A 111,155-nucleotide genomic window follows, 5' to 3' on the forward strand; every position below is an offset into this window, starting at 1 on the left:
CGCCGGTGCACAGGATCTGGCGGGGCAGATCCACCGGCGGGCGCACATGCAGCGTGTCAAGCGCCAGCCGGGGCACGGCGCGTCCGGCGTCCGTGTCCAGCAGAGAGCGCGCCTGCACCAGCAGGGGAAGCGCGGCATCCCACGCCTCAAGCAGCGCGAGGACCGAGGGGAAGGCGGCGATCCGCGCACCTGCTTCGCCCAGACTGTCCAGCGCTGACAGCGGGACGATGCGGGATCGGGCGTCCTCTTGCAGCACCAGCGCTGGAAAGGCTTTCCCATCCAGCCGGTCGAATGTGCCGATCGCGAAATGGCGCGGGTTGCCGGTCATTGTCAGCCCCTATCTAGTATCTAGCGAGTGAACTCGATGCTTTCTCATTGGCGGCGTCCTGGTGGGCCTTGTCCTGTTCTTCGGCGGCTTCCTTCAACTGGGCGCCCAGACCAGGGCCGCTGCTGTCGCGTTGCACGTTGTAGGGGCGGGGTTCGATCTCTCCGCGGTTCTCGACGAAGCCTTCGGCGAAGCCGACGCTCCAGTCGTGACCGGCCATCCAGAATTCCGGGATGTCGTGCATCCAGTGGGCAAAGCCGAACATCGCATCGAAATCGCGCGGGATCCAGTTGTCATCCAGCGCATCGCTGTCCGCGCCATATTCGGCCTCGCCACCGGCGGGGCAGGGAATGTAGTGGAACAGGGCAGAACTGATCCGGTGGCGGCCGAGGCCCCAATGCGACTTTGCCCAGCCCCGCCGCGTCATATAATTGCGCCCCGTCATGATCTCATCAAGGTCGGTGACCTGATAATTGACATGGCTGAAGGCGGTCTGACCTTTGGCGGGCGCGAAGGGCGTGTGCGAATTGTAGAAGAAGATATTGTGATGATCCATCGTTCCATCGGCGCGCAGATAGACGCCGAAGCCCCGCTGCGTATCGCTGACCCGGAAGTCGAGACGTTCCCGCACGAAGCGGGCGCAGGCGCCGGGATCGGCGACGAAGAAGACGACATGCATCATGCGCTTGGGAATGCAGCGGTTGATCCATTTGCGATGGACGTTCAGCCGGTTGACGTTGCCGGGCGAGTTGACCGGATCGACGGATGTCTGCGGCATGCGGAACCTGGGCCAGAGGCGCAGCGCCATCGGCACCCCGCCATCGGCGACGAAATGCGCGGTGCCGTCTTCGTCGCGGCGAACTTCGCGGTCCGTCCCGATGCGGCGAACCATATCTTCCAGATGCTCCTCGCAATCGACGCCCCAGACGGTTTCGTGAACCCCCAGGCCCACGATCTGCGAGCCGGGAATGGGATGGGTGGCCCGCAGTTGCAGAATTACGTTCGAATTGTCCGGCAGCGTGAAATGCGCGCGACCGGCGGTGCGTGATTTCAGGGTGAGGCCATAGTCTTCGAAAAAGTCAGCCGACTTTTCCATGTCGTCGACACAATAGATGACGGTTTCAATGCCCAGGATCGCCATGACGGCTCCTTTCGAAATGTTGATGGGCTGATGACTAAACCTCAACTGTAACGCCCAGAAATCGCATGCGATTATCGAAGGTATAAAAGCGGGTGATGCCAGACCGAATCTTATGGCAACCCGCCCGCATCCTTCTATTCTCACGATAATCAGGGACCGGCACCTGCCGCGGAAGCGCGCTTGACGCATGAGTGGAACGTTCGTATCACTTTGGGCGCACAAGCTTCCGGTCAGAGAGTCGCGCGCCATCGGCCCGTTGGGGAGGAATATGTTCGAGCCTTTTCCCGGTAATTATGTCTGGAACCTGTCGGTCAATCTGGCGCTCTCCATGGGCGCGCAGATCGGCGAGATCGACATCGCCAACGATCTGGTTCGCGAGGCCGCACGGGACGGCGCAGACGCGGGAACGCTGGAATTCCTGCGCGCCTGGGGGGGGCTGGCCGACCGGCTGGTCGAGCAGGCCAGGGAGGATGTCCGCCTGGGGCGGAGGTTCAGCGCCAGCGACAAATATAAGCGGGCCTGCCTCTATTACATGACGGCCGAGCGCATGCAGCGGCACGGGCAGGAGGGCCGCGAGGAAGCCTATGCCAAGATGCTCGACGCGATGGAGCAGTCGATCAGGCTGGGCGAACGCGCGGTCGAGCGCGTCGAAATTCCGTTCGAGGGCACATCCTATCCCGGCCTGTTCGTGGCGGCGGAGAAGGCCGCCGGGCCAGCACCCTGCATGATCCACACCAATGGCCTGGATAGCATCAAGGAGATGCTGTACTGGACCGGCATCGCCCAGCAATTCGCGCGGCGCGGCATTTCCACCCTGATGATCGACCATCCCGGCGTCGGTGAAGCGCTGCGCCTGCGCGGCCTTGCGGGCATGTATGACAGCGAGCGCTGGGCGAGCGCGGCGGTCGATTATCTGGAGACGCGGGCCGATGTCGACGCCGATGCGATCGGCATCATCGGCTGGTCGCTGGGCGGCTATTATGCGCCGCGCGCGGCCGCCTTCGAAGACCGGCTGAAGCTGTGCGCGTCATGGGGCGCCAACCATTATTGGGGCAAGCTTCAGGAAGCGCGGCTGCGCAACGAGGGCGAGAACCCGGTCCCGCATTATTGGGGGCATGTCATGTGGGTGTTCGGCCAGCCGGACATGGACAGCTTCATGGCCTTCGCGCCCAAGATGGACCTGGACGGCGTGGTGGAGAAGATCCGCGTCCCCTATCTCATCACCCACGGCGAAAATGACCGGCAGATACCGATCGACGCCGCCTATCGCAGCTATGAGCAGGCGACCGCCAGCCCCAAGCGCGAATTGAAGATCTTCACCCGCGAAACCGGCGGGATCGAGCATGTCAGCGCGGACAATCAGGCACCCGCGCAGGAATTCATCACCGACTGGGTGGCAGAGACATTTGCCGAGATGCGGCAGGCAGGCGGGCGGGCGGGCTGAACGCGGCACGCGCCGGATACAAGAACGAGAATATGGGGAGAGGGCGATGACGGGCAAGCAGGACCCGGTGTTGATCGTCGGCGGAGGAATTGCGGGCATGGCTTGTGCGATTTCCGCAGCGCGCAACGGCGTGGACGTGGAAGTGATCGACAAATATGGCCCGATGGCGACGGTCGGGATCGGCATCACCCATGCCGCCAACGTGCTGCGCGTGCTGCGCGACCTGGATGTGCTTGACGAATGCATCGCCACGGGCGGGCCGTTCGATGGATGGGTGTTCACCGACGCCAACGGGGAAAATCGCCGCCGTGTCGACATGCCGCGGCTGGCGGGGGACGACAAGCCAGCGATGATGGGCATGACGCGCCCGGACTTCGCCCGCGTGCTGACGTCCGGCGCGCGTCGGGAAGGCGCCCGCACGCGCTTCGAAATCACGGTTCAGAGCTTCGAGCAGGATGAAAGCGGGGTGGACGTGACCTTTTCCGACGGGTCGCGGCAGCGTTATCGAGCGATCGTCGGGGCTGACGGCGTCCATTCGCAGATCCGCCCCATGCTGTTCGGCGATCTGGGCGCGCCCCGTCATATCGGGCAGGCGGCATGGCGGGTGTTCATGCCGCGCCTGCCGGAGATCAACGACCTGTGGCTGTGCGACAGCGGCCAGGGCGGCAAGGCCGGGTTCGTGCCCCTGCGATCCGACCTCATGTATCTGTACCTGACCGATACCTATTCGGAACCCAGGCCGCCCGAAGGCGACTTCGCGGAGATATTGTTCGAAAGGCTCAAGGTCTTCGGCGGCCCGGTCGGCGAATGCCGCGACCGCTATGTCCGTGACGGACGCGAGATATTGTGGCGCATGTTCGAATTCGTCGACCTGCCGCCGCCCTGGCACAGGGGGCGCGCGATCATCATCGGCGACGCCGCCCATGCCGCCAGCGCCCATCTGGGCCAGGGCGGGGCGATGGCGATCGAGGACGGCTATGTGCTGGGCGAGGAGCTGGGGCGCCATGACAGCGTCGAGCAGGCTTTCGCCGCCTTCATGGAGCGCCGTTTCGAGCGCGCCAGCAGCATCCAGCGATGGTCGCAGCAAATCTGCGAGTGGGAGCGGGACAAGTCGCCTGACGCGGACGCGCCGGGCCTTACCGCAAAGGCATTTCAGTTGGTCCAACAGCCGATCTGAGCGCATCGGCCGGGAGAAGGCGCATGAACCTGAGCGGACTTGATCTCAACCTGCTGGTGGCGCTCGACGCGCTGCTTGCCGAACAGAATGTCACGCGCGCGGCGGAGCAGCTGAACGTCACCCAGCCCGCCATGAGTTCGGCGCTCCAGAAGCTGCGCCACCAGATGGGCGATCCGCTGCTGGAGCGGGTGGGACGGCAATTCGTGCTGAGCCCGCGCGCGCAGGCGATCCGCCAGCCGGTCAAGGACCTGCTCAGAAGCGCCCGCTATGTCATGAATACGGAGGCGTCGTTCGCCCCGGACATTTCCGAGCGGCAGTTCGTCATCGCCATGTCGGACTATTGCGTGGAAATCCTGGGCGTGGCGCTGCTGGAGCAGGTGGCGCAGGCGGCCCCCGCCGTCTCCATCCGGTTCGAGGCGATCAGCGAACGCGCGATCGACTGGCTACGCGAAGGACGCATCGACATCTTCATCACCGCGCAGCACAGCCAGTTGCTGCTGTCCTCCGAAAGCTATGAATTTGCGGAGGAATGCCTGTTTTCCGACGAGTTCGTCCTTGTCGCCGGGAAGGCGGCCGGCAGGATCGATCCTGCGGGCATGAGCTACCGTGAATTCTGCAAGTTCCGATATATCGATGTCCATTTCGGCCAGATCAGGAGCAATACGACCCGATTGCTCGACAAGAAGGATGTCCGGCCCCGGACGATGGCCACCGCGCCGTCCTTCCTCCACGCGATGCAGATGGTCGCGGTCACCGATTATGTGACGCTCGCCCCGCTGCGAAGCGCCCAGCGCCATGCCGCCAGGCTGGGCCTGCGGATATTGCCCGCGCCGTTCAAGCTGCCCGCGCTGGACGAAATCTGCCTTTATAATGCACGTTCGCAGTGCGACCCCGGTCATGCCTGGATGATGGAAAGGCTGCGCGCGGCTGCGCAGAGCCTGGGCAGCGGCGATCGCAGCCGCTTCGACCCTGATCCCGCTGCCGCAGCGTCCCCCGGACGCGCGCCCGCACGGCTCAAGGTCGTGCCGTGACCCCATCGATCATCTGAAAAAGGCGGCATCATGCAGGACAAGGCGGCAAACAGGAGCGCGTTCATCACCGGCGCGGGCGGCGGCATCGGCCGCGCGATCGCGCTCGCCCTTGGCGGCAGGGGCTATGCGCTGGCGCTGAACGATGTCGATGAGGGGCGGCTTGGCGCCAGCGCGTATGCGGCGCGGCAGGCGGGCGCGGCGCGCGTGGAGACCTATTGCGCCGACATTTCCGACAGCAAGGCCGTTCGCGATGCGGTGGAGGACTTTACCTCGCGCGCGGGGGCATTGGGCAAGGTTTTCGCCAATGCGGGCATCGGCTTTGCGGGCGTTCCGTTCGGCCGGATGACGCCCGCCGACTGGTCATGGCTGCTCGCCGTCAATGTGCAGGGCGCGGCGCATCTCATTTCCGCCGCGCTGCCTGACATGCTGGCGGCGGGCAGGCCCGCGCAGATCGAGATCACCTCTTCGCTGGCGGGCCTTCACGCGATGCCCGGCTGGCACGTTGCGGCCTATGCCGCCAGCAAGTCCGCCGTGTCGATGATGGCGCAGGGCGTGCGGGACGAGATTGGCGGCGCGCCGGTCAGCGTGTCGGTCGTCTATCCGGGCCTGATCGCGACCGATATCGGCGCGAACTTCAAGCGGCTGCGGGAACAGCGATCCGGCGCGGACGATGTGGCGACGCCCGAAGGGCTGGATGTGTCGGCAGGCATGCCGCCCGCCGAGGCGGCGCGGATCATCCTCGACGGCATGGATCAGGGGATCGAGCATATCTTCACCCATCCCGATCATGCGCTGGGCCTGCTCGACGCGCGCTATCAGGCGATGGCCGCGGGGATCGAGGCGTCGTGGCGGCTGACCGCCGCTGCTTCGACGGTTGCCACTCCGGCCGCCGCGTCATGAGCAGGGCCATGCCTTCCCGCGCCATCGCGCGCCGCCGCCGGTCCATGATTCAAGGAAGATAGCGAATGGAAATGCGACATCTGAAGCCCGCCCCCACGCCGGAGGACGCGACCGGACTGCGCGTGCCCATGCGCGACGGGGTGGAACTGGCCGCCGACCTCTACCGGCCAGCGCACGGGCGGCCCGCGCCCACGATCCTGATCCGCACGCCCTATAACAAGGCGATGGGCGCGCCCTTGTGGGACCTGCCCGCGATCGCGCGCATCTTCGTGTCGCACGGTTACGCGGTCGTGGCGCAGGACGTGCGCGGCAAGTTCCTGTCGGGCGGGGCGACCGAACCCTATAAGAACGAGATCGACGATGGCTATGACACGATCGACTGGATCGTGCAGCAGCCCTGGTGCGACGGCAATATCGGGATGTGGGGCACATCCTATTTCGGCTTCACCCAGCTTGCGGCCGTCGCTTCGGGCCATCCTGCGCTCAAATGCATCGTGCCGCGCATGACCGGCACCGAACTGGGCTTTCCGATGGAAAATCCCGATGGCGCGCGCGATGTCGAACATGCCGTGTTCCGCTGGTATTTCGGCCAGGTCTATGTCGTCAGGGATATGTATATGTTCCCGCTCGACTGGTCGAAGCGGCCGCTGACGTCGATCTTCGAACCTTTCTACGAGCATCTGGGGCAGCGTTCGACCCAGATGGACGCGTCGTTCGAACCCGAATTCTTCGACCGGGTGATCCCGCGCGAGCGGCTGCTCGCCAATCCCACGCCGACGCTTTTCACGGTGGGCATCTATGACATGGCGGCGGTGTGGTCGTGGCGGGACATCGACGCGATCCAGGCGCATCCGGCGTGGAACGGCCTGCTGCACCTGCGGATCGAGGCGATCGACCATGAAGGCTATTCGCTCGCGCTCGCGCCGATGGACGACACGAAGGACCATCGGCTGAACCCCGCGGCGCGGGAGAAGCTGGAGCGGGAGATCGTCGATCCGACCATCCCCTTCTTCAACAAATATCTGCGCGGGATCGGCGAGGGCGTTCCCAAGGTGGTCTATCATTTCGGGGCGGACGAATGGCGCACGTCCGAAACCTGGCCGCCGCTGCCGTCGCAGACGTTGCGGCTGCATCTGGACGGGGACGGCCCCGCCGCCGCGGGCACGCTGTCGCTCGAACCGGTCAAGCGGAGGGTCGCGCGCTGGCGTCATGACCCGGCCGATCCGGTCCGGTCGATCGCGGTCACCGAAATGGCGCCGTGCGGACCGGGCGTGCGGTCGATCTTCCAGGAATGGGCCGACCTGGCCCCGGTGGGCGAGCGCGACGATGTGCTGGCCTTCGCCAGCGCGCCGCTGGAGGGCGATCTGGAGCTGGCGGGGCCGGTCAGCCTGACCTGCATGCTGTCGTCCACCTTGCGCAGCGCGGACCTGTTCGCGCGCCTGCTCGACCTGGCGCCGGACGGCACGGCGGGGCTGATCTGCCGCGGCCATGTGCGCGTGCCGCTGGAGCCGGTGGCGGAGGATGCCTCAGACGGCGGCCTGCTGGCGCGCGGGCGGGCGGTGACGGTGCCGCTGATCCACGCCTCCTCAAGGGTGCGTGCCGGGCACCGGCTGCTGCTCCACATCTTCGGTTCGGACTTCCCCGAATATCTGTTCAACCCAGGAGACGGCAGCGAGACGTGGCTGGCCGAACATGCGCTGGCGGGCACCCATGGCATCGAGATTGGCGGGCTGCGCGGCGCGGCGCTGACCATCACCGCCGGGGGCACCCCCGCCGCGATCCGCGACGCCTTCGCCGTGAAAGGGCCAGCGGCATGAGCGGCGCACAGGAGGGCGGCTGCGCCTTCATCACCGGCGCGGGCAGCGGCATCGGCCGGGCGCTCGCAATCCGGCTGGCCGAGCGGAACCATCCGCTGGCGCTGGTCGATCTGTCCCACGAGACGATCGAGGAGACGCGGCGGCTGGCGCTGGCGGCGGGCGCTGCGGCGGTGTCCTGCCATGGCGGGTGCGACGTGAGCGACGCGGCGCTGGTCGATGCGGCGGCGCAGGCGGCGCTGGCCGAGCATGGATCGGTGCGCTACGTCGTCCCCAATGCCGGGGTCGGCTTCGCGGTGCCCCTGTCCCAAGCCAGCCTGGACGATGTGCGTTGGGTGTTCGGGGTCAATTATTTTGGCGCCTATCATGTCATCCGCGCGCTGCTGCCGGAACTGCACCGGCGCACCGGCGAAACCAATGTCCTGTTCGTTTCGTCCATGGCCGGTATCCTGACCCCGCCGGGCTGGCATCTGGGCATCTATTCGGGCGCGAAGTTCGCCATCCATGCGCTGGCGCAAGGGTTGCGCGACGATCTGGGCGAGGGGCCGGTGTGGGTGTCGGTCGTCTATCCCGGCATGGTGCAGACCAATGTGACCGCCAATTCCAAGGCGCTGCGCCCCGGAACCGGCCATGCCGAGACAGACATCCCCGACGAGTTCAAGAAAGAGGGGATGGACCCGATGGAGGCCGCGCGGCGCATCCTGGCGGGCGCCGATCGTGGACAGATGGATATCTTCACCCATCCCGGCGAGATTTACATGCTGCGCGCCTATGTCGAACGGGTCGAAAAGGGCTTCGCCCAGTCGGCGCAGCTCGTTTCCAGACTTCAGGAAGGCGGCGGGCAATGACCATGATGCAGGCGATCCAGATCGACCGCACGGGCGGGCCGGAGGTGCTGCGGCAGGTGACGATCGAACGGCCTGTGCCGGGCCCCGGCGAGCTGCTGGTCAAGGTCGAGGCGTGCGGGATCAACTATGCCGATGTCGTTCGCCGCGCGGGCAAACCCTACCCCACGCCCACGCCGCTGCCCTTCGTCCCCGGCGCGGAGATTGCGGGCACAGTGGTGGAGGCCGGTGAGGGTGTCGAAGGATGGAAGGCCGGAGACCGGCTGATCGGCCTGATGGATCATGGCGGCTATGCCGAATATGCGCTGGCCAGCGCGGCCGCCGCCATCCCCATTCCCGCCGGCCTGCCCGCCGAACTGGCGGCCGCGATCTTCATCCAGGGCATGACGGCGCTCGTCGCGCTGGACGACATCGCGCAGCTTGCGCCGGGGGAGAGCGTCTTCATCGAAGGGGCGGCTGGCGGCCTTGGCGGGCTGGCGGTGCAGATTGCGGGCCTGCTAGGCGCGCGGCGGATCGTCGGCGGGGTCGGCAGCCAAGCCAAGTTCGCGGCGGTCGAGGCGCTGGGGGGAAGCCCGGTCATCTATGAAGGCGATGGCTGGCCGCAGCGCACGAAGCAGGCGGGCGCGGGCGGCGGCTTCGACGTGGCGCTGCACATGCGCGGCGGTGGTTACTTCGTCGAGGCGCTGGAGACGCTGGCCGACCATGGACGGCTGATCCTCTATGGCAACGCCACGGGCAAGCCGCTCGACTTTGACGCGCAGCGGATGATCGGCAACGATCCCGCCATTCGCCCAAATGTGCAGGTGCGCGGCTGCTATCTGCCCGGTTTCTTCAACCGGCCCGACGTGATGGAGCGCCAGTTCCGCCGCCTGATGCAATGGATCAGCGAGGGCAGCCTGAAGGTGCAGATCGGCGGCGTCTATCCGCTGGCCGAAGCGGCGGCCGCGCATGCGGCGATGGAGTCGCGGGCGACCACCGGCAAGCTGCTGCTCAAGCCATGAAGACAGGAACGATGAAGGCATGACGGATCGCAGGACTTTCCTCAAAGCCGCAGGCGCGGGGCTTGCGGCGATCGCGGCCAGCCCGGCGCTGACCGCCGCCCGCGCCCCGTTCCGCTACCATCGCGTCGCCGTCGATGCGCGCTTCACTGAGAGCCTGGCGTTCGGCCGCGCCGCCGCGCTGGCCGGACAGGCGGTGACGGCGGTGGAACGCGGGGACGTGACCGGGTTCTGGTATGACGAACTGCACCGTCAATGGCGGATCGCGCCCCAGGCGATCGCCGGGATGACCGGGCGAGAGCCTTTCTTCTGCCTCGACCTTCTCGCCCGCGATCAGGCGCTGCGGACGGTGATGACGGTCGAGCATAGGATCGAGGCGGATCATGCCGTCCATCATGCCAGCGCGCCCGCATCGATGATGGCCGGGATCGAGGCGGCCATCCGCCGCGACGATTGGGCAGCGGGCATGGCGGAGGCCGCGCTGCGGCCGGGCGCGCCGCACGAACCGCGCATCCAGAGGATGTGGAGGACGCCAGCCGCTGCGCCCGCCTCGCCGCAAACACTGATTTCCTGGATCATCGCGCCCATCCGCGCCTGACCGCCGGACAGCCAAAGAAAGACGCTCAAGACATGGCAATTCCACTTCCGCCCGGCATGAGTTCCGAAACATTCGGTCAGGCGATGCAGAAGATCGCCGCCGCCATTGGCGCGCAATGGGTCTATACCAAGGAGGAGGACGTCCTTCTCTATCGCGATTCCTACTCTCCGGCCTTTGACGACGCGGAGGAGATATTGCCTTCCGCCGCAGTCGCGCCGGGATCGACCGAAGATGTGCAAAAGGTGGTGCGGATCGCCGGAGAATATGGCCTGCCGCTATTCCCCATCTCCACCGGCAAGAATCTGGGCTATGGCGGCTGCGCGCCGAACATGAGCGGGACGGTGGTCGTCGATCTCAAGCGGATGAACCGCATCATCGAGGTGGACGACAAGCGGCATTTCGCGATCGTGGAGCCGGGCGTCTCCTATTTCGACCTGTATCGCTATATTCGCGAGCGCAAGTTGCGGCTGATGATCGATTGCCCCGATCCGGGCTGGGGCAGCGTGCTGGGCAATGCGATGGATCGCGGCATCGGCTATACGCTTGGCGCCTATCGCGACCATTGGGGCGCGCATAGCGGGCTGGAAGTGGTCCTGCCCAATGGCGAGATCATGCGCACCGGCATGGGCGCGATGCCAAACGCGAAGACCTCCGCCGAATATCGATATGGCTTCGGACCCGATGTGGACGGCCTGTTCGCGCAGGGCAATTTCGGCATCGTCACCCGCATGGGGCTGCACCTAATGCCGGAGCCCGAACGGTTCATCAACGGCACCATCATGGTCCCGCGCCGCAGGGACATCATTCCGCTGACCGAACTCGTCAACCAGCTTGAGAACAGCTACCAGATCGGTTCGCCCTTCTTCGGCAGTCCCCTGTTCGCCATGGCGTTCCAGGATGAAAATCTGAGAAAGCTGGGCCTTGACCTGACGCAGCCCGATGCCGTGTTCGACGAAGCGGCGCGCAGTTGCAACGTACCCTTCTGGCGCGCCGACCTGCCCTTCTTCGGACCCGCGCCAGTCGTGGAGGCGGCGTGGAACCATGTGCAGGAACAGGCCAGGAAGCTGATCCCCGGCGCCATCGTGCAGACCACCGAAGACCTTCGCTTTCCGCTGACCGATGCGCAGGCGCGCGCGGTGCCGCACAAGGTGCAGGTCGGCATCCCCAATCTGGAAATCTTCGCGGTGGGCGCGCGGGCGGAATATAATCCCCATCCCACCGATGGGCATATGTGGTTCGCTTCGGTCCTGCCGCGATCGGGCGAGGCGTTTCTGGAGGCGCAGCAGGTGTTCGCCAGGGCGTCGGCCAAGCTGGGTGTTCCGCCGGTATTTTCGGCCTTCCATCCACCGACAGGCTTCCTGTCCCGCGCCTTTCTCTACATCAATTTCCTGCCTGTTTCCCGTACCGACCCGGAAGCGAACAAGCGCGCGCGGGAGACTTTCCGCTATTATGTGCAGGCGGCGGCCGAGGCGGGCTATGGCGAATATCGCGGGCCGCCGATGTTCCAGAAGATGATCTCCGACACCTATTCCTTCAACGATAATGCCCTGCGCCGATTCGTGGAGACGCTGAAGGAAGCGGCGGACCCCAAGGGGATAATGGCGCCCGGCCGGGGCGGCATCTGGCCCAGCCGGTACAAGGAGAAAAGCGCGTGAGACTCCTTTCGACAGCTTCGCTGCTGGCCGCCGCCGCGCTGACGCTCTGCGCCTCCATGATCCATGCGACGAACGCCGCGCCCGCCGCGCAAACGGAGGCGCCAGCGGCGCATCCGGGCAAGATGGTCTATGACCGCTGGTGCGCCGCCTGCCACGGTCCCGGCGACGGCGGGGAGGATTATTTCACCAAGCAGATCGTTCCCCGCTTGCCGGGCACGAACGCGCTGCGCGTCAAATATCAGGGGGAACTGCCCGAACTGCTGGAGGAGCGGAAGGACCTGACGCCCGAGACGGTCGCCTATTTCGTGCGCCACGGCGTCTCCATCATGCCGTCCTTCCGCAAGACCGAGATCAGCGACAGGGAGCTTGCCGAACTGGGCGCCTATCTTTCCCGCAACACGCCCAGGGAATGAGGGGCTGACCATGGAGGAGCCGACCGATACCGGCGAGCCGGTGCCGTCCGGTCATCATGACTGGCTGCATGGGTGCGAGGCGCGCTATCGTCCGCGCACGGGTCCGGCCGCTCCCCGCGGGACGCGGCCGTTCACGGTGGATGTCCATTGCCATGTCATCTCTCCGCTGGTCGAGGAAATCGCCGCCGCCTTGGCCCCCTGTTCGCGCGCAAGGGGTGGAGCGTGGAGGAACGGCTGAGCGACATGGACGCGATGGGCGTCGACATGCAATTGCTGAGCCCTTCGCCCGTCCAATATCATTATTGGGCCGATGCGGACACGGCCGAAGCGATCGTCGCCTGCCATAATGAGCGGATCGCGCGCATCGTCGCAGACCATCCTGACCGCTTCGCCGGGATCGGCACGCTCGCCATGCAGCATCCGGGGCTGGCGCTGGAGCAACTCGATCATGCCGTGCGCAAGCTGGGCCTGCGGGGGGTGCAACTGTCTTCGCTGGTCGAGGGCGTGGACATCGCCGATCCGCGCTTCGACACATTCTGGGCGAGGGCGGAGGAACTGGGGGCGCTGGTCTATCTCCATCCCATGGGCACCAGCCTGGGCCCGCGCCTCGCCGATGCCTATCTGTCGAACATTGTGGGCCAGCCGGTGGAAACGGCGATCGCGCTGTCAAAGCTGATCTTGGCGGGGCTGTTCGACCGGCACGAGCGGTTGAAGCTGTGCGCGGCGCATGGCGGCGGCTATCTGACCCTGTATAGCGGCCGGATGGACCATGGCTGGGCCGTACGCCCGGAAAGCTGCGGCTGCCGTCATCGCCCGTCAACCTATCTGAAGCGCATATGGTACGATACGCTCGTCCATGATCCGGCGCAGCTTAGCCATCTGATCGACACCGTGGGGCATGACCGGCTGGTCATCGGCAGCGACTATCCCTACGACATGGGCCATTATGATCCGCATGGCCTGACCCGCGCGATCGAGGGCCTGAGCCCGCGCGAGCGCGAGCGCATCCTGGGAAGCAATGCGCTGGCAATGCTGGGGATGGAGGAGGACCGGGGCGGGGACGGGACGGGGCCGCGATGACGCGCGGATTGGCCACCGCCAAATGCTCACTGCCAATCGTGTAGCTTCGATGTCTTGCCCAATCCGGGATTGAAGCGGTTGTGGGGATCAAGCTGGCGATAGAAATCCGCCAGGCCCGGTTCTGCCCGATAGAGATGCCCGACATTATGTTCGGCCGGATATTTGGCGCCGCGCAGATCCATGATGCGCAGGATTTCGGCCTTGAAGCTGTCGCAATCAGCGCCCGCTTTCAGGACATAATCCTGATGGAGGACGTGGCAGAAGAAATGCCCATAATAGATCTTCCTCTCGACCTGCTCCGCCAGATGGGGCGGCAACTGCTCGAACCAGTCAGCGTCGTTTCGCCGAAGGGCGACATCGAGGGCCACGATCTGCGAGACTTCATTCCGGTGGATTTCGTGAAAGCGGATCGCCGCGCCCGCCACGGCGAAGCGATGGAGCGCGGCCTTGCCGGCTTCCACCGGACTGCATTCGAAATAGCCACCGCCGTCAGGATTGAACTGCCTTTCAAGATAATCCCGTATCTCTCCGGCTCCCGAAGAATCGATCGACAGGATCAGATGATGCTCGAAAGCGTCCCGGAAATGGCGGATTCTGGGCGGGAGATGTTCGGGAAATAGCTGGCCGATGCGCTGGAGCAGGCGATCGCTGAGCTTGCCGGATGGCCTGCCGAAGCGGGCCGCCACCCGGTCGATCATCGCCTTGAGGCCAAAGAGCATCTGTAGCCGGGCGGTTCCGAGCAGGCGAATGGCGAGGAACGTGTCCTTGCCATATTGGTGAGCGAGATCGAACGCCTCGCGATGAATATATTCTCCGCTGATCGGAAGCGTGCTGCATTTGCCAAGCACATATCGCCTCAACTCTTCCAACTGCCGGGGCGAGTTGCTTCCGATATAGAATGTGGTGACTGCACCGGCGCGCGGAAATGTGTCGAGCCGCACTGCGAAGACCGCCACTTTTCCAGCGCTTCCCGATGCGCCGCACAGCATCTTCGGGTCGGCATTGTAGCGGGCGGGCGAGGAGGCATCGACATCGCGGACGATCTCTTCATAACCGCTTGCCGATGCTTTCCGGCCGGAATCATCCATCAGGATGCCGGGACATTCCCCCCGGTCGAGCATGGAGAGGATCGTTTCCGGGCCGCCGCCACAGGCGATCCGCAATTCGTTGACAAGTTCCAGGCGGCCGCCGGTCATTCGCGCGTAGAGGGAAAGCTGCGTATAGGCAGGTCCCCGCTGGACGAGCGCTCCGCCCGAATTGTTGCAGACGCCGCCGATCACGGAAGCGCCGATGCAGGACGACCCAATCACCGAATGCGGCTCGCGGCCGAGGGGCGACAGCCGTGTTTCCAGCTCATGCAGCGTGCTGCCCGGCAGGCAAATGACCTGCCGGGCATCCCGGATCGGGATGATGCCCTTGATCCGGCCGGTCTGAATGATCAGCACGGGGCGGCCATAGTCATCGCCAAAGGGCGTAGAGCCACCGGTCAGGCCGGTATTGGCGGCCTGCATGATGATGGCCACATCCGTCTGCGTCGCGGCGGCAAGCACGCGCCACAGTTGCACGAGCGAAGCGGGACGCACGACCGCGAGGCACGGTCCGCCGCCCCAGCGCATGCCGGAGCAATAGCGCAGGGTATCGCGAGGCCGGGTAAGGACATGGCGGCGCCCGCAAATCGCACGGAACGTATCGATCAGATTCTGACGGTCCGCAGCAGGAGCGGCGCTATGCAAGGGGAGGGAAGCCATTCATTTACCTGACCCCGCCCTTGTGGCTCGCCTGCGGTCAGAATTCAACTCTGGCCCGCACGCCGTAGGTCCTGGGCGGCCGCAAGGTAGCCGTAACCAGGTTGAACAACGGATAGGCCGGATGCACGAAGATGTTCCCAACCACATCGTCATTTTCGATATTGTTGATATAGGCGGTAACGCTCCATCCGCCTCTGGCCGGGCGGTAGGTGAGATTGGCGTCGGTGCGCGTGTTCGAGCCGATCAAGGTCTGCGGCAGCAGAGTGTCCGACGCATAGCGCTCATCCTCGAAGCGCGAACTCACCTCGGCGGTGATTTCGGCACCGTTGGCAAGCTGGAATGTCTGGCGCACGCTGCCGGAAATGGTCCATTCGGGAACTTGGAGAAGCGCAAAGCCGCTGCAATCAATGGTATACAATCCGTTGGACAGGGTGGAGGGGCATCCCGTCGTCGGTGGGATCGATCCCGGCGGCAGATGGGCAAGCGCCGAAATATCGGGTGTCGTGAATCGGAAATCCTTGTAGCGCGCATGGGTATATTGCGCCTGAAGGCTGAACAATGTGTTGGGCGTGGGCTGATATTTTCCTTCGATTTCCGCACCGTAAATTTCGGACCGGCCGACATTCTCGGTCGGGAATCCCAGTACCGGGTTGCCGGTGCTGCCCACCACATAGTTCAGGTGCGCGAGCTGCTGGTCTTTATATTTGGTCAGATAGGCTTCGAAATTGAGCTGAAGCCTGTTGCCAGCAAAACGGTTCTTCGTACCGGCAACGAAGGACGTGACCTTTTCAGGTGCGTAACTGTTGTTTCGAGAGCTGAAGAAGAAACCGCCAGCCTTGAAACCCGTTCCGACATTCGCATAGACGAGCGACTGTGGTCCGGCGTCCCATTCCACCCCAGCCTTCCACGTAATGTCGTCAAAGCTGTTTCGGCCGTTGGTGATGATGTCGGGGGTGGGGGGATAGGCCAGGATGATGGGATTGAGATTGGGACCGCTGGTCAGCACCGCTGGCAAGGTGTTGGAAAAGGTTCCATCCATCCCCTTCTCCTCCCAGGTGTAGCGAGCGCCGCCCGTCAGGCGGAGGGTATCGGTGATAGAATAGCCGAGCTGCCCGAAAGCGGCCGCCGACTTGGTGCTCAGGCGGCCTATCTGGACGGGAACGCCAAGGAACTGATTATCCGGCCTCAAGTCGAAGCTGGAATTTTCCTTGAAATAATAACCACCTAAAAGATAGGTGAACCGCGACCCGGGGTTGGAAGCCAGCCGCAATTCATAGGATTGTTGTTCCTGTTTGATCCGGTCTATCCACCAGAACCCGGACGATATATTGAAGTTGTCGGCCTTGGTCGATCGCCATGCGGGCAGGAAGGTGATCGTGCCGACGCCGGTGTTCCAGTTGAATTCCGCGAGCACGCCGCCCGTTTTGGTATCAAGCTTCGCCTGATCGATCGGCAAGGGCGTCACCGCGCCGGGGAAGACGGTGGTGTTCGGCAGCGCGGTCTGGAACAGGCGGGTCACGGCCGGATCGCCCAAACCGCCCCTGACCGGCGTCGTGCCGAGCGGCAGGACAGCGCCGCCGCCGCCCTTGCCGCCAAGCTTCGAATAGTCCCCCACGATCTTCACTGACAGGTCCGGCGTCAGATTGGCCCGCAATGTTGCCCTGAACGCCCGGGTTTTTGCATCGTCCGTCCCGTCGCGATAATAACCGTCATGATCCTCGGTCTGGAACGCCAGGCGCAGCGCCCCATCATTCCCCATTGGCACGTTGAGCGCGCCTTCGAACAGCAATTCGTCGAAATTGCCATATTGGGCGGAAAGATATCCGTTGAACTCCCCTGGATCGGCAGACCGGGTTATGAGGTTGATCGCGCCGCCCGTTGCGTTCCGGCCATAGAGCGTGCCCTGCGGACCCTTGAGGACCTCCACGCGCTCCACATCGAAAAATTGTCCGTTCACGGCGTTGGGCCGCGTGATGTAAACGCCGTTGAGGTTGAACGCGACCGCAGGTTCGGCATAGGCGTTAACCGCCGAACTGCCGATGCCGCGGATGAAGAATACAGTATAACCGCCCTGGTTGGACGCCTGAAGGGCAGGCACGGCGACTGTCAGATTTGCAGCGGTGGTGACGCCTGCATTCGACAACGCCTCAGGATTGACAGCAGAGACGGACAGTGCCGTTCGTTGCAAGCTTTCGGAGCGGCGCTGTGCCGTGACAACTATTTCGTCCAGCCCGGCTGGAGGCGCCGTCGCTTCAGAGTTTCCCGCTTCCTGAGCCCATCCAGGAGCCGCCAGGCAGCAGCAGGAGATTCCCAGCAGAAGACCAGCGGCGAAATCGCCTTTCGATTTGGACATTGTCCCCTCCCATGCAATTTCTAAATCAATAGCATATGATGATGAATGCTATGATCTTATCTCATTATACTTATCATATTCGATGTTGATGCGATCAGATGCTTGCGTTGACTTCTTCCATACCTTCGACAGTAAGAATGACGGGGTCTGCGCCCGGAGTTCCCGGCGCTTGCTCCCGCCTAGAAATCTGGATGCCATTTTCGACGATCTTGCGGCACCGCGCTGAGCGCCGATGGGTGAAGGCGGCCATCGCCTGGCCGAGGCCTTCCGCTCTGGCGATTTCCTCGCCCAGCAAGATGCCGTCTTCCATGGCCAGACCAGCGCCGAACGCCAGATGCGGGGTCGTCGCATGCACCGCATCGCCGATCAACAGCACACGCCCCTTGTGCCAGGGCGGAGGAACGAACAGAGGTGACAGCGGCGTGTAATGAACCTTGTCAGGATCGACGATATATTTGATCAGGCGCGGCACTTCGCCGCCGAAGCCGGTCAATTTCGAACGCAGGATGGCGGGCCGGTCCTCCCGTTTGAGATAGGTAAAATCCGGCACGGGTTCGAGATGGACGAGATAGGCCTCTTCGCCGCTGACGGCGATGATGCCGACCTTACTAGTCTCTCCATGGTAGAACTCGAAGTCATAGGGATTGAGCCTCGGCACCGCCGCTCGCCAGCATGCCTGCCCGACATATTGCGGCATGGGGGCATCAGGAAAGATCAGGCGGCGAACCGCTGAATTCACCCCGTCCGCGCCGATGACGAAATCATAATCGCGCACGTCGCCATTGCCCAGCCGCACCCTTACCGGCGCATCGGCACCGTCCTGATCGATGGCTTCGACTTCAGTTTCATAGCGGACGGAGCAGCCGGCGGCGATCGCACCGGCATGAAGCACGCGGTGCAGCGCGGGGCGCGTGATTCCGACATTGGTCGGCAGGCCGGGCCGCGTCACCTTGCCTTCCTGCGACTTTTGGACGAGCAGATTCCCCGCCTTGTCCAGATAGCGCATGACATTGACCGGCGCTCCGACCTCGACACAGCGCTCGGCCAGCCCGACTGTATCAAGCGCGCGCAGGGCCGCACTTTGCAGCATCAGTTCGGAACCCAGAACCGAATCATCTGAACTGCGCTCCACAATTTCGACGCTGCCCGCCACGCCTGCCCTCATCAGAGAAAGCCCTGCCGAAAGACCGGCCGGTCCCGCACAGGCGATCAGCACCTTGTCGAAAAGCCGCTTTGGGGTTTGCTCACTCACCTGATCTCTCCAAAGACTGTGCGCTGGTCTTTCCGCCGCGCATCATTCGGGTTTCAGCAGTTTCAATCGTCCAGCGCCGCTACCGCCAGGTCGGACAGCCGTTCCAGGCGCTGGAAATGGCCAAGTCCTTCCATCAGGCCGGCGGTCAGGATCACGAAGGTCAATCCTCGCGACGGATCGACCATGAACATCGTCGATCCGCTGCCCACCGCGCCGAAACTGTCCGGGGAAGCGAAGTTGCCGAGCGGCGACATATGATGTCCTTCGCCACGGACATAGCCGCCCATCAGGCAGAAGTTGGCGGGGAATTCCGCGACGTCGCGGTCCTCCTTGCTGAAATCCCAGAACACATTCGGTTTGCCGCCGGTGTGGTTCTTCAATGCATAGCTGGTAGCGGCGGCCGAAAGAACGCGCGTCTTGCCATCGGTGCCGCCGAGGCGCAGCATCTCTGCAAAGCGGAAGACGTCGGCGGCAGTGGAGAATATCCCGCCGCCGGGGATTTCGGCCTGTTCGTCGACATCATCGAAGGAGTGCATGACTTCGGTGGACGCCGCGCCGGGGTTGAGGTCGGCCAGCCGTACCGGCACGCGGTCGGGATGACCGACCGCCAGCCCGCAGGTCATCGTGTTAAGGCCCAGCGGTTCGAACACCTCCTGCCTCAGCACCTCGCGGAACGGTCGCCCTTCGACCCGGCGAAGCACTTCGCCCAGTATCGCGAAGTCGGCGAAGGGATTGTAGACGACCAGATCGCCCGGACGCGAGGCGAGCTGCTGCGCAGCGATGGCGTTGGCCATCTTCTGGAGGTCGAATACGTCCCGGCCCCAGCTCAACGGCGGCGGCGGCAGGAAATGCGGCCAGGTCCCGGCCGTGTGGGTGAGCAGATGATAGATGGTCACGCGTTTCTTGCCGCGAATGCCGAATTCAGGAAAGACATCCGCCACCTTGGTATCCAGCGTCAGCAGCCCCTTGTCGATCGCCTTCATAATGGCAAAGGCGGTGATCGCCTTGCTGGTCGACGCCAGCCAGTAGCGGTCGGACGTGCGGCTCGGCCGCCTGGTATCGCGATCGGCCACGCCCAGCGCCTCGTGCAGCACCACTTTGCCGTGGCGGGCCAGCACGATCGTTGCCCCATGGTGGAGGCCGTTCGCCATGTCCCGCAGGATCGCATCCCGGAAGCGGGCCAGAGCATCCTCGCGAAAACCGGCCGCCGCAGCGGTTTCGATCTGAATATCGCCACTCATCGGTCATGTCCCCCAGTCACGTTCAGTCTTGATTGGGCGGAGCGCCGCTCCGCCAGATTTCGCGGGGCGGGAGTCATTTCGCGCCGCCCGTCATCAGACGCGTGCCGCGTTCGAGCGCGCGCCGGAAATTCTCCGCCATGTCGCCGCCGGTGCTCAGGCGGACATCGACGGTCATCCGTTCGATCTTCCACTCGCCGCCGATGCGCCGCAGCGCGACATCGTAGAAGCCCCAGGTGCAGAAAGTGTCCTCCGCCGTCGGTCCCAGCGAATGAGGGGCGGCCTGATAGGATTCATATCTGGCGCAATCGCCGTCGATCGACACGACCGGGTTCGGGTGCATGTGGATCGTCTGGTGAAAGCCGCCGTTGCGCGCTTCCACCCCCGCCATCAGATCGGCCCGTGCCACGGGCGCGCCCGACACTGCCGGATCATCGAGATTTCCGCCCGGAACGCCGAAGGATATGGGGTCGGTCAGACAGGATGCCGCTTCGTCCCACGATTTGCGGTCGAGCGAGAAAAAGAATCTGCTGACCACGTCCGTGATCATGGCGCGCTGATAAAGATAGTCGACCTTGTCCTCGATCGTTGGGTGTAGTTCGGCCATCATCCTCTCCACTGATGCTTCGTTGCGTCAGTCTTTCTAGCCGGTAGTACGCCGTGCGGCACCTGCCGCTGAACGGCTTTCGAGTCCTGACGCTGGACGTTCAGGCCGGCATCGGGTCGCGAGGCGTCGGAAAATCTCCTTCGATCAGTTCGACCTTCATCCCATTCGGGTCCGCCGTAAACGCCACGCGCAGATCGTTGCCGGTGACGGGGTGGAAGGGCTCGACCGTTACGGGGATGCCCTGTTCCCGCAACCGGCCCACGGCGGCATCGAGGTCGCCCACGGCCAGGGCGATATGACCGGCACCGGGGGAGCGATCATATCCTTCGGGCGGATTTTCCTGCACCGTGAGTTCGATGGTGACATCGTCGTTGCCCGGGGCGGACAGATAGATCAGATAATAGCCTTCGCTGATCTGGAGGCATCCGGTGCATGAGAGCCCCAACGCCGCCCAGAAGGCAAGCGTCGGCTCCACGTCCCGTATCCGGTAGTTGGCGTGGGCGATACGGACCATGTTCAATCCTCGCTTGCCCGCTTCAGATTTTCCATGTCATAGCTCTTGTCGTCGGCCAGGGGCCAATAGTCGTGCGTGGCCCAGCATTCCTGCGCCATTCCGAAGGGCAGTTCGCGGATAAGCAATTCCCGCCAGGGTTGAACCAGCAAGGCACGGGTCATGACGCGATGCGAGCGGGCGCGCGGCAGGAATACGGTGCGCGCGATTTCCCACGCGCGATCGAGCAGCTTGTCGTCCGGCAGGATTTCGCCCACCAGCCCAAGGTCTAGCATTTCCTGCGCACTCATGACCTGACCGGTGAGCAGGAAATATTTGGCGCGGTTTATGCCCATCAGTTCGCGGAAGATGGTCTGCACGCCGTCGCCGGGGACGATGCCCATCCCGGTATAATGCCCGTCAGCCATCGTCGTGCTTTCGGAACAGATCACGATGTCGTTCAGCAGCGCAAGTTCCTGGTGGATGAAGAACGGCCCGTTGATCGCCGCGATCACCGGAATCTCCAGGTTCAGCAGCGCAAAAGGTTCGTGGACCTGATCCTTGTACCAGAAATCATAGCCCTTGTTGAAGTCATATGGCTTGTCGAAACCATTGCGGCTCCATCCCACCGGGTCCATCGACGCGAGGAAAGAGTCTCCGGTTCCGGTGAAGATCACGACCTCATTTTCCGGATCATGACCGATGTCGGCGAAGGCCGGGATGAAGGCGCGGTGGATTTCCAGCCCCCATTTGGCCGGGCCGCCTTGGGTGTGCATCTTCACTTCCAGAATGCCATCCTCGCGGCGCATATGGAAATATTCGCTCCACTTTTCCGCATAGTCGGTCAGGTGGGTCCGGTACATTTTGGTCAAGCTGTAGGGAACAGGCATCCCGCATCCTCTCATTTATGTCACTTGGTGACTTAGCTAGAATCGTCGGACGGGTCTGTCAATGTCGAATGTCGGCGAAAAGACCGGTTGGAATGTCGAGATTTCGCCAATTAGGCCCAATTTACGGAGAACTTGATACAGACAGGTGCCAACATGCCTGTGTCTGATCAGCCTCCGCTCAATTTGATTGACATGAAAATCAGCCTCGTCCAGAAAATAGGTGACATGGTATGTTAGGGAAGTGTCATTCAGGATGGTTCGATCATGAGACTTGCCACTTTCATCGGTAAGGGCGGCCGCCCTCGCACCGGATCGATCGTCGATGCCGGCGGCTCACTTCTGCGGGTGCTTGACCTGGCTCTGTTGGCGGAGCGGAGCGGCGCAATGAACCCTATGATCCTCACATCGATGCAATCACTGATCGAGGCGGGGCCTCCTATCCTCCCCGGCCTGGCGAAGCTGTGCGCGGCGGCCGATTCCGAAGGGCCGGGCAGTTTCGCGCTGGAGGAGGTGACGCTCGTCTCGCCCTTGCCGCACCCTGTCCAACTGCGCGACTTTTCGGTGTTCGAGGAGCATCTGCGCGACGCCGGCACGGCTCTGGCGGTTTTGGAGGCCCGTGCAAGCGGGGGCGAGGAGCCCCGGATCGGCAGCGGCGCGGTGGCGCAGGTCTATCGCGATTATCCACTATTCTATTTTTCGAACCGGATGAACGTCGCCGGCACGGGCGTGCGCATAAAATGGCCCGCCGATGTGCAAAGGCTCGACTTCGAACTTGAGATCGCGGCCGTCATCGGCACGACCGGGCGCGACATTCCCCTCGCCCAGGCGCATGAGCATATTTTCGGGTACACCATCTTCAACGACGTTTCCGCCCGCGACGTGCAGTGGCGTCAGATGAAGGGCGCCCTGGGGCCCTGCAAGGCCAAGAGCTACGACAACTGCAACGTGCTTGGCCCCTGGATCGTGACGCGCGACGAACTTCCCGAACTGAACGGACTGGCCGTCAGCGTCCGGGTGAATGGCGAGCCGTGGATCGAAACCAGCATCCACGGCATGGTGCATGGTTTCGATGAAATGGTCGCATTCGCCAGCAGCGGCGAGACAATCTTTGCAGGAGAGGTTTTCGGATCAGGTACGGTCGGCGGTTGTTGCGGATTGGAAATGGACAGGTGGCTCACGCCGGGCGACCGCGTCGACCTTGACGTCCAGAAGATCGGCAGGCTCACCTGCCACTATTGACTCGCTCGCCAATTGCCCGGACTGCATAGCCCGAAGCACTGGATCAGCCATTATTTTGCACGAGGAACCGGGTTGCCAACCATCGATTTCGCCCGCACGAAGATTTCCCACATCATCATCGCCTCCTTGCGTGAGCAGATTTTGGCAGGCCGCTACCCCGTGGCGTCGAAATTGCCGTCCGAAAGGCTGCTGGCCGAAGAGTTCAACGTCAGCCAACCGACCATGCGCGAAGCGATCCGGGCGCTCGATGCGATGGGTCTGGTCGATGTGCGCCACGGAAGTGGAACCTATGTTCGCCACGATCCCGCGTTGATCGTTACCACCGCGCTCCAGGCGCTGCTTCAGCTTGACCGGGTCTCGCTCCTGTCCGTGCTGGAGGTGCGTGCGGTGCTTGGCACCAGTTCGGCCGCGCGCGTTGCGCAGTCCGCCTCCGACGCCGACCTTGACAGGATTGAGGAGGCGCTGGACGAACTGGGCAAGCTCGACACCTGCGCTTCGGTGGAGGATGTGATCAACCGCACCATCGGCTTTCAGACCGCCATATGCGAGCTGTCGGGCAATCCCTTCCTGTCGAGGCTGGAAAGCCTGCTGATCATCCTGTTGCTCCAGGTTCAGCTCCGCGCGCTCAGGTCCAGGGGATTGTCCTACTGGATCGGCCGGTCCACCGCCTTTCAAAGTGACCGCAAGGCCATTCTCGAAGCACTGCGCTCACGAGATCCCGCAATGGCTTCGCAGGCAATGACGGATTATTTCGATCACCAGACCAGAGTCTTCAAAAGCGATCCAGAACTGGTGAGGATGCGCTTTACCGACAGCGCTGTGGTCGCCGCGGTATCCGACATCCTGATTCACATGAGGACAGGCCGCGAAGCGCCCCCAAGCGAGGAATAGAAGTCATGGAGCAATTCGTGGTTTCCGGCGCCACCCCCACGGCGCTCACGGTCTATCACGGGCTCGGAGCCTGCTCCCGCGTGGTGCTCGCGGCTTTGAATGCCGCGGGCTGCGGTTATCGCGTCGAACTCGTCAATCTCTTCGCCGGAGAGCAGCGATCGCCCGAATATCTCGCCCTCAATCCCAAGGGCAAGGTTCCCGTGGTCGTGGACGGCGGCTTTGTGATCACTGAAACGCCTGCCATTCTTCCCTATCTTGCAGCGAAATTCCCGGACAGCGGATTGCTGCCTACCAGCCACGGCCTGGCGGAGCGGACGCGGATCGCCAGTGATCTCGCCTGGATCGCGGCAGGGCTGCACCCGGTCGTTACCCGGCTGCGGATGCCGCTATTCTTTGCCGATGATCCTGCTGACGTATGGAAGAAAGCGGAACTGGCGATGCGGCCTTGGTTCGAATTGCTCGACACGCTGTTCGCGCGAAATCGCTGGTATCTGGGCGACGCCTTTTCCGTATTCGATCTTTATCTCAATTGGATATGGTATCGCAGCACCGGGGCAGGGTTCGAAGGCGTGAGCTATCCGCATTTCGCGCGGCATGCCGCCGATGTGGAGGCAAATCCAGCAGTCCAGGCCATGCTTGCGCTCGAAAGCCGGTGTGAAGCGGCGCTTGCGCAGGCGGGCTTTATATTCCGCCCCCAGTTCGATGCCGCCGCGGCCGGTTTAGCCAATCCACGATAGGCAGCGCGCTCCCCGCCTCTCACCCTTTATATCGGCGTTAAACTGCCGCGTGGCGCATCCGGTAACGGCTGGGACTTTCGCCCGCGACGGCGGTGAATATGCGAGCGAAGGTGCGCGCACTCGAATAGCCGAGGCTTTCCGCCACATCCTCCACCGACCGCCTCGTCCTTTTCAGGATGTCCCTTGCGATGTCCACGCGCAATCTGGTCAAATAGGCGAACGGCGTTTCGCCTATGGTGCTACGGAAATGTTCCGCCAGCTTCGAACGTGAGCAGCAGCCGGCCGCGGCAAGCGTGCCCAGATGCCAGCGCCGCCCCGGATGATCGTGCATCGCGCGCAACACTTTCGAGACGATCGGATCGTTCAGCCCCTTCAGCCAGCCACTTTCGTGCGGTGTTTCGGCCAGCCATGTCCTCAGCGCAGCGGTAAGCAGCAGCTCGATGATCCTGAGGGAAATGGCTTCATAGCCGAAAACATGCCGCTGCCGCTCAATGGCGATGAAATCAGCGGTCGCCGCCAGCCACGGGCGAATGGCCGGATCGAGTCGACGAAAGACCATCAGGGCAGGCAAGTGGGCAAGCAGTTGATCGGAACCGGGCCGATCGAACATGATCAGCCCGGATGTCATCACCAATGCAGGCGGTGCGGTTCCGATTTTGAGCAACAACGGCTCGCTCAAGCCATTGTCATGCGACCATATCGGCAGATTATCGCGTTTCAGAATATCCTGGATGCCGGAGATGACTGGATCTTCCCCCATGGCGATGCGATGCGGCAAGCCATGGGGAAGCAGAACCAGATCGCCTGCACCCACATGATGGCTTTCGCCTAGCGCCGAAACCCAGCCTTGCCCCTTGGTTACATAGTGAAAAAGCGAGCCGCCGCTGGAGGCGAGATCGACTCCAGAGTCTTCGCCAAGACGGGTTTCGGCAAGGAGGGGCGCCGCCGCGCGGAGACCGCAGAGAATTGAAGCGACGAGATCCATCTGGACTGATTGTACCAAGATTAAAACTATGAAGCCATTCTAATCCAGCGATCAGCGGGATACGATCTTATCAGAACTTAAAATAGCTGGGAGCGATGCGATGTACCCGTTGGGTGAGGCTCAAAAGCCATGGCCGGAAAACCAGTGGTATATCGCCGCCACCACCCAGGAGGTCGGGCCCGGCACATTGCTCGGCCGCCGCCTGCTCGGAAAAAGGGTCGTTCTCTTTCGCGACACGGCGGGAAAGGCGCATGCCTTGTCTGGCCTGTGTCCGCACCGGATGATGCCGATGGAGCTTGGCAAGCATCTGGGCGACCTCATCGAATGCGCCTATCACGGGCTCGTCTTCGACAGGAACGGCGCCTGCGTCGCTGCCCCCACCTCTCGCAGCGTGCCCGACTGCTCTCTCACGCGATATCCGCTGGCCGAGACAGGGCCGCTGCTGTGGATCTGGATGGGCGATCCAGACATGGCCGACAGTGTGCCGCTACCCAGGACCGACTTCGTGGGGATCGGCATGCCCGGCTGGCGGGTGGACGTGGCGGGCTATTTCCATCTCAAGGCGCGCTATACTCTGCTTGTCGACAATCTTTTCGATCTCAGCCACCTTAGCTACATTCACGCCAGTATTGTTGGGGATCCAAAAAATAATACGCTGCCCTTGGAAGAAGCCGCCTTCGTCGAGGATGACGGCCGCACCTTCTTCCAGCGCGTCAGGGACGATTTTTCATCGCAAGACGATTATCACCGGTTTCTCGACCCGCGCATGGGCGAAAGAATGTGCGCGGGTTTCCAGACAGAGATGATTGCCCTCGGACTGATCCGGGCTGGTGATGTACATTGGTGCGGCCCGGACAGGCGAACCGCGCCGGTGGGCTACAGCAACTTCAATCACGCTTTTACCCCGGAAAGTGAACATTCCACCCATTATTGGACTTTTCTTTCCAGGAATTACGATACCGGCAATGACGTGACGAGCGCGCGTCAGGTCGAACGGAATAATGCCGTGGTGGCGCAGGATATCGATGCGCTTGAAGCGATCGAAACTGCGTTGCAACAGGGAAACCTGCCGCCCGAGATTTCCATGAAACAGGATTTGGGCGGAATGCGCGCGCGGCTGCGCCTGATCCAGATGATCAACAGAAAAGCGGCTGCCCAAGCGTGAATTGCGACTGGTGCGAGGGGGGCCTGCTTGAACAGGTGAGCGGCGCTTGCCGAGATGGTACTTCCGTCAGGATGCTTCGGCGCGGAATTTCCAGTTCGCGCCGTCCGGTTGTAAGTCTTTGCCCTTCCAACTGACGGCTGGAACGGGGCGCGTTCTTTACAGCGACTTCACCAGCCTGTCTTCAAGAATGCGCCCAACGACGTAGAGAATGGCAAATAGTCCTGCGAACACATAGGCGGCCGTGGGCGAAGGCTTGTCCTTGTCTTCGGCGTCCTTGTCCTTCTTCGGCTTTTCCGGCGTGGGAGCGCCCAGAAACTTGTCGATCGGATGTTGCGGCAACTCCATGTTCTTTTCGGGCTTTTTTTCCTCCGCCGCTGGCGCTGACGCCTTTTCCAGTTCGCCGATCGTCACCGCCGCCTGGGCAAAACCCAGGAACAAGAGGGGAGCGAGCACGAGTTGCGCCAACGGCGAAGGCCCCTTCCACTCTATGACATACGCAGCAGACAGGCGGAGGCGCGAACGTAGAGCATCTAGGACATGATGCGCGGGGGGTGGATCGGACCAGCACTGGGCTCTCGCCGCCGAGACCTGGCGTGGCTCGGCGGCGGCGCGATCGCTAAATCAAAATGCATGGCGGATCGACACCGTTGCTTCGTTTCACCGGGCATGGATCAGCATGCAGGAGGTGCCGATGGCGATCCCGGTCGCCCTTGCGTGTTTCATCCGTACCACAAGCCGCTGGCCTGACCCATGTCATCAGATCTTGGCATGATGCTCAGCCGTCGGCAGGCGCTGGGCGGGGCGGTTGCCGCCATGCCGCTTGCGGCTGGAGCGATGCAAGCGCCCGCCGCGCCGGTGCTGCCGGACAAAGCGTCCTTCGCTGCCGGTCCGCTCGCTTATCTGGACAATGCATCGACCCATCCCATCAGTATGGGTGCCAGAGCGGCGATTGACGCCTATGTGGAAAGCCGGATGCTCGCCGCGATGGCGAAGAACCAGAGGCGCCAGGACATGGCCCGCCCGCTAGGCAAATTCGCCGGCCTGATGAATGCGGATGCGGACGAGTTGACCTGGGTCCAGAGCACGACCATGGGCGAGCAGATGGTCTTGCGCGCGATGGGGTTTCCGGCTGCGGGCGGCCGGATTGTCACCGACACGCTGCACTTCTACGCATCCTTCCCCATGTATATGGAGATGGCGCGGCAGGGCGTCAATGTCCGTTGGGTCACGGCGCGCGACGGGCGCATCGCGCTGGAGGACATGGCCAAAGCGATCAGGCCCGGCACCAAGCTGGTAATGCTGTCGCTGGTGTCAACTTATAACGGCTTCACCCATGATCTGAAGGCGGTGTGCGACCTGGCCCATGCCGCGGGGGCACTGGTCTATGCCGATATCATCCATGCCGCCGGAGCCATCCCTGTAGACCTGCACGCCAGCGGTGTCGATTTTGCGGCGTGCGCGACGTACAAATGGCTGATGGGGGATTTCGGGCTGGGTTTCCTCTATGTGCGCAGGGGCGTCGCCGATCTTTTGCCCCGCACCGAATATGGCTATTATGGCTTTGCGAAGCCGGGAGCGGCGCCGGGAATCGGCCTGTCGCCACCGGAAACGCATGTCTATCCACTCGATCCGCCCGGCACGTGGCCGGTAGCCTATATGAAGCGCGGCGGCGCCATCGGCCATTTCGCGACCGGAACCTATAGCCACGCCGTGCCTGCGCAGCTCGACTATTCGCTCGACTATATCGCCCGGCTCAGCGTCCCGGCCATTCAAGCGCATGCGCAGGCGCTGATCAGGCAATTGCGTGAGGAACTTTCGCGCAAAGGCTATCGCATCATCACGCCTCCCGAAGCGCGAGTCCCGTTGCTCACCTGCCTCTTAGCCAATGCAAAGGCAGTGCTCGCCGAGCCGCTGGCTAAGGCGCAGGTGCGGCTGTCACTGCATGACAATCATTTTCGCGTCTCGCCATCGGTCTATAACGACCAGAAGGATATCGAGCGCCTGATTGCGGCGCTGCCGCCTGTCTGACCGTGCGTCATTGGAGTTCCGCCTATGAAGACCGCTTTCGCGCTGATCGCCCTCCTGGCAGCTACCCCCGCCTTCGCGCAACAGCCGCTTCCCGTGTCCCTGCCTTTCTCGCCATCGGTGCGCGTGGGGGATACCCTCTATCTGTCAGGGCAGATCGGTCGGGTTCCGGCGGGCCTTGACCCACACAAGGAAGGGTTCGACGCGGCGGTCCGCGAATCGATGGACGCCATTGGCAAGGTCCTGAAGGACAATGGATTGAGTTATGCCAATGTCGCCAAATGCACGGTGATGCTGGACGACATGGCCGATTGGCCGCGCTTCAACAGCGTCTATCTGACCTATTTCAAGGGCAAGCGTCTTCCCGCGCGTAGCGCGTTCGGCGCAGACGGGCTGGCGCTGGGTGCCCCGCTGGAAGTCGAATGCATAGCGGCTTTCGAGTGAAGGAGGTCCTGCTGGTTCGGGAATCCTAACAGGGCTTCGCTGGCGTGACCCAAGCAGACGTAGCCGCGCATCCTCTCCGGTCTACAGCGCCGCGACCAGGCCCTGGTGCGTAAGTTCCCGGCAGACGCGATGGACGACGATCTTGTCCAGTGCGGATATTCAGGCGGCTGCCGCGCGAGCAATGGGGCCATGTCGAGCTTTCTTCATGCGCGCGCGGAGGGATTCAACAGCGGCGACCTCAGCGCCTGGTATGCGTCGAGCGGCATCAAGGCAGCGATCGCCGAGGTCGCCCGTGGTGATCGCGGCGAGGTGCTTTACCTTGGGAACGGTAAGCGCGCCGCGAAGGTCGCGGGCCGGGTCGTACTCGGCGCGCGTCGTGGCAATCGCGTACCGGAAGATCCGGCTGAGCACGCTGCGCATCCTGCGCGCGCTTTCATAACGGCCGGTGGCTTCGATCGAGCGGAGCACGGCGAGCACTTCCTGTGCGGTGATCTTCGCGATCGGGCGGTTGCCGAGCTTGGGATAGGCCTTGGCGAGCAGCCAGCGGACCTTGCTCAGCGTGACCTCCGCCATCCCCTCGCGTTCGTTCTTGGCGATCCATTCCTCGGCGACCAGCTTGAAGCTGTTCTCCTCGGACAGCTTCTCCCGGGCGGCGGCGAGCTTGGCTTCATGCGACGGGTCACGGCCCGCGGCGATCAGCCGACGCGCATCGTCGCGCTGTCCGCGCGCATCGACGAGGCTGACCTCCGGCCATGCGCCGAAGGAAAGCGTCCGCTGCTTGTCGAGATGGCGATAATTGAGTCGCCACAGCTTGCGGCCGTTAGCCTTGACGAGAAGGTAGAGGCCTTCGCCGTCGGACAGCTTGTAGTCGCGCTCCCTCGGTTTGGCGTTGGCGACGGTCGTCGCGAAAAGCTTTCCCATGATGGTATCGTCCCTGTCCATCAGGGGCCACCGATACCATCAAGAATACCAACTTTGTTCCCGATTGGTGCCGGAACAGCCCGGATTTGACCGGACGGTCATAGCACAAAAAACGGCGGAAATCTGCCGTTTTTGGACGCTCTCGGATGTCCTCGGAAGAACAAATGGTGCCCAGAAGAGGACTCGAACCTCCACGACCTTGCGATCGCCAGCACCTGAAGCTGGTGCGTCTACCAATTCCGCCATCTGGGCACGGGGTAGGTGGGCGCGATTAGCCGTTGGTTTTCACCCTGTCAATCGCGCAGCCCTTTATTTTTCTTCTGCTTTGGTTTTCCGCTCGCCGCGCTTTAAGGCAGGGACCGGACCCTCGACCGAAACTGCGCTGGAGAGCCTTTGTGCAGCAACCCGTATTCGCCCCGCCATCCTTTTTCGCGCGGCCTGACGGGCTTCGGCTTGCCTATCGCTACCGCCCCGGCGCCGGACCCGTGATCGTGTTCCTGCCGGGCTATATGTCCGACATGGAGGGCGGCAAGGCGGTTGCGCTGGACGCCTGGGCGGCGGAGAGCGGCCGGGCCATGCTGCGGCTCGACTATGGCGGCAATGGCGCGAGCGAGGGACGGTTCGAGGATGGGACGCTTGCCAGCTGGCGCGACGATGCGCTGTTGCTGATCGATTCGCTGACGCAGGGGCCGGTGCTGCTCGCCGGTTCCTCCATGGGCGGCTGGCTGGCGCTGCTGATCGCGCTGGCCCGGCCTGAGAGGGTGGCGGGGCTGGTGGGCATAGCCGCCGCGCCGGACTTTACCGAATGGGGCTTCACCGATGCCGACAAGGCGCTGCTCAGGACGGAGGGGCGGATCGCCGAGCCCACGCCCTATGGCGATCAGCCCTATGTTACCACGCTGGCCTTCTGGGAATCGGGGCAGGCGCTGCGCCTGCTGGAGGAAGAGATCGCCATTTCTTGCCCCGTCCGCCTTCTGCAAGGGCAGGAGGACCCCGACGTGCCCTGGGAGATCGCGCTGCGGATCGCGCGGCAGCTGCGTTCATCCGATGTGCAGACGCTGCTGATTAAGGATGGCGACCATCGCCTTTCCCGCGACGCCGATATCGCTTTGCTGATCCGCACCGTCGCCAGCCTTTTGGACAGTCTTTGATGGCCATCTTATTGCCGCTGCTGCTGCTGACGCCGCAAGCCTATGACCCGGAGGTGGAAGTGGTGATGAACCGGCGGCGCAAGGAAGCCGCCGCTCCCGCCGCTTCTTCGGCGGCTCCGGCGCAGGCCGTGCGCGCTGATGGGCGCATCCCCGTGCCGGAAAAGTTTGCCAAGCCCTTCCAGGCCTGTCTGGATCAGGCGATCGACTCCCCCGATCAGGGGATTGCCTTCGCGCAGAAGTGGCGGCTGGAAGGCGGCAGCTTCTACGCGCGTCATTGCCTGGGCTTCGCCTATGCGCGGGCGGAGCGCTGGGCGCCTGCCATCGTCGCCTTCGAACAGGCGGCGGACGAGGCGGAGCGGGGCGGCGACATGGCGCAAAGCGCGCGATTGTGGGCGCAGGCTGGCAATGCGGCGCTGGCGGGCGGGGACGCGGCCAAAGCGCGGACCAGCTTTGACGCGGCGCTGGCGCGCGGGCTGCCGGACGGGCTGGAGAAGGGCGAGCTTCATCTGGACCGCGCCCGCGCCCTGGTGGCGCTCGGCGACATGGATGGCGCACGCGACTCGCTGGATGTCGCGACAGTCCAGGCCGCGCAGGATCCGCTCGCATGGCTGCTGTCCGCGACATTGGCGCGGCGGACGGGGGAGTTGAGGCTGGCGCAGGCCCATATCGCGCGGGCGGTCCAGATGTCGCCGGACGACGCCTCCGTCGCGCTGGAGGAGGGGAATATTGCTATCCTCACCGATCATGAGGATGTCGCGCGGTCCGCCTGGCAGCGGGCGGTGAAGATCGCTCCGGCATCGCCTGCGGGGAAGGCGGCCGCCGAAAGCCTGGCGCGTTTGCCCGCCGCTGCCGCCCGCTGACCAGGGCCAGCAAAACTTCCTTACGGAACATAGCCCTGTCCCTTTCCGTTCGCGGGCCATGCGGTTCACAGGAAAGGATGAAGATATGCAAGGCAATCGAGGAAAGCTGTCCGCCATCGCCCTGCTGCTGGCGGGCGCCATGACGCTGGGCGCATGTTCGCACGGCGCGACGCGCGGCGGGCTGATCGGCGGGGCGGGCGGCGCGGCCGTTGGAGCGGCCACCGGGCTCGGCACGGTCGAAGGCGCGGTGATCGGCGGCACCGCTGGCGCTATCATCGGCGACGACTGACGGCAGGAGCGGGATCGCGCTCGCCCCCGGAGAGCGATCCCTAATCCAGGTAGAAATCCACGGTCGTGACGACACGCACCTTCTTATAGGGCGTATCGCTCTGGCCATCGGCTTCGCCGTCGCGCGGGTCGATCGAGAAATAGCCCTGGGTGGCGCTCTTGATCCCGCCGACGCTGGCCCCGCTGTCGCGCGCGAATTGCTCGGCGGCGGCGCGGGCGTCCTTGGTGGCGGCGGCGACCATCGGCGGCTTGATGTCGTTCAGCTTGGTGAAGCTGTAGCGCATGCCCGACCCCTCCTGCAAAGTGACGCCGCGCCGCACGAGGTCGAACTGCTGCGCGACGGCGCGCTGCGCCCGGGCTATGTCGTTGGTGCGCAACAGCATGCGCTGGGAAATGGTGATCGTGTTGACGCCGTTGTTGATATATTGGTTCACGCCCGCGCCGGTCGGCGTCAGCGCATTGGCGGGAAAGCCAAGCTCGGCGAAATAGGCCTTCAACTCCCTGGTGTTATTGTCGATCTCAGCGCGTACCGCGGGCAGGTCGAACCCGGTCGCCGAATAGCTGATGGTCCAGGTCGCAAGGTCGGCGGTGACGTTGCGCTCCGCCAGACCGCGAACCGTGACGGAGCGGTCGGCGGCCCTGGCGCGCTTCAATCCGTCGCCCAGCAGATAGCCGCCGCTCACGATCCCGATCGCCAGCAGTCCGGCGCATCCCAGCAGCACCTTGTCACGCATGTCCATGCCCATCGCCATCTCCTCTTCCGTCGCCGTCCATGCCACCCTATCTTGAGCATGTTCCTGCACCCTTAGAGATGAACCGTTGCTGGACGGCGACGAACGGAGCCTGAATGACCAAATATCTCCACACCATGATCCGTGTGACCGATGTCGATCGCACGGTCGCCTTCTTCAACCTGCTGGGACTGGAGGAGCAGCGCCGCATCGACAATGAGCAGGGACGCTTCACGCTCGTCTTCCTGGCCGCGCCGGGCGATGAGGACGCACAGGTCGAACTGACCTACAATTGGCCGCCGCAGGACGGCAGCGCGCCGGAACGCTATGAGGGCGGGCGCAATTTCGGCCATCTCGCTTATCGCGTCGACAATATCTATGAGGTTTGCCAGCGGCTGATGGATGCGGGCGTCACGATCAACCGGCCGCCGCGCGACGGGCACATGGCCTTCGTGCGCACGCCGGACAATATCTCCATCGAACTGTTGCAGGACGGCTATCTGGAGCCTGCCGAACCCTGGCTGTCCATGCCCAATAGCGGGGTCTGGTAAGCCGTGCTGGAGGTCGTTCGCATCCCCGTCCTCAAGGACAATTATGTCTGGATGATGCATGATCATGCTGGCGGGGACACGGTGGTCATCGACCCCGCCGTCGCCGATCCCGTGCTGAAGGAAGCGGAGGAGCGGGGCTGGACGATCGGGCAGATCTGGAACACCCACTGGCATCCCGACCATGTTGGGGGCAATGCGGCGATCAAGGCGGCGACTGGATGCGCGATAACGGGTCCCGCGGCCGAAGCGGAGAAGATCGGCACGCTCGACCGGCTGGTGGGGGAGGGGGACAGCGTCTCCATCGGCAGCCACGCCGCCACGGTGATGGAGGTGCCGGCGCATACCGCCGGGCACATCGCCTATCATCTGGCGGCCGACCGGCTGCTGTTCGCCGGGGACACGCTGTTCGCCATGGGCTGCGGCCGCCTGTTCGAAGGCACGGCGGCGCAGATGTTCGCCAATATGCAGCGTTTCGCTGGCCTGCCCGACGACACGCAGGTCTATTGCGCGCATGAATATACCCAGTCGAACGGGCGCTTCGGCCTGACGGTGGAGCCGGACAATCAGGCGATCGCCGCGCGCATGGCCGATGTCGACGCAGCCCGCAGCCGGGGGGAAGCGACGGTGCCGACCACCATCGGGCAGGAGCGCGCCACCAACGTCTTCCTGCGCGCCGCCAATGTGGAAGAACTCGCCCGGCGGCGGGAAGCAAAGGATATCGCCTGATGCTCATGCGTTGTCGCGGCATCCTTCCTGAACAGAGATGCGGGAGAATGGCCATGCGTGGATGGATGATGTTGGCGCCATTGATGCTGGCGGCCTGCGCGGGCGGCAGCAGCGAGCCGCCGCGCCTGACCGAAAAGCAGGCCGCCCGGCTGGAGGCGGCGCTGGCGGGGAAGGTCGCGGGCGAGCCTGTGGACTGCATCTCGCGCTATCCCCAGGCCAGCCTGACCGCGATCAGCGACAGCGTGCTCCTTTACCGGGTGAGCGGAAAGCTGGTCTATCGCAACGATCTGATCGGCAGTTGCCCCGGCCTGTCGCGCGGCGATACTCTGGTGGTCAGGCCGTTCGGATCGCAATATTGCCGGGGCGATCTGGCCCGCAGCGCTGACCTGACGAACGGCATGGTGACCGGCGTATGCGCGCTGGGGTCCTTCACGCCCTATCGCACTCCGGCGCGTTGAGACCGGGCCAGAAGCGATCAACATTCAGTTGTGGCGGCCTGCAAATGGCGGTTCTTCGCGCTTCGGTGCTCACATACCTTAACTACGCTGCGCGCCGGGCCACGAAAAACCACCATCGCTCCTGAATGTTGATCGGTGCTAAGCCTTGTAAAGCGCGTCCAGCCGGTCCTGATAGCGCGCCCGGATGACGTGGCGGCGGATCTTCATCGATGGGGTCATCTCGCCATTGGCGACGGTGAAGGGCTCGTCCGCCAGGATGAAGCGCCGCACCCGCTCCGTCACGGACAGGTCGTGATTCACCCGCTCGACGGCGGCGCGCAGGGCGGCCTGATAAGCGGGATCGCTTTCCGCATCCTCCACCGCCTGACCCTTGGCGGCCGCCCATTCCCGCGTCCATTCCGCATCGGGAACGATCAGCCCCACCAGATGCGGCCGCCGGTCGCCATGGACCATGGCCTGGCCGATTTCCGGCTGTAGCGTCAGCATGCCCTCGACCTTCTGCGGCGACACATTGTCGCCCTTGTCATTGACGATCAGATCCTTCTTGCGATCGGTGATACGGATGCGCCCGCGCTCGTCAATCTCGCCAATGTCGCCGGTATAGAGCCAGCCGTCCTTCAACGCGCGTTCGGTGTCGGCTTCGTTGCGCCAATAGCCGTGCATGACCAGTTCGCCGCGCACCAATATCTCGCCATCCTCGGCGATGCGCACCTCCACCCCGTCCAGCGGCGGGCCGACCGTATCCATGGCGATGCCAGCGCTTGGCCGGTTGCAGCTGATCACCGGGCCGGCTTCGGTCTGGCCATAGCCCTGGAGCAGCGTCAGCCCCATCGCGTCGAAGAACAGCCCGACATCGGGGTTCAGCGGCGCACCGCCCGATACCAGCGCCTTCATCCGTCCGCCGAAGCGCGCTGCGATCCTGGGCTTGAGCGTGCGCGCCAGCAGCGCCTTAACCGGCAGGTCGATGATGGATTTGCGGCCCTGCTGCTCCTTCGCCGCGATCCTGAGCGCCTGTTCCATGAGCCAGGTTGGAAACTTGCCCTGCTTTTCGATCGACTTCATGATCCGGGTGCGCAGCACCTCGAACAGGCGGGGCACGACCACCATGATGGTCGGGCGCGTCTCCTCGATATTGCTGGCGAGCTTTTCCAGCCCTTCGGCATAATAGATCTGCCCGCCCAGCATGATCGGCAGGAACTGGCCGCCGCTATGCTCATAGGCGTGGGACAGGGGCAGGAACGACAGGAACACTTCGTTGTCCCAGCCGAAATCCTCGACGACCAGCTTTCCCGCGCCTTCGATATTGCACAGGATCGCGCCATGATGCTGCATCACCCCGCGCGGCGCGCCGCCGGTGCCGCTAGTATAGATGATGCAGGCCAGGTCCTCGCGCCCCGCCGTCTGTTCGGCGGCGCAGGCGTCGGGGTCGGCGATGTGCCCGTTGATCAGGTCGCTCCACAGGTGGCAGGATATGTCGCCCTGTCCGCCCCTCAGCGGTTCTATGCCGACGACGAAGCTGGCCCGCGACCGCAGCACGGCGGGCATCAGCGCCTGGGCGAGCTTTGCCGTCGACACGATCACCGCCCGCGCGCCGCTGTCGGTCAGGATATGCTGGTGATCGCGCGTCGTGTTGGTGGTGTAGGTCGGCACGGTGATGCAGCCCGCCGCCATGATCGCCAGGTCCGCGATGCAGAATTCCGGGCGGTTCTCGCTCACCAGCATGACCGGGTCGCCGGGTTTCAGGCCCTGCGCCTTCAATGCGGTGGCCAGCGACGCGACCTGATGCGCGACCTCGGTCCAGCTGAGCGATTGCCATCGGCCGTTCACCTTGCGCCACAGGAAGGGAAGATCGCCCTTGTTCTTCGCCCGGGCGAAGAACATCGTCACCAGATTGGGGAACCGTTCGATCGCCTGCAAGCCTGCCTCCTGCACCGGGCGCGTACGCACCGCGCCTCTCGTTGCCCGCCTATAACGGGGCCTTGCCGTAACGGCCACGCTTTTTCCACGCCCGTTCAGTCGAATAGGCCGTCCTGCGCCGTGGCGGGCGGGTTGAGCCCCAGATGCTTCCACCCCGGACCGTTCAGGCAGCGCCCGCGCGCGGTGCGGGCGATCAGGCCAAGCTGGATCAGATAGGGTTCGATCACTTCCTCGATCGTGTCGCGCGGTTCGGAAAGACCGGCGGCCAGCGTTTCCACGCCCACGGGGCCGCCGCGATAGATGTCGGCGATCATCATCAGGTAACGCCGGTCCATCAGGTCGAGGCCAAGCTGATCGACCTCCAGCCGGCTGAGCGACGCATCGGCCACCCTGGCGTCCACCGCTTCCGCCCCGGCGACGTTGGCGAAGTCGCGGACGCGCCGCAGCAGCCGCCCGGCGATGCGCGGCGTGCCCCGCGAACGGCGCGCAATCTCTATCGCGCCGTCGGATGTGATCGCAAGGTCAAGCAGCCGCGCTGCGCGGCGGACCACCAGCTCCAGCTCATCGACCGTATAGAATTGCAGCCGCACCGGAATGCCGAAGCGGTCGCGCAGCGGCGTCGTCAGCAGCCCCTGCCGCGTCGTCGCGCCGACCAGGGTGAAATGCGGCAGGTCTATGCGCACCGACCGGGCAGAGGGACCTTCGCCGATCATCAGGTCGAGCGCACGGTCCTCCATCGCCGGATAAAGCACTTCCTCGACCGCCGGGTTGAGGCGGTGGATCTCGTCGACGAACAACACGTCGCCTTCGTCCAGATTGGTAAGCAGCGCCGCCAGATCGCCGGACTTGGCGATCACCGGGCCGGACGTGGCGCGAAATCCCACGCCCATCTCCTTGGCGACGATCTGCGCCAGCGTCGTCTTGCCCAGGCCGGGCGGGCCGAAGAACAGCACATGGTCCAGCGCCTCGCCGCGCGCCTTCGCGGCCTCGATGAACACGCGCAGATTGCCCCGCGCCGCTTCCTGGCCGATGAATTCGTCCAGCGATTTGGGCCGCAGCGCCGCGTCGGCATCTTCCGCGCGGCGGGTAGAGGCGATCAGCCTTTCCTCGCTCATGCGCGCTCCGCCCCACTCACAACGTCATGCCGAACTTGTTTCAGCATCCATGGCGCCCCACGCTCCGGTCCAACGGCGGCAACCCCAGCCCAACCGCCAGGTCCACCCACGCCGGATTCTCGCGCTCGACCAAATTGATCTTCCCTTGCCGCCGCCAATTCTTCAGCTGCTTCTCCCGCAAGATCGCCCGCTCCATGGCATCGCACGCTTCGACCCGCACGAGCCGGTGCACGCCATAACGCTCCGTGGAACCCGGAATCGCCCCCGCGCGATGCTGCGCCAGCCGCCCCGGCAGGTTCGAAGTCACCCCGATATACAAAGCCCCACAAGGCTGACTGGCGAGGATATAGACGCAAGGCTCCTTCATCGTTCCCCCTCGGCGCCCAAGGCGCAATGGATGCTGAAACAAGTTCAGCATGGCAGGGAAGAAGGCGGGCCGTCATTTCGCCGCCTTCCGCAGCGCGAGGCGGACCAGCGCGTCAAGCGTCGCGCCTTCGCCCAGTTCCTCCTCGGCGGCGGCGACGGCGATGCTGGCCTCGGCCGGTCGGAAGCCCAGATTCTGAAGCGCGGACAGGGCGTCCGCACCGTGACCTCCGGCCATGACCGGTACGGCAGCGCCGCCGGGCAGCGCTCCGCCAGCGCCGGGGGCCGCGCCGATCTTGTCCTTCAATTCATTGACGATACGCTGGGCCAGCTTGGGGCCGACGCCGTTCGCGCGCGCGATCATCGCCTTGTCGCCCGTGGCCACGGCGCGGTGCAGTTCCACGGGTTCCAGCGCGGACAATATGGCCAGCGCCACGCGCGATCCCACGCCCTGAACGCCGGTGAGCAGGCGGAACCAGTCACGCTCCTCCGCCCGCGCGAAACCCACCAGCCGGACCGAATCCTCCGACACCAGCATTTCGGTATGCACGGTCACCGCTTCCCCGGCCGGTCCCAGCGCCGCGAGCGTGCGCGATGACGCGCCGACCAGATAGCCGACGCCACCCACATCGATGATGGCGTGGTCGATGCCGGTGCTGTCCAGCCGCCCTTTCAGTTTCGCTATCATGCCCCGCGCCCTTTGGTCATGATCTGTTCTTTACAGCCTCTTCCCCGCCGCGCCAGCTAAAAGCGCGTGGCCGTGGCACCATTTGCCGCGCCGTGCGTAATGCTGCCCTGTTTCCTCTTCGATCAAGGATGAACCGCGCGATGCCGATACAAGCACCGATGCTGTCGCCCAGGGATTTTGCCGAACCCGCCATCCGCCTTGCCGGATATGTCGACCATGGCATGTATATTCATTTCAAGGAAAGGCTGGCCGCCGCGCCGCAGGACGGCCTCGTCGTGGTGGAGATATCCACGCTGGGCGGAGACCCGGAAATCGCCCGGATGATGGGGGAGGATATCCGCTTCCATTCCGAAATGCAGCCCGGACGGCGGCTTGTCTTCCTGGGCAAGACGGCCGTCTATTCGGCGGGCGCGACCTTCATGGGCTTTTTCGCGACGGAGAACCGTTATCTGACGCGCGGCACCCGCCTGATGATCCATGAACGCATCATCACGAAGGACATTCCCCTTCAAGGGCCGCTGTCCACCTGCATCGCGCCGCTCAAGGCCGCGCTCAATGAGATCGAAGCGTCCATCGCCATCCAGAATGAAGGCTTTGCGAACCTGATCACGGGCTCGCAGGTGACGCTGGACGAAGTGCTCAGGCGCGCGCCGGAAAACTGGTATCTGGAAGCGAACGAGGCCGCCGCGCTGGGGCTGATCACGGCGGTTCTGTAAAGGGCGGTCCCGGTCCTTCACGGCTTGCTTACCAATTTCCCGCATAAGCGGCGGCCATGGACAAGACCGCCGATCCCTGCCCGCCTTCCGCCGTCAGCCATGGCGTCGGGATTGCGGGCCTTGCCGGGCTTGCCGCCTGGACCCTGGTAGCGCGCCATTATGGGATGAACGGACCCTATGCGGGTCTTGCCGCCGTCTTCGCCTGCGGCCTGCCGATGGTGCTCTGGTCCCTGCTGGCGGACAAGGTGCATCGCAACCCGTCTACCGGGATGAACTGGGATGCACCGGCCCGGCCGCTGCGAGAGGTGCTGGATGTCAGCCTCGTCAAGATTGCGGGGCTGTGGGCGACCTGGCTCGCCATCGCCATCTTCTATTGCGTGGCGCGCTGGTACTGGAGCGGCAATTACCGTTTCTCCATGAAACTTTTCATGGCCGCCGCGCCGTGGCTGCTTGCCTTTTCTATCCCTTATGTTCTGTGGATCGACCGGCGGCTGACCGATGCCAGGGATGCGTCCTATGCCTTTGGCCAGTGGGTGATCGGCGGCGCCGCGGGCAAGCCTGACATGGCGCAGGTCGCCAATCATGCGCGCGCATGGGCGGTGAAGGGCTTTTTTCTCGCCTTCATGCTGTCCATCGTGCCGGGCAATTTCGCCAGCGTCGTCGATTGGCGCATCGATCATGCCTTTGCCGGCCCGGTGAAGCTGACCGCCTTCCTGATCGCCATCATGTTCATGATCGACGTCTGCATGGCGACGGTCGGCTATCTGCTGACGTGCAAGCCGCTGGATTCGCACATCCGCTCCGCCAATCCGGCGCTGGCGGGATGGGTGGCGGCGCTGATCTGCTATCCGCCCTTCGTGCTGATGGGTTCCGGCGGGCCGCTCGATTATCATGCGGGCGGCGCGGAATGGGACGTGTGGACGCAGGGCTATCCCGCGCTCCAGTGGCTGCTGGGCGGCTGGCTGGTGCTGCTGACGGCCATCTATGCCTGGGCGACGGTGGCGTTCGGCATCCGCTTTTCCAACCTCACCCATCGCGGCATCCTGACGCACGGGCCCTATCGCTGGACCCGCCACCCGGCCTATCTGTCGAAGAACCTCTTCTGGTGGTTTTCGGCGCTGCCCTTCCTGGCGGTGTCGGGCAGCCTTACCGACATGGTGCGCAACTGCGCGATGCTGGCGGTGACCAACGCCGTCTATTACTGGCGCGCCCGCACCGAGGAAGCGCATCTGTCCGCCGATCCCGATTATCGCGCCTATAGCGCGTGGATGGACCGCAACGGACCCGTGCCACGCTTCTTCGCCTGGGTGACGGGCCGCAAGCAGCCCGCGCTACAGCCTGCCGAATAGCCTGGCGCCTAATAGCTTTCCTCGTCATAGACGCGGCTCACATCGCCAGCCCATGCGCCATGATAGCGCTCCAGCAGCCGTTCGGCATGGGTGATCCCGGACGCCGCGATCTCGTCCAGCGGCGCGAGATAGTCCGCCTCGTCCTTGCCCGCTTCATCCAGCCGCGCCCGCGCCTTGAGGCCGCCGCGCGCGATCGCCAGCACTTCGCCCGCTATGTCGCCCAACACGCGCCCGCCCGGCAGCGGCGCGCCCAGGGCAAGGCGCGGGGCCGCGTCGCGCAGCGCCTGCCGGTCGTCCATCGACCAGTCCTTGACCAGATCCCACGCCGCATCCAGCGCGCCCTGATCATAGAGCAGCCCGACCCAGAAGGCGGGCAGGGCCGTGATGCGATCCGTCGCGCCCCCGTCCGCGCCGCGCATTTCCAGAAAGCTTTTCAGCCGCACTTCGGGGAAGGCGGTGGAAAGATGGTCCTCCCAATCCTTCTCGGTCGGCTTCTCGCCCGGCAGGACGGATAGCCGCCCGTCCAGGAAATCGCGGAAGCTGTGGCCCGCCGCGTCGATATAGCGGCCATTGCGGTAGACGAAGTACATCGGCACATCGAGCGCATAGTCGGCATAGCGTTCATAGCCAAAGCCGTCCTCGAACACGAAGGGCAGCATGCCGGTGCGCGCCGGATCGGTGTCGGACCAGATATGGCTGCGATAGGACAGGAAGCCGTTCGGCTTGCCCTCCGTAAAGGGGGAATTGGCGAACAGCGCGGTGGCCAGCGGCTGAAGCGCCAGGCTGACGCGGAATTTCTGCACCATGTCCGCTTCGCTGCCATAGTCCAGATTGGTCTGGATGGTGCAGGTGCGCAGCATCATGTCCAGCCCCAGCGATCCGACGCGCGGCATGTGGCGCAGCATGATGTCGTAGCGGCCCTTGGGCATGATGGGCAATTCGCCGCGCGTCTTGTCGGGCCACATGCCAAGGCTCAGGAAGCCCAGGCCCAGCATGTCGCCCACATATTTGACCTGTTCCAGATGCCGCTGCGTTTCGGCGAAGGTCTGGTGCAGATTTTCCAGCGGCGCGCCGGAAAGCTCCAGCTGCCCCGCCGGCTCCAGGCTGACGGTGCCGTCGGGACCGGACAGGGCGATGATATTCTCGCCCTCGAACACCGGGCTCCAGCCATAGCGGGTCAGGCCGATCAGCAGCGTATGGATGCCGCCCGTCTCGTCATAGGAGGGGGCGTGGCGATCGCCCTTGTCATAGACGAACTTTTCATGTTCGGTGCCGATCCGCCAGCGTTCCTGCGGCTTTTCCCCCTTGGAAAAGGCGGCGAGCAGCTGGTCGCGGCTCTCTATGACGGGATCATTCTCCCCTGAGTCGGTTCTGGTGCTCATGCCACGGCTTAGCCTGTCCCCCTTGCGCGTCAACATCGCTGCGCCCGCGACAAATAGGTTGCGCTTGGCGTGGCCGCAATCCCATTTCGGAATGCAACTTGAGGCGGCTATCGCAGAGGGCAATACTCCTGCCTAGGCTGGAGCGCGCTATCAGCCCCAGTCGCCGTTCAGCGTCATCCAGGCCGAAGCCGCCGCGATCGCCGCCGTTTCGGCCCGCAGGATGCGCGGGCCCAGCGACACGGGCACCGCCCTTGTCACCGCCCGGATCGCATCCCGCTCCGCCGGGTCGAAGCCGCCCTCCGGCCCGATCAGGAACGCTGCGGCCCCTTGATGCGCGGGCAGCGCTTCGGCCAGGGGTGCGCCGCCCGTTTCATCGGCGAAGAACAGCCAGCGGTCCTCCGGCCAGTCCCGCAGCAGCGCCTCCAGCTTGATGAGGCCGCCAAGTTCGGGCAGCGCCGTGCGCCCGCATTGCTCCGCCGCCTCCACCAGATGCGCGTGCAGCCGGTCGAGGTTCAGCTTGTCCACCACGGCGCGGCGGGTCAGCACCGGCTGTAATTTCGCGACCCCCAGCTCGCACGCCTTTTCCGCGATCAGGTCGATGCGCCCCTTGCGGATGGGCGCGCAGCACAGCCAGAAATCGGGCACATGCTCGATCGCCTTGGTCTGTCGCACGCATTCCAGCACCAGGTCGCGCTTGCGCATGTCGCGCACCCGCGCCGCCCATTCGCCCGACCGCCCGTCGAACAGCAGCACGATGTCGTCCGGCTTCACCCGCATGACGCTGATCAGATAATGCGCCGGGTTGCCGTCCACCGGCACGGCGATGCCGTCGCCCAGTTGCGTTTCGACATGCAGGCGCGGCGCGCTTTGTGGCGGCCATGCAGGGGTTGCGGTCATTTCGCCTCTTCCGTTCGCCCTGAGCTTGTCGAAGGGCCGTCTTTGCTCTTTAGAGAAGAAAGGGGCTTCGACAAGCTTGGCCCGAACGGAGATAAGGTGAGTCAGACGATCGTCCCAGACACGCAGGCCCGCGGCCTGCTCGCCCGCCTGCCGGAAACGCCCCGCGCCCTTGCCCTGCTGGCCCGGTTCGACCGGCCGATTGGCTGGTGGCTGCTGTTCTGGCCTGGCGCCTGGGCCGTGGTGCTGGCGGGCGGGGCGGGGGAACGATGGCCGCTGATCCTCTGGCTCCTGCTCGGCAGCATCGCGATGCGCGGCGCTGGCTGCGTCTTCAACGATATCGTGGATCGCGACCTCGACCGCCAGGTGGCCCGCACGGCGGCGCGCCCCCTCGCCAGCGGGGCGATTTCCCTCACCATGGCTTGGGTCTGGCTGATCCTGCTGTGCCTGATCGGCCTTGTCGTCCTGTTGCAGTTGCGCCTGTCAGCGCAGGTCGTGGCGCTGGCCAGCCTCGCGCTGGTCGCCGCCTATCCCTTCATGAAGCGGATCACCGGATGGCCGCAGGTCTGGCTTGGCCTCGTCTTTTCCTGGGCGGCGCTCGTGGGCTGGAGCGAAGTCGCGGGCGTGCTCACCGCGCCGGGGCTGCTGCTCTATGGCGGCACCATTTTCTGGGTCGTCGGTTATGACACCATCTATGCGCTACAGGACCGGGAGGATGACGCATTGATCGGCATCGGGTCGAGCGCTCTGTCGATGGGCCGGCACGTCCGCGCGGGCGTGGCCTTATGCTATGTTGCGGCCCTCTCGCTCTGGGCGGCCGCGCTGTGGCAGGTAAGGCCGCAGCTTCTGGCGCTCGCGGCGCTGCTGCCGATGGCGGCGCACCTCCTCTGGCAAGTGGCGGCGTTGAAGGAGGATGGCGCCGATCCGCTGCTCAAATTCCGCTCGAACCGCTTTGCCGGGCTGCTGATGTTCCTCGGCTGTCTCGTCGTGGGCAGCGCATGAGCGCCCCGCGCGAGGGCGAGGATTGCTGGCGCATCGCCCGCGCCGCCAGGGCCAGCGTCATCATCGACGCCGAAGCCTATTTCCGCCACGCTCGCGCCGCGATGCTGAAGGCCAAGCGGCGGATCATGCTGATCGGCTGGGACTTTGACGCCGCCATCAGCCTGATCCGCGAGGATGAGGCGAAGGACGGCGCGCCCGTCATCATCGGCGACTTCATCAGCTGGCTGGTCGAACAGAAGCCCGAACTCGACATATTCCTGCTGCGCTGGGACATCGGCGCCATGAAGTCGATGGTGCAGCCGTCCAACCTCTTCACCACCGTCAAGTGGATGACGCACAAGCGCATTCATGTGAAGCTGGACAGCCACCATCCGCCCGCCGCCTCGCACCATCAGAAGATCGTGGTGATCGACGATTGCTTCGCCTTTTGCGGCGGCATCGACATGACGGCGGACCGGTGGGACACGCGCCATCATCGCGACAGCGACCCCAATCGCAAGCATCCCGATGGCACCGCCTATGGCCCATGGCATGACGCGACCACGGCGTTGCAGGGCGATGTCGCCATGGTGCTGGGCGACCATGCCCGCGCAAGGTGGAAAGTGGCCGGGGGCGGAGATCTGGAGCCGATCAGGGGAGAACATGATTGCTGGCCCGACGCGCTGCCTGTCGGGTTCGAACAGGTGGATGTGGCGATTTCCCGGTCGGCCCCGGAAATGGACGGCCAGCAACCGGTGCTGGAGATCGAACGGCTCTACATCAACCAGATCGCATCGGCGAAGCGGACCATCTACGCCGAAAGCCAGTATTTCGCGTCCCGCCGCATTGCCGAGGCGCTGGCCGCCCGGCTGGGGGAGGATGACGGGCCGGACATCGTCATCATCAACCCGGAACAGGCCGATGGCTGGCTGGAACAGCAGGCGATGGACACCGCCCGCGCGCGCCTGGTCGAAGCGTTGCGCGCCCGCGACGTTCACGGACGGCTGCGCGTCTATCATCCCTTCACCGTACGGGGGGAGCCGATCTATGTGCATGCCAAGATACTGATCGTCGATGACCGGGTGATCCGCGTGGGGTCCTCCAACATGAACAACCGTTCGATGCGGCTCGATACGGAATGCGACATGACGATCGATGCCAGCCTGCCTGCCAATGCCGGGCAGGAGGCAACGATCCGCTCGATCCGCGATGACCTGATCGCCGAACATCTCGACCTTCCCCCGGAACGCGTCGCGGCGGTCATCGCCGAACGGGGGCTGATCGCCGCGATAGAGGAACTGCGGGACAAGCCGGGGCGCACCTTGCGGCCCTATGTCACGCCCAACCTCAACGATGTGCAGACATGGCTCGCCGACAATGAGGTGCTCGATCCCGAAGGTCCGGCCGAGATGCTGGAACCGGCGGCGCAGCGGAGCCTGTTCCGCCGTTTGAAGTCCCGATCGTAAGAGCATTGCGCCACGCTCCACCCCGTTCGCGCGGGATGCTCTGCGTCACTCCGCCGCCAGCAAGGCCTCCGCTCCGCCCAGATTGACCGACACCAGCCGGCTGACCCCGCGCTCCACCATGGTGACGCCGAACAGCCGGTGCATGCGCGCCATGGTGACCGCATTGTGGCTGACGATCAGGTAGCGCGTATCGGTCTGCCCGACCATCGCGTCCAGCAGGTCGCAGAAGCGCTCGACATTGGCGTCGTCCAGCGGGGCGTCGACTTCGTCCAGCACACAGATCGGCGCGGGGTTGGTCAGGAACAGGCCGAATATCAGCGCGACCGCCGTCAGCGCCTGTTCGCCGCCCGATAGCAGGGTCAGCGCCGCCAGCTTCTTGCCCGGCGGCTGCGCCATGATCTCCAGCCCGGCTTCCAGCGGATCGTCGCTGTCGATCAGTTCCAGATGCGCCTGCCCGCCGTTGAACAGCGTGGTGAACAGCCGCCGGAAATGCCCGTCCACGGCCTCGAACGCGGCGAGCAGCCTTTGCCGCCCTTCGCGGTTGAGGCTGCCGATCGATCCGCGCAGCCGGTTGATCGCCTGGGTCAGTTCCTCGCTTTCGGCGCGGCTGCTGGCCTGGGTCGTCTCCAGCTCCTCCAGTTCCTGCGCCGCCACGAGATTGACGGGGCCGATGCGCTCCCGCTCCGCCGACAGCCGGTCATGATCGGCCTGTTCCGTCTGCGCGGTCCGCACCTCCGCGCTTGCGAAGCCCAGCCTTTCAGGCAGCAGCGGCGGCGGGCATTCGAACCGTTCGCCCGACAGCCGGTTGGCCTCCACGCGCTTTTCGTCCGCCGCTTCCGCGCGGGCCGCCGCCGTGGCGCGGCGCTCGCGCGTTCCGGCGAGCGTCTCGCCAGCCTGGGCAGCGCGGCTTTCCGCCTCGCGCAGCGCGGCCTGCGCCTCTTCTTCCGCCCGGCGCGCGGCTTCGGCTGCCTGCGCCAGTCCCGTGTCCTGCTCGGCCAGCCGCGCAATGGCGGCGGCCAGCCGGTCCGGCTCGCCGTCGATTTCGGCCCGCTCTCTGGCCAGCGCCTCGCCGCGCTCCACCATCGCCGCGATCCGCTTGGCCGCTTCTCCCGCGCGGGCGCGCCAGCCCTTGGCTTCCGCCTCCGCCGCCGCCATGCGTTCGCGATCACCCGCCAGCGCCCGGTCGGCAAGCGCCTGATCCGCCTGCAACTGGCTGACCGCCGTCCGTGCCTTTTCGCTCTGCTGCGACAGCGACGCCACCAGCGCGCGCGTTTCCGACCCGTCGGGCATCGCCATGCGGGCCGCCTGCGCCTTGTCATGCTCCGCCCGCGCCGCCGCCAGATCGGCCCGCGCCTCTGCCAGCCTTTCCTCGATCGCCTCGCGGCGGCCGGTCAGCCGTTCCAGCGCGGTCGCGGCCTCGTCGATCGCGCGCAGGGCGGTGCGCAGCCGCTGGTCGGCGCCCGAAAGCGCGGCGCGACCTTCCGCGAGCGCCTGTCCCGCCGCCTTCTCGCGCGCGGCTGCCGCATCCTGCGTGGCGCGCGCCGTCTCCATCTCCGCTTCGGCAGCGGGGCGGGCGGCGGCAATGGCCTCCAGCCGGTTGAGCCGGATCAGCCGTTCCGCCGCCGCCGCGCCGCCTTCCGCAGCGGCATAGCCGTCCCAGCGGCGCATCTGCCCGTCCCTGGTGACCAGCCGCTGGCCAGCGGCAAGCGCTTGCCCCTCATCCGTCTCCACGACCGCGATCTGCGCCAGCCTGCGCGCCAGTTCCGGCGGCGCGGTGACATGGTCCGCCAGTGCCGCGCAGCCGGACGGCAGCGCCGGATCGCTGTCGAGCCGCGCGGCCCCGGCCCAGCGCCGCGCGCCTTCCTCCCCGATCGCCGCTTCCAGATCGTCGCCCAGCGCCGCGGCCAGCGCCCTTTCATAGCCGGGCGCGGCCTTCAGCCGGTCGAGCGCGCGCCCGCGTCCGCCGCCGCCAGTCTCGACCGCGCGGCGGATCGCCGCCGCCTCGCTGTCCAGCGCCGCCAGCGCCGCCCGTGCGGAGGCGAGCGCGGCTTCGGCCGCCGCGCGCTCCTCCGCCGCTGCCTGCCGCGCTGTGTCAGCCTCCCTTATCGCATCCTCGGCGGCGTCGCGTTCTGCCGCCGCGCGCTGCTGCTCTGCCTGCGCCTCCTCTCCCTTTTGCCGGAGCGGCGCGACATCGGGCAGCGCCGCCGCTTCGGCTTCCAGCCTTGCGGCATCGCGCTCCGCCCGCTCCATATGGCTGCGGGCAGAGGCCAGGGCGGCTTCGGCGACGCGCAGTTCGGCCTGCTCCCCCGCCTGCCGCGCCATCGCCCTGGCGAGTTGCAGTTCAGCGTCGCGCGCCTCGTCCTCGGCCCGCGCGATCCGCGCCGCGAAGCCGGGGCGCATCGCTTCGGTTTCGGCGATGCGCGCCTTGAGCGTCTTCGCCTCCTCGCCCAGCCGCGCGATCGCCTCCGCCGCGTCGTTGGCGAGCGCCCCTTCGCGCAGCCGGTCTTCCTCCAGCCGTCCCGCCTGCTCCGCCAGATCATGCAGCCGCCGCACCACGCCATCGCGTTCGGAACGGAGCGCCGCCAGCCTGTGCCCCGCCTCATTCGCCGCGTCACGAGCCGCCTGCGCCGCCGCCCGCTTGTCCGCAAGAGCCTCCACCGCCGCATTGGCGTGGACGGCGGCCGCGCGCTGGGCCTCCTGCGCGGCGATCACCGCATCTTCCGCGTCCTTCGCCTCCGCCCGCGCAGCTTCCGCGCTGGCGGCCGCTTCGCGCCAGCGGGCGAAGACCACCCGCCCTTCGGCGACGCGGATCTGTTCCGACAGGCGGATATAGCGTTCCGCCGCCTTGGCCTGCCTGCGCAGGCTGCTGGCCCGCGCTTCCATGTCCGACAGGATTTCGCCCAGCCGCACCAGATTGGCTTCGGCCGCGCGCAATTTCTGTTCGGCATCCTTGCGGCGGACGTGCAGGCCGGAAATGCCCGCCGCTTCCTCCAGCATGGCGCGCCGTTCCTGCGGCCGCGCGGCGATGACGGCGGCGATGCGCCCCTGGCTGACCAGAGCCGGGCTGTGCGGGCCCGTGGCGGCGTCGGCGAAGATCAGCGCGACGTCCTTCGCCCGCACATCGCGGCCATTGGCGCGGTAGGCGCTGCCCGCCCCGCGCTCGATCCGCCGGGTGACTTCCAGTTCGCCGTCGGGGCCGACCTCGACCGCGTTGAACAGCTCGCCCTGTTCCTGCACCGTCAGCAGCGACACTTCGGCGAAATCGCGCTGCGGCCGGGTGGAGGTGCCCGCGAAGATCACATCCTCCATGCCCGCGCCGCGCATCGACCGGGCGCTGGATTCGCCCATGACCCAGCGGATCGCCTCCAGCAGGTTGGACTTGCCGCAGCCGTTCGGGCCGACGATGCCCGTCAGCCCAGGCTCGATCCGCAGCTCCGTTGGGTCCACGAAGCTCTTGAAGCCGGACAGCTTGAGCCGCTTTATCTGCATCGGGCGGCTCTAGCGCAGGGCCGCATGGCCGCCCGGCCAGCAGAAGCGCAAGGATGGAATGTCAGCCCCCCGGATGACAATCAGATGCCCGCTTGTTTCAACTTGGGCTGCAACGTCGCCCAGGTGGCGGTGTTTTCCAGCACGCTGCCGTTCAGGATGAAGGTCGGCGTGCCTTCGATCTTATATTCCGACGATGCCGTTTCGACGCCCTTGGCCAGTTTTTCGGCGGCGGCGGTGTCGGCCAGGCACTGCTTGGCCTGATCTTCGGCGATGCCGCGCTGCTTGGCGAAATCGATGAGGCCCACGGCATCGGCCAGCTGGGCAAAGCGCTGGGCGGGCGGAGCGCTCATCAACTGCTGATATTTGGCGTCGCCCAGCGCCTGCGCCTTTTCGAACATCGCATTCTGGTTGGTGAAGAATTGTTCGGACAGCGGATAGAACAGGTCCTTGCCCCCGCAGCGCGCCAGCAGCGACGTGGAAATGTCGATGGGATCGCGCACGAAGTTGCGCAGTTCGTAGCTCATCTTGCCGGTGTCGACGATCTTGCGGATTTCCTCCGAAGCCTCGGCGGAAAAGTCGCGGCAATGGCTGCACGTATAGGATGCGAATTCGACCAGCTTCACCTTCGCATTGGGGTTGCCCATGATGAAATTGCCTTCCGGCGTCGCCGTCACCGTCTGCGACCAGCTGGTTCCGGCGGGAGCGGCCACGGCGGCGACGGGTTCGGCCGTGGCCGTATTGCCCGCATCGGTCTTGCCGCAGGCCGACAACGTCAGGGAAAGGGCGATCAGGGCGAGTCCGGTAAAGGCTTTCACGTGTGGCAAGCTCCGCTAGTCGGCGTGATGAGTGGCCTCATGTAGTTCACTGCGCCGGAGCGGGCAATGCGTCGCGCAAGCTCGCCCAACTCGACCCGCCCGCCAGCGTCCCGTTGATGGTGAAGGCGGGCGTGCCGCTGATCTTCAACGTCTTCCAGGCTTCGTTGGTCATCGCCAATATCTGCTTCATCGACGCGGGATCGTTGATGCAGGCGTCAAGCCGCGCGGGCGTGAAGCCGCGTTTGCCCATCAGCGCGTAAAGCCCCGTCTTCTGCCCGATGTCGCGCAGCGACGCCTTCTGCTCCTGCGGCTTGGCGGCGCTGCCGTCATAGGCCTGGAGCTGTTCCATCCAGGCGTTCTGGTTGGCGAACAGCGCCTCATGATTGCCGAAAAAGCGCTTCGGGCCGCCGCACCGGGCCAGCAGCGCGGCGGTCAGGTCATATTTGTCGCGCACCGCGTTGCGGACTTCCACGCTTACCTTGCCGCCCTGCACATAGCCGGTCTTGAGCGGCCCGCTCGCTTCCTCGACGAAATGGGCGCAATGGCTGCATGTGTAGCTGACATATTCGACCAGCTTGGTCGGCGCGGCGGGATTGCCCAGCACATGGCCGCCGATCGGCGACAGGGTGACGTGGCTGGTCCACTTCGCGGCCGGAGCAGCGGCAAGCGCGGCGGGCAGGGCCGCGAGGACAAGGGGCAGGAGAAGCTTTCTCATATGCCGGTTCCATATAGCGCGCCTCCTGAACGGAAGCGGAAAGGCGATGTCAGCTGATCTTGGGCAAGCCGCTGGAATTGGCAAGCCCCTGCGCCAGCGATTCCAGCACCGTGCGCAATTCGGGATCGCCGATGTCGCGCAGCGATTCGCCCAGTTCCACCGGCACCGGCTTCAGGTTGCGGGGCGGCGGGCGGCGCTCGCTGGGGGTGGCGCGCACCTCGCCCTGCCGCATCGCGATCCTGGTCACCGCCGCATAGCCGAAGAAGCGGTTCACCCGCTCGATGATGTCCGGCAGCACATGCTGGATCATCGGCGCATGGCCGCTCATGACCGTCAGTTGCAGCGTGCCGCCCGCTTTCTTGCCCACCGGGAAGCGGATTGATTCGGGTGCGGAGATGGCGGCATAATGCGCGCCGACGATTTCGGGCCAGCGGGTGACGACGCTGGACTGGACGAAGCCGAACTTGCGGAAAGCCGCCGCGCCGATCTGCGGCATCAGGTCGGCAATCTGCCGGGGACCGCCCACGCGCGGGCGCTCGGCCGCCGCGGCGTCGCGTATTTTCATTTTCGGCGTTGCAGGGCGTTCCGTCATCGCCCGCTTAATGGCATAGCGCCGCCATGCGCGTCGAGGGGACTCACACAAAAATCGCCAGTGACCTGCTGGCCCATTATGACGTCCACGCCCGCCGCCTTCCCTGGCGCGCGCCGCCGGGCAGCAACGCCGCCGATCCCTATCGCGTGTGGCTGTCGGAAGTGATGCTGCAACAGACCACGGTCGCGGCCGTCATCCCCTATTTCCATGCCTTCACCGATCGCTGGCCCACCGTGGACGCGCTCGCCGGGGCGCAGGATGCCGATGTCATGGCGGCATGGGCGGGGCTGGGCTACTACGCCCGCGCCCGCAATCTGCTCGCCTGCGCCCGCGCCGTCGCGGGGGACCTTGGCGGCGCGTTTCCCGCGTCGGAGGAGCGGCTGCGCGCGCTGCCGGGGATCGGGGACTATACCGCCGCCGCCGTCGCCGCCATCGCCTTTGGCCAAAGGGCCGTGGTGGTGGACGCCAATGTCGAACGGGTGGTCGCGCGCCTTTTCGCCATCGAAACCCCTCTGCCCGCCGCCCGGCCGGAAATTCGCGCGGCGGCGGATCGCATCACGCCCGACAGCCGCGCGGGCGATTTCGCGCAGGCGATGATGGATCTGGGCGCGACCATCTGCACGCCGCGCAACCCCGCCTGCGGCATCTGTCCGCTCAGGGACGATTGCGCCGCCTTCCGCACCGCTGACCCCGCCGCCTTTCCCGTCAGGCTGGCGAAGAAGGCGAAGCCGCACCGCACCGGCCATGGCTGGTGGATGGAGCGGGCGGACGGTCATGTCTGGCTGGTCCGCCGTCCCGGCAAGGGGCTGCTGGGCGGGATGCGCGCTCTGCCCTCGTCCGACTGGAGCGCCGCGCCCGATCCGGCCCCGCCGCTGGACGCGCGGTGGACGACGCTCGCTGATCCGGTGGCGCATGTCTTCACTCATTTCTCGCTCAGCCTGACCATCCATGTCGCGCATCTGCCGCCGGACGTCACGCCGCCGGGAGAGGGCGAATGGTGGCCGCTGGAGCGGCTGGAGGAGGCGGGGTTCCCTACCCTGTTCCGCCGTGCGGCCCAGGCCGCGATGAAGGAGAGCAGATATCATGCATGACCCCGGCGCACTCACCCGCGAACAGCTCGGCTTTGTGGGAGGAAGGCTCGACCGGGTCGATCATATCCGCGCCCGGCCGGATCTCGCCGCCCAGACCTTCGCCCTGCCGGAGACGCGCATCGTCGCGCTGGACGGGCTCGATCCCGTCACCGCTGACGGGCATCTGGTGATGGAGGCCGCCGCGCCGGGCGCGCGGGCGGAGGATCATGTGCTGCTGGGCCTGGACGACCTCCAGCGCCCCATCTTCGCCCGTCTGGCGGAGCAGGTGGAAGGCGGCTTCTTCCCCACGGAGCGCAGCCGCGCCATCGCCACCGAACTGCCCGCGCATGAGATCGCGCTGTACGGCACGGCACGCAGCCTGGTCCACTGGCACGCCCGGCACCGCTTCTGCTCGGTCTGCGGATCGCCGACGCAGGCCGAAAAGGCGGGCTGGTCGCGGCGCTGCGGCGCGTGCAGTTCGGAACATTTTCCCCGCGTCGATCCCGTCGCCATCATGCTCGCCGAACATGACGGGCGGGTGCTGCTGGGGCGGCAGCATCGCTGGCCCGAACGCTTCTATTCCGCGCTCGCCGGCTTCATCGAGCCGGGCGAGACGATCGAGGAAGCGGTCGCGCGGGAAATCAAGGAGGAAGCGGGCGTCACCGTCCATTCCGTCCGCTATGTCATGAGCCAGCCCTGGCCCTTTCCCTCCTCGCTGATGGTCGCCTGCATCGGCGTCGCCGGTGACGACGCGCTGACGCTGGACGAGACGGAGATAGAGCATGCCTTCTGGTGCGATGCGGACGGCGTGCGCGCGGCGCTGGCCAACGAACCCGGCGCGCCCTTCATCGCGCCGCCGCCCATGGCGGTCGCCCGGCATCTTCTGAAACACTGGCTCGACGGGCAGCTTGTCCCGCCCGGACCAAGCGCGTAAGGCCCTTGAGCCTCACACGCCATAGCAGGATTATCGTTCGCCCATGCTCAGCCTCGAAGAAGCCCAGTCGCGCGCTCAGGATCTGGTGACGGCGGCTCGCAGGGCGGGGGCGGACGCCGCCGATGCCGTCTATGCGGGCAACGCGTCGACCACGGTCGCGGTCCGCCTTGGCGCGCTGGAAGATGTGGAACGGTCGGAGGGGGAGGAAATCGGCCTCCGCCTGTTTGTCGGGCAGCGGTCCGCCAGCATTTCCGCGTCGGACATGAATCCCAAGACGCTTGCCACGCTGGTCGAACGTTGCATCGCCATGGCGCGCGAGGCGCCCGAAGACCCCTATGCCGGGCTCGCGCCGGAGGACCGCCTGCTGCGCGAAGCGCCCGCTGATCTCGACCTGATCGACCCGTCGGAGCCCGCGCCCGCCATGCTGCGCGAACGCGCGCTGGCTGTCGAGGAAGCCGCGCGGGCGGTGCCGGGCGTCACCAACAGCGAAGGCGGCGGCGCGTCCAACGGCCGCAGCCAGATGGCGCTCGTCACCAGCCACGGCTTTGCCGGATCCTATGCGGGCACCAGCCATTCCACCTGGGCGAGCGTGCTTGCCGGGACGGGCGCTGGCATGCAGCGCGACCATGCCAGCCACAGCGCCCGCTATCTGGAGGATCTGGAGGACGCGTCCGCCATCGGCGCCCGCGCGGGGGAGCGGGCGGTCGCTGCGCTCAACCCCGTCAAGGCGGGCAGCAGCGTCATGCCGGTCGTCTTCGATCCGCGCATCGGCTCCAGCCTGATCGGCCATCTGATCGGCGGCATTGTGGGTCCCGCGATCACGCGGCGGTCCAGCTTCCTGCTCGATTCGCTTGGGCAGGCGCTATTTGATAGTTCAATCACTATTATCGACGATCCCCTGCGGCCGCGCGGCCTGCGTTCGCGGCCCTTCGACGGCGAAGGCCTGCCCGTCGCGCGCCGGGCGTTGATCGAACGGGGCGTGCTGACCGGATGGCTGCTCGACAGCGCGTCGGCCCGCCAGCTTGGGCTTGCGCCGACCGGGCATGCGGGCCGGGGCGGCGGCGGGCCGGGCGTCACCAATGTCCATATGGAGCCCGGCAGCGTCACGCCCGCCGAACTGATGGCGGACATCAAGCGCGGCCTTTATGTCACCAGCCTGATCGGCATGGGCGTCAACGGCGTCACCGGCGACTATAGCCGGGGTGCGGTGGGCTTCCTGATCGAGGATGGCGCGATCGGCGGAGCGGTTTCGGAAATCACCATCGCAGGCAATCTCAAGGAGATGTTCCGCGCGATGACGGCCGCGAACGACCTCAGCTTCCGCCATGCCATGAACGTTCCCACATTGCGCGTCGACGGGATGACCATTGCCGGAGGCTGATATCGACCTGCGCGCCGTTGCCGGGGCGGTTTCGGACGCTGCGGACCGCGCACTGGCCCTGTGGGCGGGCGGCCAGACATCGGTCCGCCAATGGGAAAAGCTGCCCGGCCACCCCGTTTGCGAGGCGGACCTTGAAATAGACGATATGCTGCGCCGTAGCCTGAGCGCGATCGATCCGTCCGCCGGATGGCTTTCGGAAGAGACGGCCGACACGGTCCACCGGCTTGGCCTTTCGCGCGTGTGGGTGGTCGATCCGATCGACGGCACGCGCGACTATCTGCGTGGGCGCACTGGCTGGGCGGTATCCGTTGCGCTGGTCGAACATGGGGCGGTGCGGATCGGCATCCTCGCCGCGCCCGCCCGCAATCAGCTATGGCTGGCGCAGGCGGGGCTGCGGATCAACTGCCCCGGCATGACAGGGATCTCGTCACCGTGGAAAAGCCCAACAGCATCGCCCTGCGCATGGCGATGGTGGCGGCTGATGAGGCGGATCTGGTCGCCACCGTCCGCTGGGGCAATGAGTGGGATGTCGCCGCCGCCGCCCTGATCGCGCAGGAAGCGGGCGCGGTCGTCACCGACGCCTTGGGAGAGCCTCTCTCCTTCAACCGGCCGGAACCCACAGCCTTCGGCCTGCTATGCGCCGCGCCCGGCATCCACGAAGCGGCCACGGAGCGGCTCGGCCCACGCGCGCGCGATCTGCTGGCGCGCGGCTGATCATTCCATCAGCGGCCTGTCAGGCCCCGGGCGCGCCGCAGGAACAGGAGCGAGCCTGCAACCCTGACGGTCAGAGCTTGCCATATTTGGCTTCAAAGCCGGCAAAGTCCCCCGCCGCCAGATATTTCGCCTGGTCCACCCATTGGTCGCGCACCGGGCGTCCTTTGAAATTGCCCAGCTTGGCATCGATCGCGGCGATGTCGGCGTCCGTCCAGTTCGCGATCTGCGCATAGCTGGTGACGCCCAGATCGGTGAGCAGCTGGTTGAGCTTCGGCCCGATCCCCTTCATTCGCAGCAGATTGTCGCCCTCGCTGACAGGCATGGCGATGGAGGGAGAAGCGGGGATCGGCTGCTGCGCCTCCGCCGGTTCGGGCGTTGCAACCGGCTCAACCGCGGAAGTAGTAGCCACGGGATCGATGGCGGTAGCACTGAGCGGCGCTGCCGCCTGCGTGGCGATGGGCGCGGCTTCGGGCGGCGTGGCGGCAACGCTGGCGCTCTCGCCAGGAACGTCTCCCTTCCGCCGTCCCCCCAGCAGGAAGACAAGGGCGATGATGATCAATAGCCCGACCAGCAGCCAAAGGCCGTAGTCCATCAAAAATTCCTGCATTCTCTCGCTCCTCCCTGTTCCGGCGGCTATCTAAGGATGCCCGGCCGCCTGTAGCAAGGGGGACCTGCCCCCTTCACCGCGTCTCGCGCGCCACTTCCCGCCAGCCGATGTCCCGGCGGCAGAAGCCTGTGGGAAAGCTGATGGCATCGACCGCGCGATAGGCGGCGGCCTGTGCCTCGCTTACGGAATCGCCCGTCGCCGTGACGTTCAGCACGCGCCCGCCATTGGCCACCAGCACGCCGTCCTTTTCCGCCGTCCCCGCGTGAAAGACGCGCGCGCCGCCTGCTTCCGCCGCGTCGATGCCGCTGATCTCGCCGCCCTTTTCCGGCGTACCCGGATAGCCCCTTGCCGCCATGACGATGGTAAGCGCCGTCCGGCCGGCAAGCTGCACCGGCCCCTGGTCCGCAAGCCTGCCTTGCGCCACCGCGAGCAGCAGCGCGGCCAGATCGCCATCGAAGCGCATCATCAGCACCTGGCATTCGGGATCGCCAAAGCGGGCATTATATTCGATCAGCTTGGGCCCTTCGCTGGTGAGCATGAGTCCCGCATAGAGCACGCCGGAATAGGGCGTCCCTTCGGCGGCTAGGGTGTCCACGGTCGGGCGGATGATCCTTTCCATGACCTCCGCCTCCAATTCGGGCGTCAGCACCCGCGCCGGGCTGTAGGCGCCCATGCCGCCGGTATTTGGTCCGGTGTCGCCGTCGCCCACCCGCTTGTGATCCTGCGCCGATCCGAAGGGCAGGATGGCCTTCCCGTCGGTCAGGGCGAAGAAGCTCGCTTCCTCGCCGGTCATGAACTCCTCCAGCACGACCTCCGCGCCAGCGCCGCCGAACGCGCCGGAGAACATGGACTCCAGCGCCTCGACCGCCTCCTCGCGCGTTTCGGCGATGATCACGCCCTTGCCCGCCGCGAGGCCATCGGCCTTGATCACCACCGGCAGGCCGAAATCGTCGAGCGCCGCGATCGCTCCATCCTTGCTGTGGACCCGTTCATACGCCGCCGTGGGGATTCCCGCGCGCTTGCACAAATCCTTGGTGAAGCCCTTCGATCCTTCCAGCTGGGCGGCCTTCTTCCCCGGCCCGAACACGGGATAGCCCTTCACCCGCAGATTGTCGGCCAGCCCCTCCACCAGCGGCGCTTCCGGCCCGATCACCACCAGCCCGATCGACTGGCGCAGGCAAAAATCCACGACCGCGCGATGATCGGTCACGTCAAGGTCGACCAGCGCCGCATGCTGGGCTATGCCCGGATTGCCCGGCGCGGCATATAGTGTCTTGACCAAGGGCGATTGCGCCAGCTTCCAGGCCAGCGCATGTTCGCGGCCACCGCCGCCTAGCAGAAGGATGTTCATTTCGCCCATGTCCCCGGAATGTGAAGCTGGTTTCGATGCGTCGGGCCGCCTGTTAGCTGAGGAACGGGCAGGGGACAACGCGCCGCCGCTGTCGGTGAGCGAATTGTCCGCGCAGTTGAAGCGCACGGTCGAGGACCGCTTCGGCCATGTGCGCCTGCGCGGCGAGATTTCGGGCTATAAGCGGGCGGCTTCGGGACATATGTACCTGTGCCTCAAGGACGATAATGCCGTCATAGATGGCGTGATGTGGAAGGGCGGCGCGGCCCGGCTTCCCTTTGCGCCGCAGGACGGCGTCGAAGTGATCGCCACCGGCAAGCTCACCACCTATCCCGGCCGGTCCAAATATCAGATCGTCATCGAACGCATGGAACTGGCGGGCGAAGGCGCGCTGATGGCGCTGCTTGAAAAGCTCAAGGCGAAGCTCAGCGCCGAAGGGCTGTTCGACCGGAGCCGCAAGCGCCCGCTCCCCTTCATGCCCCGGACGATCGGCGTCGTGACATCGCCGACCGGCGCCGTCATTCGCGACATATTGCATCGTCTGGAGGATCGTTGTCCCACCCATGTGCTGCTCTGGCCCGTGCTGGTGCAGGGGCAGGGCGCGGCGGATCAGGTCGCGCGCGCGGTGCGCGGGTTCAGCGCGATGCAGCCGGGCGGACCGGTTCCCCGGCCTGATCTGGTGATCGTGGCGCGCGGCGGCGGGTCGATCGAGGATTTATGGAGCTTCAACGAGGAAGCCGTCATTCGCGCGGTCGCCGAATGCTCCATCCCGGTCATATCGGCGGTGGGGCATGAAACGGACACGACGCTGTGCGACTATGCCGCCGACATGCGCGCGCCCACGCCCACCGCCGCGGCCGAAATGGCGGTTCCTGTGCGCGCCGAGCTGGTGACCATGTTGAAGGAGCAGGGGCTGCGCATGGAGCGTGCCGTCCGGCGCGGCGCGGGGCAGGCGCGCGAGCGGCTGGAGATGCAGGCGCGGTTGATGCCTGCGCCCGATGCCTTGCTCGCGCCGCAGCGGCAGCGGCTGGACCAGCTTTCGGACAATCTGGGCAATTGCCTGCGCCACCGCATCGGCGACGCGCGGGCGCACCTCAATCAGGCGGGCGGCGCGCTTCGCCCCGCGCTGCTGCGCCAGCATCTGAGCCGCGCGGCGGAGCGTCTCGACCGCCTTCGCCTGCGCCCGGATTATCTCACCCGCGTCTTTCAGGACCGCGCCACCGCATTCGACCGCCTGTCGCGCCTGTTCGTGTCGGTCAATCCGGACCTCCCCCTCCAGCGCGGCTTCGCCCGCGTCATGGCGGGCGGCCGCCTCGTCAGGACGGTCGCGGATGCGGAAGCGGCAGGCGTGGTTTCGCTCCATTTCGCCGATGGCGCGATCGCGGCGACCGTGGAGGGCGGCGCGCTCCCGTCCCCCCTTGAGAAGCCGCAAAGCCAAGCTATATCCCCTGTGCCCCGTCCTTCCCGCAAGCCGCGTGAAGGCGGGGAAACCCGGCAGCAGGACCTTTTTTCCTGATGCCGTCCGAAAGAGAAAAAGGCCGCCTGATCCCATGCTGATGTCCAACCGCGATCGCCCGGCCCGGCTGCATTATATGGCCTACAGCTTCCGCATTTTGCAGGCGGGGGATCATGTCGTCTGCGCCGTCACCGGGCAGAAGATTCCGCTGGACGACCTGCGCTATTGGAGCATCGCCCGGCAGGAGCCCTATGCGAGCGCCGAAATTTCCGCCCAGGCCGAATTGAAGGCGCGCGGTGGGTAGAAGCCTGGTTTCTTTTAACTTCCTGATCATTCGGCCGCGATGAAGCTGCGCCTTGTTCTCGCGGCTCTGGCGATCACTTTCGCGGCTGCCCCGTCACCCGGCGCGCCGCAGGAGCAAGCCAGCATCGTCTTGCAGGGACAGCCGGTGCAGGGCGGCATCCTCACCGGCGCCGCGCCTGCGGGTACGGTCGAACTGCGGCTCGATGACCAGATCGTGCCTGTGGACGTTGATGGCCGCTTTCTCATCGGCTTCGATCGCGATGCTCCGGCGCAGGCGCGTCTCGCCGCCCGGCTGGCTGACGGGCGGACAATCGATCGCCTGCTCAGCGTCGCACCCGGCGCGTGGCGGATCGAGCGGGTCAATGCGCCCTTGCGCCCGGTCAGGGACAATGAAGCCTTCCTCGCGCTGCGCCGCCCCGAACTGGCGCAGATCGCCGCAGCCCGCGCAAAGGTGACCGGCGCGCAGGGGTGGCGTCAGAAATTCCTGTGGCCGCGAATCGGGCGCATCTCCGGCCTGTTCGGATCGCAGCGCATCTATCAGGGCGTTCCGGGAAGCTATCATGGCGGGATCGATATAGCTGGATCGACAGGACAGCCGGTCTTCGCGCCAGCGGACGGCGTGGTGATATTGGCCGCAGACCGGCCATTCACGCTGGAAGGCAGGCTGCTGATGATCGATCATGGTCATGGCCTCAGCAGTGCTTTCCTGCACCTGTCCGGCATCGACGTGAAGACGGGCGACACGGTGCGGCAAGGGCAACGGATCGGATCGGTCGGATCGACCGGCCGGGCGACGGGGCCTCATCTCCACTGGGGATTGCGATGGAACGATGCGCGCGTCGATCCGTTATTGGCGGCTGGACCAATGCCCGCTTCATAGCTGGCTCGCGCAATATCGCTCTCTGTCAAACGCGCTGTTTGATCAGAAATTCCGGCGCCCGCTTTGTTGCTATAACATTATTATCATGGCTGCCTTTTCGCTGTCATGACGCCTATGTGGCAAATTTACGACAGTAAAAGAACAATTTTATCCCGCCCCATCAACGTTGCTTTACACTCTTACAACGACTGCGCAGACTGGCCGCAGCACGTATGGAAAGGGGTTTGCTGTCGGGCTCCTTACACTCCTTTTCATGCGTCACACTAAGGCGTGCAGAGCCATCTGCGCGACTCCAGAGCAAGGGACTGGACTGTGAGGAACAATTCTAACTACGGATGGCTGCGCGCCAGCGCGGCGCTGCGGGCGCTTGCCTTCACCGGCGCAGGCTTCGCTGCTGTGGCCGCACCTGCCTATGCGCAAGACACTTCGCCGGACGCCGTCGCCGCCCAGGCCGCCGGGCCGGAAGGCGACGTGATTATCGTTACGGGATCCATCATCCGCCGGACGGATGCGGAAACACCTTCGCCGGTGACCACCATCTCAGTCGAAAATCTCGACCAGCGTGGCATCAGCACGGTGCAGGAGGGCATTCAGCGGATTGCCTCCAACAATGGCCCGGCGCTGACCAACAGCTTCTCCGCCAACGGCGCGTTCGCAGCCGGTGCATCGGCCGTGTCGCTTCGCGGCCTTTCGACCAATTCCACGCTCGTGCTGTTCGACGGCATGCGCGCCGCTTATTACCCGCTGTCGGATGACGGCACGCGCAACTTCGTCGATCTGAACACGATCCCTGATGACATTGTCGACCATGTCGAGGTGCTGCGCGACGGGGCGTCGTCCAGCTACGGCGCGGACGCGATCGCGGGTGTCGTCAACATCATCACCAAGCGCGAATTCAAGGGCATTTCCGGCCGTGCCGAAACAGGCATTTCCAGCCGGGGCGACGGTGCTCAGTACCGTTTGTCACTGACGGCGGGCAAGGGCGACATCGATGACGATGGCTACAATGCCTACATCAGCGGCTTTTACTATAAGAGCAAGCAGCTGAAAAATAATCAGCGGCCCTATCCTTATAACAGCGACGATTATCGCAATATCTGCCGTGACGGCAATTGCGGTCCCAACAATGTCGTTGACGGTCTTGACGACACCGGCGCCTATCCCGGTTTCAGCCCTGTCGTCACTAATACCGGCAGCACTTTCTTCGTTCGCCGCGCCAATCCTGCTTCGGCAACCGGTGCGCAGACCGGCCGCTACCAGATTCTCAATCCCTTGGCTGGCTGCAACCGGAGCACGCCCTATACGCTTACGCCTGATGATCTGGCGGCAACGGACCCTGACGGCAACCTGATCAACGCCGCCGCTCCGACCACGGTGTGCCAGGAAGATCTGACGAACAATTATGGCGTCATCAATCCCGACATCCAGCGCTTCGGGCTGTCGGCGCGCTTCACGGCGCGGATCGGCGATGACAGCGAAGCCTATGCGCAGTTCAACTTCCTGCAAACCGACGTCGGCTATGATGGCCTGCCCACCACGATCAGGGCCAATGCGCCAGCGCCTTTCTACTTCCCGCGCTACTCGACCTCGGGCAATGTCGCTTATTATGGCGGCAATACGATCCTTCAGCTGCCGGTCTATGTCTGCCCCCGTGGCACGACCGTCGCCTGCACGGCGGCGAACGGAACGCTGAACCCCAACAATCCGTTTGCGGCGGAAGGGCAGAATGCCGCCATCATCGGCCGTCTTCCCAATTCCATCGAGCATGACGAATCCCGCACGCGCGCCTATCGCGGCGCGATCGGGATCAAGGGACCGATCAACGACAATTGGAGCTATCAGGTCGACGCCACCGCGATGCACATGGACCTTCGCCGCAAGTCGGACGGCTATGTGTACATCCAGCATCTGCTCGACGTGATCGCCGATGGCAGCTTCAACTTCATCAATCCGGCGGCAAACAGCCAGGCTACGCTGGACTATCTGATGCCCACGGCCACCGCGACCTCCACTTCGGACCTCGTACAGGTTCAGGGAACGGTTCAGGGCAGCCTCATCGACCTGCCCGGTGGGCCGCTCCAGTTCGGCGCGGGCGTATCGTTCCGCTATGAAGCGATCGACTCTCCGTCGCTCAATTCCGACATCAATGGCGGCACGGAACGCTATTATCGCTTGAACGGCTTTGCCGTGAAGGGCGATCGCAAGGTCTATTCGGCCTATGCGGAACTGATCGCTCCCATCATCGATCAGGTCGAATTGAACGCCTCGGGCCGTTACGACCGCTATTCGGGCGGGATAGACAACTTCTCTCCCAAGGTGGGCGTGAAGTTCAAGCCAGTGCGTGAAGTGCTGCTGCGCGGCACCTATTCGAAGGGTTTCCGCATCCCCAGCTTCGGGGAAGCGAACGCGACCTTCCCGACGACCGGCTTCGTGACCAACACGGCAAATATCTTCAACGATGCCTATCTGGCGCAATATGGCTGCACCGTGGCCACTTTCGATGATGCTTGCCCGCAATATATTCGCAACGGCAGCTATGGTCAGACTTCGCTGAGCAACCCTGACCTCAAGCCTGAAAAGTCGCGCAGCTTCACGCTGGGCATCCTGGTTGAGCCGATGCGCAATGTCAGCTTCTCCGTCGATTATTATAACATCAAGAAGACGGGTGCGATCACAACCGCGGATAACACTCCGGCGCTCCAAGCCTACTATGCCGGACAGCCGATCCCCGCGGGCTTCAACATCATCGAAGATGTGCCCATCGCTCCGGGCGATACGCGCCAGCCGCGCGTCGCTTTCGTCCAGTCCGGCTTCATCAACGCCGACACGATCAAGTCGCAGGGCCTCGATTTCGCGGCGAACGCGCAGATCAAGCTCAATGACAGCATCACCTGGACGACTTCGCTGGAAGGCAGCTATATCATCAAGCTGTCCACGACCTTCCCCGACGGGTCGACCCAGCGCTATGACGGCACGCTCGGCAACTTCAACCTGACCGCAGGGTCGGGCACGCCGAAATGGCGCGGCACCTGGCTCAACACGCTGGACTTTGGCAAGTTCGCGCTGACCGGCACGCTGAACTTCTTCGGCGGCTATGACCTGTCGGCCATGGACCAGGGTGACGACTATAAGGACTGCGGCCAGATGACCGCCGGTTATCTGCCGTGCAAGGTCGATGATTACCTGACTTTCGACCTCAATGCGCAGGTCCGGGTGAACGACAACTTCACCTTCTACGCCAGCATGCTGAACGTGTTCGACGATCTGCCACCGATTGATCCGGTGACCTATGGCGCCCACGCCTACAACCCGGTTCAGGGTGGTTTGGGTATCCTTGGCCGCTACTTCAACATGGGTATCAAGGTGAACTACTGATCCTTCGGGTCTCGCAAAGGCAAAAAAGGAGGGGCGCTTCCATCACGGAAGCGCCCCTTTGTGCTATGCGCGCCTGCGAGGGCAGGAGCATGGAGACATCACCCCACGCTCAGCTTGAGCGCGCCATCGCCTTCATCCACGCGCACCGTTGATCCATCGGGCACTTCGCCGCGCAGGATCAGGTCCGCCAGCGGGTCTTGCAGATATTTCTGCACCGCCCGCTTCAACGGCCGGGCACCATAGATCGGATCGTAACCGACCCGCCCCAGCCACGCCCGCGCGCCGTCCGTCAGGTCCAGCGTCACCTTGCGGTCCTTCAGCAGCTTCGCCACGCGTGCGACCTGAATGTCCACGATGGGCGCCATATGGCTCGGACCCAAGCGGTGGAACAGGATCACCTCGTCCAGCCGGTTCAGGAATTCCGGCCGGAAATGGGCGCGGACGATGTCCATCACCTGGTCCTCGACCTTCTCCACAGGCTCGTCATCGGCAAGGCCCGCAATGAACTGGCTGCCCAGGTTCGATGTCAGCACGATGATCGTGTTGGTGAAGTCCACAGTGCGTCCCTGCCCATCGGTCAGGCGGCCATCATCCAGCACTTGCAGCAGCACGTTGAACACGTCGCCATGCGCCTTCTCCACCTCGTCGAACAGCACGACCTGATAGGGCCGCCGCCGCACTGCTTCGGTCAGCACGCCGCCTTCCTCATAGCCGACATAGCCCGGAGGCGCGCCGATCAGCCGGGCGACCGAGTGCTTCTCCATGAACTCGCTCATGTCGATGCGCACCATCGCGCTGTCGTCGTCGAACAGGAATCCGGCAAGCGCCTTGGTCAACTCCGTCTTGCCGACGCCCGTTGGCCCCAGGAACAGGAACGACCCAAGCGGCCGGTTCGGGTCCTGCAAGCCAGCCCGCGACCGGCGCACGGCTGTCGACACGGCCTTCACCGCATCGGCCTGCCCGATGACGCGCTTGCCCAGTTCCTCTTCCATGGCGAGCAGCTTCTCCCGCTCGCCTTCCATCATCTTGTCGACGGGGATCCCGGTCCAGCGCGACACGACCGAGGCAATGTCCTCGCTCGTCACTTCCTCGCGCAGCATCGCGCCCTCGGTCGCGCCTTCCGCCTCGGCGATCTTGCGCTCCAGCTCGGGAATGCGCCCATAGGCCAGTTCGCCCGCCTTGGCGAGGTCGCCCGCCCGCTGCGCCTGCTCCAGCTCCACACGCGCGGCGTCCAGCTGCTCCTTGAGCTTGCTTTCGCCCGCAATCTTGTCCTTCTCCGCCTGCCAGCGCTGCGTCAGCGCCGCCGACTGTTCCTCCAGATTGGCGAGATCTTCCTCCAGCGCCTCCAGACGATCCTTCGACGCCTTGTCGGTCTCCTTGCGCAGCGCCTCGCGTTCGATCTTGAGCTGGATGATCCGCCGGTCGAGCGTTTCGATCTCTTCCGGCTTGCTCTCCACCTCCATGCGCAGCCGCGACGCGGCCTCGTCCATCAGGTCGATCGCCTTGTCCGGCAGGAAACGGTCGGTGATGTAGCGGTTGGACAGCGTCGCCGCGCTGACGATCGCGCCATCAGTGATCCGCACCCCATGGTGCAGCTCATATTTCTCCTTGAGGCCCCGCAGGATGGAGATGGTGTCCTCCACCGTCGGCTCGCCCACGAACACGGGCTGGAACCGCCGCTGTAACGCCGGGTCTTTCTCGACATATTTGCGATATTCATCCAGCGTCGTCGCGCCGATGCAGTGCAGCTCGCCGCGCGCCAAGGCGGGCTTCAACAGATTGCCCGCATCCATCGCGCCTTCGGATTTGCCCGCGCCGATCAGCGTGTGCATCTCATCGATGAACAGGACGATCTGGCCTTCACCAGCCTTCACCTCGTCGAGAACGCCCTTCAGCCGCTCCTCGAACTCGCCGCGATATTTCGCGCCCGCGATCAGGCTCCCCATGTCGAGCGCCATCAGCGTGCGGTCCTTCAGCGTGTCGGGTACGTCGCCATTGGCGATGCGCAGCGCAAGGCCCTCCGCGATCGCGGTCTTGCCCACGCCCGGATCACCGATCAGCACGGGGTTGTTCTTGGTTCGCCGCGCCAGGATCTGGATCGTCCGGCGGATTTCCTCGTCACGGCCGATCACCGGGTCCAGCTTGCCTTCGCGCGCCGCTTCGGTCAGGTCGCGGGCGAATTTCTTGAGCGCGTCATAGCGATCCTCCGCACCCGCCGTATCGGCAGTGCGCCCGCCGCGCAGACTGTTGATCGCCGCGTTCAGCCCTTCCGCCTTCACGCCCGCCGCCGCCAAAGCCTTGCCCGCCGCCGTCGTGGTGGCGAGGGTGAGCGCCAGCAACAGCCGCTCGACGGTGACGAAGCTGTCGCCCGCCTTGGCCGCGACCTGCTCCGCGCTGTCCAGCACCCGCACCGCATCATTGTCAAGGCCGGGGGTCTGCTGCGCTCCGCTGCCGGACACTGCGGGCACCTTTGCCAGCGCCGCGTCGGTCTCCCGCGCCGCCACGGCGGCATCGCCGCCCGCCGCCTTGATCAGGCCGGACGCCATGCCCTGATTATCCTCCAGCAGCGCCTTCAAAAGATGCTCCGGGCTGATCCGCTGATGGTTCATCCGAATTGCGACGGTCTGGGCCGCCTGTAGGAAGCCCTTGGCGCGGTCAGTGAATTTTTCGAGGTTCATGAGCTAACCCTTCGTGAAACTTGCCCGGATGTAATGTGGCATAAAAGACACACAAGAGGCGCTACGCAAAATTCCTTAGGCTGATACTCCATGTTCCTGCGAAGACGGAAACCGGGTTCAGAAGGCGGACCAGGCTCCTGCCTTCACGGGGTGAGCTTTACGGTTTGGCCGCCTTCGCCGCGTCCGGCGCAAAGGCGTCGCCAAAGAAATCGCCCTTGTACCAGCGCGGCGCTTGCGGCTGGTCCGCGATCTCGCGCGCGATGGCATAGTTGACCCTGGCGAACTTGGCGGCCGCGTCCCAGTTGAAGGGCAGGCTCATCTGATCGGACGGCTGGTGATAGTCGGTCTTGAGGAAATGTTCGAACGCCTGCCGTCCGGGTCCCGCAAAACCCGTCATCAGGAAGACCGCTGGAACGCCTTCCTGCACGAAGCGATAATGGTCGGATCGCGTGAACAATCCTTCGGCGGGCAGCGGGTCGGGAGAGAGCGAGACGCCCTCCGCTCCCGCCGCCTTCGCGACGACCGGCCCAAGCGTCGAATGCTCCGCGCCAAAGGCCACCACATCCTGAAAGTCATAGGTCAGGATCGGCATATCGAGATTGACCACGCCCACCAGCTTGCCGCCCTGCGGCAGCACCGGGTTTTTCGCAAGGAATTGCGATCCGAGCAGGCCGTCCTCCTCTGCCGTGACCGCGGCGAACAGGATCGACCTTTTGGGCCGGTGGCCGCTTTCAGCGAAGGCCTTCGCCACCGCGAGCATGGTCGCGACGCCGGACGCATTGTCCATCGCGCCATTGTATATCTTGTCCGCGCCCGGCGCGCTGTCCTTGACGCCCAGATGATCGAGATGCGCCATCAGCAGGACATATTCCTGCCCCAGCACGGGATCGGAACCGGGCAGGATGGCGACGACGTTGCGGCTGGGCGCGGTGGCGGCGCTGCTGGACCGTTCGATGCGGACGGACGGCTTGAGCGCGAAGCCCCTGGGCCTTCCGCCCTTTTTCGCAGCCTGCGCGCGCAGGGCGCCAAGCTTGTGGCCCGATCCGGCCAGCAATGCGTCAGCGGCCGCATCATTGACTGTGGCGGTGATGCGGATGCCGGGGGTGCGGACGAAAGGCTGGCCGTCCGTCTCCAGCCAGCTGACAGCCGGTTCCTGCGCCCGGCTCTTGATCTTCGTCCAGGATGTGCGGCCCAGCATGGCGTCGGTGGGGATGGTGATCAACCCGATGGCGCCCGCTTCCTGCGCGGCCAGCGCCTTTTCGGCGGCCAGATGCGCGCCGACTTCGCTGGGCATGCCGACGGGCGAGCCGGACAGCGCCACCGCGATCTTGCCTTTCAGGTCGAGCCCGGCATAGTCGTCTATCTTCTCCCGCGCGGATTTCAGGCCATAGCCGACGAACACCGCCTGGGCCTCCAGCGCCTGCTGCGGTTCCCGGCCGAAGGGAGCGATGGCGACGTCGCCGCCATTGTCGAAGCGCCTGCCGCCGATGGTGAGCGAGGCTTTCCTGTCCCCGGCCAGCCGCGCGACCGACAGCGTCACCGGCTGATACCAGCTATCCCGCACCGCCTGATGCAGGCCCAGCGCTTCGAAGCGGGCGGCGACATAGCGGGCCGCGATGTCATAGCCGCGCGTCCCGGCGTCGCGCCCTTCCAGCAGATCGTCCGACAGGAAGGCGACATCGGCGCGGATCTGTCCGGCGGATATGGCGGCGGGCTGCGCTGCTGCGGCCATGGGCACAGCAAGCGTCAGAGCGAGGGCGGGCAAGATCATCAGGGGGCGCATCGGCGTGAACCTTCTTATGTTTGAAGCAGATAGCCTATCGCGCCTGTTCCCGCTGTCCAGCCTAATGCATATTGCGCCGTGAAAGCCGCTCGCTATGCTGCCATGGCCTGCCGCTGTTCCTTGCGGCCTGATCCCGACCTTTGATGAGGGCGCTCATGTCATTTCTTCCCCTGTCGCGCCGCGTGGCATTGTCGCTTGGCCTGTCCTCATTGGCCCTTCCGATCCTGGCCGTTCCCGCGCTGGCGGCTGCGCCCGCTCCGGCCGCCGCCCCCGCGCCGCTGTCCCGCCTCGTCGCCGCGGTCGACATTCCCTATGAGCAGTTCACGCTGAAAAACGGCCTGCGCGTCATCGTCCATACCGATCGCAAGGCGCCGGTTGTGGCGGTGTCGGTCTGGTATCATGTCGGATCGCGCTTCGAGCCCAAGGGGAAGACGGGCTTTGCCCATCTGTTCGAACATCTCATGTTCTACGGATCGGAAAATGCCGACGGGCCGTTCTTCGGAAGGCTGGAGGATATCGGCGCGACCGACTGGAACGGCACCACCTGGTTCGACCGCACCAACTATTTCGAAACGGTGCCCACCGGCGCGCTCGACCGGGCGCTGTTCCTTGAGTCCGACCGGATGGGCCATCTGCTGGGCGCCGTCACCCAGGCCAAGCTCGATACCCAGCGGGGCGTCGTCCAGAATGAAAAGCGCATGGGCGAGAATGAGCCCTATGGCCTCGTCGAATATGCGCAGCTCGCGGCCCTCTTGCCCGAAGGCCATCCCTACCGGCATTCGACCATCGGTTCGATGGCCGACCTGAACGCCGCCAGCCTTGCCGACGTGCAGAACTGGTTCAAGACGCATTACGGCCCCAACAACGCCGTGCTGGTGCTGGCCGGGGACATCGACGTGCCCGCCGCCAGGGCGAAGGTCGAAAAGTGGTTCGGCAACATTCCCGCGGGGCCCGCGCCCAGGGATGTGGACGCATCGGTGCCCACGCTCGACAAGGATGTCGAAAAGCTGATGCATGACAATGTCGCGGCGACCCGGCTCTACCGCAACTGGATCGTGCCGGGGGTGAATTCGGCCGACCTGCCGCAGCTTGACCTTGCCATGGCGGTGTTCGGCGGCCTCAAATCGTCCCGCCTCGACAATATATTGGTGCGGCAGGAAAAGGTTGCGGTCGGCGTCAAGGCCAGCATCCAGCCGTTCGAGAAGCTGTCCATCGCTGAGATCACGGTCGATGTGAAGCCGGGGCAGGACGCTGTCGCCGTCGGCAAGCGGCTCGACCAGTTGCTCGCCGATTATCTTGCCAGGGGGCCGGCCGCCGACGAAGTGCAGCGCGCAGCGACGCAGCAGCTTTCGGGCACGATCGCCGGTCTCGAAAAGGTCGGCGGCTTCAGCGGCAAGGCGGTGACGCTGGCCGAAGGCGCGGTCTATTCGAATGATCCGGGCAAATATAAGAAGGATCTGGCCCTCTACGCCGCCGCCACGCCGCAGTCCGTTGGCGACGCCGCCCGCAAATGGCTGGGACGGCCGGTATTCCGCCTGACCGTCGCGCCGGGAGAGCGGTCGGCGGAGGATAATGCGCTGGCGGGCAATGTGACGCATCATCCCGCTTATTTCCGCGATCCGGGCAAGCCCGCGCCGGTCGCAGCCACCCCGCCGCCGCGCACGAAGGTCGCCGAACCGCCGATCGAGCCGGTCAAGGACCTGGACTTCCCCGATGTCGAACAGGCGAAGCTGAAAAACGGCATCCCGGTCGTCTTCGCCCGCCGCGCCACCGTTCCGGTGGTTCGGGTTTCTGTCTCCTTCGACGCTGGCAATGCCGCCGATGACAAGGCCAGGCTGGGCACGGCGGCGCTGACCACGGCCCTGCTGGACGAAGGCACGAAAACGCGCAGCTCGGTGCAGATCGCCGAGGAGCAGGAGCGGCTGGGCGCGTCGATCGGCGCCAGCAACGGCATGGATGCCACCAATATCGGCCTTTATGCGCTCAAGCCCAATCTCGACGCGTCGCTGGGCCTGCTCGCCGACATCATCCGCAATCCCGCCTTCGCGCCTGCCGAGGTCGAGCGGCTTCGCGGTCAGTTGCTGACCCGCATCGCCGCTGAAAAGACCGAGCCGATGGCGATCGCTCAGCGTCTGCTGCCGCCCCTGCTCTATGGCGGGGCGCATCCCTACGGCATTCCTTTCACCGGTTCCGGCACGGAAAGCGGGGTAAAGGCGGTCACGCGGGCGGATCTGGCGGCGTTCCATGACAGATGGATGCGGCCTGACAATGCGACCATCTTCGTAACCGGCGACACCAGCCTTGCTGAAATCATGCCGCTGCTGGAAAAGCGCTTTGGCGACTGGAAGGCTCCGGCGGTCCCCAGGGGCACGAAGCTGTTCCGCATGGATCGCATGATGCGTCCCGCGCGGATCGTCCTGGTGGACAAGCCGCAAAGCCCGCAATCGATGATCCTTGCGGGCCTGCTGACGAACAAGCAGGGCACCAATAATCCCGTGACCCTGCTGACCGCCAATGAAGTTCTGGGCGGCAGTTCGACGTCGCGGCTGATCATGGACCTGCGGGAAAGCAAGGGCTGGGCCTATTCCGCTGGCAGCATGCTGCCGGGGGTGAAGGAAACGATCCCGCTGCTGGTCTATGCGCCCGTGCAGACGGACAAGACCGGCGCGTCCATCGCCGCCGCGCGCAAGGACATAGCCGATTTCCTGACCACCAAGGGCACCACAGAGGCCGAACGCAACCAGACCATCAACAGCCAGATATTGTCGCTGCCGGGCAGCTTCGAAACCTCGTCCGACCTGATGGCCGCGATGATGCGCAACCGCCTGCTGGGCCGGCCGGACGACTTTTACGAAAAGCTGCCCGGCCTTTACCGGGCGATGACGGCGGCCGATCTCGACAAGGCAGCGCGCGAGGCGATCGACCCTGATCGGTTGATCTGGGTTGTCGTGGGCGATGCGAAGCTGGTCCGGCCGCAGCTTGACGCGGTGGGCTTGCCCGTCGAAATGGGAACACTTGCCGACTGATGGCAGCTCAAGGAGATGGAATGATGGCGAATGTCGATGGCGCTTATGACTGCGTGGCGAAGACGCCGCTGGGCGATCAGAAGGGGGTGTTCACGGTCATCAGCTCCGGCAACAGCTTTCACGGCACCTTTGCTGGCATGATGGGGTCGCTGGACGTCGATGAAGGCAAGGTGGACGGCGACAAGCTCAGCTGGAAGATGAACATGACACTGCCCATGCCGATGACCATGGAATGCGAAGCGGTGGTGGACGGCGACACGATCAACGGCACCATGCAACTGGGCGCATTCGGCGCGGCGGGCTTTTCCGGCACCCGGCGCAAGTGAGGGGCGCTGCCGCCCGTGACTGACAGCGCCGCGCGTCCTTCCTGATGTCCCGGTCCGTCCTGACGCACGCGCTGGTGCAGAAGATGCCGCAGGTGGCGCGAAGCTGGCGGCATCTGGCGGACCAGGCATTGGCGGAGTTGCGGGTCTCGGCCAGCGCTGGATGGTGCCTGGTGCACCTCGCCCGGCTGGGGCCGGATGTGCGGCAGGCGGACCTCGCCGACGAACTGGGCATCACCCAGCCATCGCTGGTGCGGACGCTGGATCAGCTCGCGGCGATGGGGCTGATCGAACGCCTTCCCCATCCGCAGGACAAAAGATCGAACCGCGTCGAATTCACGCCTGGGGGCCGGGACCTTGCCGGACGGATCGAGGCGCGCCTGGGCGATCTGGCGCGCGATCTGTTCGACGGCGTTCCCGACGCCGCGGTCGAAATCACCGTCAACATGATGGAACTGATCGCCCGCCGCATCGCCGAGCGCCGGGGGCAGGCTTAGGGACCGCTCCGGCCGGGATAAAGCGTGACCTGCCGTGACCGCGCGCCCCGACCGCGACCCGTAGGCTTTAATATTGGACAGTCACGGTGACGGCCCGGCGGTTCTGCGCCCAGGCGGATTCATCCGAACCCAGCGCGGCCGGGCGCTCCTTGCCATAGCTCACCGTGTTGATCCGGCTGGGGTCGATGCCCAGCGAAGCGAGATAGTTTTTCGCGGCGTTGGCGCGGCGTTCGCCCAGCGCGATATTATAGTCGCGCGTCCCACGCTCGTCGGCATGGCCTTCGATCGTGACGCGCACATTGGGGTTCTGTTGCAGCCAGGCGGCCTGGCTCTGGAGCGTCTGCTGGTCCTGCGCATCGACATCATATTGGTCGGTGCCGAAGAAGATGCGGTCAGACGAGACGGAGGCGACAAAATCCTCCTGGCTGCCCTTAACCGGGCCGCTGGTGGTTCCCGTGCCGGTGCCGGTCTGCGCGCTGGTATCCCCGGCGGGCGGCGGCGGCAGGTCCTTGGGCGCCTTCTTCCCGCATGCGGCCAGCGCGAGGACGGAAGCGGCGATCAGCAGGGGGCGGGACAGTTTCATCGGCATCTCCTTTGGAGCGAGTTGAATCCGCGGCGGCGCTAAAGATCGTTACGCCGCCGGGACGATAGAGTTCCATGTCAGGGAAGCAAGGGGCCCCAGGCGGGGTCCGAACCGCTGAGCGGTGTGGGGATACGCCGCTCGTTCACGCCGGTCAGGTCGACCTGCCACACCTGGCTGCTGCCTTCGCGACCGGGGGTGGTGCGGAAGAATTGCAGCACGCGGCCATTGGGCGACCAGGTCGGCTGTTCGTCCTGCCAGCCATTGGTCAGAATGCGCTCATTGTCGCCGGTTGGCGTCATGACCGCGATCTTGAAATCGCCGGAAATCTTGGTGAAGGCGATCAGGTCGCCGCGCGGGCTCCATTCGGGCGTGGCATAGCGGCCGCCGCCATGGCTGATCCGGCGCTGGCCTGAACCGTCAGCGTTCATCACATAGATTTGCTGGCTGCCCGAACGGTCGCTTTCAAAGACGATCCTGGTGCCGTCCGGCGAATAGCTGCCGCCGACATCGATGCCCGGCGCGGTGGTGAGCCGTGTCGGCGTTCCGCCGCTGGCGGGCACGCGATAGATGTCGGTATTGCCCGCCACCGCCATGGAAAAGAGGATGTTGCGCCCATCGGGCGACCAGCGCGGCGCGAAGGTGGGATTGTTGCTTTCCGTCACCAGCCGCTGCCTGCCGGTGCCGATGTCATAGACATAGATGCGCACCCGGTTGTTGAGGTAGCTCACATAGACGATCGACTTGTAATCCGGCGAGAAACGCGGGGTGAGGGCGATCGACTGGCCATTTGTGATGAAGCGGTGGTTCGCGCCGTCGCTGTCCATGATGGCCAGCCGCTTGGTGCGGTTCCCCTTGGGGCCGCTTTCCGCGATATAGGCGATGCGGCTGTCGAAGAAGGGGCTTTCTCCCGACAGGCGGGCATAGATGGCGTCGGCGCATTTATGCGCGGCGCGCCGCCAGTCGCGCGGTGCGACGACATAGCCCTGCCGCGTCAGCTCCTGCTTGAGCGCGACATCGTAGAGATAGCAGCCCACGGTGATGTCCGCCTCACCGCCCGTGGTGCGGACGAAACCCTGCACCAGCGCCTCGTAAGCGCCCCATTTGTCATAGGCCGGATTGGTGACTTCCGGGAAGGCGATGGCGGGAACGCCGCCGGGGCCGGACGGATCGAACAGGCCCGACCCCTTGAGGTCGGTGGCGATGACTTCGGCGATCTTGCGGCCAAGTTCGGTCGAGGACCCGGCCGGGGTGGAAACTTCGGCCTGCGGCGGCAGGGCTGGCACGACGATCTTGAGGTTGCTGTCGATCTCGCCGGTGACGTCGACCGACAGCTGCGCCTGGACAGGCGCGGCCACGAAAGCGGCCGCGAACATCACGGCCAGGGCAGATAGTCCAAAAGCTTTCATCGCGCCTTCCTTGCATAGACTCTGAGCGGCTTGAGCCATTTCCATTGGTCGTAATATTCCGAAGGCAGGTTCTGGAAGGGCGACGCCTGCAACACTGCCTGGATCGCCCGTTCCTTGTAGACGGAAACCTGCGGGCGGTTGCTGTCATTCACGCCCTGCACGTCGATCACTTCCGGCCTGCCGACGACGCGGCCATTGCGGTCGAGCTTCACGTCCAGCAGCGCCACGAGCAGTTCGACATCGGCCCCCGACGGCAGCCGCAGATGCGGATAGATCTGATTGCTGATCACATTGTTGAGCGCCGCCTTCTGCGCCGGACCCATGGCTGCGGCGGGGGGCGGCGCAGGCGTGCGCGGCGCGTCAGCGCTGGTATCGATGCCCTTTAGGAAATCCTTGCCCAGCAGGGAACCGCGCGGCTTCTGCGCCTTGCCCTCGCCGGACGCGCGGGCGGGGGCGTCCGCCTTCGGCGTGGCCTTGGACTTCGATGGCGCAGGGGCCGGGGCTGCCGCCTTGGGCTTGGGATTAGTCGGCGCAGGCTTCGATTTCACTGCCGGCTTTTCGGGCGCCGGTTTCGGCCTGGACGCCGGTTTTTCAGGCGCGGGCTTGGGTTTTGGTTTGGGCGCGGCCTTGGGCACGTCCTTCTTCGGCGGAGCAGGCTTCGGCGGAGGAGGCGCGGGCGCGGGCGCGGGAGCAGGTTCAGGTTCGGGTACTGGCGCAGGTTCCGGCACTGGCGCGGGTGCGGGCGCGGCGTCCTCGGCGGGACCTTTCTCCGGCGCAACGCTGGGGGGCGGCGGCTGCGTCGACACCCGTGGGGCCATGGATTCCAGCGCGACCTCGTCCACCAGGCTGACGTCCATCGGCGGCGATTTGAGCTTCAACGGATTGGGCGTGGCGAGGAAACCGGCCGACAGGAGCCCGAACAGCAGCACATGCCCCGCTGTCGCGACGCCAAGCCCTATTTTCTCCGCCCGCTCCATAGCCACGAGTCCCTATGGCTCCTATTCTGAACCGCTGCTGACGGATGCGGACGGGCCAGAGCCATTCTCCGCCCCGGTGCTGACCAGCGCGACCTTGTTCAGCCCAGCGCGGTTCAACTCGCCCATCACCCGCATCACCCGCCCGTAATCCAGCGCCGTGTCGGCGCGCAGGAAGATCTGGGGCGGATCGGGCTGGCCGGCATTGGCGGCCATGATCTCGGCCAGGCGGCTCGGCAGATCGGCATCGCTCACCTGATCGTCATCAATGAAGATCGCGCCGTCCCGGTCCACCGACACGACCGTCGGCTTCTGGTCCTGGTCCAGCCCCTTGGCGCGCGTTTCCGGCAGATTGACGGGAACGCCCGTCACAAGCAGCGGCGCGGTCACCATGAAGATGATGAGCAGCACCAGCATGACGTCGACCAGAGGCGTCACATTGATGTCCGCCATCGGCGCGCGCCCGCGTCCCCGGCGGCCGGAAGGAGGCCCGGACATGGCCATCAGGCGTGCCTTTCCAAAAAGAAGGCCATGGGAACCCCCGTTCGGGCTGAGCCTGTCGAAGCCTTCTGCTGAGCCGCAGGCGAAGCGCCTTCACTTCGTTCAGGCATGGCCTTCGACAAGCTCGGGCTGAACGGAGAAGGACAGATCATCACCGCTGCGCCTCCAGCTCGCGGCTCAGCGTCGAATAGAATCCGTCGGCGAAACGGGTGAGCTTGGCTTCCATGCGATTGATGCCGTGGCTGAAGCGGTTGTAGGCGATCACCGCCGGGATGGCCGCGAACAGGCCGATGGCGGTGGCGAACAGGGCTTCGGCGATGCCCGGCGCGACCACGGCGAGCGAGCTGTTCTGTTCGGCCGCGATCGCGGTGAACGCCCGCATAATGCCCCATACCGTGCCGAACAGGCCGACGAAGGGGGCGACCGAACCGATCGTGGCCAGGATGTTGAGGCGGTCCGACAAGCGATCGACTTCGGCCGCGATCGTGCTCGACATGCTGGTGGACAGCCGGTCGCGCGTGCCTTCGCGATCGATCACTTTCTGCGCGGTGGAGCGGCGCCATTCGGTGACCCCGGCGGCCATCACCTTGGCAGCGGGGAAGTCGGCCTTGCCACGCGCCTCATAGAAGCGGTCGATATCCTCCGCCTTCCAGAAATCCGCCTCGAACGCGCTGCTCTGGCGGCTGGCCCGGCGCAGGGTGAAGGTGAAGCCGATGATCATCGCCCAGGTCCAGATGCTGGCAAGCAGAAGCCCCAGCATCACCACCTTCACGACGATGTCCGCCTGCAGGAACAGGGCGAGCGGCGAAATGGTGGCGGCTTGCGCGGCGGCGCCGGCTGCTGCGCCAACGTCGGGCATCATGAGGCTCATGGGTTGATGTCTTCCCCTTTCATCAAACGGCTGAAAATATCGATCCAGGGCTTGGGTTGCCTTTGCGGGCGGCCCTGCTGAGTCAGGAAGGCGACCGAGACTTCGCCGTCCGTCAGTATTTCCTCCCCGCGCCTGACTCTCTGATGAATGACGCAGCTTGCCGCGCTGAAAGCGGTGAGGCGGCTTTCCACCAGCAGGTCATCGTCCAGGCGCGCGGGGCGGCGGTAGCTGATCTTGATATCGGTGACGGCATAGACGCCCTCGCCCGCTTCATGCGTGGCGCGCTGGTCGATCCCGGCGACGCGCAGCATGTCCGACCGCGCCCGTTCCATATAGCGCAGATAATTGGCGTGATAGACGAGGCCGGACAGGTCCGTGTCCTCGAAATAGACGCGCAAGGGAAAAAGATGCGCCGCACCGGCGAACCTTCCGGTCGCCGGAACGGGCATGGGCTCAGAAGCGGACATGCGCGGCCTTTTAGCCATCCTGCGGCCAAGGCGCAAAGACGGAAATGAGGTCCGTCAAACCATCCTGCCGGGCGAGCAGGGCTTTCCGTCCCGCCGCGTGCCGCTTGCCCCGATTGCCCGGACTGTAAAAGCGCTGGCCGCGTCCGCGCCTTGCCGCTAGGGGATCGGCAAAATCAATCCTGGCGGAGGCAAGGCTATGGCGGAGATCCGGGTTATAGGCGTTATCGGCGCTGGTCAGATGGGCGCTGGCATCGCGCAGGTGTCGGCGCAGGCGGGCTATGACGTCATCCTGTGCGACGTCGATCTCGCGCGCGCCGAAAAGGGCCGCGACGGCGTGGCGAAGCAGCTCGCCAAGGCGGTGGAGAAGGGCAAGCAGAGCCAGGCGGACATGGACGCGGCAATGGCGCGCATCCGCGTCAGCGGCGATCTGGCCCCCCTTGCCGAAGCGCAACTGGTGATCGAAGCGGCGACCGAGCGTGAGGACATCAAGCGGACGATCTTCGCCAATGCCGCCGCGTTGCTTTCGCCCGGCGCGATCATGGCGTCCAACACCTCCTCCATTCCCATCACGCGGCTGGCGCAGGCGGTGCCGGACAAGGAGCGTTTCCTGGGCGTCCACTTCTTCAATCCGGTGCCGGTCATGGCGCTGGTCGAGGTCATTCGCGGCCTCGCCACCTCTGACGAGGCCGTGGCCGCCGTGCAGGCTTATGTCGAGCGCCTCGGCAAACAGGTGGTGCATGCGTTCGATGCGCCGGGCTTCGTCGTCAACCGCATCCTCCTGCCCATGCTCAACGAAGCGGTCTTCGCCCTGGGCGAGGGCGTGGCGACCATGCAGGATATCGACACCGGGGTGCGGCTGGGCCTCAATCACCCGATGGGTCCGCTGACTCTGGCCGACTATATCGGCCTCGACACCTGCCTGGAGGCGATCAACGTGCTCCAGACGACGACGCGCGACCCCAAATACCGGCCCGCGCCGTTGCTGGTCAAATATGTCGAGGCGGGCTGGCTTGGCCGCAAGACGGGCAGGGGCTTCTACGACTATTCGGGCGCGGAGCCGGTGCCGACGCGCTGAGCCTCTCGTCCTAGCCTGCGGTCAGGCCATGTTTTTTCAGGCAGTGTCGCAATTGGTCGTAGGTGAGGCCCAGGCCTTTGGCCGTCGCGCGCTGGTTGTGGCGATGGCGTTGCAGCGCCGCCCGGACGATCGCCGCCTCATGCGCGTCGACAGCGGCCTTGAGGTCGCTGATCGCCTCAAGGCCGGGCACATCGGCCACGGGCGGCGCTTCCGGTGAAGGTGCTGGCGTCCCGCCCGCAGGCTTCCAGGGCGAAGCGAAGGGATCGAAGATGATGCGGGCCACGGGCTGGGCGGGTTCGGTCCAGCGATAGACGGCGCGTTCCACGACATTGCGCAATTCCCGCACATTGCCGGGCCAGGGATGCGCTTCAAGCTCTGCCATAGCGTCCGGCGTGAAACCCGGCCAGCGCGGCCAGCCAAGTTCTGCCGCCATCCGCCGCCCGAAATGGCCGGCCAGCACCGCGGCATCGCCTTCCCGCGCGCGCAGCGGGGGAAGAGTGATCACCTCGAAGCTCAGCCGGTCGAGCAGGTCCGCGCGGAAACGCCCGGCGGCGGCCGCTTCCGGCAGGTCTTCATTGGTGGCCGCGATGATGCGGACATCCACTATTTTCGCCCGCGAAGCGCCGATGCGTGTCACTTCGCCATATTCCACCACGCGCAGCAGCCGTTCCTGCGCCGCCATCGATAGGGTGCCCAGTTCGTCGAGGAACAGCGTGCCGCCGTCCGCCTCCTCGAACCGGCCAGCGCGGGCCCGCGCCGCTCCGGTGAACGCTCCCTGTTCATGGCCGAACAGTTCCGCCTCGATCAATGTTTCGGGCAGCGCCGCGCAGTTCATGACGATCAGCGGCTCGCCCCAGCGCGGGGACAGGCGGTGCAGCCTTTCCGCTACAAGTTCCTTGCCGGTGCCGCGCTCCCCGATGATGAGGACCGGCCGGTTGAGTTCGGCCGCACGGCTCGCCTGCTCCACCGCATCGAGGAAGGCGAGGGACTCGCCGATGAATTGGCTGTTCTTCTCCATTCCCAACATATGGCGAAAAATCCCATATGATAGCAAGGCGCCTGGGGTAAGACGGCCGCGAAAGAGTCAAAAAGCCTGATTTCCGGCCATGTCTCTCATTTGGCACGGGCCATGCAATGCTGAGCGCAAGCCGTCAGCAAGGCGGCGCCGCATTGGCAGTCAGCAGGGAGATAACTCATGGACACGGACAATGAAGAAAGCGGAGCAAAGGGCAGGCTCCTGTTCATCGCCTTCGCCGCCATCCTGTTCGGATCGACCATGATCCTTTCCGCCGCCGGTCCCGCAAAGGCCAGCGAAGCCGCCGTCCTGACCTGTGGCGATGGCCCGCTAATCTTGCGCTATCTGGCCTGACGCGCCCCGATTTCCTGAGGAGTGAAGTTCACATGGGTATCTTTTCCCGCACCCGCGACATCATCGCCGCCAACGTCACCGACCTGCTCGACCGGGCGGAAGACCCGGCGAAGATGATCCGCATGATCATCCTTGAGATGGAGGAGACGCTGGTCGAAGTGCGCGCATCGGCCGCCCGCACCATCGCGGACCAGAAGGAAATGCGCCGCCACATCGGCAAGCTACAGGCGCTTCAGGACAACTGGACCGAAAAGGCGCAACTGGCGCTCAGCAAGGACCGGGAGGATCTGGCCAAGGCCGCGCTGGTCGAAAAGCAGAAGGCGGCCGACATGGCGGAGCAGCTTTCGCACGAGATCGAGGTGCTGGATGAAGCGCTGCGTGCTTCGGAAGAGGATATCGCCAAGCTGCAAGCCAAGCTGCGCGAGGCCCGCACCCGCCAGAACAGCCTGGTGACGCGCATGGAAAGCGCGCAGAACCGGCTGCGGGTCCGCGAAGCCTATGCGGGCGAGAAGGTGAATGATGCCTTTGCCCGCTTCGACATGCTGGAACGGCGGGTCGACATGGCCGAAGGGCGCGCCGACGCCATGGGCATGGGGCAGCAGCGCCGCACGCTGGAGGATGAGATTGCCGAGCTTCAGTCCTCCGACAAGGTCGATGCCGAACTTGCCGCTCTCAAGGCCAGCATGAACAAGGGAGAATGACGCATGGAGGACGTGTTCCTGCCCATCATGATCTGCGGCATGCTGTTCATCGGCATGCCCTGGCTGATCCTGCACTATTCCACCAAGTGGAAGCAGGCGCCCAAGATCACCGATGAGGATGAGCGGCTGCTGGACGAACTGCACCTGCTCGCCCGGCGGCTGGAGGACAGGTTGCAGACGGTCGAACGGATCGTCGCGGCCGACAATCCCGACTTCCGCCCCGCGCGTCCGCCACAGGACGATGACTATGATTTCGACCGGAGGAACTGACATGAGCGGCCGCCGCACCAAATTCTACCTGGACAAGCAGAATGGCAAATGGCTGGGCGTCTGTTCCGGCATCGCCGACTATAGCGGCATCGACGTGGTGTGGGTCCGCGTCGGCGCGGTGCTGCTGACGCTGATGGGGGCTTTCCCCTGGTCGCTGATCGCCTATTTCGCCGTCGCTCATTTCGCCGAAAACAAGCCGGCGGGCCTCTATGCCGACCGGGATGACGAGAAATTCTGGCAGGGTGTGCGCACCAATCCGGCGCGTTCGGCGCGCGATGTCCGGTCCAAGTTCCGCGACATCGATCGCCGCCTGGCCGACATCGAAACCCATTATACCAGCCGCAACACAAGGCTGGCCGACGAAATCGACAGCCTGCGCTGAGGCGCTGGACAAGGGAGGCACTCATTCATGAACCCGTTTGAAATGGTGGTCGCGATCGTCGCCATCGCCGCTGTGGCAAGCGTCGTCCGCGCCAAATATGGCATCGTCCGCCGTCATCGCGGCGAGGAATTGGTCCAGCGCGGACCCGACCCCGAAGCCGAGCGGCTGCGGGCAGAAGTGAAAGCGCTGAAAGAGCGGGTCGCCGTGCTCGAACGGCTGGCGACCGACAGCGGCAGTGCGCTGGAACGCGAGTTTGACAAGCTGCGTGAGCGTGACTGACGTTACGATGGAGGAGGGTCGATATGCAGGAGCCCCTTTCGATTTTCATTGTTTCAGTGAGCAGCCTGCTGGGCCTGGCGATCGTCGCGGTGGCGGGATTGCGCGGGTGGAGCGGCTGGCTGGAGCTAAAGCGTGCGGAACTGGGACGGCCGGACGCGGGGCCGTCCAACGCCAGCGCGCGGATCGAGGTTGCGGACCTCAAGGAACGCATCCGCAAGCTGGAGGCGATTGCCGCAGGGGTCGATATCTGATGTCTTGAAAAGCAGCTTTGCAGGGCTGCTTTTCCCCCTATATGGCGGATATGACCGACCAGCCCGCCATCGCCGATCTTCAGGAAGAATATGAATTTCTGGATGCGGACGACCGTTACCGGCTGTTGATCGACCTTGGCCGGGCGCTGGAGCCCATGCCCGATGCGCTAAAGACCGACGCGACGCTGGTGCGCGGTTGTTCGGCGGCGGTGTGGGTCTACCCGACGGTGCTGGACGATGGGCGGCTGCATTTCCTGGCTGACAGCAATGCCGCGATCACCAAGGGGATCATCGCCCTGGTGCTGCTGACGGTGCAGGACCGTTCGCCTGCGGAAATCAGCGCGACCGATATCGAACAGGCTCTTGCGCCCTTCGATCTCAGGAATCAGCTCAGTTCCAATCGCACTCAGGGCATCCCCAACATGATCGCGCTCATCCGCCAGACGGCGGCGCGCTACGCCTCGCCCACGGAAACCTGACGCCTGCGGGGCGTTCTCCTTCCGTAACGGAACGGAATAAGGAGAAGCGCGATGCGCGGCATCATGGCGCTGGCGGCGATCGGGCTGATGACGGCCTGCTCGTCCGGTGAGAAGGAACCGACCCAGCGCGAACAGATCGGCCAGCAGTGGAAATATGAAGGCGGGGAGGGCGCGAAACCCAAACTCGCCTATATCGGCAGCACGAACGGCGTTTCCACCATGACGGCCCCCGACAGCTTTTCCGTGCTGCTCGTCCAGCCGTTGAAGGAGGGCGGAGCGCAAGTGACCGTCAAGCTGGTTGGCGCGCCGTTCACCTGCGACTTGTCCGACTGCCATGTCACGGCGGTGACGGACGATGGGAAGACGCATGAATGGAAGGGCCGCATGACGGAGAACAAGGACGGCATCGAAGTCCTGCCCGCGTCAAAAGCCTATGAAGCGATACGGAACAGCAAGACCGTGAAGGTCAAGCTGGTGGTAGGGCCCAAGGACAAGAGCTTCCCCTTCACCTTCAATGTCGCCGGTCTGAAATTGGGTTAGAACGCCAGCCCCGTTAATTAGGAGCCGTTCGGGCTGAGGCTGTCGATGCCCCTGCCTCTGCGAAGCGAAAGCCTTAGGCAAGATCAGGGCGAACGGGCAGCAGCCCGCCGTCACTCCTGCAAGGATACGCCGGGACTGCGCGGATCGGCGGCCCCGGTCCAATGGCCGTCGCTCCCGCGCTCTGCGGCATTGGCCTTGAGGCCCATCGGTGCGACGGTCACCTTATGCCCCAGCCGCTCCAGCGGAGCCTTCATCGCCTCCAGCGACGTGCCTTTCTCAAGCACGAGCCCATCGGAATTGAAATATTCTAATCCAAGTGCGATCGATTCTTGCGCTGACAGGCGCCAGTCGAAATGGGCGATCAGCGCCTTAGCGACCTGCATGATGATGGTGCGTCCGCCCGCCGCGCCGATGGTGAAGACAGGCGTGCCGCTCCGGTCATAGACGATGGTCGGCGACATCGACGACAGCGGGCGCTTGCCCGGCTCTACCCGGTTGGCGACGGGCGCCCCGTTCCTTTCGGGCGTGAAGCTGAAGTCGGTTAGTTCATTATTGAGAATGACGCCGTCGGCGATCAGCTGACTGCCGAAAAAGCTTTCGATCGTGGACGTCCAGCTGGCGATATCGCCATCCTTGTCCACCGCGACGAAATGGCTGGTTCCGCTTTCGGGTTGCGGCCGGGCTGGGGTGCGCGGCTCCGCCATCGGTGGCGTGCCCGGCGGATAGCTTCCGCGCGCGTGATCCAGGGAGATCAGCGCCGCCCGCTGCCTGAGATAGCCGGGGTCGATCAGCCCCACGACCGGCACTTTCACGAAATCGGGATCGCCCAGCCACGTGTCACGATCGGCATAGGCAAGGCGCATGGCTTCGCCGATGACGTGCCAGGATCGCGGATCATCCTTGCCCCAGCGTGCGACCGGGAATTGTTCCACCATGCCCAATATTTGCAGCACGGTGATGCCGCCCGCAGAGGCCGGACCCATGCCGCAGACCGTATAGACGCGATAAGGCCCGCAGACCGGTTTGCGCGGCTTGGCCTGATAGGAGGCAAGATCCTCCAGCGTCATCGGCACCGGGTTTTTGGGTGCGGAGGTGACGGTCTTGGCGATCGCCTCGGCCGTTTTTCCCTTATAGAAGGCATCCGGTCCTTCCGCCGCGATTCGGCGGAACAGGTCGGCCAAGGGCGGATTTTTGAGCATGGTGCCGATCGGCGCGGGCGCTCCGTTCACCCAGAAATATTTCTGTATCTCCGGGAAATCGGCCCAGATCGGGGCCACCGCCTTCATCGCCGTATCCAGCCGTTGGCGTACCTCGAAACCTTCGGCTGCCAGGCGGATGGCCGGATCGAACAGCCGCGCCCAGGGAAGCTTGCCCCATTTCCGGTGGGCCATCCAGGCGAGACGCAGATTGCCCGGCACGCCCACCGAATAGCCCCCCGGCCAGGCGTCACGGAAGGCCAGCGGCTTGCCGTCAGGCCCCAGGAAACGGTCAGGCCGCGCGGCGGCAGGCGCGGTTTCCCGGCCGTCGATCGATTCGAGCAGGCCGGTCTTGCCGCCATGATGCATCAGGAAGCCGCCGCCGCCGATGCCGCTATTGTGCGGTTCCACCACGTTCAGCGCCAGCATCATCGCGATGGCGGCGTCGGTGGCGCTGCCCCCTTCGCGCAATATCTCCTGACCGGCCGCCGCCGCGCGAGGATCGGCGGCGGACACGGTAGCACTGAGCGAGACAGCTTCCCGCGCCTGCGCAGGCTGGATGGGGAGCAGGAACAGGGCGAGGATGGCCAGCGGCCGGGCAAGTCGCGACGTCATGGCCGCACCCTAGCCTTGATCCTGTTTGGGGCAAGCCGCTGATTGCCTTGCCGGATCAGGCGTCGACCCCTACGGCCTCGCTGACATGGGAAAAGCCATCGCGGGCCAGTAGCGCTTTCAAGTCGCGGGTGATCCGCCGGGGCAGGGCCGGCCCTTCATAAACGAGGGCGCTGTAAAGCTGGATCAGGCTCGCCCCGGCACGCAGCCGGGCATAGGCCTGCTCTGCCGTAGCGATGCCGCCCACGCCGATCAGCGGCAGGCGCTTGCCCAGGATGCGGCGGAAGTCGCGCAGCCGCTGCAACGATAGACCGGTAAGCGGCGCGCCCGACAGACCGCCCGCTTCCCCCGCCGCTTTCGATCGAAGTGGCGGGCGCGAAATGGTCGTGTTGGATATGATCAACCCATCCACGCCATGGTCGAGGCAGGCGGCGGCGATATCCTCCACATCGGCCTGATCCAGATCGGGCGCGACTTTCAGGAAAATCGGCGTGCGGTCAGCGCCGCGCGCCGCCATCACGGCGCCGAGCAACTGATCCAGCGCCGCGCGATCCTGCAAGGCGCGCAGCCCCGGCGTATTGGGAGAAGAGATGTTGACCGTCAGATAGTCGGCAAGGGGGGACATGCAGACGACGCCGGTCACATAATCGGCGATCCGGTCGGCCGCATCCTTGTTCGCGCCGATATTGATGCCGATGACGGGGCCGCCGGGCTGACGGCGCTTGGCGATCCGTTCGGCCGCCGCTGCCTGGCCGCCATTGTTGAAACCCATGCGGTTGATGACCGCGCGGTCCTCCGCCAGCCGGAACAGGCGGGGCTGGGGATTGCCGGGCTGCGGCAGCGGAGTCAGTGTCCCCAGTTCGGCAAAGCCGAAACCGAAGCCGTGCATCTTGTGTGCGACCAGCCCTTCCTTGTCATAGCCCGCGGCAAGGCCCACCGCGTTGGGGAAGCGGATACCGGCGACTGTCTGGGCCAGAATCGGGTCTTCCTTCACCCCTGCGGGCGCGGGCATCATCCGCAATAGCGCTATGGAAAGATTGTGCGCTTGCTCAGCGTCCATGGAAAAGAAAAGGGGGCGGGCCAGACGATAGAACATGCGCGCGCTATGCCAGCGGATCGCGCCTGCGTCGAGTCGCTGTTGCGGCGATGCAACAGTTGATCCGGAACAATGACGGCATGCCGGAATCTGCATCTGGCGTCCTGATTCGGCTCACAGAATGTCCGATCCATCCAATCATGATGGTCCGATTCGGACGTATGAACGGCCTGCGACCCGAAGGCTCTAGGCCCATTATGGCCGACGAGACCTTTCACTGGCCCGGTGGTGAAAACCACCGGGCCATTTTTTTGACGTAAGAAAAAGTGACCGCCATTCAGCATCGCTCTTGCGCGTTTCGTACTATGCCGCATAGTGTGACCAAGGGGTAAGTATGATCCGTCAATGGGGGGACGCGTCCGGGGCGACGCGCAATATTGCGGAACAGGAGGACGGTACGCCGCTCGCCTATACCATAGAAGCGGCCGACGGGCCTATCCGTCTTCAATATTTCGCTCCGCCTGAACATTTGCGCCGCTATTTCGGCTCTCTCTACCTGTTCAGTGAGACGCTCGACACTTACTCTGACGTGACGCGCGCGGACGTACCGCAATTACGCCTGATGCTGCAAGGTGGCGGACATTATAAGTTTCATGATGGAACGGTATTGGCCACGCCCGAAGTCTGCCTCCTTGGCCCGACGCTGGGCGCCACGCGCTTCCATCTGGAGGGGGCCGCCCGCGTTGTGGGCATGTCCCTGCTGCCTGCGGGCTGGATCAGCCTGCATGGTGGCGACGCCAGCGAAGAGGCTGATCGCCTCCAAAGTCTTGGCGGTGACGGGAACCGCGCATTTGACGATCTGCTCCGCCAGTTGCGAACGATGGACGACCCGCAGGAAATGGTGGCCTTGTGCTGGTCTGTCCTTGCGGGCCTTGTCAAACCTTTGAGCGATGCGACATGGCGATTGCTCGAAGCTGTGGACAACTGGCTGATGGACGAAGGGTCGCCGCGCATCGAGACGCTGGCGCAGCGGACGGGCCTGTCGCCCAGGCAACTCGCCCGACTCACCAACCGCTATTATGGATGTCCGCCAAAGCTGCTTGCCCGCAAATATCGCGCCTTGCGGTGCAGCGCGCGTATCGCGCTTGACCGGCATAGCTGGCAGGAATTGTGCGAAGACAGCCGCTTCTACGACCAGTCGCATTTCATACGGGAGATCAAGCATTTCATTGGCCTGACCCCGCATCAGTTGCAGAATGAGCCGTCCGCAGTGGCGCAGCTGACGCTGCTGCGCCGGTCGTTGGGGGGCGATGTGGCGGTGCTGAACCGGATGAGCTGAAGACAGCGCGAAAAATGCCTTGATTCCCTGAGCGGCCAGGACCACATGCGCAATCGGATTGATTCGATCCGATTTGAGAATGGTTCGCAAAGTGGAGCGCCCGCTGTCAGCATGAGGCTTTCGAGTTTTGCAGATTACGCAGTAGTATTGATGTCGGCCGCCGCCCGTCATTGCGGCGCGGCGCGCATGAATGCGACCACGCTCGCTGCCGAAACCGGAATCCCCCTGCCCACGGCGCAGAAGCTGGTGAGCCGCTTGTCGGCGGCGGGCCTGCTCGAATCCAGCCGGGGCACGGGCGGAGGAGTCCGCTTGTCGCGCCCGCCCGCGACGATCACGCTCGCCGATGTGGTGGAGGCGGTGGAAGGGCCCATCGCCATGACCGCCTGCTCGGAACAGGGCGCACATGATTGCTTGCTGGAGCAGGACTGCCGGGTGCGGCCGCATATGAACATGGCGAACAATGCAATTCGCAAGGCGCTGGCAGGCGTCACCATCGCCAGCCTGACACGGGAAATGGCATGACCGAAGAGACGACGACCGTTCGCAATCTGGAAGCGCATGAGGCTGCCGAGCGCGCATCCGCCTACGAACATGGCTGGTCCTCCGCCATCGAGCAGGACTTCGCGCCCAAGGGGCTGAACGAGGACACGGTCCGCTTCATTTCGGCCAAGAAGAAGGAGCCGGAATGGCTGCTGGAATGGCGGCTGAAGGCCTTCGCCATGTGGCAGCAGATGGAAGCGCCGGACTGGGCGAAGCTGAACATTCCGCCAATCGACTATCAGGACGCCTATTATTACGCCGAGCCCAAGAAGAAGGCGGAACTGGAGTCGCTGGACGAACTCGATCCCGAAATCCGCGCCACCTATGAAAAGCTGGGCATCCCGATCGCCGAGCAGGAAGTGCTGGCCGGGGTGAAGGGCAGCCGCAAGGTCGCGGTGGACGCCGTGTTCGACAGCGTGTCGGTCGCCACCACCTTCCGCAAGGAGCTGGAGGAAGCGGGCGTTATCTTCCGCTCGATCAGCGAGGCTGTGCGCGAATATCCGGATCTCGTGAAGAAGTGGCTGGGCAAGGTCGTGCCGATGCACGACAATTATTTCGCCACATTAAATTGCGCGGTCTTTTCCGATGGCACCTTCGTCTACATCCCCAAGGGGGTGCGCTGCCCGATGGAGCTGTCCACCTATTTCCGCATCAATGCGGAAAATACGGGGCAGTTCGAACGCACGCTGATCGTCGCGGACGAGGGGAGCTATGTCAGCTATCTCGAAGGCTGCACCGCGCCGATGCGCGACGAGAACCAGCTTCACGCTGCGGTCGTGGAACTGGTCGCGCTGGACGATGCCGAGATCAAATATTCGACCGTCCAGAACTGGTATCCCGGCGATGAGCAGGGCAAGGGCGGCATCTATAATTTCGTGACCAAGCGCGCGCTCTGCCAAGGGCGCAACAGCAAGGTCAGCTGGACCCAGGTCGAAACCGGCTCCGCCATCACCTGGAAGTATCCAAGCTGCGTGCTGAACGGCGAGAACAGCGTCGGCGAGTTCTATTCGGTGGCGCTGACCAACAACCTGCAACAGGCCGACACCGGCACGAAGATGATCCATAATGGCAAGGGGTCGCGCTCTACCATCGTGTCCAAGGGCATTAGCGCGGGCCGTTCGAACAACACCTATCGGGGGCTGGTGCGCGTCGCGCCGGGCGCGGAGGGCGTGCGCAACTTCACCCAGTGCGACAGCCTGCTGCTGGGCGACCAATGCGGCGCGCATACCGTGCCTTATATAGAAGTGCGCAATCCCTCAGCGCAGATCGAGCATGAGGCGACGACGAGCAAGATCAGCGATGACCAGCTATTCTATGCGATGCAGCGCGGGCTGGATCAGGAAAGTGCGGTGTCGCTGATCGTCAACGGCTTCGCGCGTGAAGTGCTCCAGCAGCTACCGATGGAGTTCGCGGTCGAAGCGCAGAAGCTGCTGGGCATCAGCCTTGAGGGTAGCGTGGGATAATTTCCCGTCATGCCGGACTTGATCCGGCATCCATTGCTCCCCAAGCGATGTGGAGTGTGGGGGACGATGGATCCTGAAACAAGTTCAGGATGACGAATGAGAATTTGAAGGACCGAGACTTGAGCGACGAAGACGATATCCAGGATGCCCTCGCCGATTTTGCGGAGGATGTCGGCAATGGTCAGGCGTGGACCGCCGCCATCCGCATCCTGACCGAGGATTATGATCTGGAAGAGGGTGAGCTGGAAGCGCGGGCGCGCAAGGATTTCGGTGATCTCGACGCTTATCAGGCGGAATGCCGCGCGTCGCTGGAGAAGGGTGACGCCGCCTTTGCCGAGCGCCTCAAGACCGACAAGGCCTTTCACAAGGCGAAGGCTCCTAACCTCGCCCGCATGGGGCCGGTAACGGAATTCGTGACCGGCGTGCTGGAAAAGGGCGCGCCGGAACCGGGAGCCGACTGGTGGCCCTATATGCCGATCAAGCGCCATATCGACACGCTGTTCCCCGCGCCGGGCGATGTGCGCGACATGGCCTTCTGGACCGCGCGGACATTGCAGCGTGCGCATAAGGGTTGAATGATGCTGACGATCGACAATCTCACGAATGAAATCGACGGCAAGAAGATCCTGAAGGGTCTGTCGCTTTCCATCAATGCGGGCGAGATCCATGCGATCATGGGTCCCAACGGTGCGGGCAAGTCGACGCTCGCCTATACGCTTGGTGGCCGCCCCGGTTACGAGGTGACCGGCGGCAGCGCGACGTTCGAGGGGCAGGACCTGTTCGAACTGGAGCCGTACGAGCGCGCTGCCGCAGGGCTGTTCCTGGGTTTCCAATATCCGGTCGAGATACCCGGCGTGTCCAACCTGCAATTCCTGCGGGAAAGCCTGAACAGCCAGCGCAAGGCGCGGGGGCAGGAGCCCCTGTCGGGCGGCGAGTTCATCAAGCTCGCCAAGGAAAAGGCGGGGCTGCTGGGGCTGGACATGGAGATGTTGAAGCGCCCGGTGAATGTCGGCTTTTCCGGCGGCGAGAAGAAGCGCGCCGAGATGGTGCAGATGGGCATTCTCGACCCCAAGCTGGCGATATTGGACGAGACGGACTCGGGCCTCGACATCGATGCGCTCAAGATCGTGGGGTCCGGCATCAATGCCATCATGCGCAAGCCCGGCAAGGCGGTGCTGCTGATCACCCATTATCAGCGGCTGCTCGATTATGTGAAGCCGGACTATGTGCATGTCCTCGCCGCGGGCCGGATCGTGAAGTCGGGCGGCCCGGAACTCGCGCTGGAACTGGAGCGCGAAGGCTATGCCGAGGTGGTTGCGGCGTGAGGGGTTCCAAACAACAGCCGTTCGCTTCGAGCGAAGTCGAGAAGCGGGAAGCGCTGTGCCTGCGTTTCTCGACTGCGCTCGAAACGAACGGAGGTGGGGAATGAACGCGCTCACCCTCCCCACGCGCAAGGCGGAAGAATGGCGCTATAGCGACCTAGATGCGCTGGCGGCCATCTGGCCCCTGCCTGCCCCGGAGCGCATCGATGTGGCGGCCGGTGAAATCTCGCGCCATCATCTGTTGCAGGATGCGGCGGACGGCGCGGCGGCGGTGCATGATTATGTGATCACCGTCGCCGATGGCGCGCGATGCGATTTTCATGTGCTGAACGTGGGCGGCAAGCTGGGCCGCGTGACCTTCACCGTGACGCTGGGCAAGGGCGCGCATTTCGAGCTGAACGGCGCGATCATCGGCGGCGGCGATCAGGTGCTGGAAATCATCACCTCCGTCACCCATGCGCAGCCGGACGCGACCAGCGGGCAGACGATCCGTTCGATCCTGGGCCAGCGCGCGACGGGCAGCTATCTTGGCTCGATCAACGTGGCGCGGGACGCGCAGCGCACCGATGCCTTCCAGTCGGTCAAGGCGATGCTGCTCGACCGCACGGCGACGGCCAACGCCAAGCCGGAGCTGGAAATCTATGCCGATGACGTGAAATGCGCCCATGGCGCGACAGTGGGTGAGTTGGACCGGCAGGCGCTGTTCTACATGGCCTCGCGCGGGATGGACCCGGCGACGGCCAAGACGCTGCTGCTGAAGGCGTTCGTCGCGGGCGTGTTCGACGATGTGGCGGACGAGGCGGTGAAGGACCGGCTGGAAGCGGCCGCGCTGGCCAAGCTGGAGGCGCTGGTATGAGCGAAGAAACCAAGCCGCCGTTCGGGCTGAGCCTGTCGAAGCCCGCCGCTGAGCGTGGCGAAGCGCCTTTGGCAAACGCGGGCGGGCCCTTCGACAAGCTCAGGACGAACGATGTTCTGAGTTTGCGCCAGGACTTCCCCGGCGTTGGCAACTGGCATTATCTCGACAGCGCCGCCACCGCGCAGAAGCCCAGTGCCGTCATCGAAGCCATCGCCCGCGCCTATGGGCCGGACTATGCGACGGTGCATCGCGGCGTTTATGAACGCTCCGCCAACATGACGCTCGCCTATGAAGCCGCGCGGCGGAAGGTGGCGGGCTTCATCAACGCGCAGTCGGACAGTGAAATCGTCTATGTCCGTGGCGCGACCGAGGGCATCAACCTCGTGGCGCATAGCTGGGCGGCGACGCAGCTCAAGAGCGGGGATCGCATCCTGCTGTCCATGCTGGAGCATCACAGCAATATCGTTCCCTGGCAGATCGTGGCGGAGCAGGTCGGCGCGCAGATCGATGTCGTGCCGCTGACGGCGGACGGCAAGATCGACCTGGACGCGATGCAGGCCATGATCACGCCCGCCCACAGGATGGTGGCGCTGGCCCATGTGTCGAACGTGCTGGGCAGCGTCCTCGACGTCCGCCGCGCCGCGGACATCGCGCACGGCGCCGGGGCGAAGATATTGATCGACGGGTGCCAGGCCGTGCCGCGCCTGAGTGTCGATGTGCAGGCGCTGGACTGCGATTTCTACGTCTTTTCAGCGCACAAGCTTTACGGCCCGACGGGCATCGGCGTGCTGTGGGGGCGCAAGCCATTGCTCGACGGCATGCCCCCTTATCAGGGCGGCGGATCGATGATCGACAAGGTGACGTTCGAGAAGACGACCTATGCCCCGGCGCCCACCCGGTTCGAGGCGGGGACGCCGCATATCACCGGCGTGGTCGGCCTGTCGGCGGCGATCGACTATGTGCAGGCCGTAGGGCTGGAGGCGATCCACGTCCATGAATGCGCGCTGGTCGGAAAGGCCCGTGCGGCGCTGGAAGGCATCAACAGCGTGCGCGTCTTCGGCCCGGAGGACAGCGCGGGCATCCTCTCCTTCGAAGTGGAGGGGGTGCATCCGCACGATGTCGGCACCATATTGGACGAAACGGGCGTCGCCATCCGGGCGGGGCATCATTGCGCGCAGCCGCTGATGCGCCATCTGGGCGTGGAGGCGACCGCGCGGGCCAGCTTTGGCATCTACAGCGACGACAGCGATGTGGATGCGCTGGTGAAGGGCATAGAACGGGTAAGGAAGATCTTCGCCAATGACTGAGACGAACTCCGGCGAGCGGAAGATTTTGGTGGAAGAGGTCGACACGGTGGAAACCCCGCCCAAGGCGCGCGTCGAAGAGGCGCCGCGCCAGCGCGACTATCTTGACGGTTTTCTGGCGCAGAAACCGGCCGAAGTTCCTGCGGGCGAGCCGGGCGGCAATCTTTATGACGCGATCATCGATGCGCTCAAGGAAATCTATGATCCTGAAATTCCGGTGAACATCTACGACCTGGGGCTCGTCTACGGCGTTGATGTGACGGAAGACGGCCATGCCGTCGTGACGATGACGCTGACGACGCCGCATTGCCCCGTCGCGGAATCCATGCCGGGCGAAGTGGAACTGCGCGTCGGCGCCGTACCGGGCGTGGGCGATGCGCAGGTGAACCTCGTCTGGGACCCGCCATGGGACCCGCAAAAGATGTCCGACGAGGCGAAGCTGGAATTGGGGATGCTATAATTCCCCTCCCTTTCAAGGGAGGGTTCAGGGAGGGCCTGTAAGGCGGCGTTCCTGACAGGCCCTCCCCCGGCCCCTTCCGCCAGCGGGAGGGGAGAGGAGTTGAGAATGACCGAAACGACGACCAAGACCCGCGCCCGCCCTGCCGCCGTCATCCTGACGCCAGCGGCGGAGCAGCGCATCGCGGACCTGATGGCCCAGGCGCCCGAAGGCACGATCGGCGTCAAGCTGTCTACGCCGCGCCGGGGCTGTTCGGGCCTCGCTTACTCCGTCGATTATGTGACGGAGGAAGCCCGGTTCGACGAGAAGATCGAAACGCCCGGCGGCACCTTCTACATCGATGGCGCGTCGGTGCTGTATCTGGTCGGATCGACGATGGACTGGGTAGAGGACGACTTCACCGCCGGTTTCGTCTTCAACAATCCCAATGCCAAGGGAAGCTGCGGCTGCGGCGAGAGCTTTACCGTCTGAACCACAGCGTTGCTGCCTGCGCGGAGGGGGAGGGAATGATGCCGCATCTGCTCATCCTCGGCATGGGTTATACCGCGTCCCGCATGGCGGCGCGCCTGCGTGGCGAGGGATGGCAGGTCACCGGCGTCCGCCGGGCCGCCGATAACGATGCCCTTGCTTTCCACGACGAAAGCGACGTGCGCGCCAGCATCGCGCGGGCGACGCACATCCTGTCTTCCGTCCCGCCGGAGGGGGAAGAGGACCCCGTTCTCACCCGCTACGCAGATGCCATCGCCGCCGCGCCAGCCATCTGGAGCGGCTATCTTTCCTCCACCGGAGTCTATGGCGATGCGGCAGGGGCGTGGGTCGATGAGGCCAGCCCGACCGGATCGGACCGGCGCGCCGCGCGGGTGAAGGCGGACAGGGACTGGCGCGGGCTTCGCGCCGATCTGCGCTGCTTCCGCCTGCCCGGCATCTATGGTCCCCGCCGGTCAGCGATCGATCGCGTGCGAGAGGGCAAGGCGCATCGCGTCGACCTTCCCGGCCAGATATTCAGCCGCATCCATGTCGACGACATCGTCACCGGCATTATCGCGTCCTTCAGCGGGCCACCGGGCATCTACAATCTGGCCGATGACCTGCCCTGTGCGCAAAACCGGCTGGTGGAGGCCGCCTGCGGCCTGCTCAACCAGCCCCTGCCGCCGCTCCAGACGCTGGAAGAGGCGCGGCTTTCCTCCATGGCGCGGTCCTTCTACGCCGAAAACCGGCGAGTCGCGAACGGCCGCGCCAAGCGGCTGCTGGGCTGGTCGCCGCGCTATCCGACCTACCGCGAAGGACTGGCCGCCTGCCTCGCCGAGAGCGGGTAGACCGGTTCGGCGCAAAGCCGCCCTATCGCTTACGTCTCGTTAACCAACAGCCGCCATGGATGGTCCCATCAGTTCACGGGGACCCGCCATGGATAGCATCGAGCATGTTTTCGCCGCCGTCAGCCATCGCATGAACAGCATGGCCGCGCCCGTCCGCCCCGCTGGCGCGCCCGAACCGCTATCCAGCCTGATCGCCAGGGTGAACGCGGCCAAGCGGCTGTACGAACCGGGCATGGGCCTGGCTGGACCGACGCGGCTCGACTAAGCTCAACCGGCCTTCGACCGCAGTGCGATGGCCATGCCAGCGACCGCCAGCAGCCCGCCCGCCATGCTGAGCGGCGTCCAGCGATAGCCCTCCGTCACGGTGGAAATGAGCATGGCGATCACGGGTATCAGCACGCTGGTATAGGCCGCCCTGCCTGCTCCCATGCGCTGGATCAGCTGGAAATAGAGCGGGAAGGTGACGACCGATCCCGCAATCCCCAGCCAGGCGATGCCGAACAGATAACCGGCGCGCCACTCCATCACCGGCGGACCGACCGTGATCCATGCATAAAGCGCGTCGATCGCGCTGCCGGTCAGCATGGCCCATGTCAGCACCGCCACCATCGGAAGGCGGCGGGCGATGTCCATGCCCTGCATGACATTGGCGGCGGAGGCGCTGAACAGCCCCGCAGCGCTCAGGCCGATACCCAGCAGCACCGCGTCGGCTGACACGGGCGCGGCGCGATATTCGCGCAGCAGCAGCATGGCGATCCCGGCGATCGCGATCAGCGAACCAAGGATGAAGGACCGGCTGACCGGCTGGCGAAAGGCGATCCAGGCGAGGATGCTGTTGGGGATCAGCAGCAGGGCATAGACGGTCGCGACGACGCCGGAGGTAAGATAATGTTCGGCCCGGTAGACGAAGTTGAAGTTGAGCACGAACTGCGCCAGCCCCAGCAAGGCCGCGAAAGCGACGCCCGGCCATGGCAGCGCCAGCGGCACGCGCCGCATCCGGGCGAACAGCGCCATGCCGATCCCGCCCAGAAGGAAGCGGTAGCAGACCGACCAGCTGGGCGGAACGGCGGCCAACTGGTCGCGGATCACGATCCAGGTCGAACTCCAGATCAGCACCACCAGCAGGAAGGGGATGACGATGCCGCGATTCGCGCTGCCTTCCATCATCCCAGCGCCCTTAGCGCATCGGCCATGGGCTGCACGCTGGCGCTGTCCTGCGACCAGTTGGTGACGAGCCGCGCCGCGCCTTCGCCCCAATCGTGGAAGTCGAATCCCTGGGCGCGCAGCGTCGCGGCCTCTGCCGGGGTGAGGCGGATGAACAGTTCATTGGCCTCGACCGGGTGCATCAACCGGCCCGCCGCTGCTCCGCCAAGGGCCTGGGCGGCGGCATTGGCGGCGCGGGCGTTGGCCAGCCACAGCCCGTCTTCGACCATGGCGAGCAACTGGGCGGCGAGATAGCGGCCCTTGGACAGCAGATGCCCGCCCCGCTTGCGCCAGCGCTCCGCCTCCGCCGCGCGCGCCGCCGCTTCCGGGCCGAAGAAGATCAAGGCTTCTCCCACCATGCCGCCATTCTTGACGCTGCCGAACGACAAAATGTCGACGCCCGCCCGCCAGGTCAGGTCGGCGGGGTGACAGCTAATTGACGCCACCGCATTGGCGAAGCGGGCCCCATCCATGTGCAGCCGCAGCCCGTGATCGTGGGCCAGAGCCCCCAGCGCAGCGACCTCATCGGGCGTATAGACAAGGCCATATTCGGTCGCCTGCGTGATGCTGATCGCGCGGGCGGGGACCTGATGCACGTCCGGGCGGATAAGGGCCAGCCGGTCCCTGACCGTTTCCACCTGCAATTTCGCGCCTGCGCCCGGCAGCGTCATCAGCGTCGCGCCATGGGTGTAGAAGCCGGGCGCGCCGCATTCGTCCACCACGACATGCGCTTCCTCATGGCATATCACCCCGCCATAGGGCGGGCACAGGCACGCCAGCGCGATGCTGTTGGCGGCGGTGCCGGTGGTGATCCACAATGCCTTCACCGGCGCATCGAACAGGGCGGAAAAGGCGGCATCCAGCTTCGCCGTCCACGCATCGCCATCATAGCCATGATCCGCTTGATCGGCGGCGGCGATCGCCGCCATCACCCTGGGGCAGACAGGTGTCGCATTGTCGGAAAAAAAGTGCATGGGCGGGGAATAGAGGGCAGACCGGATCGCGCCAAGATGCCAGCATGTGCCGACCGGACCTTTCGATGCCGCAACAAATGGGTCAGTATTAATGACCCATTGTTTCAGCGCGCCGTTTGTGACATAGGCGGCCGCTATTCCAAGGAGCAACCAACATGGACGTCCAGCAGAAGTCGCGCTTCACCGTCAACCCGAGCAGCAAGGCTGTATCGGCTGACCAGCGCGCGGTACTGCTGGAGGATCCTGGGTTCGGCCGCCTGTTCACCGATCATATGGTGACGATCCGCTATACCGAGGGGCAGGGCTGGCACAGCCATAGCGTCGGCCCGCGCGAACCGTTCCAGATGGACCCGGCCTGTGCCGTCCTGCACTATGCGCAGGAAATCTTCGAAGGCATGAAGGCTTACCGGCTGGCCGATGGCAGCATCGCCATGTTCCGGCCGGAGGAAAATGCCCGCCGCTTCGCCGAATCGGCCGAACGGCTGGCGATGCCGGTGCTGCCGGAGGATATCTTCCTGGAGGCGGCCGAGGAGCTGGTGAAGATCGATGCCGACTGGATTCCCGGTGGCGAAGGCAGCCTTTATCTGCGGCCCTTCATGTTCGCCAGCGAGACATTCCTGGGCGTGCGGCCATCGGCGGAATATATTTTCTGCGTCATCGCCTCCCCAGCGGGCGCCTATTTCAAGGGCGGCAAGAAAGCGGTCACGCTCTGGGTGTCCGAACATTATACGCGCGCGGCGCGGGGTGGCACCGGCGCGGCCAAATGCGGGGGCAACTATGCCGCCAGCCTCGTCGCTCAGGCCGAAGCCAGCAGGCATGGCTGCGATCAGGTCGTATTCCTCGACGCTGCCGAACATAAATGGGTCGAGGAACTGGGCGGCATGAACGTCTTCTTCGTGATGGACGATGGATCGCTGGTGACGCCGCCGCTGGGCGGCACGATCCTGCCCGGCATAACCCGCGACAGCATCATCAAGCTCGCCCGCAGCAAGGGGCATGAGGTGCGCGAGGAGCCCTACAGCTTCGGACAATGGCGCGCCGACGCCGCCAGCGGCAAGCTGCGCGAGGCCTTCGCCTGCGGCACGGCCGCGGTCGTGACCGCGATCGGCACGGTCAAGAGCGTTGAGGGCGACTTCACCATCGGCAACGGCGAAGGCGGGCTGGTGACCGAAGCGCTGCGCGCCGAACTGACCGGCATTCAGCGCGGCACCGTGGCCGATCCTTCGGGCTGGGTGCGCAAGCTGTAAGCTGGCCTGATGTGCTCCTGCCTTGCGCAGGAGCACCGTCGCGCTTCCCAATCGCGCTCCAAGCGCCTAGAAGAAGCCCATGCAACACTTTGACGTCGTCATCTTGGGCGGGGGCCTTGTCGGGCTGACCCTGGGCATCGCTCTGTCAGGACATGGCGTGCGCTGTGCCGTGATCGACCCTGCCGATCCGGTGGAAACCGCGTCGGCGGGCTTTGACGGGCGGGTTTCGGCCATATCTTCTACCAGCTATGCCATGCTGTCCGCCATTGGAGTGGGTGAGCGGCTGGAGGGGAAGGGGTGCCCGATCGATCGCATCTGGGTAAGCGACGGGCTGGAACCCGGCGCGCTCGACTTCGCTCCTGACGAGGATGACGGGGTGATGGGGATCATGTTTCCCAATCGCGACCTGCGCATCGCGCTGGCGCAGACGGCGGAGCAGTGCGGCAATCTGGTCCGGTTCCAGCCTGACAGAGCCGCCCATGTCGATCGCAATGCCGATGGCGTCAGTGTGACCCTTGCCAGCGGTCAGACGATTCGCGGCGCGCTGCTGGTCGGGGCCGAAGGCCGCAACAGTCCCACGCGCGAAGCGGCGGGCATCCGCACGACCCGCTGGAATTACAAGCATGCCGCGATGGTGACGGCGATCGATCATGAGGTGCCGCACGCCAACACGGCCTATGAGATTTTCTATCCCGGCGGCCCTTTCGCGCTGCTGCCGATGCTGCCGGGCACGCGATCGGCGGTCGTATGGACGGTGCCCACGGACCAGGCGCCGGCGATGCTGAAACTGTCCGAACGCGCATGGCTGGCCGAAGCGCAAAAGCGGATCGGCGGCTTTCTGGGTGAAATTGCACTGGCGGGGCCGCGTTCCTCCTATCCGCTGGGTTTCCATCACGCGGTCCGCATCACCGACACGCGCCTTGCCCTGGTCGGCGACAGCGCGCACGCGATTCATCCCATTGCCGGGCAGGGCCTGAACCTTGGCCTGCGCGACGTCGCGGCGCTGACGCAGGTGCTGGTGGAAGGCATGCGCCTTGGCCTTGATCCCGGCGACGCGCAACTGCTGACCCGCTATCAGCGTTGGCGCGGCATGGATACGCTGTCGGTCAGCGTCGCGATGGACGGGCTGGTCCGGCTGTTCGACGTGCCAGGGCGGATTCCGTCAGCAATACGCCGGTTCGGGCTGGCGGCGGTGCAGCGCACCTCTCTGCTCAAGAACCGCTTCATGGCCGAAGCACGGGGCGAATCAGGCGCGCTGCCGCGTCTCCTGACCGGCGAGATGGTCTAGGCCGCTTGAGCGGCGAGATTGTTGATTTAGCGCGCTAAGGATAGTGCAGATTTTCCCGCCGCTCTGAGCCTGTCGAACGGGGGCTTTCTTCAGGGAAGAAGGCTTCGGCAAGCTCAGCCCGGACGGGTTGGGTGATGTTCAGATTGCGGGGAATCGTCGCGACAGTTCGGCGGCGCTCCCGCTTGGCAGGAGCACCGCCGCCCGTCCTCAACCCTGCCGGTTCGCCACCAGATCGTCCACGACGGACGGGTCGGCGAGCGTGCTGGTGTCGCCCAGCGCCTGCGCCGACACTTCGCCCTCGGCGATCTTGCGCAGGATACGCCGCATGATCTTGCCCGACCGGGTCTTGGGCAGGCCAGGCGCGAACTGGATGACGTCCGGCGTGGCGATCGGACCGATTTCGGAGCGGACCCAGTTGACCAGCGTCTTGCGCAGTTCCTCGCCCGGCTGTTCACCGCTGTTCAGCGTGACATAGGCGTAGATGCCCTGACCCTTGATGTCGTGGGGGAAGCCGACCACGGCCGCTTCGGCCACGGCTTCATGCAGCACCAGCGCGCTTTCGACTTCCGCCGTGCCCATGCGGTGGCCCGACACGTTGATGACGTCATCGACGCGCCCGGTGATCCAGTAATAGCCGTCCGCGTCGCGCCGCGCCCCGTCGCCGGTCGTATATTTGCCGGGGAAGGTGGTGAAGTAGGTTTGGAAGAAGCGCTCATGATCGCCCCAGACAGTGCGCATCTGTCCCGGCCAGCTTTGCGCGATGACCAGATTGCCTTCGGCCGCGCCTTCCAGCACATGGCCCTCGCCATCCACGATCTGCGGCACCACGCCCGGCATCGGCAGGGTGGCGGAGCCGGGCTTGAGGTCCGTCGCCCCCGGCATCGGCGCGATCATCGCCGCCCCCGTTTCCGTCTGCCACCATGTATCGATGATCGGGCAGCGGTCCTCGCCAACGACATGATGATACCAGCGCCACGCTTCGGGATTGATCGGCTCGCCCACCGTGCCCAGCAGGCGCAGCGACTTGCGGCTGGTGCGGGTCACATAATCGTCGCCCTCCTTCATCAGCGCGCGCAGAGCGGTGGGTGCGGTGAACAGGGTCTGCACCTGATGGCGGTCCACCACTTCCCAGATGCGGCTGGGCGTTGGGTGGTTGGGCACGCCTTCATACATCAGCGTGGTCGCGCCGTTCGCCAGCGGACCATAGACGATATAGCTGTGGCCCGTGACCCAGCCGATGTCCGCCGCGCACCAGTAGATGTCGCCGGGGCGATAGTCGAAGCACAGTTCATGGGTCAGGCTGGCCCACAGCAGATAGCCGCCGGTCGTGTGCAGCACGCCCTTGGGCTTGCCGGTGGAACCGGAGGTATAGAGGATGAACAGCGGGTCTTCCGCATTCATGGGTTCGGGCGGGCAATCGGCGGGCACATTGGCGGCCGCTTCGTGCAGCCAGACATCGCGGCCTTCGGCCATGCCGACGTTGCCGCCGGTCGCCTGCACCACAACGACCTTGCGGACGCTGGGGCAATCCTTGAGCGCCGCGTCGACATTCGCCTTCAACGGCACCTTCTTGCCAGCGCGGCAGCCTTCGTCGGCGGTGATGACCAGCGTCGAATCGCAATCGATGATCCGGCCCGCCAGTGCCTCTGGCGAAAAGCCGCCGAAGACGACGCTGTGGATGGCGCCGATCCGGGCACAGGCGAGCAGCGCGAAGGCGGCCTCCGGGATCATCGGCAGATATATGGTGATGCGGTCGCCCTTCTTCGCGCCCGCCTCTTTCAGGACATTGGCGAGGCGGCACACTTCCTCATGCACCTGGCGGTAGGTGTAGCGGCGCGGCTGGGCATCGGGGGAATCGGGTTCCCAGATGATCGCCGTCTGGTCACCCCGGTCCGCAAGATGCCGGTCGATGCAGTTGGCGCTGACGTTGAGGACGCCGTCAGCGAACCATTTGACGCCGAAGTCAGCCTCGGCAAAGCTGCTTTCGTTGGTCCTGGTGGGAAAATTCACCCAGTCCAGCCGCTTGGCGCGGTCCAGCCAGTAGGCATCGGGTTCTTCGATCGAGCGACGATAATCTGCCGCGCGTCCATCCCGGTCGAGCAGCGCAGAGGCGGCCCATTCAGAAGGGACGGGGAAAAAATCGTCAGACATCAGGCATCCTTTCCGTTGCGAACTCCGCGCTCTGGAGACCTCTAGAGCCACATTGCGGCGACCGGAAGTGCGGATTGCGGCCCGGCCGCAGAGTTTCCGCCGCAGCGGTCGGAATTTTTTGCGCCGGACGCCGCCATTTGCCGCTTTCCGCGCCGCCCGGCTCCGCTTAACAGGGGGCGATATGTGGCAGCTTTTCCAATTTCCCCTCTGTCCCTTTTCCCGCAAGGTGCGCCTGCTGCTGGGGGAAAAGGGGATCGGCTATGATCTGGTGCGCGAATCCCCATGGATGATGCATGACGAGTTTCTGGACCTCAATCCGGCCGGCACCACGCCCGTGATGGTGGATGAGGACAAGGGCATGACCCTGATCGACAGCCAGGCGATCTGCGAATATTTCGAGGAGACGGTGGAAAAATTCCCGCTGATCTCCGGCACGGCGGCGGGGCGGGCGGAAGTGCGGCGGCTGACCGCTTTTTTCGACCAGAATTTCTATGGCGACGTCGTCGGTCCGCTGCTGCACGAACGGATGAAGAAGCGGCTGATCGAACGCGCGCCGCCCGATGCGCGGGTGCTGCGCGAGGCGATGAAGCGCGCCAATGTTCATATGGATTATATGGACTATCTGCTCGACCATCGCAGCTGGATGGCGGGCGCCACGCTGAGTTTGGCCGATATAGCCGCGGCCGCGCATATTTCGGTCGCCGACTATCTGGGCGGCATCGACTGGGCCGGGCATGAAACGGTGAAGCGCTGGTATGCAGGCTTCAAGTCACGCCCGTCCTTCCGCCCCCTCCTGTCCGAGCGGATGGAGGTGATCACGCCGCCCGCTCATTATGAAAAGCCGGATTTCTGACCGATAGACCCCCGCCGCGCATGGGTGGCGCGGCGGATCAGTCCGCCTCCGCCGCCAGATAGACACGGTTGCGGCCATGTTCCTTGGCGAGGTAGAGCGCCCGGTCGGCCGCTTTCAACGCCGCGCGGGGATCGTCGTAGAACAGTACATTGGCGACGCCCGCGGAAAAGCTCACCCGCTCCATGCGTTCGCCATTGGTACGGTTGACGAGGCTGCGGGTCGACAGGTCGGCGCGTACGCCGTCGACCGCCTCGCACGCTTCCGCCGCCGTCTTGCCCCGGAACAGCATGACGAACTCCTCCCCGCCGTGACGCGCGACATGACAGCGGTCGTTGCTGATCTTCGACAGCAGGCCAGCGACGAATTTCAGGACGCGATCGCCCGTGTCATGGCCGTGAAGGTCGTTGATCTGCTTGAAATGGTCGATGTCGCAGAAGGCGACCGACAGCTGCTCGTTCCGTTCCCTGGCCAGTTCCAGTTCCTGCCGCAGCGCCGTTTCGAAGGCGCGGCGGTTGGGCAGGCCGGTCAGATGGTCATGCTCCGCCGCGCGACGGGCGGTCTCCAAGCTGGATTTGAGCGCGAGATTCTGCTTCTGGTTGTTGCGCAGCTGCATTTCCACCTGGCGGGTCTTTTCCACCATCGACCGGGTCAGCGCCACGAGCCGGGCGAGAACGGGTTCGTTATTGCCCTCGGCGGACAGGCCCTTCACCTCTTCCTGCAAGGCGGCGCCATAATCCTTCGCCGAATTGCGCGACTCGGTCATCAGGCCGGTGAACTGGGACAGATTCTCCTCCACCTGCGACAGCATGGAGGCCAGGGCGTCCGCCGTTACCTCGTCGGTGCGCTGCTCCGCGGCCACCGTTTCGACCCAGCCGTTGGTGATCTTGCCGCGCTCGGCGAGGACGGCCTTCACCGCCTTTTCAACGCCGATGTGAGAGCCGGTCAGATAATCATGGGCGACGCCGAAATTCAGCGGCGTGAGGTCGAGGTCATGGGCGAACAGGAAGTCGCCAATATCCTCGTACAGCTTGCGCCGCCGGGTGATTTCCCGGTGCGCGATGCTGCCCGCCCGCGCCCGCTGGGGATCGCTCTCCCCCACGTCCTGATCGGCCTCGGCCTTGGTGGAAAGGCCGCGCGCCCATCGGGTCAGCCGATCGGTCAGGCCGTGCTGCGGGATTGCCGCGTGTGATGATGATGCCCCAGTCATGCGACCTATAACGGACCGGCGCCGTCATGATTAAGGCGGCGAAAAGCAAAAAGCGCCAAGTGGCTGAAAGCCGCCGCTTTTAGATGTCGGCCCCGACCAGCCAGTCGCGGAAGATCCGCACCGCACGCGTCTGGAGCGCGCGGGGACGGCACACGAAATAATAGCGGTAAGGGCTTTCCACATGGGTGTCCGGGAACAGGCGCACCAGCCGCGAGTCACCGGCTTCGTTGAAGTGGCTGGCGTGCATGACGGCAACGCCCAGGCCCTGCGCCGCCGCTTCGAGCATCAGCTGGCCGGAATCATAATTGTCGATCGCCAGGGGTTGCAGGTCGGGCAGGCCGACGGCTTCCTTCCACGCCTCGAACGCCAGCACCATGTCGCGGTGGAGCAATATGGTATGCTGGGCAAGGTCCGCCGGTGTGTTGATGGCGCTTGGCGGCTCCATCAGGGCCTTGCGCCCGATCAGATACACCTCGTCATGGTCGAGCTCATGCGCATAGAGCGCCGGGTCGATATCCTTCGCCAGGACGATGGCGGCATCCAGTCCTTCGCCCAGCCGCGCCACGGCATAGGGCGTGGTTTCGATGTCGATGTGCAATTGCGGGTGACGCTGCCGCAAGGCGCCCAGATGCGGGAACAGGCGCTGCGTGGCGAACAGCGGCATGACCGCGAGCCGCAGCCGCAACTGGTTGCCGCCGCTCTGGATATTTTCCAGCGCCTGGCTCAGCGAATCCAGCGCGGGCGCAATGTCGTCCAGCAGACGCTGCCCGTCTGCGTTGATCTCCAGCGCCTGATGCTTGCGATCGAACAGGGGCCGCCCGATAAATCGTTCCAGCGCCTGGACGCGGCGGCTGAGCGCAGGCGTGGACAGGGCAAGTTCTTCCGCCGCCGCCTTGACCGAGCCAAGGCGGGCAACCTGAACAAAGGCCTCAAGGGCTGTAAGGGGCGGCAATCTGCGCATATTTATCGATCTATTTCCGCGGTCCGCTGCGTCGCATCATTGCTTCCTCTCTCACGAACCGTTTCGCTGTCTGCCTTATCCTCTCCCAATGAGCAGCAAAATGCGCCAGTTGGCAAGATGCAAAAAACGCAACTGCTTCATTCTTTTCGCACTTGCGAAAGGATTCAGCAAGAGACAAAAGGGACGGGCCTTTCAGGCATCCTCTCCTTAAAACTTTCCGGGCTGGCCTTCAGGTCAGCCTTTTTTTTGTTCTTCGCCGTGTCCGGGGCGGGCCTTTCCAAGCGGCGCGGCGTTACCTATGTCGTTACGCGGCGACAAGAATGGGGATGGCAATGGCCGAACAGGAAAGTCCAGGACGCAAGATTCAGGTAGCCAACGCCCGGCCGGAAGATGCGGGGCGCGGCCTCGCCCGGATACCGGTGGCTGCTATGGCGGAGCTGCATCTGGCGGAAGGCGATGTCGTCGAGATCGCCGGAAAGCGATCGACCCCCGCGCGGGTTGTGCGTCCGTACAAGGAGGATGAGGGGCTTGACGTGCTCCGCCTCGACGGGCTCCAGCGCGCCAATGCGGGCGTCGGGTCGGGCGACTTCGTGCAGATCCGCAAGATCGAACCCCGGCCCGCGCAGCGCGTCGTGTTCGCGCCTGCACAAAATAATCTGCGGCTTCAGGGCAACCCCGATGGCTTGAAGCGGGTCTTCTTCCAGCGGCCGCTTGCCGCGGGCGATGTCGTCGCGACGGCGGGTCAGCAGCAGGTCCCGCCCAGCGACATGCCCCCGCATCTGCGGCAGATGCTGGCGGCGCCCGCCTATGCGCTCCAGGAGATCCGGCTGGTGGTCGTATCCACCCTGCCCAAGGGTTATGTCCATATCGACGCCGATACCGAAATCGAACTGCGCGCCGAATATGAGGAGCCGCGTGAGTCCCGCCGCGCCGACGTCACCTATGATGATGTCGGCGGCATGGCCGAGGCGATCGATCAACTGCGCGAGATGGTCGAGCTGCCGCTGCGCTATCCTGAACTGTTCGAACGGCTGGGCGTCGATCCGCCCAAGGGCGTTCTGCTCCATGGCCCGCCGGGAACGGGCAAGACGCGCCTTGCCCGCGCCGTCGCCAATGAATCGGAGGCCGAGTTCTTCCTGATCAACGGGCCGGAGATCATGGGTTCGGCCTATGGCGAGTCGGAAAAGCAACTGCGCGAAGTTTTCGAGGCAGCGGCCAAATCCGCGCCGTCGATCCTGTTCATCGACGAAATCGACTCGATCGCGCCCAAGCGCGGCAATGTGACCGGCGAGACCGAAAAGCGGCTGGTCGCGCAACTGCTGACGCTGATGGACGGGCTGGAGCCGCGCACCAACCTCGTCGTCATCGCCGCCACCAATCGGCCCGAAGCGATTGACGAGGCCCTGCGGCGACCCGGCCGTTTCGACCGCGAAATCATCGTCGGCGTTCCCGATGAACGCGGGCGGCGCGAGATTTTGGGCATCCACACGCGCGGCATGCCGCTGGGCGAAGGGGTCGATCTGGGCGAGCTGGCGCGGATGACCTACGGTTTCGTCGGCGCTGACCTTGCGGCGCTGACGCGAGAAGCGGCGATCGAGACGGTGCGCCGCTTCATGCCGCGCCTCAATCTGGAGGAGGGCACCATCCCGCCTGACGTGCTGGAGGAGCTGTCCGTCTCGCGCGACGACTTCATGGCGGCGATCAAGCGCGTCCAGCCTTCGGCCATGCGCGAAGTCATGGTGCAGGCCCCGAACATCGGCTGGGCCGATATTGGCGGGCTGGACGATGCGCAGATGCGCCTCAAGGAAGGGGTGGAACTGCCGCTCAAGGACCCTGACGCCTTCCGCCGCATCGGCATCCGTCCGGCCAAGGGCTTCCTGCTCTACGGCCCGCCCGGCACCGGCAAGACGCTGCTGGCCAAGGCGGTCGCGCGCGAGGCGCAGGCGAACTTCATCGCCACCAAGTCCAGCGACCTGCTGTCCAAATGGTATGGGGAGAGCGAGCAGCAGATCGCGCGCCTTTTCAACCGCGCGCGGCAGGTCGCGCCCACGGTCATCTTCATCGATGAGCTTGACAGCCTGGTGCCCGCGCGCGGCAACGGGCTGGGCGAACCGCAGGTGACGGAGCGGGTGGTCAACACTATCCTGGCCGAGATGGACGGGCTGGAAGAACTCCAGTCGGTCGTCGTCATCGGCGCGACCAACCGTCCGACGCTGGTCGATCCTGCCCTGCTGCGGCCCGGCCGTTTCGACGAACTGATCTATGTGCCGGTGCCGGATGAAAGCGGGCGGCGGCATATATTGTCGATCCATACGGCGAAAATGCCACTGGCCGGGGACGTGGATCTGGACCTGCTTGCAAGGCGCACGGAGCGCTTCACCGGCGCCGATCTGGAGGATCTGGTCCGCCGCGCGGGCCTGATCGCGCTGCGCCAGTCGCTGTCGGTGGACAAGGTGACGCAGGATCATTTCCTGGCGGCGCTGGAGGAAACGCGCGCCTCCGTCACTGCCGAGATGGAGCATGAATATGAGCAGATCCAGTCACAGCTGAAACAAAGCGCCATGCGGGTGGATCCGATCGGCTTCGTCGCGCCGGGCATGGTCCGGTCCCGCGAACGGGACGGTTGAACAAGGGCGCGCTGGGGGCGGATTGAACTCATCCGTCCCCCGCGCGTTCGCTACCCAACCCCGGCAGCCGGGCCTTTTGGTCCGGTTTCCAAGCGAAGCGGCTTGCAAGCCATGCCGTTATTTGCAAGGCCGGGCGAGCAAGGCAAACAGGCGAGGATAGATGGCCTCCACTCCGGTGAATAAAGACAGGATATCGGCCCGCGGCGGCGATCGTCCGGCAACGTTTCTCAGCCAATGGAGCATGTTCTTCCGCCAGTTCGTGAAGCATCCCGGCATGATCGGGTCGATCATCCCATCCTCATCCACGCTGGTGGACAGCATGTTGTCGGGCGTGGATTGGCAGCGTACGCGCCTGTTCGTGGAATATGGTCCGGGCGTGGGCACCTTCACCCGCACGATATTGGAGCGGATGCACCCGGATGCGACTCTGATCGCGATCGACCTCAACCTGGATTTCGTCGCCTGGCTGGAGGCGCGCATCGCCGATCCGCGCCTGCGCGTGGTGCACGGGTCCGCCGCCGATGTCCGCCGCTTCATTGCGGAGGCGGGTCATCGGCAGGCGGATTATATCCTGTCCGGCATTCCCTTTTCCACACTGCCCGATGGCGTGGGCGATGCGATCTGCGCCGAAACGCAGGCGGCGTTGCGTCCCGGCGGCGAGTTTCTGGTCTATCAGTATTCCGCCTATGTCCGGCAGCTCCTGTCGGCGCAGTTCGATGAGGTCGCCGAACAGGTGGAATGGCGCAACATCCCGCCCTGCCGCACCTTCCGCGCGCGCAAGACCGAAAGGCTGGCGCAGGCGGCCTGATCCAAGGGCCGGATCATTCTTCTGCCGGTTTCGCTATGCGCCCCTTTCATGCTAAGGGCGCGGGCGAAAGGCATTAAAGATCATGAACGACCTGACCCAGACTCCCGAAATGCTGATCAGCGGCATGGGCGCGCGCGCGCGTTCGGCCGCTGCTGTCCTCGTCACTGCCAGCGACGCGCAGAAGATCGACGCGCTGCGCCGTGCGGCGCAGGCGCTCCGGGATCAGGCGCCGCAGATTCTGGCCGCCAATGCGCGCGACATGGAAAATGCCGCCGCCAACGGCCTTTCGCCTGCGATGCTTGACCGGCTGCGGCTGGACCAGGGCCGGGTCGAAGCGACAGCGGCGGGCGTGGATCAGGTGGCGAGCCTCGTCAATCCGCTCGGCAGCGTCATCGATACGCAGGTCCGCCCCAATGGCATGGAGCTTTCCCGCGTGCGCGTGCCGCTGGGCGTGATCGGCATCATCTATGAAAGCCGCCCCAATGTGACCGCTGACGCCGCCGCGCTTTGCCTGCGCGCGGGGAACGCGGTGATCCTACGCGGCGGCAGCGAGGCGAAGGAGAGCAATCGCGCGATACACGCGGCCTTGATCGAGGGAATCGTCGCGGCGGGCCTGCCTGCCGATGTGGTGCAACTGGTGCCGACCACCGATCGCGCCGCTGTGGGCGCGTTGCTCAAGGCGTCCGACTTTGTCGACCTGATCGTGCCGCGCGGCGGCAAGAGCCTGGTGGCGCGGGTGCAGGAAGAAGCGCGGGTGCCCGTGCTGGCGCATCTCGACGGGATCAACCACAGCTATGTCGACGGCGCGGCCGATCCTGACATAGCGGTCAAGCTGATCGTCAACGCCAAGATGCGCCGCACCGGCATTTGCGGCGCGACCGAGACGGTGCTGATTGACAAGGCATTCGGCGGCGCACCGGCCATCGTGCAGGCGCTGCTCGACGCCAAATGCGAAGTGCGCGGCGACGCGGCGGTGCAGGCGATGGATGCGCGGGTCACGGCAGCTTCGGACGAGGATTGGAATACAGAATATCTCGACGCCATCGTGTCGGTGCGCATGGTCGATGGCCTGGAGGAGGCGCTGGCCCATATCGCCGCCCACGCCAGCCATCATACCGACGCCATCATCACCGAGGATGCGGAGAGGGCCGAGCGTTTCCTGAACGCGGTCGACAGCGCGATCGTGATGTGGAACGCTTCGACGCAGTTCGCCGATGGCGGCGAATTCGGGCTTGGCGCGGAGATCGGCATCTCGACCGGCCGCCTCCATGCGCGCGGGCCGGTGGCGCTGGAGGGGCTCACCACCTATAAATGGCTGGTGCGCGGCACGGGCCAGACGCGGCCGTAAAGGATATGTGCTCCCGCCTTCGCGGGAGCACAGTGACTTATCCCTTCACCGCCTCATCGATCGCCTTGAGCTTCTCCAGCAGCGGACCGACCCATTTCAGCGGCAGCATGACTGGGCCATCCGATGGCGCATTGTCCGGGTCGTCATGCGCCTCCGCGAAGATCGCCGCGACCCCTGCCGCGACCGCGCTGCGCGCCAGCACCGGCGCAAATTCCCGCTGCCCGCCCGAAGCCGATCCCAGGCCGCCGGGCTGCTGCACCGAATGGGTGGCGTCGAACACCACCGGATAGCCGGTCTGCGCCATCACCGGCAACGATCGCATGTCGCTGACCAGCGCATTATATCCGAAACTGGCGCCGCGTTCGGTCAGCAGGATGCGTTCATTGCCGGTGGAGGCGACCTTCTGCGCCACCGCCGCCATGTCCCAGGGCGCGAGGAACTGGCCCTTCTTCACATTGATGACCGCTCCGGTGCGGCCTGCGGCGAGCAGCAGGTCGGTCTGGCGGCAGAGGAAGGCCGGGATCTGAAGGATGTCCACGGCCTGCGCCGCTGCTTCGACCTGTCCTGCCTCATGCACGTCGGTCAGCACCGGGCAGCCAAGGCGCGCCTTCACCTCCGTCAGGATCGCCAGCCCCGCGTCGATTCCAACGCCGCGCTGTCCCGCAACCGAAGTCCGGTTCGCCTTGTCGAAAGAGGCCTTGAAGATGAAGGGCACGCCAGCGCTTCCGGCCGCCTCCGCCAGCTTTTCCGCCATCATCAGGGCGTGATCGCGGCTTTCGATCTGGCACGGGCCGGAAATCAGGACGAACGGAAGGTCGTTGCCGATCGTCACCGGCCCCACGGAAATATGGCGCTGCTGTGTCATGCCGCTCACTTCGGCGCTTTCACAAAGCGGCGCAAGAGCTGTCCCCGCCACAGGCCTTTGCCGGGATGATAGTTCCAGCAGAACCAGCCGAAAACGAGGCAGGCGAGCAGCGAGGGCAGGGCCATCGGGTCGCCATTGGCGCGCATGTGCCGGTAAAAGGCGAAATCCGCCCGCCACCGGTCCCGCTCGCTGCCGCCGCCATTGATGCCATAGGCATTGTCATGCTTCCGGCAGCCGATGTTTCGGTTGTATTTGCGGTGATCTATGAAATAGCAGTAGTCGCGTTCGGGTGTCGTCATGGCCCGATGTGGAACAGGGCCGTGCAGAAGTTCAAGCGTAAAGTCTTCTACCTTGGCGGTTTCGATCCGCGCGGGGTGCGTTTCTACCATCAGATGTATCGCGAACAGGCGGAGCGCTATGCCCGGCTGTCCGGCGAACGGGTGGAGGTGAGCGCGCGCCGTTCCGGTCCCGCTTCGTCCGCGATCTGGACCGTGTCCAACCAGAGCGCCGGAGTGGAAACCGAATATGAGTTTCTGCGCTGGGAGGATCTGGTCGGCAAGGTGTGGATTCGCAATCCGCTGCTGCTCGCCTGGCGCTCCATCGCGACCTATAGCGCTCATGCCCGGCACATGCAGTTCCGGCGCATGCGCAGGCTGCGGCCCGGTCCTGTCATCACCATTCTCTACCCGCCGCTTCTGGCGGTGCTGATCCCGCTGGCTCTGGCGCTCGTTCCGGCATTATTGCTGTCGCTGCTGTTGCCCTTCTGGGCGGCGGCGCTGATCGGCATCGGCATCAGCGCGCTGCTGTCCGGCCGTTTGCTCAACAAGCTGATCGTGCCCTGGCTGCTGCGCTTCATGTATTACAACCACAGCGTCGCCGCGCGCGGGCCGGGCGCGGAGATGGAGGCTCGCCTCGACCAGTTCGCCGCGCGTATCGTGGAGGAGATGGACGGCCCCTATGACGAGGTGATCTTCGTTTCGCACAGCAACGGCACCATCTATGCCATGAGCGTCCTTCGGCGGATCCTGGAACTGCGCGGAAACAGGCCGCTCCCCGCGAATTTCACCGTGCTCACCCTGGGGCAGGTCGTCCCCGTCGTCGCGCTGCGCAAGGACGCCCGCTGGTATCATGCCGATCTGAAGGCGCTGGATGACAAGCATTTCCGCCTGATCGACCTGTCCGCGCCGCCGGACGGCGCGGCCTATTATGATGTCCATCCGGTCCATCTTGTCTCAGATCAATGCGCGGCGCGCGTCGATCTGCTCTCACCGCGCTTCCACCTCTTCTACGATCCGCAAAATTACCATAGTGGCTGGTCGAACAAATATGAGGCGCATTTCGATTATCTGCGGGTGGGCGACCGCCTGTCGCCGGTCGATTATGTCAGCCTGACCGCTGGCCGCCGCACGATCGATGAAGCCATAGCCGCATTCAGGGCCATTCCGTGACCGATCATTTCACGCCTCCCTATCCGCAGCCGCCGCGCACCCGCCGCGGCCTCGTTAAGCGCTTCCTGCGCGGCTGGCACAGCTGGATTCATGTGCTGTTCGAAAAAAGCTACACGATGAAGCTGGGCGAAATCCGCCTGCCCGGCCAGACCATGTACATTGCCAACGAACTGCCGCTGGTGGACAGGATCCTGCGCGGCGGCACGGCCTTTCCCAAGCATCGCGAGCTGGTCCGCAACCTGTCGCCGCTGATCGGCAATTCGGTCTTTTCCGCCAATGGCGAGGATTGGGAAAGCCAGCGCGCGATGGTGAACCCGGCCTTCGCCCATACGGCGCTGCACCGGTCCATGCCGCTCATGGTCGCGGCGGCGGACGACCTGCTCGCCCGCATCGATGCCGCTGACCGGAGCAAGCCGGTCGATATCGACCCGATGATGACCCATGTCGCGGCCGACATCATCTTCCGCACCCTCTTTTCGCAGGCGCTGGACGAGCAGCGGTCCAACATCATCCACAACGCCTTCGGCCGGTTTCAGCGGTTCGCGCACAGCGCGTCGA

Annotated in this window: 109 protein-coding genes, 1 tRNA gene and 1 pseudogene (2 of these 111 only partly in view); 67 read left to right on the forward strand and 44 right to left on the reverse strand. The window is 64.9% G+C overall.

All coding sequences use genetic code 11. The features are described 5' to 3' along the window. Both ET21_RS0107310 and ET21_RS0107315 read right to left on the reverse strand, forming a co-directional pair. On the reverse strand, positions 1–328 hold the start of the coding sequence (locus tag ET21_RS0107310) for a fumarylacetoacetate hydrolase family protein (RefSeq protein WP_030539140.1). It extends 698 nt beyond the left edge of the window; the window shows 328 of its 1,026 coding nt (coding positions 1–328); its start codon is at positions 326–328; its stop codon lies off the left edge, out of view. A gap of 13 nt (positions 329–341) precedes the next feature. Beyond that, positions 342–1,466 carry a VOC family protein gene (locus ET21_RS0107315; RefSeq protein WP_156029034.1) on the reverse strand — a complete coding sequence of 375 codons (1,125 nt, stop codon included), beginning with the start codon at positions 1,464–1,466 and terminating at the stop codon, positions 342–344. A 268-nt stretch (positions 1,467–1,734) separates the two neighbouring features. On the opposite strand from ET21_RS0107315, the gene ET21_RS0107320 reads away from it, so the two are divergent. The 12 genes from ET21_RS0107320 to ET21_RS0107370 all read left to right on the forward strand — a co-directional run bounded on the left by ET21_RS0107320 (position 1,735) and on the right by ET21_RS0107370 (position 13,421). Then, positions 1,735–2,910, forward strand: a complete 1,176-nt coding sequence (locus ET21_RS0107320) for a S9 family peptidase (RefSeq protein ID WP_030539142.1) — start codon at positions 1,735–1,737, stop codon at positions 2,908–2,910. Between the two features lie 46 nt (positions 2,911–2,956). Further along, positions 2,957–4,087: an FAD-dependent monooxygenase gene (locus tag ET21_RS0107325; RefSeq protein WP_030539143.1), complete on the forward strand. Its 1,131-nt coding sequence runs from the start codon at positions 2,957–2,959 to the stop codon at positions 4,085–4,087. Between the two features lie 23 nt (positions 4,088–4,110). Next, a complete protein-coding gene (locus ET21_RS26485) occupies positions 4,111–5,118 on the forward strand; it encodes a LysR family transcriptional regulator (RefSeq protein WP_051585435.1) in 1,008 nt (335 codons plus the stop codon). A gap of 30 nt (positions 5,119–5,148) precedes the next feature. Continuing rightward, the gene (locus ET21_RS0107335) at positions 5,149–6,018 is read left to right on the forward strand and encodes an SDR family oxidoreductase (RefSeq protein ID WP_051585436.1); all 870 of its coding nucleotides are present in this window, start codon (positions 5,149–5,151) and stop codon (positions 6,016–6,018) included. Between the two features lie 65 nt (positions 6,019–6,083). Further along, entirely contained in the window at positions 6,084–7,835 is a 1,752-nt protein-coding gene (locus tag ET21_RS0107340) for a CocE/NonD family hydrolase (protein WP_030539146.1), read from the forward strand. After that, positions 7,832–8,680 carry an SDR family oxidoreductase gene (locus tag ET21_RS0107345; protein ID WP_051585437.1) on the forward strand — a complete coding sequence of 283 codons (849 nt, stop codon included), beginning with the start codon at positions 7,832–7,834 and terminating at the stop codon, positions 8,678–8,680. Before ET21_RS0107340 ends, ET21_RS0107345 begins: the two co-directional genes overlap by 4 nt. After that, positions 8,677–9,678, forward strand: a complete 1,002-nt coding sequence (locus ET21_RS0107350) for a zinc-binding dehydrogenase (protein WP_051585438.1) — start codon at positions 8,677–8,679, stop codon at positions 9,676–9,678. The genes ET21_RS0107345 and ET21_RS0107350 overlap by 4 nt, the downstream gene beginning before the upstream one ends. 19 nt (positions 9,679–9,697) lie before the next feature. Then, the gene (locus tag ET21_RS0107355; RefSeq protein ID WP_030539149.1) at positions 9,698–10,273 is read left to right on the forward strand and encodes a hypothetical protein; all 576 of its coding nucleotides are present in this window, start codon (positions 9,698–9,700) and stop codon (positions 10,271–10,273) included. 32 nt (positions 10,274–10,305) lie between these two features. Continuing rightward, a complete protein-coding gene (locus tag ET21_RS0107360; protein WP_081856626.1) occupies positions 10,306–11,928 on the forward strand; it encodes an FAD-binding oxidoreductase in 1,623 nt (540 codons plus the stop codon). Further along, entirely contained in the window at positions 11,925–12,341 is a 417-nt protein-coding gene (locus ET21_RS26990; protein ID WP_202807114.1) for a cytochrome c, read from the forward strand. Before ET21_RS0107360 ends, ET21_RS26990 begins: the two co-directional genes overlap by 4 nt. Before the next feature lie 10 nt (positions 12,342–12,351). Then, positions 12,352–12,579: a hypothetical protein gene (locus ET21_RS28155; RefSeq protein WP_051768045.1), complete on the forward strand. Its 228-nt coding sequence runs from the start codon at positions 12,352–12,354 to the stop codon at positions 12,577–12,579. Continuing rightward, positions 12,564–13,421: an amidohydrolase family protein gene (locus ET21_RS0107370; protein WP_051768046.1), complete on the forward strand. Its 858-nt coding sequence runs from the start codon at positions 12,564–12,566 to the stop codon at positions 13,419–13,421. The genes ET21_RS28155 and ET21_RS0107370 overlap by 16 nt, the downstream gene beginning before the upstream one ends. 26 nt (positions 13,422–13,447) lie before the next feature. On the opposite strand, the gene dld is transcribed toward ET21_RS0107370, so the two are convergent. From dld to ET21_RS0107405, 7 genes are all read right to left on the reverse strand, one after another. Beyond that, positions 13,448–15,169 carry a D-lactate dehydrogenase gene (gene dld / locus ET21_RS0107375; RefSeq protein ID WP_030539153.1) on the reverse strand — a complete coding sequence of 574 codons (1,722 nt, stop codon included), beginning with the start codon at positions 15,167–15,169 and terminating at the stop codon, positions 13,448–13,450. Positions 15,170–15,206: 37 nt separating this feature from the next. Beyond that, positions 15,207–17,522: a TonB-dependent receptor gene (locus ET21_RS0107380; protein ID WP_051768047.1), complete on the reverse strand. Its 2,316-nt coding sequence runs from the start codon at positions 17,520–17,522 to the stop codon at positions 15,207–15,209. A 94-nt stretch (positions 17,523–17,616) separates the two neighbouring features. Continuing rightward, entirely contained in the window at positions 17,617–18,774 is a 1,158-nt protein-coding gene (locus tag ET21_RS0107385; RefSeq protein WP_081856627.1) for an FAD-dependent monooxygenase, read from the reverse strand. A gap of 62 nt (positions 18,775–18,836) precedes the next feature. Further along, positions 18,837–20,015 (reverse strand): serine hydrolase, encoded by a 1,179-nt coding sequence (locus ET21_RS0107390; protein ID WP_030539156.1) that lies wholly within the window; start codon positions 20,013–20,015, stop codon positions 18,837–18,839. Positions 20,016–20,088: 73 nt separating this feature from the next. Further along, the gene (locus ET21_RS0107395; RefSeq protein ID WP_030539157.1) at positions 20,089–20,619 is read right to left on the reverse strand and encodes a nuclear transport factor 2 family protein; all 531 of its coding nucleotides are present in this window, start codon (positions 20,617–20,619) and stop codon (positions 20,089–20,091) included. A 100-nt stretch (positions 20,620–20,719) separates the two neighbouring features. Then, positions 20,720–21,133, reverse strand: coding sequence for a VOC family protein (locus tag ET21_RS0107400; RefSeq protein WP_030539158.1), 414 nt, complete (start codon positions 21,131–21,133; stop codon positions 20,720–20,722). A 2-nt stretch (positions 21,134–21,135) separates the two neighbouring features. Further along, entirely contained in the window at positions 21,136–21,999 is an 864-nt protein-coding gene (locus ET21_RS0107405) for an enoyl-CoA hydratase/isomerase family protein (protein WP_162180691.1), read from the reverse strand. Positions 22,000–22,263: 264 nt separating this feature from the next. Here ET21_RS0107405 and ET21_RS0107410 point away from each other — a divergent pair, with 264 nt between their 5' ends. The 3 genes from ET21_RS0107410 (at position 22,264) to ET21_RS0107420 (ending at position 24,866) form a co-directional block, all read left to right on the forward strand. After that, complete coding sequence (locus ET21_RS0107410; RefSeq protein WP_030539160.1) at positions 22,264–23,238, forward strand: fumarylacetoacetate hydrolase family protein; 975 nt, start codon at positions 22,264–22,266, stop codon at positions 23,236–23,238. Between the two features lie 72 nt (positions 23,239–23,310). After that, a complete protein-coding gene (locus ET21_RS26495; RefSeq protein ID WP_051768050.1) occupies positions 23,311–24,129 on the forward strand; it encodes a FadR/GntR family transcriptional regulator in 819 nt (272 codons plus the stop codon). Positions 24,130–24,134: 5 nt separating this feature from the next. Continuing rightward, positions 24,135–24,866: a glutathione S-transferase family protein gene (locus ET21_RS0107420; protein WP_051768051.1), complete on the forward strand. Its 732-nt coding sequence runs from the start codon at positions 24,135–24,137 to the stop codon at positions 24,864–24,866. 37 nt (positions 24,867–24,903) lie between these two features. On the opposite strand, the gene ET21_RS0107425 is transcribed toward ET21_RS0107420, so the two are convergent. Then, complete coding sequence (locus tag ET21_RS0107425) at positions 24,904–25,851, reverse strand: AraC family transcriptional regulator (RefSeq protein WP_030539163.1); 948 nt, start codon at positions 25,849–25,851, stop codon at positions 24,904–24,906. Positions 25,852–25,951: 100 nt separating this feature from the next. On the opposite strand from ET21_RS0107425, the gene ET21_RS0107430 reads away from it, so the two are divergent. Then, the gene (locus ET21_RS0107430; RefSeq protein WP_030539164.1) at positions 25,952–27,016 is read left to right on the forward strand and encodes an aromatic ring-hydroxylating dioxygenase subunit alpha; all 1,065 of its coding nucleotides are present in this window, start codon (positions 25,952–25,954) and stop codon (positions 27,014–27,016) included. A 156-nt stretch (positions 27,017–27,172) separates the two neighbouring features. Here the strand turns inward: ET21_RS0107430 and ET21_RS25675 are convergent, their stop codons facing one another. Further along, the gene (locus ET21_RS25675) at positions 27,173–27,481 is read right to left on the reverse strand and encodes a hypothetical protein (RefSeq protein ID WP_051768052.1); all 309 of its coding nucleotides are present in this window, start codon (positions 27,479–27,481) and stop codon (positions 27,173–27,175) included. 303 nt (positions 27,482–27,784) lie between these two features. Between ET21_RS25675 and ET21_RS0107440 the strand changes: the two genes are divergently transcribed. After that, positions 27,785–29,044, forward strand: a complete 1,260-nt coding sequence (locus ET21_RS0107440; protein ID WP_030539166.1) for an aminotransferase class V-fold PLP-dependent enzyme — start codon at positions 27,785–27,787, stop codon at positions 29,042–29,044. A 24-nt stretch (positions 29,045–29,068) separates the two neighbouring features. Then, positions 29,069–29,485: a RidA family protein gene (locus ET21_RS0107445; RefSeq protein WP_030539167.1), complete on the forward strand. Its 417-nt coding sequence runs from the start codon at positions 29,069–29,071 to the stop codon at positions 29,483–29,485. 159 nt (positions 29,486–29,644) lie between these two features. On the opposite strand, the gene ET21_RS0107450 is transcribed toward ET21_RS0107445, so the two are convergent. Together ET21_RS0107450 and ET21_RS0107455 are read right to left on the reverse strand one after the other, a co-directional pair. Continuing rightward, entirely contained in the window at positions 29,645–30,406 is a 762-nt protein-coding gene (locus ET21_RS0107450; protein WP_337587953.1) for an integrase arm-type DNA-binding domain-containing protein, read from the reverse strand. Positions 30,407–30,571: 165 nt separating this feature from the next. Next, positions 30,572–30,658, reverse strand: a tRNA-Leu gene (locus tag ET21_RS0107455). Between the two features lie 143 nt (positions 30,659–30,801). On the opposite strand from ET21_RS0107455, the gene ET21_RS0107460 reads away from it, so the two are divergent. The 3 genes from ET21_RS0107460 to ET21_RS0107470 all read left to right on the forward strand — a co-directional run bounded on the left by ET21_RS0107460 (position 30,802) and on the right by ET21_RS0107470 (position 32,706). Then, positions 30,802–31,557 (forward strand): alpha/beta fold hydrolase, encoded by a 756-nt coding sequence (locus ET21_RS0107460; RefSeq protein ID WP_030539169.1) that lies wholly within the window; start codon positions 30,802–30,804, stop codon positions 31,555–31,557. Next, on the forward strand, positions 31,557–32,417 hold the full coding sequence (locus tag ET21_RS0107465; protein ID WP_030539170.1) for a tetratricopeptide repeat protein: 861 nt from the start codon (positions 31,557–31,559) through the stop codon (positions 32,415–32,417). The genes ET21_RS0107460 and ET21_RS0107465 overlap by 1 nt, the downstream gene beginning before the upstream one ends. A gap of 85 nt (positions 32,418–32,502) precedes the next feature. Beyond that, positions 32,503–32,706 (forward strand): hypothetical protein, encoded by a 204-nt coding sequence (locus tag ET21_RS0107470; protein WP_030539171.1) that lies wholly within the window; start codon positions 32,503–32,505, stop codon positions 32,704–32,706. A gap of 40 nt (positions 32,707–32,746) precedes the next feature. Here the strand turns inward: ET21_RS0107470 and ET21_RS0107475 are convergent, their stop codons facing one another. Next, positions 32,747–33,451 carry an SIMPL domain-containing protein gene (locus tag ET21_RS0107475; protein ID WP_030539172.1) on the reverse strand — a complete coding sequence of 235 codons (705 nt, stop codon included), beginning with the start codon at positions 33,449–33,451 and terminating at the stop codon, positions 32,747–32,749. 101 nt (positions 33,452–33,552) lie between these two features. Here ET21_RS0107475 and ET21_RS0107480 point away from each other — a divergent pair, with 101 nt between their 5' ends. From ET21_RS0107480 to ET21_RS0107490, 3 genes are read left to right on the forward strand one after another with little or no spacing between them, the layout of a single operon-like run. Next, the gene (locus ET21_RS0107480; RefSeq protein WP_021238172.1) at positions 33,553–33,987 is read left to right on the forward strand and encodes a VOC family protein; all 435 of its coding nucleotides are present in this window, start codon (positions 33,553–33,555) and stop codon (positions 33,985–33,987) included. A gap of 3 nt (positions 33,988–33,990) precedes the next feature. Next, complete coding sequence (gloB, locus tag ET21_RS0107485) at positions 33,991–34,713, forward strand: hydroxyacylglutathione hydrolase (protein WP_021238173.1); 723 nt, start codon at positions 33,991–33,993, stop codon at positions 34,711–34,713. A gap of 53 nt (positions 34,714–34,766) precedes the next feature. Further along, positions 34,767–35,171 carry a hypothetical protein gene (locus ET21_RS0107490; RefSeq protein ID WP_030539173.1) on the forward strand — a complete coding sequence of 135 codons (405 nt, stop codon included), beginning with the start codon at positions 34,767–34,769 and terminating at the stop codon, positions 35,169–35,171. 138 nt (positions 35,172–35,309) lie between these two features. Here ET21_RS0107490 and ET21_RS0107495 read toward each other — a convergent pair whose 3' ends face one another. From ET21_RS0107495 to ruvA, 4 genes are all read right to left on the reverse strand, one after another. Further along, positions 35,310–37,052, reverse strand: a complete 1,743-nt coding sequence (locus tag ET21_RS0107495; protein ID WP_051209641.1) for a long-chain fatty acid--CoA ligase — start codon at positions 37,050–37,052, stop codon at positions 35,310–35,312. Positions 37,053–37,183: 131 nt separating this feature from the next. After that, positions 37,184–38,203 carry a Holliday junction branch migration DNA helicase RuvB gene (gene ruvB, locus ET21_RS0107500; protein WP_021238176.1) on the reverse strand — a complete coding sequence of 340 codons (1,020 nt, stop codon included), beginning with the start codon at positions 38,201–38,203 and terminating at the stop codon, positions 37,184–37,186. 40 nt (positions 38,204–38,243) lie between these two features. Continuing rightward, on the reverse strand, positions 38,244–38,570 hold the full coding sequence (locus ET21_RS0107505) for a GIY-YIG nuclease family protein (RefSeq protein ID WP_030539174.1): 327 nt from the start codon (positions 38,568–38,570) through the stop codon (positions 38,244–38,246). 72 nt (positions 38,571–38,642) lie between these two features. Beyond that, positions 38,643–39,254 carry a Holliday junction branch migration protein RuvA gene (gene ruvA / locus ET21_RS0107510; RefSeq protein WP_021238178.1) on the reverse strand — a complete coding sequence of 204 codons (612 nt, stop codon included), beginning with the start codon at positions 39,252–39,254 and terminating at the stop codon, positions 38,643–38,645. Between the two features lie 140 nt (positions 39,255–39,394). Between ruvA and ET21_RS0107515 the strand changes: the two genes are divergently transcribed. Then, entirely contained in the window at positions 39,395–39,970 is a 576-nt protein-coding gene (locus ET21_RS0107515) for a hypothetical protein (RefSeq protein ID WP_030539175.1), read from the forward strand. Between the two features lie 56 nt (positions 39,971–40,026). Further along, positions 40,027–41,319 carry an isoprenylcysteine carboxylmethyltransferase family protein gene (locus ET21_RS0107520; protein WP_030539176.1) on the forward strand — a complete coding sequence of 431 codons (1,293 nt, stop codon included), beginning with the start codon at positions 40,027–40,029 and terminating at the stop codon, positions 41,317–41,319. An 8-nt stretch (positions 41,320–41,327) separates the two neighbouring features. On the opposite strand, the gene ET21_RS0107525 is transcribed toward ET21_RS0107520, so the two are convergent. Next, a complete protein-coding gene (locus tag ET21_RS0107525; RefSeq protein ID WP_030539177.1) occupies positions 41,328–42,701 on the reverse strand; it encodes a glutamate--cysteine ligase in 1,374 nt (457 codons plus the stop codon). Between the two features lie 150 nt (positions 42,702–42,851). Further along, a complete protein-coding gene (locus ET21_RS0107530) occupies positions 42,852–43,598 on the reverse strand; it encodes a 16S rRNA (uracil(1498)-N(3))-methyltransferase (protein ID WP_030539178.1) in 747 nt (248 codons plus the stop codon). Between the two features lie 96 nt (positions 43,599–43,694). Between ET21_RS0107530 and ubiA the strand changes: the two genes are divergently transcribed. After that, positions 43,695–44,597 (forward strand): 4-hydroxybenzoate octaprenyltransferase, encoded by a 903-nt coding sequence (gene ubiA / locus ET21_RS0107535; protein ID WP_030539179.1) that lies wholly within the window; start codon positions 43,695–43,697, stop codon positions 44,595–44,597. Continuing rightward, the gene (locus ET21_RS0107540) at positions 44,594–46,042 is read left to right on the forward strand and encodes a phospholipase D-like domain-containing protein (RefSeq protein ID WP_021238184.1); all 1,449 of its coding nucleotides are present in this window, start codon (positions 44,594–44,596) and stop codon (positions 46,040–46,042) included. Before ubiA ends, ET21_RS0107540 begins: the two co-directional genes overlap by 4 nt. 45 nt (positions 46,043–46,087) lie before the next feature. Here ET21_RS0107540 and smc read toward each other — a convergent pair whose 3' ends face one another. The 4 genes from smc to ET21_RS0107560 form a co-directional block, all read right to left on the reverse strand. Continuing rightward, entirely contained in the window at positions 46,088–49,531 is a 3,444-nt protein-coding gene (gene smc, locus ET21_RS0107545) for a chromosome segregation protein SMC (RefSeq protein ID WP_030539180.1), read from the reverse strand. A gap of 80 nt (positions 49,532–49,611) precedes the next feature. After that, positions 49,612–50,346 carry a thioredoxin domain-containing protein gene (locus ET21_RS0107550; RefSeq protein WP_030539181.1) on the reverse strand — a complete coding sequence of 245 codons (735 nt, stop codon included), beginning with the start codon at positions 50,344–50,346 and terminating at the stop codon, positions 49,612–49,614. A 46-nt stretch (positions 50,347–50,392) separates the two neighbouring features. Continuing rightward, on the reverse strand, positions 50,393–51,061 hold the full coding sequence (locus ET21_RS0107555; RefSeq protein ID WP_030539182.1) for a thioredoxin domain-containing protein: 669 nt from the start codon (positions 51,059–51,061) through the stop codon (positions 50,393–50,395). A 49-nt stretch (positions 51,062–51,110) separates the two neighbouring features. After that, positions 51,111–51,653, reverse strand: coding sequence for a DUF721 domain-containing protein (locus ET21_RS0107560; protein ID WP_030539183.1), 543 nt, complete (start codon positions 51,651–51,653; stop codon positions 51,111–51,113). A 26-nt stretch (positions 51,654–51,679) separates the two neighbouring features. Between ET21_RS0107560 and mutY the strand changes: the two genes are divergently transcribed. From mutY to ET21_RS25680, 4 genes and pseudogenes are all read left to right on the forward strand, one after another. Then, a complete protein-coding gene (gene mutY, locus ET21_RS0107565; protein WP_030539184.1) occupies positions 51,680–52,744 on the forward strand; it encodes an A/G-specific adenine glycosylase in 1,065 nt (354 codons plus the stop codon). Beyond that, a complete protein-coding gene (gene nudC / locus ET21_RS0107570) occupies positions 52,737–53,657 on the forward strand; it encodes an NAD(+) diphosphatase (RefSeq protein ID WP_030539185.1) in 921 nt (306 codons plus the stop codon). Before mutY ends, nudC begins: the two co-directional genes overlap by 8 nt. A gap of 43 nt (positions 53,658–53,700) precedes the next feature. Next, entirely contained in the window at positions 53,701–55,038 is a 1,338-nt protein-coding gene (locus tag ET21_RS0107575; protein WP_021239743.1) for a TldD/PmbA family protein, read from the forward strand. After that, positions 55,025–55,752 (forward strand): annotated as a pseudogene (locus ET21_RS25680) (inositol monophosphatase family protein). Before ET21_RS0107575 ends, ET21_RS25680 begins: the two are co-directional and overlap by 14 nt. Before the next feature lie 70 nt (positions 55,753–55,822). Here ET21_RS25680 and ET21_RS0107585 read toward each other — a convergent pair. Both ET21_RS0107585 and purD read right to left on the reverse strand, forming a co-directional pair. Beyond that, a complete protein-coding gene (locus ET21_RS0107585; protein ID WP_030539186.1) occupies positions 55,823–56,359 on the reverse strand; it encodes a hypothetical protein in 537 nt (178 codons plus the stop codon). Positions 56,360–56,432: 73 nt separating this feature from the next. Next, on the reverse strand, positions 56,433–57,710 hold the full coding sequence (gene purD, locus ET21_RS0107590) for a phosphoribosylamine--glycine ligase (protein WP_030539187.1): 1,278 nt from the start codon (positions 57,708–57,710) through the stop codon (positions 56,433–56,435). Positions 57,711–57,717: 7 nt separating this feature from the next. Between purD and xseA the strand changes: the two genes are divergently transcribed. The 4 genes from xseA to ET21_RS0107610 all read left to right on the forward strand — a co-directional run bounded on the left by xseA (position 57,718) and on the right by ET21_RS0107610 (position 63,721). Continuing rightward, on the forward strand, positions 57,718–59,223 hold the full coding sequence (gene xseA, locus ET21_RS0107595) for an exodeoxyribonuclease VII large subunit (protein ID WP_030539188.1): 1,506 nt from the start codon (positions 57,718–57,720) through the stop codon (positions 59,221–59,223). Between the two features lie 34 nt (positions 59,224–59,257). Then, entirely contained in the window at positions 59,258–59,467 is a 210-nt protein-coding gene (locus tag ET21_RS0107600) for a DUF2093 domain-containing protein (RefSeq protein ID WP_030539189.1), read from the forward strand. Between the two features lie 39 nt (positions 59,468–59,506). After that, positions 59,507–60,346, forward strand: a complete 840-nt coding sequence (locus tag ET21_RS0107605) for a M23 family metallopeptidase (RefSeq protein ID WP_030539190.1) — start codon at positions 59,507–59,509, stop codon at positions 60,344–60,346. A gap of 312 nt (positions 60,347–60,658) precedes the next feature. Further along, positions 60,659–63,721, forward strand: a complete 3,063-nt coding sequence (locus ET21_RS0107610; RefSeq protein ID WP_030539191.1) for a TonB-dependent receptor — start codon at positions 60,659–60,661, stop codon at positions 63,719–63,721. A gap of 98 nt (positions 63,722–63,819) precedes the next feature. Here the strand turns inward: ET21_RS0107610 and clpB are convergent, their stop codons facing one another. Continuing rightward, a complete protein-coding gene (clpB, locus tag ET21_RS0107615; RefSeq protein WP_030539192.1) occupies positions 63,820–66,399 on the reverse strand; it encodes an ATP-dependent chaperone ClpB in 2,580 nt (859 codons plus the stop codon). 157 nt (positions 66,400–66,556) lie between these two features. After that, a complete protein-coding gene (locus tag ET21_RS0107620; RefSeq protein ID WP_237751506.1) occupies positions 66,557–68,170 on the reverse strand; it encodes a M28 family metallopeptidase in 1,614 nt (537 codons plus the stop codon). A gap of 167 nt (positions 68,171–68,337) precedes the next feature. Between ET21_RS0107620 and ET21_RS0107625 the strand changes: the two genes are divergently transcribed. Genes ET21_RS0107625 through ET21_RS0107635 form a run of 3 tightly spaced genes read left to right on the forward strand, consistent with a single transcriptional unit; the run spans position 68,338 to position 72,028 of the window. Further along, a complete protein-coding gene (locus ET21_RS0107625) occupies positions 68,338–71,208 on the forward strand; it encodes a pitrilysin family protein (RefSeq protein WP_030539194.1) in 2,871 nt (956 codons plus the stop codon). 23 nt (positions 71,209–71,231) lie between these two features. Further along, on the forward strand, positions 71,232–71,534 hold the full coding sequence (locus ET21_RS0107630) for a hypothetical protein (RefSeq protein ID WP_030539195.1): 303 nt from the start codon (positions 71,232–71,234) through the stop codon (positions 71,532–71,534). A 44-nt stretch (positions 71,535–71,578) separates the two neighbouring features. Further along, positions 71,579–72,028, forward strand: a complete 450-nt coding sequence (locus ET21_RS0107635) for a MarR family winged helix-turn-helix transcriptional regulator (protein WP_030539196.1) — start codon at positions 71,579–71,581, stop codon at positions 72,026–72,028. Between the two features lie 67 nt (positions 72,029–72,095). On the opposite strand, the gene pal is transcribed toward ET21_RS0107635, so the two are convergent. From pal to ybgC, 6 genes are all read right to left on the reverse strand, one after another. After that, positions 72,096–72,611, reverse strand: coding sequence for a peptidoglycan-associated lipoprotein Pal (gene pal, locus ET21_RS0107640; protein WP_030539197.1), 516 nt, complete (start codon positions 72,609–72,611; stop codon positions 72,096–72,098). Positions 72,612–72,688: 77 nt separating this feature from the next. After that, positions 72,689–74,017, reverse strand: a complete 1,329-nt coding sequence (gene tolB, locus ET21_RS0107645; RefSeq protein ID WP_030539198.1) for a Tol-Pal system beta propeller repeat protein TolB — start codon at positions 74,015–74,017, stop codon at positions 72,689–72,691. After that, positions 74,014–74,994: a hypothetical protein gene (locus ET21_RS0107650; RefSeq protein ID WP_030539199.1), complete on the reverse strand. Its 981-nt coding sequence runs from the start codon at positions 74,992–74,994 to the stop codon at positions 74,014–74,016. The genes tolB and ET21_RS0107650 overlap by 4 nt, the downstream gene beginning before the upstream one ends. Before the next feature lie 21 nt (positions 74,995–75,015). Beyond that, a complete protein-coding gene (gene tolR / locus ET21_RS0107655) occupies positions 75,016–75,495 on the reverse strand; it encodes a protein TolR (RefSeq protein ID WP_030539200.1) in 480 nt (159 codons plus the stop codon). A gap of 148 nt (positions 75,496–75,643) precedes the next feature. Continuing rightward, positions 75,644–76,363: a protein TolQ gene (gene tolQ, locus ET21_RS0107660; protein ID WP_021237196.1), complete on the reverse strand. Its 720-nt coding sequence runs from the start codon at positions 76,361–76,363 to the stop codon at positions 75,644–75,646. After that, positions 76,360–76,830, reverse strand: a complete 471-nt coding sequence (ybgC, locus tag ET21_RS0107665) for a tol-pal system-associated acyl-CoA thioesterase (protein ID WP_021237195.1) — start codon at positions 76,828–76,830, stop codon at positions 76,360–76,362. Before ybgC ends, tolQ begins: the two co-directional genes overlap by 4 nt. A gap of 196 nt (positions 76,831–77,026) precedes the next feature. Here ybgC and ET21_RS0107670 point away from each other — a divergent pair, with 196 nt between their 5' ends. Continuing rightward, positions 77,027–77,905, forward strand: a complete 879-nt coding sequence (locus ET21_RS0107670; RefSeq protein ID WP_030539201.1) for a 3-hydroxybutyryl-CoA dehydrogenase — start codon at positions 77,027–77,029, stop codon at positions 77,903–77,905. Positions 77,906–77,915: 10 nt separating this feature from the next. On the opposite strand, the gene pspF is transcribed toward ET21_RS0107670, so the two are convergent. Continuing rightward, positions 77,916–78,923: a phage shock protein operon transcriptional activator gene (pspF, locus tag ET21_RS0107675; protein WP_030539202.1), complete on the reverse strand. Its 1,008-nt coding sequence runs from the start codon at positions 78,921–78,923 to the stop codon at positions 77,916–77,918. Positions 78,924–79,100: 177 nt separating this feature from the next. Between pspF and ET21_RS28160 the strand changes: the two genes are divergently transcribed. From ET21_RS28160 to ET21_RS0107715, 8 genes are read left to right on the forward strand one after another with little or no spacing between them, the layout of a single operon-like run. After that, positions 79,101–79,274 carry a hypothetical protein gene (locus tag ET21_RS28160; protein ID WP_021237192.1) on the forward strand — a complete coding sequence of 58 codons (174 nt, stop codon included), beginning with the start codon at positions 79,101–79,103 and terminating at the stop codon, positions 79,272–79,274. Positions 79,275–79,306: 32 nt separating this feature from the next. Next, a complete protein-coding gene (gene pspA / locus ET21_RS0107685) occupies positions 79,307–79,975 on the forward strand; it encodes a phage shock protein PspA (RefSeq protein WP_021237191.1) in 669 nt (222 codons plus the stop codon). A gap of 3 nt (positions 79,976–79,978) precedes the next feature. Beyond that, positions 79,979–80,245, forward strand: coding sequence for an envelope stress response membrane protein PspB (gene pspB / locus ET21_RS0107690; RefSeq protein WP_021237190.1), 267 nt, complete (start codon positions 79,979–79,981; stop codon positions 80,243–80,245). Between the two features lies 1 nt (position 80,246). Beyond that, a complete protein-coding gene (gene pspC / locus ET21_RS0107695) occupies positions 80,247–80,627 on the forward strand; it encodes an envelope stress response membrane protein PspC (RefSeq protein WP_021237189.1) in 381 nt (126 codons plus the stop codon). A 27-nt stretch (positions 80,628–80,654) separates the two neighbouring features. Next, positions 80,655–80,906 carry a hypothetical protein gene (locus tag ET21_RS0107700; RefSeq protein WP_030539203.1) on the forward strand — a complete coding sequence of 84 codons (252 nt, stop codon included), beginning with the start codon at positions 80,655–80,657 and terminating at the stop codon, positions 80,904–80,906. A 23-nt stretch (positions 80,907–80,929) separates the two neighbouring features. Continuing rightward, complete coding sequence (locus ET21_RS0107705; protein WP_030539204.1) at positions 80,930–81,157, forward strand: hypothetical protein; 228 nt, start codon at positions 80,930–80,932, stop codon at positions 81,155–81,157. 41 nt (positions 81,158–81,198) lie between these two features. After that, the gene (locus ET21_RS0107710) at positions 81,199–81,636 is read left to right on the forward strand and encodes a SufE family protein (RefSeq protein ID WP_030539205.1); all 438 of its coding nucleotides are present in this window, start codon (positions 81,199–81,201) and stop codon (positions 81,634–81,636) included. Positions 81,637–81,687: 51 nt separating this feature from the next. Beyond that, positions 81,688–82,176 (forward strand): hypothetical protein, encoded by a 489-nt coding sequence (locus ET21_RS0107715; RefSeq protein ID WP_030539206.1) that lies wholly within the window; start codon positions 81,688–81,690, stop codon positions 82,174–82,176. A gap of 110 nt (positions 82,177–82,286) precedes the next feature. On the opposite strand, the gene ggt is transcribed toward ET21_RS0107715, so the two are convergent. Further along, complete coding sequence (ggt, locus tag ET21_RS0107720) at positions 82,287–83,987, reverse strand: gamma-glutamyltransferase (protein ID WP_030539207.1); 1,701 nt, start codon at positions 83,985–83,987, stop codon at positions 82,287–82,289. 55 nt (positions 83,988–84,042) lie between these two features. Continuing rightward, on the reverse strand, positions 84,043–85,080 hold the full coding sequence (locus ET21_RS0107725; protein WP_030539208.1) for a quinone-dependent dihydroorotate dehydrogenase: 1,038 nt from the start codon (positions 85,078–85,080) through the stop codon (positions 84,043–84,045). 334 nt (positions 85,081–85,414) lie between these two features. On the opposite strand from ET21_RS0107725, the gene ET21_RS0107730 reads away from it, so the two are divergent. The 11 genes from ET21_RS0107730 to ET21_RS28165 all read left to right on the forward strand — a co-directional run bounded on the left by ET21_RS0107730 (position 85,415) and on the right by ET21_RS28165 (position 93,882). Beyond that, entirely contained in the window at positions 85,415–86,359 is a 945-nt protein-coding gene (locus ET21_RS0107730) for an AraC family transcriptional regulator (protein WP_021237182.1), read from the forward strand. A 111-nt stretch (positions 86,360–86,470) separates the two neighbouring features. Continuing rightward, complete coding sequence (locus ET21_RS0107735; protein ID WP_030539210.1) at positions 86,471–86,881, forward strand: Rrf2 family transcriptional regulator; 411 nt, start codon at positions 86,471–86,473, stop codon at positions 86,879–86,881. Next, positions 86,878–88,362, forward strand: coding sequence for a Fe-S cluster assembly protein SufB (gene sufB, locus ET21_RS0107740; protein ID WP_030539211.1), 1,485 nt, complete (start codon positions 86,878–86,880; stop codon positions 88,360–88,362). The genes ET21_RS0107735 and sufB overlap by 4 nt, the downstream gene beginning before the upstream one ends. Before the next feature lie 119 nt (positions 88,363–88,481). Continuing rightward, positions 88,482–88,937: a hypothetical protein gene (locus ET21_RS0107745; protein ID WP_021237179.1), complete on the forward strand. Its 456-nt coding sequence runs from the start codon at positions 88,482–88,484 to the stop codon at positions 88,935–88,937. Positions 88,938–88,940: 3 nt separating this feature from the next. Further along, positions 88,941–89,687, forward strand: coding sequence for a Fe-S cluster assembly ATPase SufC (gene sufC, locus ET21_RS0107750; RefSeq protein WP_030539212.1), 747 nt, complete (start codon positions 88,941–88,943; stop codon positions 89,685–89,687). 100 nt (positions 89,688–89,787) lie between these two features. Beyond that, the gene (locus ET21_RS0107755) at positions 89,788–90,540 is read left to right on the forward strand and encodes a SufD family Fe-S cluster assembly protein (protein ID WP_030539213.1); all 753 of its coding nucleotides are present in this window, start codon (positions 89,788–89,790) and stop codon (positions 90,538–90,540) included. Next, entirely contained in the window at positions 90,537–91,847 is a 1,311-nt protein-coding gene (locus ET21_RS0107760) for an aminotransferase class V-fold PLP-dependent enzyme (protein ID WP_237751507.1), read from the forward strand. Before ET21_RS0107755 ends, ET21_RS0107760 begins: the two co-directional genes overlap by 4 nt. Further along, positions 91,840–92,304 carry an SUF system Fe-S cluster assembly protein gene (locus tag ET21_RS0107765; protein WP_030539215.1) on the forward strand — a complete coding sequence of 155 codons (465 nt, stop codon included), beginning with the start codon at positions 91,840–91,842 and terminating at the stop codon, positions 92,302–92,304. The genes ET21_RS0107760 and ET21_RS0107765 overlap by 8 nt, the downstream gene beginning before the upstream one ends. 105 nt (positions 92,305–92,409) lie before the next feature. Beyond that, the gene (locus tag ET21_RS0107770; RefSeq protein WP_021237174.1) at positions 92,410–92,772 is read left to right on the forward strand and encodes an iron-sulfur cluster assembly accessory protein; all 363 of its coding nucleotides are present in this window, start codon (positions 92,410–92,412) and stop codon (positions 92,770–92,772) included. Between the two features lie 38 nt (positions 92,773–92,810). Then, positions 92,811–93,617, forward strand: coding sequence for an epimerase (locus ET21_RS0107775; RefSeq protein WP_030539216.1), 807 nt, complete (start codon positions 92,811–92,813; stop codon positions 93,615–93,617). A gap of 88 nt (positions 93,618–93,705) precedes the next feature. Next, positions 93,706–93,882, forward strand: a complete 177-nt coding sequence (locus ET21_RS28165; RefSeq protein ID WP_193378964.1) for a hypothetical protein — start codon at positions 93,706–93,708, stop codon at positions 93,880–93,882. A 2-nt stretch (positions 93,883–93,884) separates the two neighbouring features. Here the strand turns inward: ET21_RS28165 and ET21_RS0107785 are convergent, their stop codons facing one another. Together ET21_RS0107785 and ET21_RS0107790 are read right to left on the reverse strand one after the other, a co-directional pair. Further along, a complete protein-coding gene (locus ET21_RS0107785) occupies positions 93,885–94,784 on the reverse strand; it encodes a DMT family transporter (RefSeq protein ID WP_030539217.1) in 900 nt (299 codons plus the stop codon). Beyond that, positions 94,781–95,794 carry a low specificity L-threonine aldolase gene (locus tag ET21_RS0107790; RefSeq protein ID WP_030539218.1) on the reverse strand — a complete coding sequence of 338 codons (1,014 nt, stop codon included), beginning with the start codon at positions 95,792–95,794 and terminating at the stop codon, positions 94,781–94,783. Before ET21_RS0107790 ends, ET21_RS0107785 begins: the two co-directional genes overlap by 4 nt. A gap of 155 nt (positions 95,795–95,949) precedes the next feature. On the opposite strand from ET21_RS0107790, the gene ET21_RS0107795 reads away from it, so the two are divergent. After that, on the forward strand, positions 95,950–97,041 hold the full coding sequence (locus ET21_RS0107795; protein ID WP_021237169.1) for a branched-chain amino acid aminotransferase: 1,092 nt from the start codon (positions 95,950–95,952) through the stop codon (positions 97,039–97,041). 79 nt (positions 97,042–97,120) lie between these two features. Next, positions 97,121–98,329 (forward strand): FAD-dependent monooxygenase, encoded by a 1,209-nt coding sequence (locus ET21_RS0107800; protein ID WP_030539219.1) that lies wholly within the window; start codon positions 97,121–97,123, stop codon positions 98,327–98,329. Positions 98,330–98,536: 207 nt separating this feature from the next. On the opposite strand, the gene acs is transcribed toward ET21_RS0107800, so the two are convergent. Beyond that, positions 98,537–100,480 carry an acetate--CoA ligase gene (gene acs / locus ET21_RS0107805; RefSeq protein WP_030539220.1) on the reverse strand — a complete coding sequence of 648 codons (1,944 nt, stop codon included), beginning with the start codon at positions 100,478–100,480 and terminating at the stop codon, positions 98,537–98,539. A 181-nt stretch (positions 100,481–100,661) separates the two neighbouring features. Here acs and ET21_RS0107810 point away from each other — a divergent pair, with 181 nt between their 5' ends. Beyond that, complete coding sequence (locus ET21_RS0107810) at positions 100,662–101,333, forward strand: glutathione S-transferase family protein (protein ID WP_030539221.1); 672 nt, start codon at positions 100,662–100,664, stop codon at positions 101,331–101,333. Between the two features lie 37 nt (positions 101,334–101,370). Here the strand turns inward: ET21_RS0107810 and ET21_RS0107815 are convergent, their stop codons facing one another. Both ET21_RS0107815 and ET21_RS0107820 read right to left on the reverse strand, forming a co-directional pair. After that, positions 101,371–102,540, reverse strand: a complete 1,170-nt coding sequence (locus ET21_RS0107815) for a diguanylate cyclase (protein ID WP_030539222.1) — start codon at positions 102,538–102,540, stop codon at positions 101,371–101,373. 79 nt (positions 102,541–102,619) lie between these two features. Further along, a complete protein-coding gene (locus ET21_RS0107820) occupies positions 102,620–103,501 on the reverse strand; it encodes a LysR substrate-binding domain-containing protein (RefSeq protein ID WP_021237164.1) in 882 nt (293 codons plus the stop codon). A 332-nt stretch (positions 103,502–103,833) separates the two neighbouring features. Between ET21_RS0107820 and ET21_RS0107825 the strand changes: the two genes are divergently transcribed. The 3 genes from ET21_RS0107825 (at position 103,834) to ET21_RS0107835 (ending at position 108,284) form a co-directional block, all read left to right on the forward strand. Next, entirely contained in the window at positions 103,834–106,128 is a 2,295-nt protein-coding gene (locus tag ET21_RS0107825; RefSeq protein ID WP_030539223.1) for a CDC48 family AAA ATPase, read from the forward strand. Positions 106,129–106,288: 160 nt separating this feature from the next. Next, on the forward strand, positions 106,289–106,936 hold the full coding sequence (locus ET21_RS0107830) for a class I SAM-dependent methyltransferase (protein ID WP_030539224.1): 648 nt from the start codon (positions 106,289–106,291) through the stop codon (positions 106,934–106,936). Positions 106,937–107,018: 82 nt separating this feature from the next. After that, entirely contained in the window at positions 107,019–108,284 is a 1,266-nt protein-coding gene (locus tag ET21_RS0107835) for a glutamate-5-semialdehyde dehydrogenase (RefSeq protein ID WP_030539225.1), read from the forward strand. A gap of 37 nt (positions 108,285–108,321) precedes the next feature. On the opposite strand, the gene kdsA is transcribed toward ET21_RS0107835, so the two are convergent. Next, positions 108,322–109,149: a 3-deoxy-8-phosphooctulonate synthase gene (kdsA, locus tag ET21_RS0107840; RefSeq protein WP_030539226.1), complete on the reverse strand. Its 828-nt coding sequence runs from the start codon at positions 109,147–109,149 to the stop codon at positions 108,322–108,324. A 5-nt stretch (positions 109,150–109,154) separates the two neighbouring features. Next, positions 109,155–109,448, reverse strand: a complete 294-nt coding sequence (locus ET21_RS0107845; RefSeq protein WP_021237159.1) for a hypothetical protein — start codon at positions 109,446–109,448, stop codon at positions 109,155–109,157. A 21-nt stretch (positions 109,449–109,469) separates the two neighbouring features. On the opposite strand from ET21_RS0107845, the gene ET21_RS0107850 reads away from it, so the two are divergent. After that, the gene (locus ET21_RS0107850; RefSeq protein WP_030539227.1) at positions 109,470–110,597 is read left to right on the forward strand and encodes a hypothetical protein; all 1,128 of its coding nucleotides are present in this window, start codon (positions 109,470–109,472) and stop codon (positions 110,595–110,597) included. Further along, a protein-coding gene (locus ET21_RS0107855) for a cytochrome P450 (protein WP_030539228.1) crosses the window boundary here: on the forward strand, positions 110,594–111,155 show its beginning. Its footprint extends 812 nt past the window's final position; 562 of the gene's 1,374 nt are visible here — the first part of the coding sequence; its start codon is at positions 110,594–110,596; its stop codon lies off the right edge, out of view. Before ET21_RS0107850 ends, ET21_RS0107855 begins: the two co-directional genes overlap by 4 nt.

The sequence above is a fragment of the Sphingobium sp. DC-2 genome, assembly GCF_000722555.1.
Taxonomy (GTDB): Bacteria; Pseudomonadota; Alphaproteobacteria; order Sphingomonadales; family Sphingomonadaceae; genus Sphingobium; species Sphingobium quisquiliarum.

What these genes read in the sequence shown, in the direction of transcription:
- ET21_RS0107315 (WP_156029034.1), bottom strand. Translation starts at nt 1,466, where the DNA reads ATGGCGATCCTGGGCATTGAAACCGTCATCTATTGTGTCGACGACATG.
- ET21_RS0107320 (WP_030539142.1), top strand. Translation starts at nt 1,735, where the DNA reads ATGTTCGAGCCTTTTCCCGGTAATTATGTCTGGAACCTGTCGGTCAAT.
- ET21_RS0107325 (WP_030539143.1), top strand. Translation starts at nt 2,957, where the DNA reads ATGACGGGCAAGCAGGACCCGGTGTTGATCGTCGGCGGAGGAATTGCG.
- ET21_RS26485 (WP_051585435.1), top strand. Translation starts at nt 4,111, where the DNA reads ATGAACCTGAGCGGACTTGATCTCAACCTGCTGGTGGCGCTCGACGCG.
- ET21_RS0107335 (WP_051585436.1), top strand. Translation starts at nt 5,149, where the DNA reads ATGCAGGACAAGGCGGCAAACAGGAGCGCGTTCATCACCGGCGCGGGC.
- ET21_RS0107340 (WP_030539146.1), top strand. Translation starts at nt 6,084, where the DNA reads ATGGAAATGCGACATCTGAAGCCCGCCCCCACGCCGGAGGACGCGACC.
- ET21_RS0107345 (WP_051585437.1), top strand. Translation starts at nt 7,832, where the DNA reads ATGAGCGGCGCACAGGAGGGCGGCTGCGCCTTCATCACCGGCGCGGGC.
- ET21_RS0107350 (WP_051585438.1), top strand. Translation starts at nt 8,677, where the DNA reads ATGACCATGATGCAGGCGATCCAGATCGACCGCACGGGCGGGCCGGAG.
- ET21_RS0107355 (WP_030539149.1), top strand. Translation starts at nt 9,698, where the DNA reads ATGACGGATCGCAGGACTTTCCTCAAAGCCGCAGGCGCGGGGCTTGCG.
- ET21_RS0107360 (WP_081856626.1), top strand. Translation starts at nt 10,306, where the DNA reads ATGGCAATTCCACTTCCGCCCGGCATGAGTTCCGAAACATTCGGTCAG.
- ET21_RS28155 (WP_051768045.1), top strand. Translation starts at nt 12,352, where the DNA reads ATGGAGGAGCCGACCGATACCGGCGAGCCGGTGCCGTCCGGTCATCAT.
- dld (WP_030539153.1), bottom strand. Translation starts at nt 15,169, where the DNA reads ATGGCTTCCCTCCCCTTGCATAGCGCCGCTCCTGCTGCGGACCGTCAG.
- ET21_RS0107380 (WP_051768047.1), bottom strand. Translation starts at nt 17,522, where the DNA reads ATGTCCAAATCGAAAGGCGATTTCGCCGCTGGTCTTCTGCTGGGAATC.
- ET21_RS0107390 (WP_030539156.1), bottom strand. Translation starts at nt 20,015, where the DNA reads ATGAGTGGCGATATTCAGATCGAAACCGCTGCGGCGGCCGGTTTTCGC.
- ET21_RS0107395 (WP_030539157.1), bottom strand. Translation starts at nt 20,619, where the DNA reads ATGGCCGAACTACACCCAACGATCGAGGACAAGGTCGACTATCTTTAT.
- ET21_RS0107400 (WP_030539158.1), bottom strand. Translation starts at nt 21,133, where the DNA reads ATGGTCCGTATCGCCCACGCCAACTACCGGATACGGGACGTGGAGCCG.
- ET21_RS0107405 (WP_162180691.1), bottom strand. Translation starts at nt 21,999, where the DNA reads ATGCCTGTTCCCTACAGCTTGACCAAAATGTACCGGACCCACCTGACC.
- ET21_RS0107410 (WP_030539160.1), top strand. Translation starts at nt 22,264, where the DNA reads ATGAGACTTGCCACTTTCATCGGTAAGGGCGGCCGCCCTCGCACCGGA.
- ET21_RS0107420 (WP_051768051.1), top strand. Translation starts at nt 24,135, where the DNA reads ATGGAGCAATTCGTGGTTTCCGGCGCCACCCCCACGGCGCTCACGGTC.
- ET21_RS0107425 (WP_030539163.1), bottom strand. Translation starts at nt 25,851, where the DNA reads ATGGATCTCGTCGCTTCAATTCTCTGCGGTCTCCGCGCGGCGGCGCCC.
- ET21_RS0107430 (WP_030539164.1), top strand. Translation starts at nt 25,952, where the DNA reads ATGTACCCGTTGGGTGAGGCTCAAAAGCCATGGCCGGAAAACCAGTGG.
- ET21_RS0107440 (WP_030539166.1), top strand. Translation starts at nt 27,785, where the DNA reads ATGATGCTCAGCCGTCGGCAGGCGCTGGGCGGGGCGGTTGCCGCCATG.
- ET21_RS0107445 (WP_030539167.1), top strand. Translation starts at nt 29,069, where the DNA reads ATGAAGACCGCTTTCGCGCTGATCGCCCTCCTGGCAGCTACCCCCGCC.
- ET21_RS0107450 (WP_337587953.1), bottom strand. Translation starts at nt 30,406, where the DNA reads ATGGGAAAGCTTTTCGCGACGACCGTCGCCAACGCCAAACCGAGGGAG.
- ET21_RS0107465 (WP_030539170.1), top strand. Translation starts at nt 31,557, where the DNA reads ATGGCCATCTTATTGCCGCTGCTGCTGCTGACGCCGCAAGCCTATGAC.
- ET21_RS0107470 (WP_030539171.1), top strand. Translation starts at nt 32,503, where the DNA reads ATGCAAGGCAATCGAGGAAAGCTGTCCGCCATCGCCCTGCTGCTGGCG.
- ET21_RS0107475 (WP_030539172.1), bottom strand. Translation starts at nt 33,451, where the DNA reads ATGGGCATGGACATGCGTGACAAGGTGCTGCTGGGATGCGCCGGACTG.
- ET21_RS0107480 (WP_021238172.1), top strand. Translation starts at nt 33,553, where the DNA reads ATGACCAAATATCTCCACACCATGATCCGTGTGACCGATGTCGATCGC.
- ET21_RS0107490 (WP_030539173.1), top strand. Translation starts at nt 34,767, where the DNA reads ATGCGTGGATGGATGATGTTGGCGCCATTGATGCTGGCGGCCTGCGCG.
- ET21_RS0107495 (WP_051209641.1), bottom strand. Translation starts at nt 37,052, where the DNA reads ATGTTCTTCGCCCGGGCGAAGAACAAGGGCGATCTTCCCTTCCTGTGG.
- ruvB (WP_021238176.1), bottom strand. Translation starts at nt 38,203, where the DNA reads ATGAGCGAGGAAAGGCTGATCGCCTCTACCCGCCGCGCGGAAGATGCC.
- ET21_RS0107505 (WP_030539174.1), bottom strand. Translation starts at nt 38,570, where the DNA reads ATGAAGGAGCCTTGCGTCTATATCCTCGCCAGTCAGCCTTGTGGGGCT.
- ruvA (WP_021238178.1), bottom strand. Translation starts at nt 39,254, where the DNA reads ATGATAGCGAAACTGAAAGGGCGGCTGGACAGCACCGGCATCGACCAC.
- ET21_RS0107515 (WP_030539175.1), top strand. Translation starts at nt 39,395, where the DNA reads ATGCCGATACAAGCACCGATGCTGTCGCCCAGGGATTTTGCCGAACCC.
- ET21_RS0107520 (WP_030539176.1), top strand. Translation starts at nt 40,027, where the DNA reads ATGGACAAGACCGCCGATCCCTGCCCGCCTTCCGCCGTCAGCCATGGC.
- ET21_RS0107525 (WP_030539177.1), bottom strand. Translation starts at nt 42,701, where the DNA reads ATGAGCACCAGAACCGACTCAGGGGAGAATGATCCCGTCATAGAGAGC.
- ET21_RS0107530 (WP_030539178.1), bottom strand. Translation starts at nt 43,598, where the DNA reads ATGACCGCAACCCCTGCATGGCCGCCACAAAGCGCGCCGCGCCTGCAT.
- ET21_RS0107540 (WP_021238184.1), top strand. Translation starts at nt 44,594, where the DNA reads ATGAGCGCCCCGCGCGAGGGCGAGGATTGCTGGCGCATCGCCCGCGCC.
- smc (WP_030539180.1), bottom strand. Translation starts at nt 49,531, where the DNA reads ATGCAGATAAAGCGGCTCAAGCTGTCCGGCTTCAAGAGCTTCGTGGAC.
- ET21_RS0107555 (WP_030539182.1), bottom strand. Translation starts at nt 51,061, where the DNA reads ATGAGAAAGCTTCTCCTGCCCCTTGTCCTCGCGGCCCTGCCCGCCGCG.
- ET21_RS0107560 (WP_030539183.1), bottom strand. Translation starts at nt 51,653, where the DNA reads ATGACGGAACGCCCTGCAACGCCGAAAATGAAAATACGCGACGCCGCG.
- mutY (WP_030539184.1), top strand. Translation starts at nt 51,680, where the DNA reads ATGCGCGTCGAGGGGACTCACACAAAAATCGCCAGTGACCTGCTGGCC.
- nudC (WP_030539185.1), top strand. Translation starts at nt 52,737, where the DNA reads ATGCATGACCCCGGCGCACTCACCCGCGAACAGCTCGGCTTTGTGGGA.
- ET21_RS0107575 (WP_021239743.1), top strand. Translation starts at nt 53,701, where the DNA reads ATGCTCAGCCTCGAAGAAGCCCAGTCGCGCGCTCAGGATCTGGTGACG.
- ET21_RS0107585 (WP_030539186.1), bottom strand. Translation starts at nt 56,359, where the DNA reads ATGCAGGAATTTTTGATGGACTACGGCCTTTGGCTGCTGGTCGGGCTA.
- purD (WP_030539187.1), bottom strand. Translation starts at nt 57,710, where the DNA reads ATGAACATCCTTCTGCTAGGCGGCGGTGGCCGCGAACATGCGCTGGCC.
- xseA (WP_030539188.1), top strand. Translation starts at nt 57,718, where the DNA reads ATGTCCCCGGAATGTGAAGCTGGTTTCGATGCGTCGGGCCGCCTGTTA.
- ET21_RS0107600 (WP_030539189.1), top strand. Translation starts at nt 59,258, where the DNA reads ATGCTGATGTCCAACCGCGATCGCCCGGCCCGGCTGCATTATATGGCC.
- ET21_RS0107605 (WP_030539190.1), top strand. Translation starts at nt 59,507, where the DNA reads ATGAAGCTGCGCCTTGTTCTCGCGGCTCTGGCGATCACTTTCGCGGCT.
- clpB (WP_030539192.1), bottom strand. Translation starts at nt 66,399, where the DNA reads ATGAACCTCGAAAAATTCACTGACCGCGCCAAGGGCTTCCTACAGGCG.
- ET21_RS0107620 (WP_237751506.1), bottom strand. Translation starts at nt 68,170, where the DNA reads ATGATCTTGCCCGCCCTCGCTCTGACGCTTGCTGTGCCCATGGCCGCA.
- ET21_RS0107625 (WP_030539194.1), top strand. Translation starts at nt 68,338, where the DNA reads ATGTCATTTCTTCCCCTGTCGCGCCGCGTGGCATTGTCGCTTGGCCTG.
- ET21_RS0107630 (WP_030539195.1), top strand. Translation starts at nt 71,232, where the DNA reads ATGGCGAATGTCGATGGCGCTTATGACTGCGTGGCGAAGACGCCGCTG.
- ET21_RS0107635 (WP_030539196.1), top strand. Translation starts at nt 71,579, where the DNA reads ATGTCCCGGTCCGTCCTGACGCACGCGCTGGTGCAGAAGATGCCGCAG.
- pal (WP_030539197.1), bottom strand. Translation starts at nt 72,611, where the DNA reads ATGAAACTGTCCCGCCCCCTGCTGATCGCCGCTTCCGTCCTCGCGCTG.
- tolB (WP_030539198.1), bottom strand. Translation starts at nt 74,017, where the DNA reads ATGAAAGCTTTTGGACTATCTGCCCTGGCCGTGATGTTCGCGGCCGCT.
- ET21_RS0107650 (WP_030539199.1), bottom strand. Translation starts at nt 74,994, where the DNA reads ATGGAGCGGGCGGAGAAAATAGGGCTTGGCGTCGCGACAGCGGGGCAT.
- tolR (WP_030539200.1), bottom strand. Translation starts at nt 75,495, where the DNA reads ATGGCCATGTCCGGGCCTCCTTCCGGCCGCCGGGGACGCGGGCGCGCG.
- tolQ (WP_021237196.1), bottom strand. Translation starts at nt 76,363, where the DNA reads ATGAGCCTCATGATGCCCGACGTTGGCGCAGCAGCCGGCGCCGCCGCG.
- ybgC (WP_021237195.1), bottom strand. Translation starts at nt 76,830, where the DNA reads ATGTCCGCTTCTGAGCCCATGCCCGTTCCGGCGACCGGAAGGTTCGCC.
- ET21_RS0107670 (WP_030539201.1), top strand. Translation starts at nt 77,027, where the DNA reads ATGGCGGAGATCCGGGTTATAGGCGTTATCGGCGCTGGTCAGATGGGC.
- pspF (WP_030539202.1), bottom strand. Translation starts at nt 78,923, where the DNA reads ATGGAGAAGAACAGCCAATTCATCGGCGAGTCCCTCGCCTTCCTCGAT.
- ET21_RS28160 (WP_021237192.1), top strand. Translation starts at nt 79,101, where the DNA reads ATGGACACGGACAATGAAGAAAGCGGAGCAAAGGGCAGGCTCCTGTTC.
- pspA (WP_021237191.1), top strand. Translation starts at nt 79,307, where the DNA reads ATGGGTATCTTTTCCCGCACCCGCGACATCATCGCCGCCAACGTCACC.
- pspB (WP_021237190.1), top strand. Translation starts at nt 79,979, where the DNA reads ATGGAGGACGTGTTCCTGCCCATCATGATCTGCGGCATGCTGTTCATC.
- pspC (WP_021237189.1), top strand. Translation starts at nt 80,247, where the DNA reads ATGAGCGGCCGCCGCACCAAATTCTACCTGGACAAGCAGAATGGCAAA.
- ET21_RS0107700 (WP_030539203.1), top strand. Translation starts at nt 80,655, where the DNA reads ATGAACCCGTTTGAAATGGTGGTCGCGATCGTCGCCATCGCCGCTGTG.
- ET21_RS0107705 (WP_030539204.1), top strand. Translation starts at nt 80,930, where the DNA reads ATGCAGGAGCCCCTTTCGATTTTCATTGTTTCAGTGAGCAGCCTGCTG.
- ET21_RS0107710 (WP_030539205.1), top strand. Translation starts at nt 81,199, where the DNA reads ATGGCGGATATGACCGACCAGCCCGCCATCGCCGATCTTCAGGAAGAA.
- ET21_RS0107715 (WP_030539206.1), top strand. Translation starts at nt 81,688, where the DNA reads ATGCGCGGCATCATGGCGCTGGCGGCGATCGGGCTGATGACGGCCTGC.
- ggt (WP_030539207.1), bottom strand. Translation starts at nt 83,987, where the DNA reads ATGACGTCGCGACTTGCCCGGCCGCTGGCCATCCTCGCCCTGTTCCTG.
- ET21_RS0107725 (WP_030539208.1), bottom strand. Translation starts at nt 85,080, where the DNA reads ATGTTCTATCGTCTGGCCCGCCCCCTTTTCTTTTCCATGGACGCTGAG.
- ET21_RS0107730 (WP_021237182.1), top strand. Translation starts at nt 85,415, where the DNA reads ATGATCCGTCAATGGGGGGACGCGTCCGGGGCGACGCGCAATATTGCG.
- ET21_RS0107735 (WP_030539210.1), top strand. Translation starts at nt 86,471, where the DNA reads ATGAGGCTTTCGAGTTTTGCAGATTACGCAGTAGTATTGATGTCGGCC.
- sufB (WP_030539211.1), top strand. Translation starts at nt 86,878, where the DNA reads ATGACCGAAGAGACGACGACCGTTCGCAATCTGGAAGCGCATGAGGCT.
- sufC (WP_030539212.1), top strand. Translation starts at nt 88,941, where the DNA reads ATGCTGACGATCGACAATCTCACGAATGAAATCGACGGCAAGAAGATC.
- ET21_RS0107755 (WP_030539213.1), top strand. Translation starts at nt 89,788, where the DNA reads ATGAACGCGCTCACCCTCCCCACGCGCAAGGCGGAAGAATGGCGCTAT.
- ET21_RS0107760 (WP_237751507.1), top strand. Translation starts at nt 90,537, where the DNA reads ATGAGCGAAGAAACCAAGCCGCCGTTCGGGCTGAGCCTGTCGAAGCCC.
- ET21_RS0107765 (WP_030539215.1), top strand. Translation starts at nt 91,840, where the DNA reads ATGACTGAGACGAACTCCGGCGAGCGGAAGATTTTGGTGGAAGAGGTC.
- ET21_RS0107770 (WP_021237174.1), top strand. Translation starts at nt 92,410, where the DNA reads ATGACCGAAACGACGACCAAGACCCGCGCCCGCCCTGCCGCCGTCATC.
- ET21_RS0107775 (WP_030539216.1), top strand. Translation starts at nt 92,811, where the DNA reads ATGCCGCATCTGCTCATCCTCGGCATGGGTTATACCGCGTCCCGCATG.
- ET21_RS28165 (WP_193378964.1), top strand. Translation starts at nt 93,706, where the DNA reads ATGGATAGCATCGAGCATGTTTTCGCCGCCGTCAGCCATCGCATGAAC.
- ET21_RS0107785 (WP_030539217.1), bottom strand. Translation starts at nt 94,784, where the DNA reads ATGATGGAAGGCAGCGCGAATCGCGGCATCGTCATCCCCTTCCTGCTG.
- ET21_RS0107790 (WP_030539218.1), bottom strand. Translation starts at nt 95,794, where the DNA reads ATGCACTTTTTTTCCGACAATGCGACACCTGTCTGCCCCAGGGTGATG.
- ET21_RS0107795 (WP_021237169.1), top strand. Translation starts at nt 95,950, where the DNA reads ATGGACGTCCAGCAGAAGTCGCGCTTCACCGTCAACCCGAGCAGCAAG.
- ET21_RS0107800 (WP_030539219.1), top strand. Translation starts at nt 97,121, where the DNA reads ATGCAACACTTTGACGTCGTCATCTTGGGCGGGGGCCTTGTCGGGCTG.
- acs (WP_030539220.1), bottom strand. Translation starts at nt 100,480, where the DNA reads ATGTCTGACGATTTTTTCCCCGTCCCTTCTGAATGGGCCGCCTCTGCG.
- ET21_RS0107810 (WP_030539221.1), top strand. Translation starts at nt 100,662, where the DNA reads ATGTGGCAGCTTTTCCAATTTCCCCTCTGTCCCTTTTCCCGCAAGGTG.
- ET21_RS0107815 (WP_030539222.1), bottom strand. Translation starts at nt 102,540, where the DNA reads ATGACTGGGGCATCATCATCACACGCGGCAATCCCGCAGCACGGCCTG.
- ET21_RS0107820 (WP_021237164.1), bottom strand. Translation starts at nt 103,501, where the DNA reads ATGCGCAGATTGCCGCCCCTTACAGCCCTTGAGGCCTTTGTTCAGGTT.
- ET21_RS0107825 (WP_030539223.1), top strand. Translation starts at nt 103,834, where the DNA reads ATGGCCGAACAGGAAAGTCCAGGACGCAAGATTCAGGTAGCCAACGCC.
- ET21_RS0107830 (WP_030539224.1), top strand. Translation starts at nt 106,289, where the DNA reads ATGGCCTCCACTCCGGTGAATAAAGACAGGATATCGGCCCGCGGCGGC.
- ET21_RS0107835 (WP_030539225.1), top strand. Translation starts at nt 107,019, where the DNA reads ATGAACGACCTGACCCAGACTCCCGAAATGCTGATCAGCGGCATGGGC.
- kdsA (WP_030539226.1), bottom strand. Translation starts at nt 109,149, where the DNA reads ATGACACAGCAGCGCCATATTTCCGTGGGGCCGGTGACGATCGGCAAC.
- ET21_RS0107845 (WP_021237159.1), bottom strand. Translation starts at nt 109,448, where the DNA reads ATGACGACACCCGAACGCGACTACTGCTATTTCATAGATCACCGCAAA.